89 protein-coding genes, 2 tRNA genes and 1 CRISPR repeat array are annotated in these 100,757 nt (G+C 47.7%); of the genes, 76 read left to right on the top strand and 15 right to left on the bottom strand.

Going from position 1 to position 100,757, the window contains the following annotated elements; genetic code table 11:
• Positions 1-1,007: direct repeats of the CRISPR family, unit length 29 nt; unit sequence GGAAATACCCCCGTGTGTACGGGGAAGAG.
• A 134-nt stretch (positions 1,008-1,141) separates the two neighbouring features.
• Positions 1,142-1,789 (bottom strand): GNAT family N-acetyltransferase, encoded by a 648-nt coding sequence (locus ACN08X_RS06545; RefSeq protein ID WP_419103299.1) that lies wholly within the window; start codon positions 1,787-1,789, stop codon positions 1,142-1,144.
• Positions 1,790-1,960: 171 nt separating this feature from the next.
• On the opposite strand from ACN08X_RS06545, the gene ACN08X_RS06540 reads away from it, so the two are divergent.
• The 9 genes from ACN08X_RS06540 (at position 1,961) to ACN08X_RS06500 (ending at position 12,154) form a co-directional block, all read left to right on the top strand.
• Positions 1,961-2,920: a GNAT family N-acetyltransferase gene (locus ACN08X_RS06540; RefSeq protein ID WP_419108268.1), complete on the top strand. Its 960-nt coding sequence runs from the start codon at positions 1,961-1,963 to the stop codon at positions 2,918-2,920.
• A gap of 87 nt (positions 2,921-3,007) precedes the next feature.
• The gene (dusB, locus tag ACN08X_RS06535) at positions 3,008-4,183 is read left to right on the top strand and encodes a tRNA dihydrouridine synthase DusB (RefSeq protein WP_419102228.1); all 1,176 of its coding nucleotides are present in this window, start codon (positions 3,008-3,010) and stop codon (positions 4,181-4,183) included.
• Positions 4,184-4,210: 27 nt separating this feature from the next.
• A complete protein-coding gene (locus tag ACN08X_RS06530; protein WP_419108267.1) occupies positions 4,211-5,563 on the top strand; it encodes a deoxyguanosinetriphosphate triphosphohydrolase in 1,353 nt (450 codons plus the stop codon).
• A gap of 71 nt (positions 5,564-5,634) precedes the next feature.
• Positions 5,635-7,545 (top strand): DNA primase, encoded by a 1,911-nt coding sequence (gene dnaG / locus ACN08X_RS06525; RefSeq protein ID WP_419108266.1) that lies wholly within the window; start codon positions 5,635-5,637, stop codon positions 7,543-7,545.
• 91 nt (positions 7,546-7,636) lie between these two features.
• Positions 7,637-7,709 (top strand) — tRNA-Asn (locus tag ACN08X_RS06520).
• A 264-nt stretch (positions 7,710-7,973) separates the two neighbouring features.
• Positions 7,974-8,870 carry a phage holin family protein gene (locus ACN08X_RS06515; protein WP_419108265.1) on the top strand — a complete coding sequence of 299 codons (897 nt, stop codon included), beginning with the start codon at positions 7,974-7,976 and terminating at the stop codon, positions 8,868-8,870.
• Between the two features lie 236 nt (positions 8,871-9,106).
• Positions 9,107-10,315: a glycosyltransferase gene (locus tag ACN08X_RS06510; RefSeq protein WP_419108264.1), complete on the top strand. Its 1,209-nt coding sequence runs from the start codon at positions 9,107-9,109 to the stop codon at positions 10,313-10,315.
• A gap of 71 nt (positions 10,316-10,386) precedes the next feature.
• Positions 10,387-10,460 (top strand) — tRNA-Ile (locus ACN08X_RS06505).
• Positions 10,461-11,320: 860 nt separating this feature from the next.
• The gene (locus ACN08X_RS06500) at positions 11,321-12,154 is read left to right on the top strand and encodes a DUF3800 domain-containing protein (RefSeq protein ID WP_419108263.1); all 834 of its coding nucleotides are present in this window, start codon (positions 11,321-11,323) and stop codon (positions 12,152-12,154) included.
• Between the two features lie 424 nt (positions 12,155-12,578).
• On the opposite strand, the gene ACN08X_RS06495 is transcribed toward ACN08X_RS06500, so the two are convergent.
• The gene (locus ACN08X_RS06495; protein WP_419108262.1) at positions 12,579-14,813 is read right to left on the bottom strand and encodes a S8 family serine peptidase; all 2,235 of its coding nucleotides are present in this window, start codon (positions 14,811-14,813) and stop codon (positions 12,579-12,581) included.
• 244 nt (positions 14,814-15,057) lie between these two features.
• Positions 15,058-15,633: a M23 family metallopeptidase gene (locus ACN08X_RS06490; RefSeq protein WP_419108261.1), complete on the bottom strand. Its 576-nt coding sequence runs from the start codon at positions 15,631-15,633 to the stop codon at positions 15,058-15,060.
• 696 nt (positions 15,634-16,329) lie between these two features.
• Here ACN08X_RS06490 and rpsB point away from each other — a divergent pair.
• The 8 genes from rpsB (at position 16,330) to dxr (ending at position 23,159) form a co-directional block, all read left to right on the top strand.
• Positions 16,330-17,139, top strand: a complete 810-nt coding sequence (rpsB, locus tag ACN08X_RS06485) for a 30S ribosomal protein S2 (RefSeq protein ID WP_419102146.1) — start codon at positions 16,330-16,332, stop codon at positions 17,137-17,139.
• A gap of 126 nt (positions 17,140-17,265) precedes the next feature.
• The gene (gene tsf / locus ACN08X_RS06480; protein WP_419106169.1) at positions 17,266-18,096 is read left to right on the top strand and encodes a translation elongation factor Ts; all 831 of its coding nucleotides are present in this window, start codon (positions 17,266-17,268) and stop codon (positions 18,094-18,096) included.
• 164 nt (positions 18,097-18,260) lie between these two features.
• Positions 18,261-19,004 carry a UMP kinase gene (gene pyrH / locus ACN08X_RS06475; RefSeq protein ID WP_419102148.1) on the top strand — a complete coding sequence of 248 codons (744 nt, stop codon included), beginning with the start codon at positions 18,261-18,263 and terminating at the stop codon, positions 19,002-19,004.
• 225 nt (positions 19,005-19,229) lie between these two features.
• Positions 19,230-19,787, top strand: a complete 558-nt coding sequence (frr, locus tag ACN08X_RS06470) for a ribosome recycling factor (RefSeq protein WP_419102149.1) — start codon at positions 19,230-19,232, stop codon at positions 19,785-19,787.
• 5 nt (positions 19,788-19,792) lie between these two features.
• Positions 19,793-20,641: a phosphatidate cytidylyltransferase gene (locus tag ACN08X_RS06465; RefSeq protein WP_419106170.1), complete on the top strand. Its 849-nt coding sequence runs from the start codon at positions 19,793-19,795 to the stop codon at positions 20,639-20,641.
• 56 nt (positions 20,642-20,697) lie between these two features.
• A complete protein-coding gene (locus tag ACN08X_RS06460; protein ID WP_419102151.1) occupies positions 20,698-21,285 on the top strand; it encodes a cell division protein DivIVA in 588 nt (195 codons plus the stop codon).
• A 151-nt stretch (positions 21,286-21,436) separates the two neighbouring features.
• Positions 21,437-21,697: a GlsB/YeaQ/YmgE family stress response membrane protein gene (locus tag ACN08X_RS06455; RefSeq protein ID WP_419102152.1), complete on the top strand. Its 261-nt coding sequence runs from the start codon at positions 21,437-21,439 to the stop codon at positions 21,695-21,697.
• Positions 21,698-21,833: 136 nt separating this feature from the next.
• The gene (gene dxr, locus ACN08X_RS06450; RefSeq protein ID WP_419108260.1) at positions 21,834-23,159 is read left to right on the top strand and encodes a 1-deoxy-D-xylulose-5-phosphate reductoisomerase; all 1,326 of its coding nucleotides are present in this window, start codon (positions 21,834-21,836) and stop codon (positions 23,157-23,159) included.
• A gap of 119 nt (positions 23,160-23,278) precedes the next feature.
• Here the strand turns inward: dxr and pflA are convergent, their stop codons facing one another.
• The 3 genes from pflA to pflB form a co-directional block, all read right to left on the bottom strand.
• Complete coding sequence (gene pflA / locus ACN08X_RS06445) at positions 23,279-24,154, bottom strand: pyruvate formate-lyase-activating protein (RefSeq protein WP_419102154.1); 876 nt, start codon at positions 24,152-24,154, stop codon at positions 23,279-23,281.
• 17 nt (positions 24,155-24,171) lie between these two features.
• Positions 24,172-24,426: an autonomous glycyl radical cofactor GrcA2 gene (grcA2, locus tag ACN08X_RS06440; RefSeq protein ID WP_419102155.1), complete on the bottom strand. Its 255-nt coding sequence runs from the start codon at positions 24,424-24,426 to the stop codon at positions 24,172-24,174.
• Between the two features lie 103 nt (positions 24,427-24,529).
• Positions 24,530-26,638 carry a formate C-acetyltransferase gene (gene pflB / locus ACN08X_RS06435; protein WP_419108259.1) on the bottom strand — a complete coding sequence of 703 codons (2,109 nt, stop codon included), beginning with the start codon at positions 26,636-26,638 and terminating at the stop codon, positions 24,530-24,532.
• Between the two features lie 560 nt (positions 26,639-27,198).
• Between pflB and ACN08X_RS06430 the strand changes: the two genes are divergently transcribed.
• The 5 genes from ACN08X_RS06430 to ACN08X_RS06410 all read left to right on the top strand — a co-directional run bounded on the left by ACN08X_RS06430 (position 27,199) and on the right by ACN08X_RS06410 (position 33,149).
• Entirely contained in the window at positions 27,199-28,530 is a 1,332-nt protein-coding gene (locus tag ACN08X_RS06430; protein ID WP_419108258.1) for a M50 family metallopeptidase, read from the top strand.
• Between the two features lie 49 nt (positions 28,531-28,579).
• Positions 28,580-28,771, top strand: coding sequence for a hypothetical protein (locus ACN08X_RS06425; protein WP_419106174.1), 192 nt, complete (start codon positions 28,580-28,582; stop codon positions 28,769-28,771).
• Positions 28,753-29,922 carry a flavodoxin-dependent (E)-4-hydroxy-3-methylbut-2-enyl-diphosphate synthase gene (gene ispG / locus ACN08X_RS06420; protein ID WP_419108257.1) on the top strand — a complete coding sequence of 390 codons (1,170 nt, stop codon included), beginning with the start codon at positions 28,753-28,755 and terminating at the stop codon, positions 29,920-29,922. The genes ACN08X_RS06425 and ispG overlap by 19 nt, the downstream gene beginning before the upstream one ends.
• 77 nt (positions 29,923-29,999) lie before the next feature.
• Positions 30,000-31,184, top strand: a complete 1,185-nt coding sequence (locus ACN08X_RS06415; protein ID WP_419108256.1) for a GNAT family N-acetyltransferase — start codon at positions 30,000-30,002, stop codon at positions 31,182-31,184.
• Positions 31,185-31,334: 150 nt separating this feature from the next.
• A complete protein-coding gene (locus ACN08X_RS06410; RefSeq protein WP_419108255.1) occupies positions 31,335-33,149 on the top strand; it encodes a proline--tRNA ligase in 1,815 nt (604 codons plus the stop codon).
• Between the two features lie 97 nt (positions 33,150-33,246).
• On the opposite strand, the gene ACN08X_RS06405 is transcribed toward ACN08X_RS06410, so the two are convergent.
• A complete protein-coding gene (locus ACN08X_RS06405) occupies positions 33,247-34,098 on the bottom strand; it encodes a hypothetical protein (protein ID WP_419108254.1) in 852 nt (283 codons plus the stop codon).
• Between the two features lie 182 nt (positions 34,099-34,280).
• Between ACN08X_RS06405 and rimP the strand changes: the two genes are divergently transcribed.
• From rimP to ACN08X_RS06360, 9 genes are all read left to right on the top strand, one after another.
• The gene (gene rimP / locus ACN08X_RS06400) at positions 34,281-34,871 is read left to right on the top strand and encodes a ribosome maturation factor RimP (protein WP_419102163.1); all 591 of its coding nucleotides are present in this window, start codon (positions 34,281-34,283) and stop codon (positions 34,869-34,871) included.
• 138 nt (positions 34,872-35,009) lie between these two features.
• Positions 35,010-36,005, top strand: coding sequence for a transcription termination factor NusA (gene nusA / locus ACN08X_RS06395; protein WP_419108253.1), 996 nt, complete (start codon positions 35,010-35,012; stop codon positions 36,003-36,005).
• A gap of 173 nt (positions 36,006-36,178) precedes the next feature.
• Positions 36,179-36,484, top strand: a complete 306-nt coding sequence (locus tag ACN08X_RS06390) for a YlxR family protein (protein WP_419106178.1) — start codon at positions 36,179-36,181, stop codon at positions 36,482-36,484.
• Between the two features lie 199 nt (positions 36,485-36,683).
• A complete protein-coding gene (infB, locus tag ACN08X_RS06385) occupies positions 36,684-39,602 on the top strand; it encodes a translation initiation factor IF-2 (protein ID WP_419108252.1) in 2,919 nt (972 codons plus the stop codon).
• 188 nt (positions 39,603-39,790) lie between these two features.
• Entirely contained in the window at positions 39,791-40,234 is a 444-nt protein-coding gene (gene rbfA, locus ACN08X_RS06380; protein ID WP_419102167.1) for a 30S ribosome-binding factor RbfA, read from the top strand.
• 3 nt (positions 40,235-40,237) lie between these two features.
• A complete protein-coding gene (gene truB, locus ACN08X_RS06375) occupies positions 40,238-41,314 on the top strand; it encodes a tRNA pseudouridine(55) synthase TruB (RefSeq protein WP_419108251.1) in 1,077 nt (358 codons plus the stop codon).
• Positions 41,311-41,685, top strand: a complete 375-nt coding sequence (locus ACN08X_RS06370; RefSeq protein WP_419102169.1) for a hypothetical protein — start codon at positions 41,311-41,313, stop codon at positions 41,683-41,685. Before truB ends, ACN08X_RS06370 begins: the two co-directional genes overlap by 4 nt.
• 109 nt (positions 41,686-41,794) lie before the next feature.
• Entirely contained in the window at positions 41,795-42,205 is a 411-nt protein-coding gene (locus tag ACN08X_RS06365) for a hypothetical protein (RefSeq protein WP_419102170.1), read from the top strand.
• 129 nt (positions 42,206-42,334) lie between these two features.
• Positions 42,335-43,303, top strand: a complete 969-nt coding sequence (locus ACN08X_RS06360; protein ID WP_419108250.1) for a bifunctional riboflavin kinase/FAD synthetase — start codon at positions 42,335-42,337, stop codon at positions 43,301-43,303.
• 76 nt (positions 43,304-43,379) lie between these two features.
• Here ACN08X_RS06360 and ACN08X_RS06355 read toward each other — a convergent pair whose 3' ends face one another.
• Positions 43,380-44,207 (bottom strand): aldo/keto reductase, encoded by an 828-nt coding sequence (locus tag ACN08X_RS06355; RefSeq protein ID WP_419108249.1) that lies wholly within the window; start codon positions 44,205-44,207, stop codon positions 43,380-43,382.
• A 19-nt stretch (positions 44,208-44,226) separates the two neighbouring features.
• Positions 44,227-44,976, bottom strand: coding sequence for a 5'-methylthioadenosine/adenosylhomocysteine nucleosidase (locus ACN08X_RS06350; RefSeq protein ID WP_419102173.1), 750 nt, complete (start codon positions 44,974-44,976; stop codon positions 44,227-44,229).
• Positions 44,977-45,190: 214 nt separating this feature from the next.
• Here ACN08X_RS06350 and ACN08X_RS06345 point away from each other — a divergent pair, with 214 nt between their 5' ends.
• The 5 genes from ACN08X_RS06345 (at position 45,191) to ACN08X_RS06325 (ending at position 51,528) form a co-directional block, all read left to right on the top strand.
• Positions 45,191-45,493 carry a hypothetical protein gene (locus tag ACN08X_RS06345; RefSeq protein WP_419102174.1) on the top strand — a complete coding sequence of 101 codons (303 nt, stop codon included), beginning with the start codon at positions 45,191-45,193 and terminating at the stop codon, positions 45,491-45,493.
• A 149-nt stretch (positions 45,494-45,642) separates the two neighbouring features.
• Positions 45,643-47,010, top strand: a complete 1,368-nt coding sequence (locus ACN08X_RS06340; protein WP_419106184.1) for an amino acid permease — start codon at positions 45,643-45,645, stop codon at positions 47,008-47,010.
• 185 nt (positions 47,011-47,195) lie between these two features.
• Positions 47,196-47,465, top strand: a complete 270-nt coding sequence (gene rpsO / locus ACN08X_RS06335; protein WP_419102176.1) for a 30S ribosomal protein S15 — start codon at positions 47,196-47,198, stop codon at positions 47,463-47,465.
• A gap of 284 nt (positions 47,466-47,749) precedes the next feature.
• On the top strand, positions 47,750-49,993 hold the full coding sequence (locus ACN08X_RS06330) for a polyribonucleotide nucleotidyltransferase (RefSeq protein ID WP_419108248.1): 2,244 nt from the start codon (positions 47,750-47,752) through the stop codon (positions 49,991-49,993).
• A 203-nt stretch (positions 49,994-50,196) separates the two neighbouring features.
• Entirely contained in the window at positions 50,197-51,528 is a 1,332-nt protein-coding gene (locus ACN08X_RS06325; RefSeq protein WP_419108247.1) for a M16 family metallopeptidase, read from the top strand.
• A 42-nt stretch (positions 51,529-51,570) separates the two neighbouring features.
• On the opposite strand, the gene ACN08X_RS06320 is transcribed toward ACN08X_RS06325, so the two are convergent.
• The gene (locus ACN08X_RS06320; RefSeq protein ID WP_419108246.1) at positions 51,571-53,568 is read right to left on the bottom strand and encodes an acyltransferase family protein; all 1,998 of its coding nucleotides are present in this window, start codon (positions 53,566-53,568) and stop codon (positions 51,571-51,573) included.
• 182 nt (positions 53,569-53,750) lie between these two features.
• Here ACN08X_RS06320 and dapB point away from each other — a divergent pair, with 182 nt between their 5' ends.
• The 15 genes from dapB (at position 53,751) to dapF (ending at position 69,968) form a co-directional block, all read left to right on the top strand.
• Positions 53,751-54,506 (top strand): 4-hydroxy-tetrahydrodipicolinate reductase, encoded by a 756-nt coding sequence (gene dapB / locus ACN08X_RS06315; protein ID WP_419102180.1) that lies wholly within the window; start codon positions 53,751-53,753, stop codon positions 54,504-54,506.
• Positions 54,507-54,511: 5 nt separating this feature from the next.
• Entirely contained in the window at positions 54,512-55,108 is a 597-nt protein-coding gene (locus ACN08X_RS06310) for a hypothetical protein (RefSeq protein ID WP_419108245.1), read from the top strand.
• Between the two features lie 67 nt (positions 55,109-55,175).
• Positions 55,176-56,111 (top strand): 4-hydroxy-tetrahydrodipicolinate synthase, encoded by a 936-nt coding sequence (gene dapA, locus ACN08X_RS06305; RefSeq protein ID WP_419102182.1) that lies wholly within the window; start codon positions 55,176-55,178, stop codon positions 56,109-56,111.
• Positions 56,112-56,191: 80 nt separating this feature from the next.
• Positions 56,192-57,913 (top strand): ribonuclease J, encoded by a 1,722-nt coding sequence (locus ACN08X_RS06300; RefSeq protein ID WP_419102183.1) that lies wholly within the window; start codon positions 56,192-56,194, stop codon positions 57,911-57,913.
• A 110-nt stretch (positions 57,914-58,023) separates the two neighbouring features.
• Complete coding sequence (locus tag ACN08X_RS06295; protein WP_419108244.1) at positions 58,024-61,146, top strand: DNA translocase FtsK 4TM domain-containing protein; 3,123 nt, start codon at positions 58,024-58,026, stop codon at positions 61,144-61,146.
• A gap of 29 nt (positions 61,147-61,175) precedes the next feature.
• A complete protein-coding gene (pgsA, locus tag ACN08X_RS06290) occupies positions 61,176-61,772 on the top strand; it encodes a CDP-diacylglycerol--glycerol-3-phosphate 3-phosphatidyltransferase (RefSeq protein ID WP_419102185.1) in 597 nt (198 codons plus the stop codon).
• Entirely contained in the window at positions 61,772-62,245 is a 474-nt protein-coding gene (locus tag ACN08X_RS06285) for a CinA family protein (RefSeq protein ID WP_419108243.1), read from the top strand. The genes pgsA and ACN08X_RS06285 overlap by 1 nt, the downstream gene beginning before the upstream one ends.
• A gap of 243 nt (positions 62,246-62,488) precedes the next feature.
• The gene (locus tag ACN08X_RS06280) at positions 62,489-62,932 is read left to right on the top strand and encodes a helix-turn-helix domain-containing protein (protein ID WP_419102187.1); all 444 of its coding nucleotides are present in this window, start codon (positions 62,489-62,491) and stop codon (positions 62,930-62,932) included.
• A gap of 75 nt (positions 62,933-63,007) precedes the next feature.
• Positions 63,008-63,232 (top strand): DUF3046 domain-containing protein, encoded by a 225-nt coding sequence (locus ACN08X_RS06275; protein WP_419106192.1) that lies wholly within the window; start codon positions 63,008-63,010, stop codon positions 63,230-63,232.
• 201 nt (positions 63,233-63,433) lie between these two features.
• Positions 63,434-64,537, top strand: coding sequence for a recombinase RecA (recA, locus tag ACN08X_RS06270; protein WP_419102189.1), 1,104 nt, complete (start codon positions 63,434-63,436; stop codon positions 64,535-64,537).
• A 115-nt stretch (positions 64,538-64,652) separates the two neighbouring features.
• A complete protein-coding gene (locus tag ACN08X_RS06265) occupies positions 64,653-65,333 on the top strand; it encodes a regulatory protein RecX (RefSeq protein WP_419108242.1) in 681 nt (226 codons plus the stop codon).
• Between the two features lie 143 nt (positions 65,334-65,476).
• Positions 65,477-67,000 (top strand): tRNA (N6-isopentenyl adenosine(37)-C2)-methylthiotransferase MiaB, encoded by a 1,524-nt coding sequence (gene miaB, locus ACN08X_RS06260; protein ID WP_419102229.1) that lies wholly within the window; start codon positions 65,477-65,479, stop codon positions 66,998-67,000.
• Positions 67,001-67,025: 25 nt separating this feature from the next.
• The gene (miaA, locus tag ACN08X_RS06255; RefSeq protein ID WP_419108241.1) at positions 67,026-67,991 is read left to right on the top strand and encodes a tRNA (adenosine(37)-N6)-dimethylallyltransferase MiaA; all 966 of its coding nucleotides are present in this window, start codon (positions 67,026-67,028) and stop codon (positions 67,989-67,991) included.
• A complete protein-coding gene (locus tag ACN08X_RS06250; RefSeq protein ID WP_419108240.1) occupies positions 67,991-69,025 on the top strand; it encodes an acyltransferase family protein in 1,035 nt (344 codons plus the stop codon). The genes miaA and ACN08X_RS06250 overlap by 1 nt, the downstream gene beginning before the upstream one ends.
• 19 nt (positions 69,026-69,044) lie before the next feature.
• Positions 69,045-69,968 (top strand): diaminopimelate epimerase, encoded by a 924-nt coding sequence (dapF, locus tag ACN08X_RS06245; protein WP_419108239.1) that lies wholly within the window; start codon positions 69,045-69,047, stop codon positions 69,966-69,968.
• Positions 69,969-70,015: 47 nt separating this feature from the next.
• Here dapF and ACN08X_RS06240 read toward each other — a convergent pair whose 3' ends face one another.
• A complete protein-coding gene (locus ACN08X_RS06240; RefSeq protein WP_419108238.1) occupies positions 70,016-70,636 on the bottom strand; it encodes a class I SAM-dependent methyltransferase in 621 nt (206 codons plus the stop codon).
• A 124-nt stretch (positions 70,637-70,760) separates the two neighbouring features.
• On the opposite strand from ACN08X_RS06240, the gene hflX reads away from it, so the two are divergent.
• Positions 70,761-72,377, top strand: a complete 1,617-nt coding sequence (gene hflX / locus ACN08X_RS06235; protein ID WP_419108237.1) for a GTPase HflX — start codon at positions 70,761-70,763, stop codon at positions 72,375-72,377.
• Positions 72,374-74,413 carry an ATP-dependent DNA helicase gene (locus ACN08X_RS06230; RefSeq protein WP_419108236.1) on the top strand — a complete coding sequence of 680 codons (2,040 nt, stop codon included), beginning with the start codon at positions 72,374-72,376 and terminating at the stop codon, positions 74,411-74,413. Before hflX ends, ACN08X_RS06230 begins: the two co-directional genes overlap by 4 nt.
• 73 nt (positions 74,414-74,486) lie before the next feature.
• On the opposite strand, the gene lexA is transcribed toward ACN08X_RS06230, so the two are convergent.
• Complete coding sequence (gene lexA / locus ACN08X_RS06225) at positions 74,487-75,197, bottom strand: transcriptional repressor LexA (protein WP_419102196.1); 711 nt, start codon at positions 75,195-75,197, stop codon at positions 74,487-74,489.
• A gap of 283 nt (positions 75,198-75,480) precedes the next feature.
• Between lexA and ACN08X_RS06220 the strand changes: the two genes are divergently transcribed.
• The 17 genes from ACN08X_RS06220 to ACN08X_RS06140 all read left to right on the top strand — a co-directional run bounded on the left by ACN08X_RS06220 (position 75,481) and on the right by ACN08X_RS06140 (position 89,483).
• Entirely contained in the window at positions 75,481-75,870 is a 390-nt protein-coding gene (locus ACN08X_RS06220) for a LysM peptidoglycan-binding domain-containing protein (RefSeq protein ID WP_419108235.1), read from the top strand.
• A gap of 52 nt (positions 75,871-75,922) precedes the next feature.
• Entirely contained in the window at positions 75,923-77,047 is a 1,125-nt protein-coding gene (locus tag ACN08X_RS06215) for a histidinol-phosphate transaminase (RefSeq protein WP_419108234.1), read from the top strand.
• 129 nt (positions 77,048-77,176) lie between these two features.
• Positions 77,177-77,800, top strand: a complete 624-nt coding sequence (gene hisB, locus ACN08X_RS06210) for an imidazoleglycerol-phosphate dehydratase HisB (protein WP_419108233.1) — start codon at positions 77,177-77,179, stop codon at positions 77,798-77,800.
• A gap of 2 nt (positions 77,801-77,802) precedes the next feature.
• Positions 77,803-78,501, top strand: coding sequence for an imidazole glycerol phosphate synthase subunit HisH (hisH, locus tag ACN08X_RS06205; RefSeq protein ID WP_419102230.1), 699 nt, complete (start codon positions 77,803-77,805; stop codon positions 78,499-78,501).
• On the top strand, positions 78,501-78,671 hold the full coding sequence (locus tag ACN08X_RS06200) for a hypothetical protein (protein ID WP_419102200.1): 171 nt from the start codon (positions 78,501-78,503) through the stop codon (positions 78,669-78,671). Before hisH ends, ACN08X_RS06200 begins: the two co-directional genes overlap by 1 nt.
• A gap of 24 nt (positions 78,672-78,695) precedes the next feature.
• Positions 78,696-79,445 (top strand): bifunctional 1-(5-phosphoribosyl)-5-((5-phosphoribosylamino)methylideneamino)imidazole-4-carboxamide isomerase/phosphoribosylanthranilate isomerase PriA, encoded by a 750-nt coding sequence (priA, locus tag ACN08X_RS06195; RefSeq protein WP_419102201.1) that lies wholly within the window; start codon positions 78,696-78,698, stop codon positions 79,443-79,445.
• The gene (locus ACN08X_RS06190) at positions 79,445-80,332 is read left to right on the top strand and encodes an SseB family protein (protein ID WP_419108232.1); all 888 of its coding nucleotides are present in this window, start codon (positions 79,445-79,447) and stop codon (positions 80,330-80,332) included. The genes priA and ACN08X_RS06190 overlap by 1 nt, the downstream gene beginning before the upstream one ends.
• Positions 80,333-80,364: 32 nt before the next feature.
• Positions 80,365-80,733 carry a DUF1844 domain-containing protein gene (locus ACN08X_RS06185; protein WP_419102203.1) on the top strand — a complete coding sequence of 123 codons (369 nt, stop codon included), beginning with the start codon at positions 80,365-80,367 and terminating at the stop codon, positions 80,731-80,733.
• Positions 80,734-80,999: 266 nt separating this feature from the next.
• The gene (infC, locus tag ACN08X_RS06180; protein WP_419108270.1) at positions 81,000-81,659 is read left to right on the top strand and encodes a translation initiation factor IF-3; all 660 of its coding nucleotides are present in this window, start codon (positions 81,000-81,002) and stop codon (positions 81,657-81,659) included.
• 188 nt (positions 81,660-81,847) lie between these two features.
• Positions 81,848-82,042: a 50S ribosomal protein L35 gene (gene rpmI, locus ACN08X_RS06175; RefSeq protein ID WP_135011425.1), complete on the top strand. Its 195-nt coding sequence runs from the start codon at positions 81,848-81,850 to the stop codon at positions 82,040-82,042.
• 105 nt (positions 82,043-82,147) lie between these two features.
• Complete coding sequence (gene rplT / locus ACN08X_RS06170) at positions 82,148-82,531, top strand: 50S ribosomal protein L20 (RefSeq protein WP_419102204.1); 384 nt, start codon at positions 82,148-82,150, stop codon at positions 82,529-82,531.
• Between the two features lie 154 nt (positions 82,532-82,685).
• Positions 82,686-83,582, top strand: coding sequence for a TrmH family RNA methyltransferase (locus ACN08X_RS06165; RefSeq protein WP_419108269.1), 897 nt, complete (start codon positions 82,686-82,688; stop codon positions 83,580-83,582).
• Positions 83,579-84,055 (top strand): (deoxy)nucleoside triphosphate pyrophosphohydrolase, encoded by a 477-nt coding sequence (locus ACN08X_RS06160; RefSeq protein ID WP_419108231.1) that lies wholly within the window; start codon positions 83,579-83,581, stop codon positions 84,053-84,055. Before ACN08X_RS06165 ends, ACN08X_RS06160 begins: the two co-directional genes overlap by 4 nt.
• A 62-nt stretch (positions 84,056-84,117) precedes the next feature.
• On the top strand, positions 84,118-85,245 hold the full coding sequence (gene pheS, locus ACN08X_RS06155; protein ID WP_419108230.1) for a phenylalanine--tRNA ligase subunit alpha: 1,128 nt from the start codon (positions 84,118-84,120) through the stop codon (positions 85,243-85,245).
• A 3-nt stretch (positions 85,246-85,248) separates the two neighbouring features.
• Positions 85,249-87,801, top strand: a complete 2,553-nt coding sequence (pheT, locus tag ACN08X_RS06150) for a phenylalanine--tRNA ligase subunit beta (protein ID WP_419108229.1) — start codon at positions 85,249-85,251, stop codon at positions 87,799-87,801.
• A gap of 243 nt (positions 87,802-88,044) precedes the next feature.
• The gene (locus ACN08X_RS06145) at positions 88,045-88,677 is read left to right on the top strand and encodes a hypothetical protein (protein ID WP_419108228.1); all 633 of its coding nucleotides are present in this window, start codon (positions 88,045-88,047) and stop codon (positions 88,675-88,677) included.
• A gap of 326 nt (positions 88,678-89,003) precedes the next feature.
• On the top strand, positions 89,004-89,483 hold the full coding sequence (locus ACN08X_RS06140) for an arginine repressor (protein WP_419102210.1): 480 nt from the start codon (positions 89,004-89,006) through the stop codon (positions 89,481-89,483).
• On the opposite strand, the gene ACN08X_RS06135 is transcribed toward ACN08X_RS06140, so the two are convergent.
• Complete coding sequence (locus ACN08X_RS06135) at positions 89,480-89,881, bottom strand: ankyrin repeat domain-containing protein (RefSeq protein WP_419102211.1); 402 nt, start codon at positions 89,879-89,881, stop codon at positions 89,480-89,482. The two genes, ACN08X_RS06140 and ACN08X_RS06135, sit on opposite strands and share 4 nt — an antisense overlap.
• Before the next feature lie 186 nt (positions 89,882-90,067).
• On the opposite strand from ACN08X_RS06135, the gene ACN08X_RS06130 reads away from it, so the two are divergent.
• From ACN08X_RS06130 to tyrS, 6 genes are all read left to right on the top strand, one after another.
• Entirely contained in the window at positions 90,068-91,597 is a 1,530-nt protein-coding gene (locus tag ACN08X_RS06130) for an AMP-binding protein (RefSeq protein WP_419108227.1), read from the top strand.
• 119 nt (positions 91,598-91,716) lie between these two features.
• Positions 91,717-92,919 carry an argininosuccinate synthase gene (locus tag ACN08X_RS06125; RefSeq protein ID WP_419108226.1) on the top strand — a complete coding sequence of 401 codons (1,203 nt, stop codon included), beginning with the start codon at positions 91,717-91,719 and terminating at the stop codon, positions 92,917-92,919.
• A 38-nt stretch (positions 92,920-92,957) separates the two neighbouring features.
• Positions 92,958-94,418, top strand: a complete 1,461-nt coding sequence (gene argH, locus ACN08X_RS06120) for an argininosuccinate lyase (RefSeq protein ID WP_419108225.1) — start codon at positions 92,958-92,960, stop codon at positions 94,416-94,418.
• Between the two features lie 140 nt (positions 94,419-94,558).
• The gene (locus ACN08X_RS06115) at positions 94,559-95,110 is read left to right on the top strand and encodes an adenine phosphoribosyltransferase (RefSeq protein WP_419102215.1); all 552 of its coding nucleotides are present in this window, start codon (positions 94,559-94,561) and stop codon (positions 95,108-95,110) included.
• Positions 95,111-95,299: 189 nt separating this feature from the next.
• The gene (locus tag ACN08X_RS06110; RefSeq protein ID WP_419102216.1) at positions 95,300-97,591 is read left to right on the top strand and encodes a HelD family protein; all 2,292 of its coding nucleotides are present in this window, start codon (positions 95,300-95,302) and stop codon (positions 97,589-97,591) included.
• 133 nt (positions 97,592-97,724) lie between these two features.
• On the top strand, positions 97,725-99,032 hold the full coding sequence (tyrS, locus tag ACN08X_RS06105) for a tyrosine--tRNA ligase (RefSeq protein ID WP_419108224.1): 1,308 nt from the start codon (positions 97,725-97,727) through the stop codon (positions 99,030-99,032).
• A 64-nt stretch (positions 99,033-99,096) separates the two neighbouring features.
• Here tyrS and ACN08X_RS06100 read toward each other — a convergent pair whose 3' ends face one another.
• Together ACN08X_RS06100 and ACN08X_RS06095 are read right to left on the bottom strand one after the other, a co-directional pair.
• Entirely contained in the window at positions 99,097-99,564 is a 468-nt protein-coding gene (locus ACN08X_RS06100; protein ID WP_419108223.1) for a hypothetical protein, read from the bottom strand.
• A 65-nt stretch (positions 99,565-99,629) separates the two neighbouring features.
• Complete coding sequence (locus tag ACN08X_RS06095; RefSeq protein WP_419108222.1) at positions 99,630-100,544, bottom strand: exonuclease domain-containing protein; 915 nt, start codon at positions 100,542-100,544, stop codon at positions 99,630-99,632.
• Positions 100,545-100,757 lie beyond the last annotated feature (213 nt).

The following is a 100,757-nucleotide window of genomic DNA, read 5'->3' as shown; positions in this document are numbered from 1 at the left end:
GGAAATACCCCCGTGTGTACGGGGAAGAGCCTCTAAAGATAATCCCGGTCGAAAAAGAATGAGAAATACCCCCGTGTGTACGGGGAAGAGTGAAAATAAAAACCCGTGATTAGACAAAAAATGGAAATACCCCCGTGTGTACGGGGAAGAGAAATGGTACACCACTAGCCCTGATGGCTCTGAGGAAATACCCCCGTGTGTACGGGGAAGAGCCCCCGGTGCGTCGCTGATGGATACTGCTGGTGGAAATACCCCCGTGTGTACGGGGAAGAGAGGGCTAATCTGGTTGCGCGCAGTTCGCTGCCGGAAATACCCCCGTGTGTACGGGGAAGAGGCATCTTTTACGCCGCCAGAAGTGAATTTCTCGGAAATACCCCCGTGTGTACGGGGAAGAGTTGCCCTTGGCGCTCAATCACGATAGGAATTTGGAAATACCCCCGTGTGTACGGGGAAGAGTTAGTCCATCCTGCGACGGTGGTTGTTTTGACGGAAATACCCCCGTGTGTACGGGGAAGAGCAATGACAAGGATTTGGGAGGATGCTACGCCGGGAAATACCCCCGTGTGTACGGGGAAGAGCACCTTGAAATTGGTGGGATTGTTCTAAACCTGGAAATACCCCCGTGTGTACGGGGAAGAGAGAAGATTATTAGAGCAGCCCATAAAAAAGCAGGAAATACCCCCGTGTGTACGGGGAAGAGTCAATAATCTCCTGCAACTCATCAGAGGGAACGTGAAATACCCCCGTGTGTACGGGGAAGAGATACTCTGCCGATAAATAACCTGCACAGCCGAGGAAATACCCCCGTGTGTACGGGGAAGAGCAGGACTTCTCAAACGGAAAACCGCAACCACAGGAAATACCCCCGTGTGTACGGGGAAGAGCCTTCTTATCTTCCAGTAGCAATGACAGCTCTCGGAAATACCCCCGTGTGTACGGGGAAGAGAGAGACGGGTAAAAGAACCCAAAACAGAAACTGGAAATACCCCCGTGTGTACGGGGAAGAGACTATCTGACTAGCAATTATTCCATAGAAAAAGCGAAAATATCAAAGTTTTTGATATTTAGCTGCATTTATGTATCTCCAAGGAATAGATATTTATGGAACGTTCTCAAACAATGCGTATATCAATGTATGTGTTTAGATTTTTACGACGGGTAGTGACGCAGTGCTGAGTGAGGCAGGGGAATGTGCTTGTTCCCAGTCTTTTCTGAGAATCGCTTTAATCATGGAGTCGTGATATTTGCCGTCGTAGTAGAGTGCTTCACGGCGGCGTCCTTCGCAGACGAAGCCGCATGAGGTGTACACGTATCGTGCTCGTGCGTTGAAGTCGAATACTTCGAGTTCGATGCGGTTCAGCTTGAGCACCGCGAAGGCGTAGTTGACCATCATTTGTGTGGTTTCGGTGCCGAGCCCGTGGCCTCGTCCTTTTTGTCCGATAATGATTCGGTAGTTGACGGACTTATTTTGAGGTGAGTAGTCGTTGAATACGGCTTCGCCTACGTATTCGTTGTGTTTGAGTGAATATATTGCTAAGTCGAGTCTGTTGTTTTGGTTGTTTCGTGTGTCGTACCAGCTTTTTGCGTGTTTGACGGTACGTTCATTGCGGTTTAGTGCTTCTTGTGTGGAGTGTACTGCCCCTGTTTTGATGAGAACTTCTGGTTCTGCGAGGATGTTCATCATTGCTTGGGTTGATTCCTCGTTGAAGGGGCGTAGTTCGACGAGTTTTCCTGTGAGGGTGGGTTTGGTGGCGAACATGTTGGTGGGTGTGTTAACTTGTGTGCGCATGTTCTCATTTTAAGTCAGATAAGTGCATTTTTACCTCAACTGTTGGTGTGGGTTTTCATTCTCTTGGATGAATTTTTTCTGAACGATTCTAGATGTTGTTCCGGTGAGCTTCTGCGTTATGGTGGTGTACAGAACATATTAATAATTCGATGATTTTGAGGTAGGTTTTTGGTGGATAATTATACTTTTCGTCCGTGGCGTGAGGGCGATGATTTAGAACTTCTTCAGCTTTGGGGGGACGCTGAATCTTCGGGGTACGATTCTTTTCGTGCGATGTTTCGCCCTGATCAGGATTCTGGCCCGTGGTCTCGCACTCTTGTAGCGGAACATCAGGGTGTTGCGGTTGCTGCCGCCACTGTCTATGAGACGTCTTTACATGTTCAACGGTTGTGGGCGTATATTGAGGTTGCCGTTGATCATCGTCGGCAGGGGCTTGGTGCTGAACTATTTCGCCGTTTGCAAGAGCTTGCTGTGTCTACTCCTTCTGGGGTGCAGTCTTTGCGGTCTAAAGTGCAAGAAGGCTCTGCTGGTGCTTCCTTCGCTCAGGCTATGGGGTTGGGTGTTATTCAGCGTAGTCAGATGGTGAAAGTTGCTTCGGGCTCTGTGCCTGAGGTTCCTTTGCGCGTTGATTCTTCGGGGCAGCCTATGCAGGTTATTGAAAATATTGCTACGGGCTCTGTTGAGCTAACACAAAAGATGTGGGAGTTCTATTCTCGTTCTCACCGTTGGGATCCTCCTGCTGAGATTTCTTTGGGGCAGGTTAACCGTTTGTTCTTATCAGATGAGGCTGAAGCGCTTGGTGCAATTGTGCTACGTGACTTTGATTCGTCTGATGATTTTTCGGGGAATCCTCCCATCAAGGCTTTTGTGGTGAGTTACCGCCCGTTAGAGCAAGAGTTACCGGGGCGTCAACTAGCTGATGATGAGGCGACTGAGATTCTCTTAGGCTATGACTTTGATGATGTCAGTGCACGTGAGGCTATTATGCAGTTGCTGTATGTTCTAGTTCATCAGTACCCAGTCATCTTAGAGGTAGATGAGTCGATGGAAGACTTGCAGGTGATGATTAATCAGCTGGTGAAGATGGGTTCTGCTCAGGTTCTTGATACAACGTTGGTGGTTGCACACTAGCAGTCTTCTGCTTTTCTGCTAGACCGCTGTGATGCGTGCTTGGCTGAGTGTTTGTCGTATTTGTGTCACAATTGCTAGGTGACTGAAATATCGCAGACTTTTTCAAAGACTCAACAGCTAAAACTTCCGCCCTTACAATTAGGTAAGTTCACGGTACAAACGCCGGTTGTTCTTGCCCCTATGGCTGGGGTAACTAATAAGGCTTTTCGTCGTTTGTGCCGTGAATATGGTGGCGGTTTGTATGTGACAGAGATGGTGACGGCTCGTTCTTTGGTGGAGCGTCGTCCTGAGTCTTTACGCATTATTGAACATGACGATGATGAGCAGATTCGTTCTATTCAGATTTATGGTGTTGATGCCGTGAATGTGGGTAAAGCGGTTCGTCTTGTGGTGGAAGAAGATCGTGCTGACCATATTGATCTAAACTTTGGTTGTCCTGTTCCTAAAGTGACGAAGCTTGGTGGTGGTTCTGCTTTACCGTGGAAGACTGATTTGTTCACTGCCATCGTAAAAACTGCGGTTGATGAAGCTTCTCGTGCGGATGTTCCTGTCACTATTAAGATGCGTAAAGGCATTGATGATGAGCATCTGACCTTTTTGGAGTCTGCGAAGATTGCTCGTGATAGTGGTGTTGCTGCTATTGCGTTGCATGGTCGTACCATGGAGCAACATTATTCTGGTCATGCTGATTGGGATGCTATCGCTCAGCTACGTGAGGCTATCCCCGATATCCCTATTCTTGGTAACGGCGATATTTTTAGTGCGGAAGATGCTATTGCTATGGTCGAGCAGACCGGTGTTGACGGTATCGTGGTGGGTCGTGGCTGTCAGGGTAGGCCGTGGCTTTTTGGTGATTTACAGAACGCTTTTGAAGGTTCTGCTGAGCGTATTAAACCCGGTGTTTCTGAGGTTGCGCAGATGATTTATCGTCATGCTGAGCTTCTTGTTGAGACTTTTGGTGATGAGCTCAAGGGGCTTCGTGAGATTCGTAAACATGTGGGCTGGTATTTTCATGGGTATCCTGTGGGCGGTCAGCTACGTCAAAAGATGGCTACTGTTCCTGATTTAGCGAGTTTTCGTGAATATCTGGCTGAGTTGGACCACAGTATTGGTTATCCTGGTGCTGCTGTGGAGGGTCCACGTGGTCGTGCCGGTAACCCGAAGAAACCTCATCTTCCCCATGGATGGTTAGATTCGCGTATCCTTGGTGATGCTGAGCGTCTTGGTTTGGTCGGGGCAGAGCTCGACATTTCGGGTGGATAATATTGCAATAGTGATGGGCTGGTAACGATGAAGAATGTACCTGTTGACGGTTTAGTTGAAGGCAACGAGTTGACGGAGACTCCCGGCTATGTGGCTGAGGATGTGGAGCGTTGGGTGCCTGAGCATCATCGTAATGTGTATCGTTCTGCTTTTGAACGGGACCGTGCCCGCGTCCTGCATTCTTCTGCGTTACGTCGTCTAGGCGCTAAAACACAGGTGATGGATCCTGATACGGATGATTTTATTCGTACGCGTTTGACACATTCTCTTGAAGTCGCTCAAATCGGACGTGAAGTGGGGCGTATGCTTGGCTGTGACCCTGATGTTGTTGATACTGCTTGTTTAGCTCATGATTTGGGGCACCCTCCTTTTGGGCATAATGGGGAGACCGCTTTGAACGAGTTAGCAGCAGATGCTGGCGGGTTTGAAGGGAACGCACAGACTTTGCGTTTGTTGAGCCGTCTTGAGCCGAAGGTTATTGGTCATGATGGTTCTTCTGCTGGGTTGAATCTTACTCGTGCTTCTTTGGACGCGTGTTGTAAGTACCCTTGGACTCTTGCCGAGGCTCCTGCACGTGCTGATGGGCGACCTAATCGTAAATTTGGTGTGTATCAGGACGATCAACCTGTCTTTGAGTGGATTCGTCGGGGTGCTATTGCGCAGGACGGTTCTTCTTTGCCTGCTAAGTGTATGGAAGCTCAAGTGATGGATTTAGCCGATGACATCTCGTATTCGGTACATGACGTTGAGGACGCTGTTTTTGGTGGGCATATTCAGTTAGAAGATTTATTAGACCCCGCAAAACGTGAAGAAGTTTTTTCAAAGACTCAACAGTGGTATCTTCCGCATGTTTCTGAGTTGGAGCTTGAGCAGGCGTTGTCTCGTCTTGAGGGCCTGCCTCAATGGGTGAAATATATGAGTGGTACTCGTTCGTCGATGGCTGCGTTTAAGGCGTTGACTTCTAAGCTGATTGGTCGTTTTGCGGCTTCTGCAATGGAATCTACGCGTGCACAGTATGGTAAGGATCGACCTCTTGTTCGTTATACTGCGGAGCTCATCATCCCTGATTCTACGGTGCATGAGATTGCTGTTCTTAAGGGTATTGCTACAGCTTTCGTGATGAGTGTTCGTGATGCTCAACCTCATTATGAGAACCAGCGTGAAATTTTGAGTGTGCTGGTAGAAGCTCTCTTAGACGAACCAAAGTATTTGGCGTCTTCTTTTGCCGCTGATATGCAGGAGCTTGGTACACGTGATGATGATGCTCGTTTACGTTTAGTAATTGATCAGGTTGCTTCGTTGACGGATCGTTCTGCAGTGGCGTTGTATAAGCGTATTACGGGTAATCAATGGCACCATGGCGACAAGCCTCTGTGGTGAGTTCGGAAAAGTTATAAGTTAGGGAATTCGAGGTCTTTGTCCTCGTGCTGATGATGGATATGATGTTTTAAGTGGCTGGTTTAATTCGACGTGAAGATATCGATGAGGTTCGTTCTCGTACTGATATTCGCGAAATTATTGAGGGCTATGTACGCCTCAAGAGCGCCGGTATTGGGTCGTTTAAAGGGCTGTGTCCTTTTCATGATGAGCGCACCCCTTCTTTTCATGTGCGTCCACAGATGGGCACCTATCACTGTTTTGGGTGTGGGGAGTCTGGCGATGTTATCGCTTTTTTGATGCAGGTTGAACATACTTCTTTTACGGAGACGGTTGAGAAGTTGGCGGCTCGTATCAATTATGAGTTGCATTATGAGCAGGGGAGCGGTTTATCTCGTGAAGAGGTGGGGCGTCGGCAACGCCTCTTAGACGCCCATAAAATTGCGGCAGAGTTTTTTCAGAAGAATCTTTATATGCCTTCTGCCGTTGAGGCTCAACGTTTTTTGGGTGGTCGTGGTTTTGATGCAAAATCAACTGCTCAATTCGGTGTGGGTTTCGCGCCTCAAGGCTGGAACAATCTACTGAACTTTTTGCGTAAGCAGGGTTTTTCTGATGAAGAGCTTGAAGCCACCGGAATGTTTTCACGTGGGCAGCGTGGTTTATATGATCGTTTCCGTGGGCGTATTATGTGGCCTATACGAGGTATTGCGGGGGAAACCATTGGTTTTGGCGCCCGCCGTTTATTTGATGATGATAAAGGCCCAAAGTATTTGAATACGCCTGAGACGGTGCTGTATAAGAAGTCTCAGGTTCTTTATGGTTTGGATCTTGCTAAACGTCATATTGCAAAGCGTCGTCAGGTTGTTGTGGTTGAAGGCTATACCGATGTGATGGCTGCTCATCTTGCTGGTGTTGATACGGCGGTAGCAACGTGTGGTACTGCTTTTGGTGTTGACCATATTCGTATTTTGCGTCGTATTTTGGGAGATGACGGTTCTGGCGGGGAAGTGATCTTTACCTTTGATGGTGATGCTGCTGGTCAGAAGGCTGCGTTGTCTGCTTTTGAAGAGGACCAGCGTTTTATGGCGAGAACTTTTGTTGCGGTAGCGCAGGAGGATATGGATCCATGTGAGCTTCGTATCCGTCGGGGTAATCATGCGGTTCGTTCTCTGATTGAACATAAGCAGCCTCTTTTTGAGTTTGCTCTTCGTAGTACTATCCGTAAATTTGATATGGATTCCTTGGAAGGGCGTGTGCAGGCTATGCGTGCTGTTGCTCCTATCCTTGCTGGTATTAAAGACTCTGCGTTGAAGCCAGCTTATATCCGTGAGGTTTCTGGGTGGCTAGGTTTAGGTGCGGATGAGGTTCAACGTGCTGTTGTTCTAGCTGCTCAACAGGTTTCAGCGGAGTCTTCTTCTCTGCAACAAATAGATCATACTGGCGGGCCTGATAGTTCTGGCGAGGTTGTTGTCCAGTCCGCTGCTGTGCCGTTTGAAGTTCCTGATAGTCATGACCCTTTGGCACGTTTGGAGCGTACTGCCTTAGAGGTCTTAGTTCAGGTGCCACAGGAGGTTCCTGTAGATTTTTGGCAACAGTTGGTTCAGGTGCAGTATCGATATCGTTTACATACGGTGCTGGCGCAGGGAGTGATGTCTGCTGCTGCTGAGGTTGTTCCTGCTGCTGGTCATGCTTGGCTGAATCAGGTACGTTCGCATATTCCTGAGGCTGCTCATACGTTTTTGGCGGAGTTGAGTGTGTCTCCTCTTCCTGCGTCCTCTGCTGAGCAGCTGACTCGTTATACGCACGATATTTTGAGGCGTTTGTTAGAGGAGGATGTGAATCGTCAGAAGTCTGAGCTGATGTTGCATCTTCAGCGTTTGGACGCACGTACTGAGTACGAGCAGTTTCAGCAGATTCAGCGTCGTTTGATGGAGTTAGAATCTCATCGGCGTAAGATTCGTCAGGGGATAGAAAACACCCTATAAACGTGTTGCAGATTACATGCTTTTGATTTGTGAAGAGAAAAAAATCTGTGTATAGTTATTACTCGTTGCGGTGATAAGTCGTAACGAATATTCCCCCGTAGCTCAATTGGCAGAGCATTCGACTGTTAATCGAAGGGTTACTGGTTCGAGTCCAGTCGGGGGAGCATAGATAGAACACCTGACAAGATAATTTGTCAGGTGTTTCTTTTTTTGCGTAAAAACTTCTCAAAAGCTTACTTCTCTCGCCTGGCAAGTATCAATACTCTTAAATCGTCTGGCAGGAGTGAACTAGCAGCTTATCTAGATGCTTCGTCGACGATGTGACACGACTCAAGCTCATAGATTGAAGAAAGTCTCTAACAGTAGAATAATGAGAGAAACTGGTACACTTGCACCGGAAAGCACACTTACTTTTGGAGAGGTTGAGTATGACCGATAACGGTACACCTATCAGCAACGGGGCTAAGAAGAAATCTTCTTCTGGCCTTAAAGCTACATTTTCTAACTTGAAGTCCAACGTCACCAGCACTATCGATGCAACTAAAGTAGTTACTCGCCTCACCCCGAAGCAGATTAAAGACGAAGTTCAAATTGCTAAACTTGAGCTCAAGAACAAAGGCGTTGCATTCGGTAAAGGTGCCGCATTTGTTGTCGTTGGTGTGGTCTTTGGACTATTCCTCATTATTTCACTGATTACTGCAGGCATTCTTGCTCTAGGTACCGTCATGAAGCCTGTCTACGCTGCGCTGACACTAGCATTAGTGTTCCTGCTTCTTCTACTTATTTTCGCCCTTATCGGTGTCAAGAAGATCAAGAAACAGCTTCCTCTAAAACCTGAATCCGCAATTTTCGGACTCATGTATGACCTCGGCGTTCTCAAACACGGCTCCCAGATGGACTCTGCTCGTCTGAAACGTGAACAAGAAGAGAAAGCTAAAGCCAAAGCAGACGCAAAGAAAGCCGCTGCTGAAGAGAAAGAAAAAGCTGCCGCAGACCCTTCAACTACAGCAGTTCTTGCTTCTGCACCCAACGAAGAGCAACTCAAACAACGCACCAAACAGCGTCGTGAACACCTCAAGAGCCTACGTGATGACATTCAAACCTACAGCGGCAACGTTAAGGGGCAATTCACGGGTTTTTTAGACGAAACAAAGAGTAGCGTAGTTTCTTTGCCTGCGACTATCTCTGAAACAGGCAATCGTCTAGCAAAGAACGCAAGCGACCCCGACGTCCTCAAAGCTCGTGGCGGTTCTTTCGCGTTGCTCATCGGAGCTGTAGGCGTCTTCTTCATTTTCTTGAAAAAACTTCTACGCCGTAACTCCTAACAAAGGTTCTCTAAGCTAAGTACGTGCTAAGAACCACCCACTAAAAGGCGTCTTATTCATCCTAGTCTTCATAGGAAATAAGACGCCTTTTGTGTTTTAAAGCTCCCCAACTCTGAGACAAAAATATGAGATTATAGAGGAATAACAATAAGCTTTCTTCATTGATACGCAAGATACGGTCACTTGTAGAACAACTCTGCAAGGAAAATACAACGCGAATAGGTGTTCCATACGATATGACACAACAGTCTCTAACCATCATGATTGGTGCTGATACGTACCCTCCAGATGTTAACGGTGCTGCTCAATTCGGTTATCGTTTGGCAACAGCAATGCACCACCGCGGACACCAAGTCCATGTGGTTGCGGCAAACCCTAACGAACGTAAAAACTATACTCGCACGGTTAACGGCGTCGTTGAACATCGTCTCATCTCGCATAAAGCACTAACCCACCCTACTATCCGTATTTGTACACCTTGGGGTATCTGGAAACGAGTAGGCGAGATTCTCGACGATGTTAAACCTGATGTCGTGCACGTCCAATGCCACTACATCGTAGGACGAGTACTACTTCTTCAAGCCCGCAAACGCGGTATTCGTGTTATCGCAACAAACCATTTCATGCCCGAGAACCTCGACCCATTCTTGCCCTTTCCCCGCTGGTTTAACGATGCGTTTGCAAAACTCAGCTGGAAGGACATGCGCTTCGTCCTTGAACGTGCTCAGGTTGTTACGACACCTACCCCGATTGCTGCGCGGGCGATGAAGGAAGCCGGCAATTTTAAAAAACCAGTTATTCCTATCTCTAACGGCATTAACTCTGACGATTACCAGCTTCGCGAGGGAGAGCATTTCGACCCTCACCCGCAGGATCTTCGTATTTTCTTCGCCGGCCGTCTTGCTGTTGAAAAGAATATTGACGTGCTGATTGAAGCTCTCTCGTTACTGCCTCAAGAACTGAACCACACTATTCTTGAACTTGCCGGTGAAGGTGAAAAGCATAAAGAACTCCAAGAGAAAGCACAAGAATGTGGCGTTGCAGATCGTGTACGTTTCCTTGGCTACGTTAGCGATGAACAGCTAAGAGAAGGATATCTCCGAGCTGATGTATTCTGCCAACCGGGAACAGCAGAATTACAATCCTTAGTGACCCTTGAAGCGATGAGCGCTTCTCGCCCCGTTGTTTTGGCTAATGCATTGGCTCTACCTCATCTGGTACAGGAGGGAGAGAACGGTTACCTATTTGAACCGAATAACGCTGCAGATTTAGCTCAAAAACTTGCGCAGGTACTTCTTGCGTCTGAAGAAGAGCGTCGTCACATGGGGCAGTGCAGTCGACGCATGGTCGAGATTCATTCTGCTCAAAAGACGTGGGAAACTTTCGAATCTCTCTATCTTTCTAACCAGATATACTACGATTTCGTGGTTTCTCAGAAAAAATAGTGCTGTAGATTTTTTCTCTACGGTATTATCGGGTACGCTATTAACCGTTGCTCTTTTGGTAGCGACGGTTTGGGGCCTTAGCTCAGCTGGTCAGAGCAGGGGACTCATAATCCCTTGGTCGCGGGTTCAAGTCCCGCAGGCCCTACAAGAGCTAGTTCCGTTTTCGGCGCTGGCAATCATTTGATAGGTCGTCCCTACCGGCATAAAACCGGTATGGACGACTTTTTTCTTACCTCTTGTCTTCTCTGGAACATTGGTCATAGAGATACGCTAAGTGGTGAGAGCCTTGCCTAATAACTCGGTGAGAGTGGAATCAACATTTAGGGCCACCTCAACTCTATTTCTTGCTGAGAGGAAGAGCCTATGCCGGTATCTGAGCCGAGTAACTTGCCCCAGCTTCGGGTCCGCCTGCCGTATCTCAGGTGCAGGTCGTAGCCTGGTTGAAACAACCCCTGAGATGAGGGGGGAATGGTTGCTCGCACGAGAAAGAGCGAGGTGAACGGGGAATTTTGTAAGATGAACGTTTGTGCTCATGGGATATAACTTCCTTTCTTGGTTTTGTAGCTATAAAGAAGTGCTAAACTAAATGCTATTGGCTTTCCCTGAAGTTCTCGGGGGTATTTCTTTGTTTTTTGTTACTATGCCATTTTCTCCGTATGCGCGGAGGTATTTTTCTACTCTTTGGCCTTTGGCATACCACTCGTCAAAATATAATTAACTTGTTATTTGTTATTATCTAAAATAGTGTTGACTCTATAAGAGTTGTTCTGTAACAATGTGAGTTATACGGCAGATTTTATAACCATCCTAAAGAAAGAGAGGTTTGTGATGGTGGACATACTCAAAGATATTTCTTTTGTGAAGGCTGACTGGGATGAGCCCTGAGATGGTCCTTGCTGCTAATAGTCGGGGCGGCCCATAGGATCTGTGAGATACCCCTCTCGTTTAACGCTGGTTGTTAGATCATAGAACGAGGATAGAGATAGTTTATAAACGAAGGTCTTTATGCAATTCCACCACCACCACCACCACTACTACTGCGAGAACGAGAAAAAATTTCAATATTGTGACGGCCCGCCCCATAAAAAATGCCAAAACCAGCTAGATTCAAAGAATTCAGAGATTTTTGCGTTTATCGATGAGTCTGAACGTGCTCAAACCCATTACTTTATGGGCGCGATCGTAGCGTCTGCCCCGCAAATAAAAGAAATAGCTACTGCTATGGACTCGATCATGGAGGAGTTCTCTCAAAGCATTCAAATGTTGACTCCACAGACTGAGTTTCACGGTAGCGAGATGATGAATGGCCACGGTGTATGGGCAGATGTTCCATTACGTATTAAAATTGCGATGTTTCATAAAGTCTTCAAAGCAATCCAAGTAGCAGGTGCAAGAGTCTTTGTGGAAGGCATCCATTACGCTGCCCTTAACCCTGTCGCAAACAAAAACCTTCACCCAAGAGAGCGAGCTTTTAGTCATCTTTTTGAGCAGATTAACTATTATGGCTCACCTCAAAAACCGCTTCGTGTTATTGCCGATGAACATCATACTGCTGAGACAAGCCGCAGTAACCTCTCTCGGTATATGGATCAAGGTACGTATGGTTACAAGCCCAATAGGCTAACGGGAATTAACCCTAATCTTATTTTTAGCTCTTCGACAGATGAGAGGATGCTTCAAGCTTCCGATATGGCAACTTATATCTATAACCGACTGACGACTGTTCAGGAGAGTAATAGTAAGGCAACTCAGGCCAAGAGAGACTTGTGGGATATTTTTGACCATAATCCATATACTCCGGATGTGGGGCGTGGTCGGATTTGGCCACCTAAGCCATAGATGCACAAAACCCCCGCTATTGGCGGGGGCTAAGGCAATGCGGGAGTCCCGTTACTTGGGAATCCTACATCCATATTGTCTCATTTCCTATTTTAGTTTGCAACCCATATACGCAGTGTTACATAGATAGATTTGAATTAAAAACTTGTAATATGGTGGCAATATACTAAATGCTTGTAGGGGGGGGGAGCAAAAAGATTTTTGCTCCCCCCCTACAAGCATCTAACTATCATGTTGTTCGTCATCCTGAACATACCGTCCAGCAGCTGACTTAGATACTCATATCTGTTCAGTAATTTTGTTGGGTTGATAAACCTTAGGTACAGATTCTGCTACCCGTTTTCGTCTGTCGTTGGCACGAGCCAGATACTCGTCTCGAGGCTCCGCTAAAATTCATGAGCATGTGACCTCAAACGGAAAATACTTATCGAGTGATACTGAGCCCACCTGATTCTGACCACGTAAACACATATCCGCGAGAGAATTCAATACGTGCTTGCCCATGACGTACAATCTCGTCAGTTACCGGATAACCGTACCGCCGAATATCTTTAATCCACGTATTATAAAAAGCGCCTCGGGCGTTAAGCACTTTCGCCCCAGTACTGGAATGCCACACGATAGCAGTTCGATGCTGGCTTCCGGTTGCTTGATACATTACTTGAGCACCACCGAAACTTAGGTCGCTCTCATCAGTGACAGGGAAACCTAAGGTTAAGGCGCCTCCTCGTTTCGCCCATGTATTGAAAATGCCACCGCGGGCGTTCATAGAATGTGCGCCGGTTTGTTCAGACCAGTACACAACGGTTTCTCGACCAGTACCAATATTTTTGAATGTTTGTTTGGCTCCGTGGTTAAACGTGGATTCGTTCATTGTTGGGTAGCCCCAGCCGCGTATGCCACCATTGTGAGTATGTTTAACTCCAATTGCGCCCGGCTCCCATACGGTATAGGTTCCGGTGTGTGCTGACCAGTAGATTGCGGTGCTTTTTCCCTGTTTATTGCGGAAACGTTGATAGTATCCGCCATCTTGCAGTCTTTGTTCACTCATCGCGGGATAGCCAAGTTTTTGATAATGCTCAGTATAGTATGAGCCGATAGCGCCCGAACGTTTGACGGGGTGAGCGCCCAGCTGAGACGTCCAATAAATTGAGTATTGGTTTTCAAAATGTTGGACTACTGCACCATCTGCTAGGGGAATCTCATGGGACGTTGGTTCCCCGTAGGTTTGTATCCCGCCGGTTGCTCGGTATGTGTTTTCAATACCTGAGTTTTCTTTGAGACGGTAGACGGGTGGTGCAAGTGATTTTGCGGTGAGCACTGCTTTATGTGCGTGTACTAGCGGGTAGCCTTGTGTCCATGTTCCAGTCTCTCTAAGGACTCGGCGTATTTGTTCTACGCTCATCTCGGGATTGACTTCTTTCATCATGGCAATGACGCCTGCAACATGAGGTGCTGCCATAGAGGTTCCGTTCAATGCCGCATAGGCTGGTTTCTCTTGCCGATAAAGCCCTGTATTTGAGGTGGAGATAACAGGTGCTCCTACTGTTCCTCCGGGGGCAACGACATCTATTTCACTGCCTTTATTGGTGTATGCGGTCAGTGCACCCCATGAGGTGGTTGCGCCAACAACCATTGCTCGATAGCAGTTAGCGGGAGCATAATTTTTTGTGTTCTCGCTAAAATTTCCTGCTGCAACGACGACAGGAATGCCTCGTGCATGAGCGTAATTAACCGCTCTTTGCAGATACGGATCGCATTTGCCTTTCCATGCTAATGACATATTAATAACGTCTACGGGTGGTTGTTCAGGGAAACCTGATACTTTTCCGCCGGCTGCAGCAAAAACAGCGTCCGCAAAATCGGCAAGGTATCCGCTGCCGGAGTTTCCTATAGCTCTAAAATGCTTGGTGGATGCTTCTGGTGCTGTAATTTTGGTGTCACCTTCGACGTGTGTGCCGTGCCAGTCAGAATACCTAAATTTGGAGTATGTTCCGGTGTCTGTTTCGTCCCAGTCTCTGCCAGGTTCCCCGTCACGTCCATAGAATTCGTCGCTGATGAGGTCTAACCCTCTGATTCTATTAGCTAGGAGTGATGGGTGTTGTGTTGCTCCTGAATCAACGATGCCAATAACGATGTTTTTCCCTGTAGCGAGGTGTTCTACGTTATGTGCATTAATTTGTTGAGCTGTCCACGTCGAAAGTGACGCATCTCGAACAATATGTTTTTTCTGTGAGGCAAGAGCATTATGGATAACAGGGTCAGGGCGAGCTTCTACAATTCTGGGATCTTCTTCAAGCGTTTGAATTGCGATGTTCTGTTCTTCTTGACTGAGCGGGGAATCTACTTGAATAACTGTGGTGTTTTCGTCGTCAAGCACAGATTCTTTGACAATTTGTGTGTGTTCAAGGGTGTCTGTTCTATCCTCGGCATTATCGAGCGTTTGAGCTTTTTCTTCTACATCGGTATTTTCTGTGAAACTGACGATGAGCCTATCGGTTTCTTCTGCAATGTAGGGGCGTTGTTCGGCTAGCTCTTGGAGGGTAGTTTGTTGGTCTGCTTGCTGTTCGGGTGTTTCTTGCGGGGGCGTGGCCTGTGCTGATGTCATGTTGCTCAGCATGAGAACCACGGTGACGAAGATGGGGGATATCCTTTTCACTTTTTCTCTCTGTGTAGGGGAAGGGATTTTGTGAGAGGTGTAGAGGAGACAACAAAAGGGGCGGAGCTCGTTGCTCCGTCCCTCTTATATCTGCGAGTGAAGTATGTTTGTATTAGTATGAGTCTTTCGACACCCCTCAGAACTATCATTATGCCTTGTCAAAGCTATTTTGGCGAGTGAAGATAGAGTGTTTTATGCAGTAATAGATACTTTTATGTATGAATAATAGCTATGAGAAGACAGATTAGGCCAAAAAATCATCTTCAACGGGTAGAAGAACACTTGGCTTCTCTGCATGTAATAGTGCTAATGGGTTGATATATTCCCATTCCTCTGCAATCTTTTGACGAACACCCCAGTGAATACACTGTTTCGTGCAATGGTGAATGGTGTTATCCACCTGCGCAATGATTTCTCCTAGGGAGATTTCTTGACCTGCTTCTTTTGCATTGGTAACAGGCTCAAAACTAGATTTATACCCATCATCATGTTCAATAGTGATGACGTATCGATCAACAACTTTTCCTGAAAAAATGATTTTTCCACTTCTGGGTGCCCGTATTGCGCCATCAGCAGCCATATCTACCCCTCTATGTCCTTTAGACCAATGATGCTGAGGTTTTTGAAAAGCTCGTAAAACCTCTACCGGTTCAGGAACAGGGGAGACCCAGCGAGGTTCTTGACGGTGTTTCATCACAGAATCAACAGGCGTATACCCCTCTTTCGACGGGGGAGCTGCGCTCGCAGTATTGCAAAAGAGTGCGATAACGATGATAAACAGTGTGGTAACTCTTTGGGTGGTATTGCGTATGGTTTTCATCTTGTTATGTTCTTTCTTCTGCGAGAACCGAAAAAATACTATCTTTTTGAGTTTTGTTGATGCTGTTCGCGTCTTTACCGGATTGGGTAAAACTGTGGATAACAGGGCGCTTGATCGTGATAGATGTTGAGACGGGCTTCATTCTGTTATCGAGGGGGCTACCCTTTGATGACTTGAATAGGAATATGTGGGAGGGGCGTATCTAAAAAACATCGGTGTGGTGTATTGGTTGTTTGTGTGATGTTGTGGTGTTTCCTGTTGTCTGCATAAAACCTTGGTTTTTTGCTCACATTCGCCGTATTCCGTATGTTTTTGACGCTGTAGATGCGGTATAGTTGGCTACTGCAGTTCGATATTTCCTGCCTAAAAACTTTTGTTGTATGACTAAGGTTTTTTGTTGGGGTTTCGAAAAGTTGCCGTACATAGTGACTTGCCACTATAGAAGTGGTCTGACAACGCGTAAAACAATATCTTCATGATGACTCAACATCTTTGAACTTTCGTGAAGACTGAGAACTTTCGGTCCACCGAAGAGGTGGTGAAGGTCTGAGTATTGTTCAGGGTATCCTCCCTCGAACAATATGAGTTTTACCAGGGGAGTGTTTTACTCCAATGTAAACCGATAACTACTATGCGCGTGGACGGTTAGCCTGGAATCAGGGGTCGCCACGGCACATCTATATAAAAGGAGACGACATGCCAGTCGTAACTATGCGCCAGCTTCTTGATTCTGGTGTTCACTTTGGTCACCAGACCCGTCGCTGGAACCCCAAGATGAAGCGTTTCATCTTCACCGAGCGTAACGGCATTTACATCATCGACTTGCAGCAGTCCTTGGCTTTCATCGACAAGGCTTATGAAGCTGTTAAAGCAACTGTTGCTCACGGCGGCACCATTCTCTTTGTCGGCACCAAGAAGCAGGCTCAGGAAGCTATTGCTGAGCAGGCTACCCGCGTTAACATGCCTTATGTTAACCACCGCTGGCTTGGTGGTATGCTCACCAACTTCGAGACTGTTTCTAAGCGTATCGACCGCATGAAAGAACTAGAGCAGATCGACTTTGACGATGTTGCAGGCTCACAGTTCACCAAGAAAGAACTCCTCTTGCTTCGTCGTGAGCACGAAAAGCTTGAGCGCACTCTTGGCGGTATCCGTAACCTCACCAAGACTCCTAGCCTTTTGTGGGTTGTAGACACCAAGAAAGAGCACCTCGCAATTGACGAAGCTCAGAAGCTCAACATTCCTGTTGTGGCAATTCTTGACACCAACTGTGACCCTGACGAAGTTGCTTTCCCCATCCCCGGTAACGACGATGCAATCCGCTCCGTCAACCTCCTCACCCGCGTCATTGCTGATGCAGTTGCAGAAGGTCTCCTAGAGCGCAACAACAAGAAAGCCGGCAAGGGAAACACTGCTGAAGAGCCTATGGCTGAATGGGAGCGCGAGCTTCTTGAACAGCACAAAGCTGAAAAGACCGCAGAAACTACTGAAGCATCTGCAGAGTAATTTCACATAAAACTAATGGCGCCCACCTAAAGTTCTTGGGTGGGCGCCATTAGCAGAAACCATACTGTAACACCCCTACAGTGTGTATCTATAAATCTTTGAACTAAAACAATCAAGGAGTTCACAATGGCGAACTACACCGCAGCAGACATTAAAGCACTGCGCGAAAAGACCGGAGCAGGCATGCTCGACGTCAAAAAAGCTCTCGATGAGGCTAATGGCGACCAGCAGAAAGCAATGGAAATCATCCGCGTTAAAGGCCTCAAAGGCGTTACCAAGCGCGAAGGCCGTGCAACCGCTGAAGGCCTTATCGCTGCACGCGTTGAAAACGGCGTTGGCTACATGGTAGAAGTCAACTCTGAAACTGACTTCGTTGCAAAATCTGATCCTTTCGTAGAGTTCGGTAACAACGTCCTCGAAGCAGCTATTGCAGCTAACGCTTCCACCTTGGAAGAACTTCAGGCAGCTACCGTAGACGGCAAGACCGTTGAAGAACTCACCACCGAAGCTGGCGCACTCTTGGGCGAAAAAATTGTTGTTCGCCGCGTAGCACGCGTTGAGGGCGAGAACATTGCTGTGTACTTGCACAAGACCTCCAAAGACCTCCCTGCACAGGTTGGCGTTCTTTTGGCTGTCACCGGTGAAGACACCGACACCGTAGCACACGATGTTGCTGTACACATTGCAGCGTTGTCTCCTAAATACTTGAACTCTGAGGCAATCCCCGCTGCTGACGTTGAAGCAGAAAAGCGTGTTGCTGAAGAAACCGCTGCTGCTGAAGGTAAGCCTGAGCAGATTATTCCAAAAATTGTTGAAGGTAAACTCAAAGCTTTCTACAAGGAAAACACTCTTCTTGATCAGGACTTCGCAAAAGATTCTTCAAAGTCTGTTGCTAAGGTTCTTGAAGAAGCTGGCGCTACCGCTACCGCTTTCGAGCGTTTCCGCGTTGGTGCATAAGTAAAAACTTCACTGTTTTGCTCTCAAAAAATAGAAATATTTTAGATTGAGCCGAACATAACAAGGGGAAGTGCCTAGAACGGCACTTCCCCTTGTCGTATGCTATTAGACGAGAACGCGTTTTATGACGCATCATAAATACAGAACTTTTTGGAGGCGCCATCATGACTCAGCCCGCTACTACCCCCACCTATCGCGATGACACAGGACGCCGTCGAGTTCTTCTCAAACTATCGGGGGAAGTCTTTGGCGGTGGAGAAGTCGGTATTGCAACCGACGTTGTTCGTGGAGTTGCTGAACAAATTGCTGCAACCATCGGCAAAGTAGAGACCGCTATTGTGATTGGTGGAGGCAACTTCTTCCGTGGCGCAGAGCTTTCAAATGCGGGAATGGATCGTTCCCGCGCAGACTACATGGGCATGCTAGGTACTGTCATGAATTCCTTGGCTCTTCAAGATTTCCTTGAGCAGGCTGGTATCGATACTCGTGTTCAGTCTGCTATCACCATGCCGCAGGTTGCTGAGACCTATATTCCACGCCGAGCTATTCGCCATATGCAAAAAGATCGTGTTGTAATTTTTGGTGCTGGTGCTGGCTTACCATATTTCTCGACAGATACAGTTGCTGCGCAGCGTGCTCTAGAAATCTCTGCAGATGAAGTTTTGGTGGCAAAGAACGGTGTCGATGGTATTTATACTGCAGACCCAAAGACTAACCCTGATGCTGAGCGTCTTTATAGCCTCACCTATGATGAGGCAATGCGTAAGAACATCCGTGTGATGGATCAGACAGCGTTCTCTCTCTGCCGTGATAACAACGTCACGATGCGCGTATTTGGTATGCAAGGTGACGGTAATGTAACTCGAGCTATTCTTGGCGAAAAGATGGGAACTCTGGTGACAGCCTAAGAATAACTAGGCGCGATGTTTTTTGAGGGTTCTTTTGTTCATCTGGTGTAAATACCTAATGAACAAAAGAACCCTTTGCGTTGGTAGCTCTTCACTCTTCATGGAATTAACACTTGCTTCTTCGAGATGTCTTAAGCAAGAAGAGAGTAAATCAACTAGACTAATAGGGAGCATACCTGTCGGTTATTTTGACTGATAAAAATACTGTATTAAAAGGAGATACCGTTGATCGAGGAATCATTAGCAGAAGCAACAACAAAGATGGATAAGGCAGTGGAAGCTGCAAAGAATGAATTCGCTAACGTGCGTACTGGCCGTGCAAATCCTTCATTGTTCTCTTCACTGACCGTAGAATACTACGGAACTCCTACTCCCTTGCAGCAGCTGGCGTCTTTCCAGACTCCTGAAGCTCGAACTATTCTTATTACCCCTTACGATAAGTCTGCTCTTAGCGATATCGAGAAAGCTCTACGTAACTCTGATCTTGGTGCTAACCCTGCAAACGACGGTAATGTGATTCGCGTTGTGATGCCAGAAATGACAGAAGAACGCCGTAAAGAATACATCAAAATTGTTGGTCATAAAGCTGAAGAAGCGCGCGTTTCTGTGCGTAACATCCGTCGCACTGCAAAGAGCGCTATCGACAAGCTCGTCAAAGACGGCGAAGTTGGCGAAGATGAAGGTGCTCGCGGAGAAAAAGAACTAGACGCTTTGACTAAAAAGCATATTGACCACATTGATGAGCTTTTCAAGCGTAAAGAAGCGGAGCTTCTCGAGGTCTAAATTTGATGAGTGCTCGGGTTAAACAGCAAACTGGGTCAAAGAATTCTAAAGCGGGACGTAATCTTCCTGCTGCTATCTTCGTAGGTACCTTTTTAGGTGCTCTTCTTATTGTCGGTTTGTTTTGCTACCCTTGGCTTCTTGTCATTCTTGGTGCGCTTGCTGCTGCTGTTGGTACGTGGGAAGTAACTTCTGGTATCAATAAGAAACGTGGTATGGGAATACCCATGTTTCCTACAGTGGCAAGCGCATTATTCCTACCCCTAATCGCTTATATTGGGGGTGGGCAATGGATGATTACTGCGATGGTCTGCGCTATTCTAGCGCAAATTATTTGGCGTCTTTTGGGGCCTAAAGATGGCATGATTATGTCAGTGATGGGGTCTATCTTTGTGACCTCATGGGTTCCTTTTATGGTGGCATTAGCTTTGTTGTTGTTTAGAACTGACGGTGGTTCTGGCAAAATATTTTTAATTTTGTTGATGGCTGTTGCGAATGACACTTGGGGGTATCTGGCGGGTGTTCGCTGGGGTAAGCACCCTATGGCTCCAACGATTTCTCCGAAAAAAACGTGGGAAGGGTTTGCTGGCTCCTTGATAGGGTCTGCATTGACTGCTGTTATTTCGTGTTTCTTTTTAGGGTATCCGTGGTGGTTTGGCGTTATTCTGGCGTGCGCATTGGTTGTGACGGCGACTGCTGGTGACCTTTCTGAATCTATGATTAAACGTGAAATTGGCATTAAAGATATGTCAAACATTCTTCCTGGTCATGGTGGAGTAATGGACCGGTTAGATTCTATTGTTTTTTGTTTAGCTGTTGGATACGTACTATTCACTGGTTTTGAATTCCTTGTTTAGGGTCTTTGACGATGAAGGAATAGTATGATCTTCATGGGTATTTTGAGGTGGTTTATATGGGAGAAAGACGTCAGCGTGTTCGTGAGTTCCGTGCTGTTGAGCCGAAGAAACAAGGATATTCTGCGCGTGAAGTAGACGCTTTTTTTGTTCAGCTGGTTGAGGATTTTGAAAATTTGCGCGCAGGACAAACTTACCCGGGGATGATGACCTCAACGACTATTCGCACCATGAGTTTTACACCGGTGCAGGGTGGTTACTATCCGGCTGACGTTGACGCGACGTTAGATCGTGTTGAAGACCGTTTCGCGTCTTTGGAACGTCGTCGTTATATTGAAAAATATGGACGTCAGACGTGGCGTCAAGCGGTAGAGGAAAGTGCTGAATTAGTGATGGGGCGTATCAACCGTGCCTCAGGAGAGCGTTTCCGTCGTCCTAGCTCTGCACGGGTTCAAGGATATTTTGTGGATGATGTGGATGCATTATGCGAGAAACTGCGTCAGCATTTTCGAGGTGAGGGAGAACTTTCTGCGGGTCTGGTTCGTCGGGCAGTTTTTCGTAGCGCTGTAGGTTCTTTATGTTATGAAGAGACGCAAGTTGACGCATTTATGGATCGCTGTATTGAACTAATACTTGATTTGAAATAGTTTTATGTCAACTTCATTACTTGCTGAGAGCATAATGTCTTAAGAAAATATCACCCTGCTGACTATCTAGGTATAATGACTAATGGTTGAAGCATTTTCTGTCATCATACTTTCAGAGAGCGGAAACTCTCATAAAAATAGGGAGATAAAAATGGGTCTTATTACCTGGATTATTTTAGGCCTCATCGCTGGTGCACTCGCTAAGTTCATCATGCCCGGTGAACAAGGTGGAGGATTTATTGTCACCACCGCATTGGGTATTGTTGGTGCGTTCATCGGCGGATGGTTGGGAACCTTTATTCCTGGCCTTTCTAACGGCATTACCGAGCTCAGCTTCGGTACTATCGTCACTGCTGTTATTGGTTCTCTTATTGCTCTGTTTATCTGGGGCAAACTAGGCGCAAAAAACTAAAACTTATCACTACCGTGCGATGCGAGGCTGATAGCTCTCAACCGAGATGCTAGCACCCTCGCATCGTCATTTTAAAACACGGCTACTAATCATGGTGTCCTCAAAGTGTTTCAGCAAAGACGGTAAACTACATACTATGAAATTTGGTGGCACAGCTAAACCTCGTACAAATACTCATCCTCTAGAGTCCCTAAGTGATGAATATCTTCAACATTGTGGGGTAGGCCGAACCCTTAGCATTCTTGGGTCAACTGGCTCTATTGGAACTCAAGCACTCCAAGTGCTACGGCACTTATGCTCCCTATCGCATACTAGCCTCTACGATGCTGATGCCCCCATCCGTGTTAGGGCGCTCTCTGCTGGACGAAACTCCTTAGAACTATTAGCGCAACAAGCTGTAGAAACTCGAGCAGAACTGATCGCAACGAGCGGAACAGAACAAGACCGTATCACCTTACAAGAACTCATCCAACAGCACAGCACAGCACATGGATTATCTGGGTACACCCCACAGATTATCTGCGGCGAAAACGCATCTTCTGAAGCTGCGAGCTGCGGTGCAGATATAGTACTGAACGGAATCACCGGTTCCATCGGTTTACGCCCAACCCTGGCAGCTTTATCCTCTGGCGCACACATTGCGTTAGCAAATAAAGAGTCCCTCATTGCTGGTGGGGCTTTAGTCCGCCAAGCAGTAGATCAATCACCACACGAACAACCCCTAATTCCTGTTGATTCTGAACATTCTGCTCTAGCTCAGGCCCTAAACGCCGGACACGACAGCGAAATTGAACGATTAATCCTCACCGCATCGGGCGGGCCATTTCGTGGAATGACCAAAGAACAACTACAACATGTTACCCCTGAGCAAGCCCTAGCACACCCTACATGGGATATGGGTAAAGTCGTAACAACAAACTCTGCTTCGATGGTCAATAAAGCTCTTGAGGTATTAGAAGCACACTACCTCTTTGGTGTAGACCTTGACCATATTGACGTCACAGTGCACCCGCAATCAGTGGTACATTCTATGGTTCAATTTATTGACGGTACAACAATTGCCCAAGCTAGCCCACCGACCATGCTCCTACCCATTGCGTTAGGTCTGACATGGCCGTATCGTATCCCTCGCGTTGCACCCGCCTGTAACTGGAACATCGCACAGAAATGGACTTTTGAGCCTCTTGATGAAGAAGCGTTCCCAGCAGTCCGTATCATCAAAGACGCTGGACGTCGTGGAGGAACCCTACCCACGGTATTTAACGCTGCGAATGAAGAAGCAGTAGAAGCCTTCCATGAGAAGAAAATTTCTTTTACCGCGATGATTGATACCGTTCAAAAAGTACTGGACGAACATGAATCGTCGAGTGCATATTGTTCCGAAAAAAACTTGACCTTGGACTCAGTTTTAGAAGCAGAGCGCTGGGCACGTATACGTGCCGGCGAAATACTGGCACAATAGTAGATGTACCAAAACGTGTTGACCACGGCGGCAAGCTCCTTGAGAACTTGCTGCCGTGGTCTTTAACAGCGCATATTTATGTGAACTACTAAAAAGTTCAGAATTCCAGTAATGGCACTTTAATAGACGGTGAGCCCGCGGTCCCGAAATTGTTGGCGTACCCGCTCTGTTTCTTCTTTACTGGGAGGACGAACGTCTTCAAGTTTGTATTCAAGACCCAAAGAATGCCATTTATCTGTTCCCATCTGGTGAAAAGGTAAGACCTCTACTCTTCGAACAGATTGGGGCCAGCGGCATACAATATCTGCAACATTCTCTACATTCTCATAAGAGTCGGTGTAACCAGGCACTGAAACAAAACGAATCCATACATCTTTGCCAAGAGCGTTGAGTCTGTCACCAAAATCAATAGTTGGTTGTAAACGTCGTCCTGTCACACGATGGTAGGTTTCCTCATCACCGGCTTTAACATCGAGAAGAACTAAATCTACTGACTCAAGAAAATCATCGGTAGCTGCTGCACCTAAATAACCAGAGGTATCAATGCACGTATGAATACCTAAAGATTTAGCGCCCATGAGAACATTCCACGCAAAAGCACGCTGCATGAGGACTTCTCCACCAGAAATTGTTAAACCACCACCGGTAGATTTAAAAATTTTGCGATACCGTTTGATGCGTTTGATTAATTCTTGAGCTTCAACTGGCTGACCATCACGCATGTTAAACGTATCTGGATTATGACAGTACACGCACCGCAGCGGACAACCATTCATAAAGACCGTCATCCGAGTGCCGGGGCCATCTACCGCGGTAACGAGCTCCCAAGAATGGACAGAACCTAATTTTCCCTCTCTCATTCTTTTGAGTTGTTCGCTTCGTTCTAAATCGGTGAGTTCACCAAGACCCCACGTTCCAGCTCCTGCATGACGAGACGCTGGGGGAGCAAAGCCTTGTTCCCCCAACGGCATCGTTTCTACTGTTGATGTAGACATTATTGACCAGAAGAGAGTTAAGCACTCTGGTGGAAAGTCCGTGAGAGAACGTCAAGTTGCTGCTCACGCGTCAAACGCACAAAGTTTACGGCATACCCAGAGACTCGAACGGTGAGGTTTGGGTATTTATCGGGGTTTTCCATTGCGTCTTCGAGGGTCTCACGGTTGAGGACGTTGATATTTGCATGGTATAGGCCATGCTGATCTGCAGGGACGTTAGCTCGGTTAGCTTTCATCTCTGCAAGACGTTCTTCAAAGGTTTTGACTGCCATGATAATTTTCTCCTTAGATTTTTCAAGTGATGTGTTGGTATATGCCTCAGCATGAGGGCATATACCAACACGAGGTAACCCATGGGGTAACCGTTATATGCGGTTAGTCTTCTTCTGGTAAGAATCCTGCATCAAGGATTCCTACAAGGTTCTGAACTTGTTCTTCTTTGGTGCGCCCCAATGCGGTGGGGGTGATGGTGTTGGTCAAGGAAATACCGTCGAGAGCATCTTGGTAGTCAAGTTTGCCAACAGAAAGCATGGAAGCCACCATGCCGTGTGTATCCATACCGTTTTCGGGGTTTGCGCCGGGGGAGAAAGGTGTTCCTGCACGGTGTCCGGAAGGGAAGTTTCCGGTAGCTTTACCGTAGACAACGTTTGAGGTAATCGTGAGCACTGACTGGGTGGGGATAGCATCACGATAAAGCGGGATAGCTTTAATCTTGCTCATGACCGTATGGACGATTGTTGCGGCGATATCGTCTGCTCTGTCGTCGTCGTTTCCGTAGGCAGGGAAGTCTCCTTCGGTGATGTAATCAACGATGAGTCCTGTTTCGTCGCGGACAGGGGTGACTTTCGCATACTTAATAGCAGAAAGTGAGTCTGCAACAATGGATAGCCCAGCGATACCGCATCCCATAGCTCGAATGACGTCGGAATCGTGGAGCGCCATCTCAATAGCTTCATAAGCATATTTATCGTGGCAGTAGTGAATAATGTTGAGAGCTTCAACGTAGGTTGCAATCACCCAATCGAGCATCTCTTCATATTTTTGCCAGACTTCGTCAAAATCAAGAGGCCCGTCACCGGTGATGGGTTCGTACCCTTCAACGATGAGCTTTCCGCTCATCTCGTCTCGCCCACCGTTGATTGCGTAAAGCAGCGCTTTAGCAGCATTGACGCGAGCGCCAAAGAACTGCATTTGTTTTCCGACTTTCATGGGGGATACGCAGCATGCGATGGCGGCGTCGTCTCCCCAAGTGTTTCGGATTTGTGGATCAGATTCGTACTGGATGGAGGAGGTTTCGATGGAGATAGCGGAGCAGAACTCTTTGTATCCTGCGGGAAGTTTTTCGTCCCAGAAGATGGTGATATTTGGTTCTGGGGCTGGTCCGAGGTTGCGTAGAGTCTGTAGGAGTCGGAAGGACGTTTTGACGACGAGGGTTCGTCCGTCGTCTCCGAATCCTGCGTCGGACCATGTTGCCCAGTATGGGTCTCCTGAGAAGATTTGATCGTAGTCGATGGTGCGTAAGAAGCGGACGATGCGTAGTTTGATAACGAGCGCGTCGATCATTTCTTGTGCATCAGATTCGGTGATGGTTCCGTTGGCGAGGTCTCGTTCGAAGTAGATGTCGAGGAAGCCAGAGAGTCGTCCGATGGACATGGCTGCACCGTCTTGTGATTTGACGGATGCGAGGTATGCGAAGTAGGTCCATTGGACGGCTTCTTGTGCGTTTTTTGCGGGCCCTGAGATGTCGAATCCGTAGGATTGTGCCATGTTTTTGAGTCGTTTGAGGGCTTTGATTTGTTCTGAGTGTTCTTCGCGGTATCGTGCCCAGTGTTCGGAGAATCCTTGGTCAGCGACTTTGTGTTTATCGGCTTCTTTTTCTCGGATGAGGAAGTCTACGCCGTAGAGCGCTACACGGCGGTAGTCGCCGATAATGCGTCCACGTCCGTAGGCGTCGGGTAAGCCGGTGATGATGTGTGATGAACGGGCTGCGCGGATACGTGGGGTGTAGATGTCGAATACTGCGTCGTTGTGGGTTTTGCGGTATTCGGTAAATATTTTTTTGATGTCTGGGTTGGGTTCTTTGCCGGCTTCTTTGATGGCGGTTTCGACCATACGCCAGCCGCCGTTGGGCATCATGGCACGTTTGAGGGGAACGTCTGTTTGTAATCCGACGCAGACGTCATCGTCTTCGCTGATGTAGCCGGCAGGGAATGCGTCGATTTCTGCAGGGGTGTTAGTGTCGACGTCATAGACGCGTTGTTTGCGTTCTACCGAGAGGTATTTCTTTTCGAGGGTGTCCCAGACTCTGAGTGTTTTGTCGGTGGGGCCGGCGAGGAAGGAGGCGTCGCCTTCATAGGGGGTGTAGTTGCGTTGGATGAAGTCTCTGAGGTCTACATGTTCTTGCCATGGTCCCGAGGTGAAATCTTTCCATGCGACGGCGAAGATGTCGTGCTCTGCTGTGTGCGATTCCGTGTGAACGGTCATGTCTGCACTCCTGTTTGCGGTAACCGCTTTTTGTTTATGTGAGCGGTGTTTTTATGTGACGTTTTTATCGTATCCATTGAGCTGTTGAATGTTAAAAGGTGTGCTGGTTTTGTTATGGAAAGAATTTTTATGATTAGCTTAAAAATGTCTTTTGACTAGTAGTTTTATTGATATTAGAAAATGTTATTTTGTATTTATGTGGCACGTAACGCCTATTATGTTCTTTTGTGAAGTTTTTGTGTTGGTGACATATAGTTAAAGTTCTGCAAGGTGTTGTGTAGAGGGTTTTTGTGACCATAAGGAGATTGTGTTCTTATGGTTTCATCTTTTCTTGTGTTGTTTTATGGAGGGAGGGGAGCAACCTGCACAAATAACGCTCACGCCTCGACCCTGCACACAATAACCACCAAAAATACTGTAAAAACTACGCTTAACATCCCAGAAAAAACTGTGTACTAGCTCAATACACGGTGCGTAGCACTGCCACAACACTCGAAAACATGGTTTGATAGGTGAAGTTTAAAGAATTTCACCACGAACAGCGCAGAGAGGAAACAAACATGGGTACCGCCTTATTTATTGGGGGAGTCGTCATCATGACACTCGCCATCATTCTCTCTATCGCTTTACACGAAATAGGGCACCTCGTCCCCGCAAAACTCTTCAACGTCAGAGTGCCTCAATACATGATTGGGTTCGGCTCAACCATCTTCTCCCGAAAAGTTGGCGAAACCGAATACGGAATCAAAGCCATCCCTCTTGGCGGATACATCTCAATGATTGGGATGTACCCACCCGCCTCAAAAACCACTCGTCACAACCGCCTATCGCAGATTTACCAAGACGCACGCGACATCGACTCCGAACGTATCACACCAAAGGACGAAGGGCGATTGTTCTACCAACTGCCAGTCCACAAACGCATTATCATCATGCTCGGCGGGCCCACCATGAACCTCCTCATTGGGGTTCTCTGTATGGCAGTGCTCATCCTCGGTTTTGGAAAATACCAGCCCACAACCACCATCGAAACCATTTCACAATGCGTACATACCGTCACTGCCACTAACGCAGACCAAGCCAACCGTGCCAGCTGCACCAACACAGATCCCGACTCTCCAGCACACGCGGCAGGTCTTACAGCTGGAGATACTATTACTGTTTTTGCCGGTGAACAGGTCACCTCGTGGGAACAACTCACCTCTCTCATCCAACGGAACGCAAACCACGCTGTTCCAGTAACCGTTGAAAAAGATGGAAAAACACGAGAACTGACCATCACCCCGTTGGAAACGGTGAGACCGGTCTATAACCAACTCACAGGACAATACGAAAAGAACCCCGACGGAACCTACAAAACCATCACCGTTGGTTTCATCGGTGTTAGCCCCACTAGCGAACTAACACCAGGACATATTGGACAAGTTCTCCCCGAAGTGGGGAATACCCTCGAACGTATTGGCGCAACAGTCCTCAAACTTCCAGCGAGAGTATTCTCAGTGGGAGAATCACTCATTACTGGAAGCGAACGCCCCGCAGACTCACCCGTTTCCGTTGTTGGAGTCGGGCGTGCCGCAGGTGAAATCGCAGCAACAGACCGTATCGATTTACGTTCTAAAAGCGCTACGCTCATCTCCCTAATCGGTTCCATGAACCTCATGCTATTCGTCTTCAACCTCATTCCATTGTTACCGCTTGATGGAGGACACGTTGCCGGCGCACTATGGGAGGGCCTCCGAAAAGGTTGGGCACGCCTACGAGGTAAAGCTCATCCTGGGCCCTTTGACCCCGTAAAGCTTCTTCCACTGACATGGGTCGTAGCTGGAGCATTCATCCTTATGTCGGTGGTCCTTATCCTTGCCGACATCATCAAACCTATTAACCTCTTCTAAAAACTATCTGTGACAAAACAGACAACCACTCTTATGAAGGTGGTATATCGTGGAAGAACAAACAAACACCGACGCTCTTAACATTGCGCTGAGAGCTATATCTACAGCAGAAACTCGTCGCGAAGCCCACTGCATTCGAAAAAACACTAGTATCTGGTGCACAATAGATAACGGTATCGGTGCGCATCGCGCGCACCACCGACAAGTCTTTGGAGGAACATCTTGGCTTCGGTCAGTTTAGGCATGCCCGCACCCGCCCCGCTTACACTTGCGCCACGTCGCAAAACCCGACAATTCAAAGTTGGGTCCGTAGGTGTGGGCTCAGACTCTCCAGTGTCGGTGCAGTCAATGACAACCACCAAGACACACGATATTGGTGCAACCCTCCAACAAATTGCTGAACTTACCGCTGCCGGTTGCGACATCGTACGTGTGGCTTGCCCCACCGACAAAGACGCAGAAGCACTACCTATCATTGCAAAGCAATCACAAATACCCGTTATCGCAGATATCCACTTCAAACCCAAATACGTATATGCCGCCATTGAAGCAGGCTGTGGAGCCGTTCGCGTTAACCCCGGAAACATCCGACAATTCGATGACCAAGTCAAAGAAATCGCGCAAATGGCGAATGACCACGGAACCTCCATCCGTATCGGAGTCAACGCCGGCTCCCTCGACAAGCGCCTCCTCCAAAAATACGGCAAAGCAACACCCGACGCGCTCGTAGAATCCGCAGTCTGGGAAGCCTCGCTTTTTGAAGAACACGACTTCTACGACTTCAAAATCTCCGTTAAACACAATGACCCCGTAGTCATGGTCGAAGCATATAAACGCCTAGCAGAACGCGGAGACTGGCCTTTGCACCTAGGCGTTACAGAAGCTGGACCAGCCTTTCAAGGCACCATCAAATCCGCAACGGCTTTCGGGGCGCTCCTATCTCAAGGCATCGGTGACACTATCCGAGTGTCGCTTTCTGCTCCTCCTGTTGAAGAAGTCAAAGTAGGTTCACAGATTCTTGAATCGCTGAACCTTCGTCCTCGAAAACTTGACATCGTATCTTGTCCCTCCTGCGGACGAGCACAAGTCAACGTCTGGGAACTAGCAGAAAACGTCACTAAAGGGCTCGAAGGCATGAAAGTTCCGCTTCGCGTTGCCGTTATGGGATGTGTCGTCAACGGGCCTGGTGAAGCTCGCGAAGCAGACCTCGGCGTCGCATCAGGTAACGGCAAAGGACAAATTTTCGTCAAAGGCGAAGTCATCAAAACCGTGTCCGAAGACCAAATTGTTGAAACTCTCATCGAAGAAGCTACCCGTATTGCCGAAGAAATGGAAGCCAACGGCGAATACATCCCAGAAGATGGGCCTGGTGCGCAAGTCATTGTCAAATAACCCGTAAGTACTGGCCAGGGAAACACCATACCCCTGGCCAGTGTCATACATTCAACCTGAAGAAAGCTGTGGCCACCGTGCTCTCATTTTTTCAACGCAACACAGAGGATGTTCTTATTCGTCCCCTAACCATTGACGATTGGGACGAACTTGAAACGATGATAGCCACCGACCCCATCAAGAACCTCTACGCTTCAGAACATCTAGAGCGCTTTGGACTACCAACACCCTCCACCTTGAGCGGGCAACGCCAAAACTATGGGTTCATGGGCATCTTCATACCTGTTTATGAGAACGCACCGATAGTCCATCATGGAGTAGAACTCGCCTACGGTAACTTTGAGACAGAACGCAAAAACACCAACACACGAAAACCGTATCTGCCCAATAGCGAACGAATGAGCCAAACCGTCAAAAAAGTTACGGAAAAACTTTTTGACAAAATTACATTAAAACCACGGAGACCTATCCCGCTACAAAATGAGATTCTTGAGCCTCATGAAAAATACTCTCAAGAACACTCCGCAACATTCTTCACGATGGTAGGCGCCTTCTGGTTAGGATCAAATTGTGTCCCTATCGTAATTCCCAAAGAATACCGTAAACATGCCAGTACCATGATTACCCGCTCTATCAAATACATATCATCCATCATTGGCGACGCTGAAGACGTTCTTGGGTTATGGGAACTTCTACAACCTAAAGCAGCAACGCCTCTCTCCGTGAGCGAAAATCAGCCGCTACTATACCTTGACCCACAGAAATCTTTAGAAACATTTACCACACAAAAAATTCAACCTCAGCAAAAAAACCTTGACGTTCCAGCCATTAAAGAGAACGCCGTCCGCTGGGCACGTACCTCCGACCGCCATTCACTACTTAAAGCTTCTGTGGCAATGTTTATTGAAGAAGTGGGTTATGACCCGATGACTAGAGACTCCGCCGGATACATCCAACGAGTTGAAGAATACATTAGAACAGGAAGAACCCTCGTTGCCACCAACGATGATGGTGTTGTCATCTTCAAAGCAGACCTTGGGCTAGCGTACTCAGATCTTTGCCAAATACAGGGGGTATGGTTGCATCCTGCCTACCGTGGGGTAGGGCTATCTGCACCTCTACTAGCTCAAGCTATCGAACTTATTCGCCCAAGATTCCCTCATATTAGTTTGTACGTCAATAGTCATAACCAACGCGCCTACCGGCTATATCAAAGTCTCGGTATGGAACAACACGGTACTTTTGCAACGGTGACGTTCTAAAAACTATCTTTTCTTCCCCATAACATCGTCGATGCCTTGCCCGTTAAGGAACATCATCAACAGAGCATCTACGCTAAAATAAGTACAAATATTCCTCAACAAGTGTCACAAACACTCATGAGCACCCCACAATAAGAATGGATGATTTTGGTGGCTATTCGCCTTTCACAACTCTTTTTGCGCACCCTGCGCGATGACCCTTCCGATGCAGAAGTTATCAGCCATAAACTCTTAGTTCGTGCCGGATACATTCGCCGTGCCGCACCAGGTATCTACACTTGGTTACCATTAGGACTCTCGGTGCTCAACAAAGTGCAGAACATCGTCCGCGAAGAGATGAACGCTATTGGCGCCCAAGAAGTACACTTTCCCGCGCTGCTCCCACGTGAACCCTACGAAGCCACGAACCGTTGGGATGAATACGGAGATAACCTCTTCCGCCTCAAAGACCGCAAAGGCGCAGATATGCTCCTTGCCCCCACCCACGAGGAAATGTTCACGCTTCTCGTTAAAGACCTTTACACCTCGTATAAAGACCTCCCCGTCTACCTTTACCAAATCCAAACAAAATACCGTGATGAAGCACGCCCACGTGCTGGGCTCTTGCGCGGACGAGAATTCATCATGAAAGACTCCTACTCTTTCAACCTTGACGACAGCGGACTCGAAGAAGCCTATAACGCACACCGTGGCGCCTATCAGCGTATCTTTGAACGACTCGGACTAGAAATCGTCATTGTCCAAGCACAATCTGGTGCTATGGGTGGTTCTCGTTCTGAAGAATTCCTGCACCCGACGCCTATCGGCGAAGATACCTTTGTGCGTTCTGCTGGTGGATATGCTGCGAACGTTGAAGCTGTCACTACCTACCCGCTAGAAACTGTAGATGCGAGTAACACACCAGCAGCAAGTGTTCGTAAAACGCCTCAGGCAACTACTATCGAATCTTTGGTGCAGGTATCAAACGAGCTTTATCCTCGTGAGAACTGCTCATGGGAGGCGAAAGATACCCTCAAAACACTGATTGTTGCGGTTATTTTGCCTGATGGAGAGCGTCGTCTGGCTGCTATTGGCATCCCTGGAGACCGTAACGTAGATCTTTCTCGTGTGGAGGTTAACATTGGTGCGCTACTAGGTGTTGGCGGCGAAGTTGAGGTAGAACCAGCAAACGAGAACGACCTCAAAGACTTCCCGCAACTGGTCAAGGGATATATCGGCCCAGGCGTATCACGAGAGCAACAACTCTTAGGTGAAGAATCTGCTACAGGTATTCCTTTCTATGTTGACCCACGTATCGTAGAAGGAAGCGCTTGGATTGCTGGCGCTAACCAAGCTGAACACCACGTGTATGACGCTGTTGTAGGCCGTGACTTCGTGGCAGACGCTACTATTGAAGCCTGCGAAGTCCGTGAAGGTGATATGGCCCCCGATGGCTCTGGTGAACTGTACACTGCTCGTGGTATTGAAATGGGACATATCTTCCAGCTAGGACGTAAATACGCTGAAGCACTTGAGCTCAAAGTCCTTGATCAGGACGGAAAGCTACAAACAGTTACGATGGGCTCCTACGGCGTAGGTGTTACTCGCGCGCTAGCTGCTATTGCTGAAAAAAATAATGATGAGAAGGGCCTTATCTGGCCCCGAAACATCGCACCAGCAGACGTGCATGTTGTGGCAACAGGCAAAGGTGAAGAAATCCTTGCTGGTGCTCAAAAACTTGTTGATGAGCTCGAAGCTGCAGGGATTGACGTGATTTTTGACGACCGTCCGAAGGTATCACCCGGCGTGAAATTTAAAGATTCTGAGCTGCTCGGTGTGCCAACAATTATTGTTGTTGGACGTGGCTACGCAGACGGAAAGATCGAAATTCGTGACCGCCGAACCGGATCATCTCGCGAAGTGAACCTTGATGAGGCCGTTGCACAAGTACAACAAGAGATAACGGCTGAAGAAGTATCTGCCTAAGAACAAACCATACGAAGCTGAGGGTGTTCGTACGATGTTTTCATCGTACGAACACCCTCAGCTATATACCTTGTCACGAAGTATCAGAAGAACTGAACTAGCCTTCTAAAAAGATACGGGTAGAAAGAATAAAAATTTGCGCATCACTTGGTACGTTGCGGTCGGCAACAACTGCTAAAGCATTCTTCTGTAAAACATCAGATTGTTCTTCTAAAAATGTGTACCCTTGTGCAACGTCAACCGGATAAGTAACCTGCTGTTTTGGTAACTGATACTGACACGATACTGCTTGAACAAGCTGGCGTTCAAAGAGTTGTGCTTGCTGCTGCGAACGCTCAATATCTGACACCTCTTGGGCAGAAAAGCTATCGACATCGGTTCTTGCCCCAATGACCTCACTGGCATAATGGTACGCATAGCTTGCTTGAAGAAGACGTGCAACGCTCTCAGGTGCTGGGGTACGCTCTGAAAGAGGACGGCAAGCAACTGTCTTTGGAGCTTTCACCTCAGAGAGCTTTATCTGATGTTCTTGAGCAAAATCTTGTAACTGCTGAACAAACTCTAACGGTTCAGAACGAACAAAATTTTGAGCTTCGGATTGTTGATCTGCATTGATAAAAACCTCGTGATATAGCTTTTGTACAGAAGAATCAAAGGTCTTCTCCCACGAGGGAGAATCATCCTTGGGGTGGTCCTTGCCCGCTAGAATATTTGCCGAATGAGGTAACGAATCTAGTTGTTGTTGAACCAAAGATTTTAGCTCATCAGATACGGGAGTTTGCTGTGAAGCTAAAGAATCTTGTACCTCAATGAGAGCGCTAGATATGCGAGTGTACGGTGCTAAAGATTCTGCCTGATGACGCTCCTGAACTTGAGAGTATGCGCCAAGGGCTAGCACTATGACAAGAGAGCTACCTGTGAGCGCGCTTGCTAGAGTCGAAGATTTCATCGTGGTATAACCCTTTTCTTGTCATCAGTGGTGTTGAGAGTGTACGACCTGCCGAATCTACCTTCTCTTTTTACGTTAGCTCTCACACACCACCGTGTTAGGGGTGTTCTCATAGGAAAAGTGGTGCCATAGACGGTAGGCTTAACCGCTAGTTCGATTTAATCTGAAAAAGAAAGTAGCTGATGGTACAACCTTCTCAAAAGAATACTATGAATGCTAGAGAGCGTCGTGCAGCTGAACGTGCTTTAGCTCGAGTATCTGCACCCGAACAATACAGCGCCTTCCTCAACGTCGAGGACGTCAGAGAGAGCATTGAATCAGTAATTGCACAATTTGGTTGTGTGCTTGAGAGTCTTAAAGCTCAAGGTTCTGGCATGCACCGTACTCTAGAAGTTGTTGTTGACTACACCGAAGACCGCACTGATCTGCTCTCCCTCGACACCTTAGCTGAAATTTCTGGAGCTCTTTCTAACGCACTTGATGAAGCAGAAGACGGAAACGTCCCGTATGCTTTAGAAGTTTCTTCTCCTGGAGCTACACGTGCACTCACCGAAGTCCGACACTGGAAACGGGCACAGGGACGTCTACTAGACATCACTCTTGAATCAGGGGAACAATTTTTAGCTCGCTTAGACAACGTCGAAGAAGACGGCGCCATGATTCGTCGTAAAAAACAGACGAAAAAAGGTCAGAAAGAATCCTACAAAGAGAGCGAAAAACTTCTGTGGGAGGCAATTTCTGCCGCAAAAGTAGAAATTGAATTCAATCACTAGTGGGAAAATTCGCTAGAATCACTAAGTAGAGAAAACGTTAAACACGAAGGTTCATGCGGTATCTTCCGCCTGAATGTTAGAGAAGGCGGAGCCGGGGTACACGCGTGCCCCGGTCTGTTGTAGAAGGAAAGGCCTGCCATGGATATTGATTTGAGCATCCTGCGAAAGCTTGAAAAAGAAGGGGATATCGTCCTCGATGAGGTTATACCGATGATCGAGAACGCACTACTTCTGGCGTACCACAAACAGCCTGGAGCTATTCGCGAATCACGAGCAGAAATTGACCTCACCACAGGAACCGTCACTATCTGGGCACCAGAACTAGACGAAAACGACGAAAAAATTGGTGAATTCGACGACACTCCCAATAACTTTGGACGTATCGCTTCTTCAACAGCTCGACAAATTATTCAGCAACGTCTTCGTGACGCTCAAGACTCTCAAGTTCTCGGCGTTTTCCGTGACCGCGAAGGAGAGATTGTTTCTGGTATCGTGCAACAGGGCCCTAACCCTCGCATGGTTCATGTTGATTTGGGAGCTGTCGAAGCTGTCCTTCCCACTTCCGAGCAGGTTCCCGGCGAGCGCTACCCGCACGGTTTGCGTTTCCGCTCATATATCCTTGAAGCCCGCCGTGGGCCTAAAGGTCCTTCCATCGTACTTTCTCGAACACACCCCAAGTTTGTGCGTGGACTTTTTGAACATGAAGTACCAGAAATTCAAGAAGGCCTCGTCGAAATCATGGAAGTAGCACGTGAAGCCGGCCATCGCACCAAGATTGCTGTGCGTGCTACCAAACCTGGCATTAACCCTAAAGGTTCTTGTATCGGTGAGATGGGCGCTCGTGTGCGCGCGGTGATGTCTGAACTTAACGACGAAAAAATTGATATCGTTGATTATTCTGAAGACCCCACAGAATTTATTTCTGCGGCTCTTTCACCGGCAAGAGTTAAACATGTAACGGTGATTGACCCTAAAACTTTCTCTGCTCGTGCGGTAGTGCCAGATGATCAGCTTTCTTTGGCTATTGGTAAAGAAGGTCAGAACGCTCGTCTTGCGGCGAAACTTACTGGTTGGCGTATCGATATTCTTTCTGAATCTCGTTACAATCAGGCCGTCGGAGAAGACGAAGAATAACACGCAGAATGCGAGTTAACTAACAAAGTTTCAGTTCTGTCGATGAAGAACGATAGACTGATAGTGGTGTTACGAAACGACGCACCATAGGTGTAGCCGTTTCTTGCGGGGCATTGACCCCAAAAGACAGCGTGAAATATCCGAATATAGTAAGAAGGGATGAGCTCATACTCATGAAACCCCAACGAACTTGTATCGGATGTCGTGAAGTAACAGCACAAGAAGAATTAGTCCGAGTCGCTTTAGAAAACGTCACGGCGGGGCAACCGCCTCGCGTGGTATGGGATATGCGACGACGACTACCCGGACGCGGAGCATGGCTACATCATAGCCATGAATGTTTGAATAAAGCTCAGAAAAAAGGAGCTTTCAATCGAGCGTTTCGCACACGGGTCAATGCCGTAGAACTCGTTGTCGAAACATCAACGTCAACGACGTTCTCCTCGGCTCGTCACCAGGCGAGTCGGGTGGCGAACTAATGTAAGTCAACTAGTTTGACGACTTCTTATTCGAAAGCGAGTCAGAAAACTGATGGAAACCCTATGAGTGCCGCACAATGAGTACTATTACGTGCTCTGTTACCGGCAAAATGATGGGTGGTTACAACCGTAATACACCCGTTTATCTCAAGTACTGAAGGTTCGCGCCGTCCTCGGCGTGAGCCAGGACAGGAGAAAAGTGGCTAAACCCCGCGTACACGAGATCGCGAAAGATCTCGGTATCACCTCTAAAGAAGCTGTTGCAAAGCTTCAAGAACTCGGCGAATTCGTCAAAAGTGCGTCTTCGACCGTTGAACCTCCCGTAGAGAAAAAACTACGTGCAGCGTTCCCCAAGAAAGAAAACTCTGCAGAAAAAGCTGAGAAAGCTCCGCAGAAGAGTTCTTCACCTAAAACAACAGGTGCAGCGAAGCCTGCACCTAAACCTTCTACCAGCTCAGCTGTTAAACCTGGACCTAAACCTCCAGCTAAAGCACCAGTTGCGGAAGCTAAAACTTCTCAGCCTTCACCTGCTGCTAAGCCTGCAGCGCAGCCAGAGAAACCCGTTCAGCCTAAGAACGCGGCGAAGCCCTCTGGCCCTCGCCCCGGCAACAACCCCTTCTCTACACAACAGGGAATGTCTCAGCCAGCACCGACACCGGCAAATACGCCTAAACCCGGTGCGGTCTCCGCTAAGCCTGGGCCTAAACCTGGCCCTCGCCCCGGCAACAACCCCTTCTCTACACAACAGGGAATGGGCAAGAACTCTGAACGTGGTGGGCGTTCTGAACGTGGCGGTAATGCTTCTGCTCGTGGTGGACGTAACCAGCGTGGAGGACATAATGCTCCTCGCTCCGGTGGCGCAAACGCTGGAGCACGCCCCGGTGGCGGACGTAACCCACGTCCTGCCGCAAATGGTGCTCCTCGCACCGCAGGCAACAATGCTCCTCGCTCCGGTGGCGCAAATACTCCTCGCCCAGCGGGTAATAACGCTCCTCGCCCCGCAGCAAATGCAGGTAGCGGCGCAAACCGCCCATCACCTAATATGATGCCAACAAAGATGACACCTGGTGCTAGCCCTCGTGGCGGCGGTGCCGGTGGTAACTCTCGCCGTGGCGGCAACTCCGGTGGCGGATTCAACCGCGGACCAGGACGTGGCGGACCCGGTGGTGGACGCGGAAATGCACAGGGTGCTTTCGGCCGCGGAGGTGCCGGTTCTAAGCGCAAGAGCAAGAAGCGTGCACGCATCAATCGTGACCTTGAAGAGGTTCTACTACCGCACTTGGCAGGTGTTCAGATTCCTCGCGGTGACGGAAACACTCTCGTTCGTCTTCGCCGTGGTGCATCTATTACCGATTTTGCTGAGAAAATTAACGCAAACCCTGCATCGTTGATTACCGTGCTATTCCGTCTTGGCGAAATGGCAACGCAAACTCAGTCATTGGATGAAGAAACCTTTGAACTGCTCGGCGCAGAACTCGGTTACGTTGTTAAAATCGTTTCCCCTGAAGACGAAGAACGCGAACTTTTCGAATCCTTCGACATTAACCTTGAAGCAGAAACCGCTGCAGAAGATGATGATGTTCTAGAGATTCGTCCTCCAGTGGTGACTGTTATGGGTCACGTCGATCATGGTAAAACCCGTTTGCTTGACGCTATCCGTAATACGAACGTGATTGAGGGAGAAGCCGGTGGCATTACCCAGCACATCGGCGCGTACCAGATTCACACGACTGTTGAAGGCGAAAAGCGAGCTATCACCTTTATTGATACTCCCGGTCACGAAGCGTTCACCGCAATGCGTGCCCGTGGTGCTAAAGTCACTGACATCGCAATTTTGGTGGTTGCAGCAGACGATGGCGTAATGCCTCAGACTGTTGAAGCTATCCGTCACGCACAGGCCGCTAAAGTACCTATGATTGTGGCTGTCAACAAGATCGATAAAGAGGGCGCTTCACCTGATAAGGTTCGTGGACAGCTTACTGAATACGACCTCATCCCTGAAGAATACGGTGGAGACACCATGTTCGTGGATGTCTCAGCACGCGATAACCTCAACATTGATGCGCTCTTGGAAGCTGTCTGTCTCACTGCAGACAACACCATGGTCCTTAAAGCGAACCCCCATAAAGAAGCTCGTGGCGTTGCTATTGAAGCAAACCTCGACAAGGGACGTGGCGCCGTGTCCACGGTACTGGTACAGTCCGGTACTTTGCATATTGGTGACGCGATTGTTGCCGGTGTGGCTTATGGTCGTGTTCGTGCAATGTTCGATGAGAACGGTCAAGCCCTTACAGAAGCTGGGCCTTCACGTCCAGTTCAGGTACTTGGTCTTTCTACCGTTCCTCGTGCAGGCGATACGTTTATCTCTACCGAAGAAGAACGTACTGCACGCCAAATTGCTGAAAAGCGTGAAGCTGCAGACCGTAACGCACAGCTTGCTAGCCGTCGTAAACGCGTCACCTTGGAATCCTTCGATGACGCAGTTGCTGAAGGCAAGATGGACACCTTGAACCTCATCATCAAGGGTGACGTCTCAGGTGCTGTTGAAGCTCTTGAAGAGTCCTTGATGAAGATTGAAGCTGGTGGAGACGAAGTTCAGCTCCGTATCATTCACCGTGGCGTTGGTGCTATCACTCAAAATGACGTGAACCTTGCAACCGTTGATAACGCTGTGATTATTGGTTTCAACGTTCGTCCGGCAGAGCGTGTGGCAGAACTGGCAGAACGCGAAGGCGTAGAAATGAAGTTCTACTCCGTGATTTACCGTGCCATTGAAGAAATTGAGCTTGCTGTCAAGGGTATGCTCAAGCCTGAATACGAAGAAGTGGAGCTTGGTTCTGCTGAGATTCGCGAAGTATTCCGTTCTTCCAAGTGGGGTAACATTGCTGGTTCTATCGTCAAAGACGGAATCATCAAGCGTAACGCTAAGGCTCGTCTGGTTCGTGACGGCTCCGTTGTTGCAGATAACCTCAACATTGAGTCCTTGCGACGATTCAAGGATGACGCTACTGAAGTTCGTGAAGGCTACGAGTGCGGTATCGGACTTGGCTCCTTCAACGACATTCATGAAGGCGACATCATTGAGACGTGGGAGCTACGAGAAAAGCCACGCGTCTAAAGAATATATGACGCTAGGGTGAACACTACGCTAGATAGATGTGGTGATTCACTCCGCTAATCTATCAAGGGTGAGAGTGCAGGGGAGTCTGCGCTCTCACCCTTGATAAGTTTTTGAGTGCATTGACCTTTAACCGGTAGACTGACATAAGAACCGGTATATTAAAACTATTTTTCAAGGAGAGACTGATGGCTGATGCAGCTCGCGCCGCACGCTTGGCAGACCGTATCAAAGTGATTGTGGCTCAGGCGCTAGAACGTCGTATTAAAGACCCTCGTCTAGGATTTGTGACGGTAACAGACGCTCGCGTTACCAACGATTTGCAACACGCAACCGTGTACTACACCGTATATGGCACACCTGAAGAACAAGAATCAACAAAAGCGGCTTTAGAATCAGCCCGCGGAATTTTACGTTCTGAGGTGGGTAAGAACATTACTGCTCGTCTGACCCCAACATTAACTTTTGTTCCTGACGAGGTACCGGTGAACGCTTCTCATATTGAAGAGCTTCTACGTCAAGCACGCAGTCGTGATGAGGCTTTAGCGCAAGAATCTGCTCAGGCTCAGTACGCAGGTGAAGCTGACCCTTATAAGAAACCTGCTGAAGATACCGAAGACGAAGAAGCATAACCGGTGGCACGCCGAGCACCTAACGGGCCTTCAGGAATCGTTGTTATTGATAAACCTGCAGGTTTAACAAGTCATGATGTCGTGGGGAAAGTGCGCCGTTTAGCGCATACTCGACGGGTTGGACACGCCGGAACTTTAGATCCTATGGCAACAGGCGTTCTCATCGTAGGCGTTAATAAGGCTACTAAGCTATTGACGTGGATTACGGGGGAGTCAAAGAGCTATACGGCTACCATCCGTTTGGGCGGTACTACTCATAGCGACGATTTTGATGGACAGCTGCGTTGGTTATGTTCTTCCGAGCATCTGAAAACAATACGTGACGAAGATATTATTCAACAGGTACAGAAACTAACCGGAGATATTGTTCAAGTACCGTCATCGGTCTCTGCCATTAAGGTCGATGGTGTGCGTTCCTATGCTCGCGTTCATCAAGGAGAAGACGTCAAGCTTGCTGGACGTGCCGTACACGTGGCAGAGTTTAAGGTGCTTGATGTGTCTCGCCGGATGGTAAAAGTTGCAGATTTTGCTCGTGAGCTATCGGAAGAGCTCGTATCAGAATATACTCCTGAGACGATGGCTGCAGTCATCGATGTGCAGGTTGAAGTTTCTGTCTCTTCTGGTACGTATGTGCGTGCTTTAGCCCGTGATTTAGGGCAGAGCCTTGGCACCGGAGGATATTTAACTCAGCTGCGTCGTACACGTATTGGTACTGTGAACTTAGAACACTCGGTTTCTTTAGAAGAATTAGCTGAGCAAGAAGAGGCGAACGGTCAGATTCGTCTGATTTCTTTAGAAGACTCTGTTCGAGCTATTTTTCCTTCTCGTACTCTTCTGGCAGAGGAAGCGACGGATATTTCTTTTGGACGTGCTATTAAGGCTGCCTCTGAAGACGTCGCTTTATACGTTGCTCCTGAAGAACCGAATAATCATCCGCCGGTTGAGGGTGTCGAAGCTGTTTTTGCTCCTGACGGTACCTTGGTGGCGTTGGTAAAAAACCAGAAGAAGCGTGGAAAGGTCTTGAGCTTTCCATTATTGGTGTGGGAATCAGGAAAAATATTTGAGGAACAAAACGCATGATGTTCGCTGGTTTAGATGTATGGTTTTGGGGAACCGCACTATTAGGTGGAGTATCTTCTCTTATCTGTTGTTGGCAGTTTCTTCGAGGACGGGTTCCTGATGATTGGTCTCAAGGTTCTGTTCTGATTCTTGAACTATGGCTGGTGATATATCTCATCGGTTCGGTAATCATGCAGATAACTACCGATGGTCCTAGCGGAGACTGGTTAGAATACTATGGTTATCTCATCACTGCGATGCTTATTCCTGCCGGAACTTTTTTCTGGTCGCTTTCAGAACGTACTCGTTGGTCTACCTTAGTGTTGGCTTTAGCGGGCGTTGTTTTGATTGTGATGGTGCATCGGATGAATATGCTCTGGTATTACTATTAGAGCTTAACTTTTCCGGTCTATGATGTAGGACGGATAAGAGGCCGCATTATCATGCGCTTGGACATGGTGCGCGGGTTATTTTCCAAACGTTAGAAGAGAAAAAGAGAACATGTCTAATCTCACCGCAACAAAGTCTCGTGGTTTTGGCAGACTGCTCATTGTTATTTATTGGGTGTTTTCGTTGTCTGCGACTGCTCGAGCTGGGTATCAACTGATTCGTAAGTTTGACCAAGCTCCAGTGTCTATTACGCTTTCTGCAATCTCTGCGGTGGTTTATATTGTGGCAACAATTTGTCTTGCTCGAAAAGACGCGACTTCTTGGAAGCTTGCTGTTGGTGCGGTAAGTTTTGAACTAGTAGGGGTAATATCGGTCAGTGCGCTGTCGTATTTGCGTCCTGATTTGTTTCCTTTAGCGAGTGTATGGTCTCACTTTGGTCAAGGGTATGGGTACATTCCTTTGGTGTTGCCTATTGTTGGGCTGTGGTGGCTGATGCGTACTCGGAAGCTTTCTACACCTTAATGGTGCATGCTATACCAGCTCGTAAGCTCTGAAACTTTTCTGTGAGTGTGTCCCGAACCTTGATGTGTTCTTGTGGTACGGGGTTCATTGCGTAGGATAGAAGTAAGAGAACCAAACTCAAGGAGAACTGTGGACGTCTACCGTCATCTCAACGATATGCCTGCACAAGGGGCACCCTCTGTGGTGACTTTAGGGAACTTTGACGGTGTACATACCGGTCATATTGCTGTACTGAAAACTGTTGTTGATTATGCTCAGCAACATGGTTTACGGTCGGTTGCGATTTCTTTTGATCCGCATCCTGCGCGGGTTCATCGTCCAGAGGTTTCTTTGGAAGAGATTATGGGGCAAGACGATCGCCAGATTTTCTTGGAAGAAGTAGGTATTGAGCATTATCTTCTGATGGAATACACTCATGATTTTTCTCTTCAAAGTCCTGAAGAGTTTGTTGAGTCTACTTTTGTTCATTCCCTCAACGCTAAATATGTGGTGATCGGTGAAGACGTGCGTTTTGGCCGGAATAATAGTGGCGATTTAGCTACGATGCGCCAGCTTGGGCAACGTTATGGTTTTGAGGTCGTAACTGTCGCAGATCTTAAGACAGATGATGGGGAACGAGTCTCCTCTACTCGTATTCGTGAGCTGTTAGCTCACGGTAAGGTCCATCAGGCTGCCAAACTTTTGGGCCGTCCACATCGTATGCGCGGAGAGATTGTTCATGGTGTTGCTCGTGGCCGTTTATTAGGTTTTCCAACCGCAAATATGTCTGCTGATGCTGAGGGCTTCATCCCCGCTGATGGTGTCTATGCAGGATGGTTAATCGATGAGGCGGGGACACGTCACCCTGTGGCAACGTCGGTTGGAACGAACCCTACTTTTGAAGGTATTACTCGTCGTCAAGTTGAGGCGCATGTTTTGGGCCGCCCCGAAGAACCTATTGAAGATTTTAACCTTTACGGACAGCACGTTGTTCTAGAATTTACAGAGCATCTTCGGGATATGGTTGCCTATACTGGAGTCGACGCTCTGATTGAGCAGATTTCTCAAGATGTTATTGACGCTCAACGCGTGTTATTTGAAGAAGAGGCATCATCTTAGAATTGGCGTAGAAATAACAAGGTGGGGTGTGAACCGTTAACGGTTCACACCCCACCTTGTTGTGGGATAGAGTCTTTTACATTTCTTCGTGTTCTAGGGGGTTGTACCCTTTGCATGGAGCGACTTTATCGTATTCGGTAATACGTTTCATCTGTTCAGGGTTGAGTTCCCACGTGAAGACGTCGATATTTTCTTCCATACGTTGTAAGTTAGCGCTCTTTGGAATGGGAACCATTTGCTGTTGTACTGCCCAACGGAGCGCAACCTGTGCTGGGGTGACTCCAAGTTGCTGTGCAATATCGGCAAATACTGCATCATTTTTGAGGGTTTTCATACGGCCTAATGGTGACCAGCATTGGGTAATAATTGCATGTTGTGCGTTGTATTGTGTGAGTTCTTCTTGACGGTAGAAGGGGCTCAACTCAATTTGGTTGACGGCGGGGGTGACACCGCTGTCTGCAACGATACGGTCAATATGTTCTGGGAGAAAGTTTGAGACTCCGATAGAACGGATTTTTCCTTCTTCTTGCATACGGACCAGTGCTTTCCACGTGGGTACGTAGAGATTTTGAGAAGGGTTAGGCCAGTGGATGAGACACAAATCAAGATAATCGACGTTGAGACGTTCTAAAGACTTGTGAACTGAATTGATAGTGGTGTCAAAGCCGTGGTCACGACCTGGTATTTTGGTAGTGACGAAAAGCTCTTCTCGCTCAACTCCGCATCGTTGAATGGCTTGTCCTACACCGTGTTCGTTGCGGTAATTTTGTGCGGTGTCGATGAGCCTGTATCCTCGTCGGATTGCTTCTGCTACGGCGACTTCTGCTTGGACGTCATCCATACCGTAGGTGCCTAAGCCGATGGGTGGAATGGTGTTTCCATCACGCATAATGTGGTCTTGCATTTTAACCTTCCCCTGACAGTTATTTCTTTATTTTTTCTATCATATGGAGGATGTATTGCGCTGAACGCGGTGCAACGATATCCATTGAAAGATGAAAATCTTGGTCTGCTGCTGGCCCGCAAAGGTCTGAGACACATCGTATTGCGATAAATGGTACGCGATGGCTGTAGCATACTTGGGCGATTGCGGTGGTTTCCATATCCGTAGAAAGAGCAGAGGGGAAGACTTCTCGTGTGTCTTTGACGTTATGTGTGGTGACGAAAGAACCGCCAGCTAACATTAATCCAATTTTGACCGGGTGGGTGCTTTCTGTTTCTATAGTGCGTGTATTCTCTAGGAGTTCGGTGTTGCTGTCGTAGTATGTTGGCATGCTGGGTACTTGTCCGCGTTCATATCCGAATGCGGTAGCGTCTGCATCGGTGTAGGTGTATTGTGTGCCGATGATGATGTCCCCAACGTTAACGTTTTGGTGGAGTCCTCCGGCTGTTCCACCGCATAGGATGGCGCTGGGATGTTTAATCTGTGAGAGGGCGAAACTGGTCGCGCTGGCGGCATTGACTAACCCGATTTTTGAGCGCACAAGCAAGATCGGATGTGCTGTTTCTTGGTGCATATGGTATCGAGGGAAGAATTTTGCTTCTCCGATGGTGTAGCTGGGTGCTGCTTCTATTGTCTTCTCGAGAAGTGGTGCGGCTTCTTCATCCATGGCTACTTGGACGATGACAGCGTGCGAGAATGCTTCTGGTAGGTCAGGTGTTGTATGTTCCATATTCCTTATTCTCTCTTACCTCTATGTTTTTAGCTACTGGGGCAGAATAAAACGGAGTGTTGGCAGGGGAGTATCTGTGTGGTGGATGAGGTACGGGAGATTCTTCGGGTTTTACTCTGGTGTTTCTCAGGTGTGAACCATAGACTACAGGAGATTACTTTTGCAGGTTAGTGCAAGAAAATTGTGCTGATTGTAATTTTCTAAGGAGAATAATATGAGTGTGATGGTTCCTACTATTGCTAGCGCTACTGGTTTGATGGGCGGTTATAAGATCGCTCGTGTTACTGGTGTTCGTGCTCTTGGCGGTGTTTTGCTTGCTGCCGGTGGCGCTGTTGCGTATTCGGGGTGGAAGAAGAATGCGGGGACTCCTACGGCTCTTGCTTTGACCGGTGTGTATCTTGGGAGCTTTGGTTATTCTCATGTTCTTGCTCATAAGATTGGGGCGTGGCCTTCGGTGTGTGCGGTGACTGGTGCTACGGCTATTGCTTCTATAGTGTTTGGTCGAGAATCTCGTTAACCGTTGATGGGTTTATGACGGTAGTTGTCAAAGTTTTGTGAGTTTTAGTGTTTCTTATATCTCATCTATAGGAATAAGCACGCGTTATTTTGTGTACTGATGTAACAATGAGGGGTCAGATTGATTCCCCAATGATTCAGGAATAGCTCATGAACACTACCGTCTCTCCCTCCACCTCGGATACTCCCTCCACCCTGAGACGAGGTTTATCTCTTCGTCATATCCTTTTTATTGCTCTTGGTTCAGCCATCGGAACCGGACTTTTCTATGGTTCCGCATCCGCCATTTCTCTAGCTGGACCTTCAGTGCTCTTGGCATACATCATCGGTGGAGCGGCTGTTTTCATGGTCATGCGCGCCATGGGGCAAATGGCTCTAGCCCACCCCGTCTCAGGTGCCTTTTCTGAATATGCCACCCGATACCTCGGACCATGGGCAGGATTCACCACCGGATGGACATACGCCTTCGAAATGGCACTCGTTGCCATTGCTGACGTTACAGCCTTCGCCGTGTATATGCAGTTCTGGTTTCCTTCCTCTCCGGCATGGGTCTGGATCGGCGTAGTTTTACTGTTGATTATGGCTATTAATCTTGTTCAGATTAAAGCTTTTGGCGAAAGCGAATTTTGGTTCACCACAATTAAAGTCGCTGCAATCATTGCCATGATTATCGGCGGCATTATTCTTATGCTGATTGGAACTCAATCTGTTGCTGGAAACACCGCCTCCATCACAAATCTTTGGAGCAACGGCGGATTCTTCCCTCACGGTATATCTGGTTTTATCGCCTGCTTTACCGTCGTTATGTTTGCTTTTGGCGGCATCGAAACTATCGGTATTGCTGCTGGAGAAGCTGAAAATCCTAAAGTATCTATTCCTAAAGCCGTCAACACCACACCCGTACGTATCCTACTGTTCTACGTTTTAGCGTTGACAGTCATTATGTCTCTTATCCCTTGGAACCAGATTCAAGGACAGAGCTCTCCCTTCGTGCAAATCTTTAGCGCTTTAGGTATCCCAGCAGCTGCTCACATCCTGAACTTTGTGGTTCTTACCGCCGCGGTTTCGGCTATTAACGCTGACGTATATGGTGCTGGGCGTATGCTGTATGGTCTTGCACAACAGAAAATGGCACCTGATGCATTTACTCGTACCGCAAAAAATGGAGTTCCCTACATGACTGTTGTCTGTACCGGTTTAGTCCTGATTGTGGGGGTTTTCGTTAACGTCTTCTTTGAAAATGCGTTCTTAGTGGTTGCTTCTCTTGCAACTTTTGCAACGGTCATGGTCTGGGTCATGATTCTTCTATCCCATATTGCCTTCGTCCGAAAAAACAACCACAGTGCATCTCCTCTCGGTTCCTATGTGGCATTGGCTTTCATGGCCTTTATCGTGTTGCAATTTGCGTTCTTTGCGGATACTCGTTTAGCGCTGATAGTCGGTGCTATCTGGTGTGTGTTCCTCGGCGCTTTTTATGTAACTTTTGTCAAAAAGAATCAAGGAAGTTCGCTCCTGTAGTTCTCCTAGCGTTTTCTTTCAGGTAGAGTAAGAGAGATATGAGACTGCAGTCCGTGGTTGTCTCATAGTGTTCTTATTGCTTCTCAGCTTTTAGCGTTGCTAAATCTGAGGCGTAATATAACGAATCCCCGACAACAAAAATGTTGTTCGGGCCGTACACGGCACTAACTCTAGGAGTTATAACAGTGGCGCTAGATCCCGCAGTTAAACAGGAAATTATCAAGGAATACGCAACTCACGAAGGTGACACCGGTTCACCTGAGGTACAGATTGCAGTTTTGACTCGTCGTATCACCGACTTGACTGAACACTTGAAGTTCCACAAACACGATCACCACTCTCGTCGTGGCTTGATGATTCTCGTTGGTCGTCGCCGCAACATGCTTGGCTACCTCAAGAGTGTTGACATCGAACGTTACCGTGCTCTTATCGAGCGCCTCGGTATCCGCCGATAAACATTAAACTTTGGGAGGGCGAAACCGGTGCAACATCTTTCATAGCCTCAGCGATGAGAGATGAAACATTGGTGACGCCCTCTTTCGGCTTTCAGAGACTCATCATCTCTCTCAAAGCCACCACCTAATACACCACCATAAGACCCGATACCTCGCTCAGAGGATTGACCGGTCCTCGGTTGCGGTTTGCGGAGCACCACATCAACTCGTGCATGTGCCGAAAACTTCCATCGAAGATCGATCTTGTCTGAGAGAGATATCGGCAGAGAAGAAATGGAGGAACCTTGGAAGGTCCCGAAATTAAATTTGCAGAAGCTATTATCGACAACGGAAAATTCGGTACTCGTACCGTCCGTTTTGAAACTGGACGTCTCGCAAAACAAGCAGCAGGTTCAGCTCTCGTCACCATCGACGAAGACACCACCTTGCTTTCCGCTACAGCTATTAGCAAGTCTCCACGCGAAGGCTTTGACTTCTTTCCGCTCACCGTGGACGTCGAAGAACGTATGTACGCAGCAGGAAAGATTCCTGGCTCATTCTTCCGCCGTGAAGGACGCCCCACCACTGAAGCAATCCTTGCAGCACGCCTCATTGACCGCCCACTTCGTCCAGCCTTCACCAAAGGTATCCGCAACGAAGTTCAAGTAGTCGTTACCGTTCTGACCATTGATCCTGACGAAATCTACAACACCGTAGCAATCAACGCAGCATCATGTTCCACCACTCTATCGGGCGCTCCATTTAGCGGTCCTATCGGTGGCGTGCGTATTGCCCTCATCGACGGCCAATGGGTATGCTTCCCGAAACATTCACAGCTTGAAAACGCCGTTTTCGATATGGCTGTTGCTGGTCGTATCGTCACCAAATCCGATGGAACAGAAGACGTTGCCATCATGATGGTTGAAGCAGAAGCAACCGACAACTCTTGGACACTCATTAAAGATAACGGTCAGCAAGCACCCACCGAAGAAGTTGTTGCACAAGGCCTCGAAGCCGCAAAACCCTTCATCAAAGCGCTATGCGAAGCTCAGCTAGCCCTTAAGAATGAAGCAGGTAAAGAGCCTCTTGATCTACCAACTTTTGGTTCACACGACGAAGACGTAGATAACGCTGTCAAAAACTTTGCAGCGGACAAACTCGTTGAAGTGTACTCTATTGCCGGTAAACAAGAACGCGAACAAGCTGCTACCGAACTACAGAGCGCACTACTTGAACAGCTCACCGCTGAAGGACAAGAGTTCGAAGGCCGTGAAGACGAAGTAGAAGCAGCCTTTGCAGCTTTGACAAAACACACGGTGCGTCAGCGTATCCTCACCGAACAGGTACGTATTGATGGACGTGGTCTCACCGATATCCGCCAGCTAACTGCTGAAGTTGAAGTTCTTCCTCGCGTACACGGGTCAGCAATCTTCGAACGTGGCGAAACCCAGATTATGGGTGTCACCACGTTGAACATGCTCAAAATGGAACAGCAGCTTGACTCCCTACACCCCGTCAAAGCAAAACGTTACATCCACCACTACAACTTCCCTCCATACTCCACCGGCGAAACCGGTCGTGTTGGCTCACCTAAACGACGCGAAATCGGACACGGTGCTCTAGCAGAACGTGCGCTTACACCAGTGCTGCCTTCTCGTGAAGAGTTCCCCTACGCAATTCGTCAGGTCTCTGAAGCCCTCGGATCCAACGGCTCCACCTCCATGGGCTCAGTCTGTGCTTCAACCCTGTCGCTACTCAACGCTGGCGTACCTCTACGTGCACCTGTTGCAGGTATTGCTATGGGACTTGTCTCCGATGAGGTTGACGGCGAGACCCGCTACGCAGCATTGACCGACATCCTTGGCGCAGAAGATGCTCTAGGCGATATGGACTTCAAAGTTGCCGGAACCAGCGAGTTTGTCACCGCAATTCAGCTCGACACCAAACTCGACGGCATCCCCGCATCTGTTCTTGCCGCAGCGCTAACTCAAGCTCGTGAAGCACGCCTTCACATCCTCGAAGTTCTCAACGCAGCTATCGACGCCCCCGACGAGATGAGCGACTACGCTCCTCGCGTGATTTCAGTACAAGTTCCTGTCTCAAAGATTGGTGAAGTCATTGGTCCTAAGGGCAAGATGATTAACCAGATTCAAGAAGATACCGGAACCGATATCTCCATCGAAGATGACGGAACCGTCTACATCGGTGCAGTGGACGGGCCTTCAGCAGAAGCTGCTCGTGCGGCAGTGAACGCTATCGCGAACCCACAGGTTCCCGAAGTCGGCGAACGCTACCTCGGAACAGTCGTCAAAACTACAACTTTCGGGGCGTTTATCTCTTTGACTCCCGGCAAAGACGGTCTGTTGCACATTTCTGAACTTCGTAAGCTCAACGACGGCAAACGAGTCAATGATGTTGAAGACGTTGTCTCAGTGGGACAGAAGATTCAGGTTGAAATCGCCAAAATCGATGATCGTGGCAAGCTATCTCTTGCTCCTGTCGTCGCCGGAGAAGAAAACACCGACGAAGAAGAAAACGACAACGAATAATCTCGTAGGTCGTCTCTGAAAAGACGCTACATCTGTAGCGTATTGTTTCAGTAGCCTGCATAAGTGTCTTGTGTACTTGTGCAGGCTACTCTTTTATGAGTTTCTAACCTTTCTAGAACAACGCCCAAAAACATGCCCCCATCTAACGGTAAAAGCTGAGCGGGCTGAATAACACACTTAAAACACACACATTTAGGGGAATAATGGCTATACTGCTTCCAACCTCATGGAACGAACTTCGTGATGAACTAGACTACGAAAACGGAAAAATCATCGAACAAGGAGAAGGCGGCCACGAAGTCCGCCGTTCTGTTCTACCTGGTGGTATTCGAGTCATCACCGAAAAAATGCCAGCATTACAAAGTGTCTCTTTAGGTTTTTGGGTGGGTGTCGGCTCACGAGATGAACAAGCTGGAATGTACGGTTCTACCCACTTCCTCGAACACCTCCTCTTCAAAGGAACCGCTCAACGAACAGCTCTAGATATCGCCGAAGCCTTTGACAGCGTCGGCGGAGATTCCAACGCCTTCACCGCAAAAGAACAGACCTGCTACTATGCTCGAGTTCTGACAAAAGATATGCCCCTCGCCATAGACGTCATGGCAGATATGCTGGCGCACTCTTTACTGGATGAAGAACTTTTAGAAAAAGAACGCCAAGTGATTCTTGAAGAACTCGCTATGGGCCAAGACGACCCTGTAGACGTAGCATTCGAAAGTTTCACAGAACAACTCCTTGGCACACACCCATTAGGGCGACCCGTGGGCGGTACAGTAACAGAAATTGAAGATGTACCGCGCCAATCTGTATGGGAACACTACCGCCACTACTACACCCCTGAACAGCTAGTTATTACCGCCGCTGGTGGGTTAGAACACCGAGAGGTCGTCCAACAGGTTCTCGAAGCATTCTCTCGGTACGGGTGGGAACTACCCGAGAATACTGCTCCTATTGAACGACGTGCTAAAGGAATCAGCCACATCGCTGATGGAATAAACCACAAAATTATTGATAAAGGTTGCGAACAAACACACATCTTATTAGGCGTTCACGGCATTATCTCTCAAGACGATAGACGCTATGCACTGAACGTTTTAAACTCAGCTTTTGGAGGAGGGATGTCCTCACGTCTTTTCCAAGAAGTTCGTGAAAAACGTGGACTAGCATATTCGACCTCTGCTTTTTCGAATTCATACTCTGACGCCGGAATTTTTGGTATGTACGCAGGATGTTTACCCGATAAAGCTGAACAGGTACAAGAAATCCTCCGAACAGAATTCGATAAGCTAGCTCAAGACGGTCTACACCCAGAAGAGCTGAAAAAAGTAATTGGGCAGATGCAAGGCTCTATGTTGCTTGGTTATGAAAGTCCTGAATCACGTATGACTCGTCTAGGAGCTATTGAGCTAGGTTCGGGCATCTATCGAACTCTAGAAGAAAGCAGCCAGAAACTAGGTGAGGTCACTTTAGAGCAAGTACAAGAGCTAGCACAATTCCTCGCCCAACAAGAGATGACAACAACAATCGTCCGATAGAACACCCCACATTAGAATATTGATACGAAACTAAACGGTTCTTTACCAAGCGGGGGAAGTTGCTGGCTGAACAGGTTCTGCCGGCTCTTCCTCCGCCGTATCTTGTCGGTCTAAATCTTTTTCCGCCTGAGCTACTGCTGTAGCAATAGTTTGGGCATAAACCTTTTGACCGATAGCTTGAGGATGCACCCCATCCGAGACAAAATACTCGGGGTGGTTCTGCGCTGCCTTAGCCCAATCTGCGATGACAATACTCTTCGGGTATTTTGCGGCAGCTTCTTTAATGACCTTATTAGAATCTTGAACCCACGTCAGATGTGCTGGAGCAGCGCCCGTGACAAGAACAATTTTTCGTTGACCATGATCTGAAATATCTTTAATCAGCTGGTCAATCTCTTCTATCGAATAAGTGGAATTGGTTGTTACCGAAAGTACGACAACAGAACCTAATTGTCCATGCTCGTTAAGACGAGAAATCACGGGGAAAGCCTTGACGATAGTACGAGAGACTTCTCCATCAACTGTCGCGTCAGGTAACGCCTCATGAAGGGCCTCTGCCGAGGCTAAAGATACCGAATCCCCAATAACCGTTACCGAAGGATTCTCTTCCTGTCTCGTCGCTTGTTTAGAGGAGCTTTCTCTTTCTGTAGCAGTCGCAGAATCAGCGTCGGGTGTAGGCGTGGGCTTTTGGTCGGCGATATGTTCTTCATGCGCCTTTTGCGCTTGTTCGCCAGCTGCCACAATATCTTCTGCAGAAGTTGTCTTGGGGGCAGTAATGACTGCCGCTGTGGTAGCAGCAGTACATAGAAGAACCGCGCCTAAGGCCACAAAAGAGGGTAGTTTTTGTGCGCCAGAGAAGGTATTCCAAACAGACGATGCACATGCCACAAAACCACGTTGGCGGATAGGCTCCTCAACATACATATATGACAGGCCCGAAATGATTAAAGTCAAAAAGAGAACAAAGAACTCAACCCAAAATTTCTGATGGACACCAAAAGTGTAGTGTGCAAGAACATAGAGCGGCCAATGCCAGAGGTAAATACCGTAAGAACGTCGCCCAATCCACACTAAAGGAGCCCACGAAAGAACCTGACGTAGAACATCTGAAGCAGGATTATGCACGTCAGGTAAGAGAGCCTGAATCACCGCCAACGCTAGGAAACCAGCAAAGAACAACCCACCAGGCATAAAAAATATTTGGGTCTGTTCTAAAAGTGTTGCATAAAGTACTAAACCAAAAAGGGCTAACCAACCGGCACCTGAACGTAGAGCCCCTTGCCAATGCTCCCCATAACCGACCAGCTGATATAAGCGAGAATCGGCTGGCGGGTACATGCTCCACGGAATCATTAGCGCTAGAAGAACACCCAACATCAAAGGAAAAAGATGCGTATCAGTACCATAGTAGATGCGGTTTGGAGAAACCTCGAAAACGTTGAGAACAACACATAATAGAACCGATAGCAACCCCAAAATAACGGGGATAAGCGCACGACGACTCCACCGCGAAACAAACATGAAAACAATGACGAGTACTACCGGCCATAGAATATAGAACTGCTCTTCAACTGCTAAAGACCAGAAATTAGTGAGCAACTCAGGGGAAGTCTGTGTGAAATAATCATTGCCAGAAAAAATATAGAGCCAGTTAGAAGAAAAAGTGAACGCACCAAAAATTTGACGCCCCAGATTCACCTGCGCGTCATGGCCAATAATGAGTGTAAGCGTACCAATAACAATGATGAGCAGAACAATCGATGGAATGAGTCGACGAGCACGACGAACCCAAAAATCAATGATGTTCATCTTGCCGGTGTAGGCACCTTCACGCAAAAGCAAAGCAGTAATGAGGTAACCGGAGATGACGAAAAAAATATCGACACCAATCATGCCCCCTGGAAGCACTCCCGGCCATAAGTGATAGACCACCACACACAATACGGCTAACGCTCGTAAACCGTCTAAACCAGGTAGACGATACTTCCGTTGGCCTTCTGCAGGGTCAACACTGGAATAAAAGACATGCTCTTGATTCAACTGTTACCTCTAATTACCTAATCAGTTACTTCACGAGAAACGAAGTAACTGTATAAGTTTATGGCACAGCTGAGGATATCTCCGCAATTTTTCTGCGCTACATTTAGAGTGTTATACAGACATTGAAGAGAATAACGACTCTCTACCTGCATCGAAACACACCTCAAGGAGAAAACGTGAGTATGAGCACCCCCTGGAAAGTCGCTATCGCCGGAGCCTACGGAAAAATGGGACAAGAAGCCGTCCGAGCCGTAGAAAATGCACCTGACATGGAACTCGTCGCTCAACTCGGCTCTCACGATCCTCTAGAAAAGATGATTGAAGCGCAAGCACAGATTCTGGTAGATCTCACCGTACCCAATAGCACCGAACAAAACGTCCATTTTGCTATTGAACACGGAATCCACGCCGTCGTTGGAACCACCGGATGGGATGAAGAAAAACTCAACCGGCTTACAGAAAAACTGACACAGAATCCAATAACCGGAGTGCTCATTGCCCCGAACTTCGCCATCGGAGCCATTCTCGCCACAGAATTTGCAGCACGGGCAGCCCAATACTTTGAATCAGTAGAAATTATTGAACTTCACCACCCACAAAAAGTTGATGCACCATCTGGTACGGCCGTACACACCGCACATAAAATAGCTCAAGCACGCAAAACAGCAAATCTGCCAGTATCTCCTGACGCTACCGTCACAGACACCGGAAACTCTCGTGGAGCACTCATCGACGACGTCAGAGTACACGCCGTACGCTTGCGAGGGCTCACTGCAAGCCAAGAGATACTTCTCGGGGACGAAGGGCAACAATTAACGATTCGCCACGACTCCTTTGATCGTTCCTCGTTCATGCCTGGGATATTACTGGGCATCCGAAAAGTCAGCTCTCACCCTGGCTTAACACACGGACTTGACCATTACCTCGAACTGAGCTAAAAACCATGAACTCGCTACGAAACTTCACAGCGAGCGCATGCGTGCTCTTAGTCCTCACCATCTTCATACTGCCCTTAGAAAATCACACGAAACTTTCTCTAATCGCGGTTTTAGCCTGTAGTGCTCTATTCCTCTTCTGGGAGGTAACCGGACGAACCAAAGCCTTCGCATGGGCTATCATTATCGCGCTCACTCTTTACCTACTGATGAGCATGAGATATGCTCTGGCTTTATTCCAAGCAGGAACACCCACCGGCTATCTGATGGGCGCTGGCATGATAGGCCTACCAATACTAGGGGGGTGGGCCATGATACGAGAAATACTCTTTGGTATACGTGTCGAAAAACTTGAACAACAACTCCACCTCGACGACACCTCCAACTCGTATCGTGAACTGCTCCAACAGCTAGATGGCGGACAAGCCCAAGAGCTCTTTAGCAGGGTAGAAAATCGTATTAAACACGAACCCCACAGCTGGAAGAACTGGTTTGTTCTTGGACGGATCTACGAGGTGCTCAAAGACCGTAAACGGGCCCGAAAATCTATACGTATAGCGCTCGCCTTATCTGAAGGTAAAACACCCGCATCGTTAGAGGTGTAGAGGTGTCAGCGGAGATGATGAGTCGGCAAAATACAAAAACTGAGCAAAAGAGGGTAGTCTAAGGAATATGTCTGAGTCCTTAAACCACACTAAAGGTACGTTTGTTGAGCCCATTTTTGGCAGAATGCTCACCGCTATGGTGACTCCTTTTTCTGCTGACGGCTCTGTTGATGAGGAAAAAACAGCCCAACTGGCACAATACCTTGTTGATAATGGTCACGATGGGCTAGTTGTTTGTGGCACAACAGGCGAGTACTCCACCATGACAGACGAAGAAAATGAGCGGGTTTTCCGTATCGTCAAAGATGCGGTGGGGCAGCGTACCACGATTATTGCTGGTGTTGGTTCTAACGATACTGCCCATACCTTGCATTTGGCTCAGCGTGCTGAAGCAGTTGGTGTTGACGGTCTTTTAGTGGTGACACCGTATTACAATAAACCGACTCAGTCTGGTTTGCTCGGGCATTTTACCGCTATTGCAGATGCTGTACATACTCCGGTGATGCTTTACGACATTCCTGGACGTGCGGGTATCCCTATCGCTCCTGCTACCTACCAGAAGCTTGCTCAACACGAAAATATTGTTGCTGTCAAAGATGCTAAGGCTGACTTTTCTGCGGCAACAGAAGTGATGGCAACAACCGATTTACAGTTTTATTCTGGTGATGACGGACTCACCTTGCCATGGTTGGCTATGGGAGCTGTCGGACTGATCGGCGTGACAACTCATATTGCACCGCAATTATTCCGAACATTGATTGATGCCGTTGTCGCTGAAGACTTATCTCAAGCGCAACAGTTGCATCGAGAGCTCACTCCTATTGTTACGGCAACGATGTCGTGTGTTCCAGGATGTGTAGCTGCCAAAAAGATTCTTACATGGCAAGGACTTTTGGATTCTCCAACGGTTCGCTTGCCGCACGTGGAGCCGACGCAAGCAGAGGAGACTCTCATGCGTTCTTATCTAGAGCAATCGTCGATAGCTTCCACTCTTATTCGCTAAAAACTCGGATGAAGCGGGTTCATGAACTCTTCTAGTTTGTGGACTCGCTTTTGCCATGACATATATTGAAGGACATAATATTGGCAGTATTTGATACAGAACTTCGCCAACCTAAAAAGTTGAAGAAAGACACTCTACGTGTTGTTCCTCTTGGAGGACTAGGCGAAGTCGGACGTAACATGACCGTATACGAGATTAACGGTCAGCTTCTCATCGTGGACTGTGGCGTGCTCTTCCCTGAAGAATCTCAGCCTGGTGTCGACCTCATTCTGCCCGATTTGAACTACATCAAAGACCGTCTTGACGACATCGCGGCAGTTGTCCTCACCCACGGACACGAAGACCATATCGGTGCGGTGCCGTATCTATTGCGCCGTCGCCCTGATATTCCGTTGATTGGTTCTCAGCTGACTTTAGCGTTGGTTGAAGCGAAGCTTGCTGAACACCGCATTAAACCTTACACATTGACTGTTGTTGAGGGGCAGACCGAAAAAATTGGTCCTTTTGAATGCGAATTTGTGGCTGTTAACCACTCTATTCCAGACGCTTTAGCTGTATTTATCCGTACAGCTGCCGGTAAGGTGCTTCATACCGGTGACTTCAAAATGGATCAGTTGCCGCTCGACGGTCGACTAACGGATCTCCGTCATTTTGCCCGTCTAGGAGAAGAAGGCATTGACCTCTTCTTACCTGATTCAACGAACGCAGAAGTTCCTGGTTTTACTCCTACCGAGAAAAACATTGGTAAGGTTCTTTCTCAGGTCTTTCGAGATGCCACCCAGCGTATTATTGTGGCGTCTTTCTCCTCTCACGTGCACCGCGTTCAACAGGTTCTCGAAGCCGCCCATGAGCGTGGCCGAAAAGTAGTGTTGGTGGGGCGTTCTATGGTACGTAATATGACCATCGCCGAGAAATTGGGGTACTTGAAAGTTCCTCCAAATACTTTGGTTGATTTGAAGAAAATTGACCAATACCGTCCTGATGAAATCGTCATGATGTGTACCGGTTCTCAGGGAGAGCCGATGGCAGCTTTATCTCGTATGGCTAATGGGGATCATAAGATTCAGGTTGAACAAGGTGACACTATCGTTCTTGCTTCTTCTCTGATTCCTGGCAACGAGACGAGCGTTTATCGCGTTATTAACTCATTGTTGAAGCTCGGTGCTGAAGTGATCCATAAGGGTAACGCAAAAGTCCACGTTTCTGGGCACGCTGCTGCTGGAGAGCTGTTGTACTGCTATAACATTCTCAAACCAAAGAATGTTATGCCTGTTCACGGTGAGGTTCGACATCTTATCGCAAATGGTAATTTGGCAATTGAGACGGGTGTCCCTGAAGAGAACGTCTTATTGTGTGAAGGCGGCACTGTTGTTGACTTGGCAGATGGCGTTGCTCAGATTGTCGGTCAAGTTCGTTGCGATTATGTGTATGTTGATGGTCGTTCTGTCGGTGAGATTACGGAGGAAGACCTCAAAGACCGTTTGGTCTTGAGTGAAGAAGGGTTCGTTTCTGTGGTTGCGGTGATTGACCGTGAAGCAAAGCGTGTGGTTTTTGGTCCTGATATTCACGCTCGAGGAGTGGCTGAAGACGATTCTGTCTTTGAAGATATTGCACCAAAGATTACTGCTGCTCTTGAAGACGCTTTGCATCTTGCTCCAGAGAAGGTTCATACTACACATCAACTACAGCAGATTGTCCGTCGTACTATTGGTTCGTGGGTTGCTCGTCGTCTGCGACGGAAGCCCATGATTTTGCCAACGGTTTTGGACACTCCTTCGGCAAAGACTGCAACTACTGAATAAGTTAAAGATAAGGTTTAACTTATTAGTTTTTATTCGTTATTATTCAAGCGGGTGAAACGACCTTTAGGAAGGTTTCGCCCGCTTGAGTCCACTGAAAACTTACGGGATGTATGGCACGCAGAACAACATCAGCTCATAAAACGAACACAAAGCGTCCTTCAACACGCACGCAAACTCGAAAGAAGAGTACCTCAACACGCTCATCAGCGCGTTCAACAGCGAGAGTTGAGCGTCCTTCTTGGTTCTCTCGTACCGTCCTTGGTACGTGGAATGGTTTTGCGCACCTTATTGGTGGAGCTATCCGACGTATGGGCGAACTTCGCACGGACATTGCACCAGAAGAGCGCCGCGACGGAGGCGCATTAGTTGTTTTGCTCATGGGCCTTATGACTGCCGGCGTTGAATGGTGGGCTTGGAGCACACTGTATTTGCCGTCATGGGTTGAAAGCCCTCTGCGTTGGTGGCATGTATTCGTTGGGGGAGTCTGGGGACAAGGCGCTCTATTGATTCCTTTCTTCGCTGTGTTCTTCGCTGTACGTATTTTCCGTCACCCTCTAGAGGTTCGTTCGAACAACCGTATTGCTGCTGGGCTAACCATTATGCTCGTTGCCGCTTCGATGGTTGCCGCGAAACTGAACGATTTTCCAACCTTTGCTCAAGGTTTTGAAGGTGTCTGGAATGGTGGTGGGGTTGTTGGACTGGTTGTTTCTGCTCCTGCAGTGCGTCTTGTCGGCGGCATCAATATTCTTGAATGGGTTCTTTGCGGGCTTGTTTTTGCTGTAGGTCTATTGATTGCGACGAAGACGCCACTTCGTCACATTGGTCCTCGTTTGGTGCATATTATGGGGATTCTCTTAGGAGAGCCGCCCGCAAAAATGCCAGAAAACCATGAACCTGAAGATAAGGTTGAATCAAAGCTCCCTGTATACCATGATCGTAGCTACCTCTACGAGAACGAAACCACACCTGAAAAACCATCCTCCTCACGAGGCTTTTTAGCATGGCTTGGATTCGGCAAAAACGCCCGTCGAGACACCTCTTTAGACCGCTACGACGGAGACGAAGCCTTTGAAACTGCACTCCTAACAGAAGAACTAGAACCACACGAACAATTCACCCCAGAGCCTGCCGAAAACACCAGAAAAGGTCGCACTAAACGACGCGCTACAAGAACAGAACCAGACACACACAACCTAGAGACACTCTCTACCACCCAAAAACTTAACGGGAAAACACGTGTTGTTTCTCAAACCACACCAAAGCTCTTCGACCAAGACCAATGGGCGACACCAGAAACAAACATCCTAGACGCTCCTGCTCAACGTCTGGCACAAGCTCAACAAGCAGCCATCATCCACGGACGGCGTGAAGAACCTCAACAACACGAAAATATCTTCTTAACACCTGAAGAGGCTCCAACCTCTACCGTCGAACCCTCTACCGAAACACCGACGGCTACTGTTGAACAACCGTCTCCTGCTAAAACAGCAGATGTAGCACCACCTGCTATCGGAAAACCCGCACCACCAAAACCCGCCGTAGCGGAAAAACCCGTGGTAGCCGAAAAATCTACGGTGCAGTCACCGCTAACAAATAACACGCTCAAACCTGCAGTACAAGAGGCCCGTCCTCAACAAGTGGTAGCACTCTCGAACGGCACATACGCTCTACCTGAAGAGTCCATGCTCGTTGCCGGACCTCCTGCAAAAGAAAGCTCTGAAGTTAACGCTCAAGTCGTAGAATCCTTAACCAACGTCCTCGAACAATTCAATGTTGATGCTGAAGTTACGGGATTCTCTCGGGGGCCAACAGTAACTCGCTACGAAATTGAGTTAGGTGCTGGCACCAAAGTTGAGCGTGTAACCGCACTATCAAAGAACATCGCCTATGCTGTGGCCTCTGCAGATGTGCGTATTCTGTCACCTATCCCCGGTAAATCTGCCATTGGTATTGAAATTCCCAATACCGACCGAGAAACGGTCGCTCTCGGTGACGTTCTACGTTCTAGCCAAGCACACCATAATGACCACCCCATGATTATGGGCGTTGGTAAAGATGTTGAGGGCGGATTCGTTCTAGCTAACCTTGCAAAAATGCCGCATATGCTTGTTGCTGGTGCTACTGGTGCCGGTAAATCATCGTTTGTGAACTCGATGATTACCTCTATTTTGATGAGAGCAACTCCTGATCAGGTACGTTTGGTCATGGTTGACCCTAAACGCGTAGAACTGACCGCATATGAGGGCATTCCCCATTTGATTACCCCCATTATTACGAACCCTAAGAAAGCTGCCGAAGCTTTGCAATGGGTCGTTCGTGAGATGGACGCACGCTATGATGATTTGGCCCATTACGGTTACAAACACATCGATGACTTTAACAAAGCGGTCGAAGCTGGAAAGATTCAACCGGATCCAGGTAGTAAGCGCACTATCAAAACATACCCATATCTTTTGGTGATTGTTGACGAGCTTGCGGATTTGATGATGGTTGCTCCACGCGACGTTGAAGAAGCTATCGTTCGTATCACTCAGCTTGCACGAGCCGCTGGTATCCATCTTGTTTTGGCTACGCAGCGTCCTTCTGTTGACGTTGTCACCGGCTTGATTAAAGCAAACGTTCCATCTCGTATGGCCTTTTCAACCTCCTCTGTTACTGACTCTCGAGTGGTATTGGATCAGCCGGGTGCTGAGAAACTTATTGGTCAAGGTGATGCTCTGTTCTTGCCGATGGGTGCCTCGAAACCGATGCGTGTACAAGGTGCTTGGGTCAGCGAATCAGAGATTCACCAGATTGTTGAGCATGTTAAAACGCAGATGCCGGTGAACTATCGTGAAGATGTTCTACAATCGGCTCCAAAGAAACATATTGATGACGATATTGGTGACGATCTTGACGTCCTTCTGCGTGCAGCTGAGCTAATCGTAACGACGCAATTTGGTTCTACCTCAATGCTGCAACGTAAATTGCGTGTAGGTTTTGCTAAAGCAGGACGTCTAATGGACTTACTGGAATCTCGCGAGATTGTTGGTCCTTCCGAAGGGTCTAAAGCACGTGATGTTCTTGTACCTCCTGAGGAATTGCCGACTGTGCTTGCGCGCTTACGCGGTGAAGACGTGCCAGAACCATCTGTAAGTTCGCACAGCGCCGATACTGATGAATATCTCAGCGCTGGTGAGTCCTCATCGGATGATGATTCAAGCGAAGACGCATGGAGTTTAACTGGTCGATAAAGTCGACACAGACAGAGGAAGGTACTGTTATGGTCAGAAAAAAACAGCAGGAACTATGGAATGTGCCTAATATTCTTACCATGCTGAGAATTGCAATGGTGCCTTTATTTATGGTGCTGTTACTGGCTTCAGGCCCTTATGGCCAGTCTTCTTCTGCTGCGCGTTGGTGGGCGGTCGCTGTTTTCGTCATCGCAATGCTGACCGATTGGCTTGATGGGTATATTGCTCGTTCGCGAAACCTCATCACAAATTTTGGAAAAATTGCAGACCCTATTGCCGATAAATTATTGACCGGTGCTGCTTTTATTGGGTTTTCGCTCTTAGGTGAGCTTTGGTGGTGGGTTACCTGCGTTATCCTTCTTCGCGAGTGGGGCATTACGCTGATGAGATTCTTCGTGATTCGTTATGGCGTGATGGCCGCTGGAAAGGGTGGAAAACTCAAGACCGTATTACAAACTGTTGCTGTGATTCTCATGCTTCTTCCTCTGGGACTGTTAGGTTTCTGGGCCTTACTACCGGGATATGCGGTGCTAGCGGCAGCAACAATATTGACGGTTACTACCGGGGTTGAATACGTGCGTCATGCTTTAGAGTTGCGTCGTAGTGCTCGTAGAAGAAGGTTGTGATGTCTTCCCAGACTCTTGCTGAACAGGTCGTGTTCTGCGCTCGCCAACGAAAAGTTTTTATTGCTACTGCCGAGTCTTTGACAGGTGGCATGATTTCGCAACATTTGTGTTCTGTTGCGGGAGCTTCTTCGGCGTATCGTGGCGGTATCGTCTCATACGCAACAGATTTGAAGGCAAAACTTTTAGGTGTAGATGAACAACTTCTAGAACGTGAAGGTGCTGTTCATCCTGAAGTGGCTCAGAGCATGGCTTTGGGTGCTATGCAGGTGTGCGGGGCAGATTATGCTGTTTCGACGACGGGAGTTGCTGGCCCTGAACCGTTGGACGGGCAACCCGTTGGTCGAGTATTTTTAGGTATTTCGACGCCTGATGGCGTTTTTTCTCAAGAGAAGATGTATCAGGGTACTCGTGAGGAGATTCGTGAATGTTCTTGTCAGGATGCTTTAGAACTTTTGTTGAACTATCTGAAATAACGTAAAAGATGTTTTTAACTGAACTTTCAGTGAAACTGCAGAAAACTTTGAGATAAATAGGGAATGAAACACGCTCGTTGTGCTGTTATATATAATGCCTCTTTTATAGAGCATTGATGATTCTAAAAAGTTCTTTGTGAATCAGGATAGTAGATAGCTGATTGAGTATTCATCATACGCTAGGCTATAAAAAATATAGCTTCGAAGATTCGAAGCCGAAAATATCAGGAGTTAGGTATAAAAATGACCAAGCAACCCGTATCCGTGAACGGTGTCGTCCGTTGGAAGGATGTGGGTCAGTCCACTCATACTGCACCCACTCAACATGAGCCAAAAGTACTTCTTTTGCGTCAGGCTATTGGTGAGGTGCTTCGCGACGTTCGTCAGCGTCAAGGGCGTACGCTCCGTGAGGTTTCGCATAGCGCCCGTGTTTCTTTGGGGTATCTTAGCGAGGTAGAACGTGGGCAGAAAGAAGCATCGTCTGAGCTTCTTGGTTCTATCTGTCAAGCACTAGATATTCCGTTGTCTCAGATGTTACGTGAAGTTTCGGATCGACTATCTGGGGAAGACCGCTTCAGCGTGCCTGATACTGTTCCTACAGAATTTTCGGAGCAGTTTAATCGTGAGTATGGGATTGCTGCAACATCTTCTAAGGATATTCCTGCTGAGTGCACAACAACACGCTAGAACAAAGCGGTTAATAGAACGTGAAGTACGGTTGCTTACGATGGTAGGCAACCGTACTTTATCTGTGAGGACATTATGCGTTTAAGCGAGTTTTGGAGACTGATGGATGATGAGTTTGGTGCTCATTATTCTCGGGTACTTGCCAAAGATGTAGTTTTGGGTGCGTGTGGAGATATAACTGCTGTTGAAGCATTAGAGCGGGGTGTTCCGGTTCGCCAAGTGTGGGAGGCTATTTGCGATATGCAAGAAGTTCCTGAATCTCGACGTTTGGGGCGAGATATTCCACCGCGAAAAAATTAGTAATTTTGTTCGAGGTTATCTTCCGAGTAAGTAGAAAATATATTCGATAAAGGGTATGCTCTGTATTCGGAGCTTGAAGATATAACGCACGGTATCTTATCCACAGTTTTGTACTTCTCTGTTTTTCAGCTCGAACGCTTGTAGAGTGGTAACGAACAATAACAATAGTCATTCGGACGTGCCGAAGTGAGGTAACACAATATGGCAGCTAAATCTCGAAATACTCAGCCTGTAAGCCGAGTATCTGATGAAGGTCGCGAAAAAGCTTTAGAGACCGTTCTCGCTCAGATTGATAAGAGCTACGGTAAAGGTGCTGTGATGCGCCTCGGCGATAAAGAAGCCGTTAAAGTAGAGACTGTCTCAACCGGTGCTTTGTCTCTGGACGCTGCTTTAGGTATTGGTGGGCTACCTCGCGGGCGTGTTATCGAGATTTATGGTCCCGAATCTTCTGGTAAAACAACGGTAGCTTTACACGCCGTTGCTGACGTTCAAAAACGTGGCGGTATTGCTGCGTTCATTGATGCTGAGCATGCACTTGACCCTATCTATGCTGCAAAACTTGGTGTTGATACGGATGCTTTGCTTGTTTCTCAGCCTGATACTGGTGAACAAGCTTTAGAAATCATGGATATGCTTGTTGGGTCCGGCTCTGTAGATATCATCGTCGTAGACTCTGTGGCTGCTTTGGTCCCTCGCGCTGAGATTGAAGGCGAAATGGGGGATTCCCACGTTGGGCTACAGGCTCGTTTGATGTCTCAAGCGCTACGTAAAATTACGGGTCGTTTGGCACAGACCGGAACTACCGCAATTTTCATTAACCAGCTACGCGAAAAAATTGGTGTGTTCTTTGGTTCTCCAGAAACAACAACCGGCGGTAAAGCTCTTAAATTCTATGCTTCAGTTCGTATCGACATTCGTCGTATCGAGACGCTAAAAGACGGTGCGCAGCCTATCGGTAACCGTACTCGAGCTAAAATCGTGAAAAACAAGATGGCTCCGCCCTTCAAACAAGCTGAATTCGACATCCTATACGGCGAGGGTATCTCCGTTGAAGGCGGCATTATCGATATGGGCGTTGACAACGGCATCGTTAAAAAATCTGGTGCTTGGTTTACTTACGAGGGTGAACAGCTTGGGCAAGGTAAAGAAAACGTTCGTAAGTTCTTGAAAGATAATCCGGAACTGACCGAAGAAATTAAATATAAGACCTTAGTTAAACTCGGCATCATCGAAGATGATACGCAGATTGGGGAGAGCGAAGTTCAGGAGAGTGACCCTCTCAATAGCTCTTCAGACGGGCTCTAATATTTCTTAGATAGTGGGGTAAGGAGCGTATGCTTCTTACCCCACTATTTATTCGTGAACCATTGACGTTTCATGTTGAGCTATATTGCCTAGCATCAAAGTTGAGGAGAAGAACATGGAATCTTTTGACGAAGAGAATTATCCTTCATGGCACCCTGCAGCATGGGGTGCAGCCGAAGAAGACTTACTTAAAAGTTCTCAGGACTTCTCTGGTTCATCTTCAGCGAGTCAAAGCTCTTGGGGCGATCAAGACGCCTCTGAGAGCAAAGAGCTCAGCGAAGAACAGAAAGCCCGCGAGTTTACGCACGCAAAAAATATTGTGTATCAGCAGCTAGCCGCTTCTGCTAAAACGCGTTTTCAACTCGAGAAAAAACTATCTGATAAAGGAATCTCTGCGGAGATTGCAGAAGACCTTTTGCAACGTTGCGAAGCTGTTGGTCTTGTCAATGATGAAGAGTATGCCCAAATGTATGTTCGCACAACAGCGAACATGAAAAAACTATCTCGTTCAGCGTTACATCGAGAGTTAAAAACTCGAGGCATCCGCGAAGAATATATTGAGCAGGCTTTAGCTCAACGTAGTGATTCTGACGAATATGAGGATGCTGTTAGCCTAGTTCAAAAAAAGTTGCGTCCATCAATGAACTTGAGTGACTATCGAGAAAAAGAGAAAATTATGCGCCGTCTCGTCTCTATGCTAGGACGTAAAGGATATTCTTCTTCTCTGGCATTTTCTGTAGTGCGTTCGGAAGTAGAGCGCATGGCTGAACATCAAGAACGTTCATCCTACGAATAAAGTTCACAACGAGATAGGGCAAGAGAACACATCGTATTGGTTGGCGCTATACGTACTTTGGTATGAGTGACCAAAAACCCGTAGAATCTACTCTTAGTGACAGCCTGACAGTATATTTCATCGAGTAGGGTTAAAGAGTGACTTTGAATCTTCCTGAACAACAGACTTCTTCAACTACGTGTGCAACGACCTCTAAGCCTTCACGAACCTATGAAGTTCGTACTTTCGGCTGTCAGATGAACGTTCACGATTCCGAACGTATGAGCGGGCTACTCGAAGCTAATGGCTATGTACCCGCCAGCTCAGAACAAACACCAGATCTCATTGTCTTTAACACTTGTGCTGTACGTGAAAATGCTGACAACAAGCTATACGGTAACCTCGGTCAGCTTGCTCCTGTAAAACGAGCCCACGAAGGCATGCAGATTGCTGTCGGCGGATGCTTAGCGCAAAAAGATCAAGATACCATCATCAAAAAAGCGCCGTGGGTAGATGTCGTCTTTGGAACACATAATATCGGCTCACTACCAACATTGTTAGAACGTGCACGTCATAACCACCAAGCACAAGCGGAGCTTCTTGAATCTCTTGAAGTCTTTCCCTCCACGCTGCCGACTAAACGAGATAACGTATATTCAGGCTGGGTCTCTATCTCTGTCGGTTGTAACAACACCTGCACTTTCTGTATTGTGCCAAGCCTACGCGGTAAAGAGAATGACCGCCGCCCTGGAGAAGTCCTTGCAGAAGTTCAAGCACTTGTCGACGACGGCGCTATTGAAGTCACTCTTCTTGGGCAAAATGTGAACTCTTATGGTGTAGATTTTGGTGACCGTCAGGCTTTCTCAAAACTTCTGCGTGCCTGCGGAAATATTGAGGGCCTTGAACGAGTCCGGTTCACCTCACCACACCCTGCAATGTTTACCGACGACGTCATCGACGCAATGGCTGAGACACCAAACGTTATGCCGGTACTACATATGCCTTTGCAATCTGGTTCAGATAAGGTGCTTAAAGATATGCGTCGTTCATATCGGTCTAAGAAGTTCCTCGGCATCTTAGATAAAGTTCGTGCCCGTATTCCTGAAGCTGTGATTACTACGGATATTATTGTCGGGTTCCCTGGAGAAACTGAAGAAGACTTCCAAGAGACACTAAAAGTTGTTGAACAAGCACGTTTTTCCTCCGCCTTTACTTTCCAATATTCGATTCGTCCTGGTACTCCAGCTGCAACAATGGAGAACCAAATACCTAAAGAAATTGTTCAAGAACGCTATGAGCGTCTTATTGCTTTACAAGACCGTATCGCTGGTGAAGAAAACCGTAAACAACTAGGAAAAACGGTAGAACTCATGGTGGTCGCAGAGTCAGGTCGTAAAGCAGAACAAACTCATCGTCTTGCCGGACGTGCCCAAGACCAGCGTTTGGTGCATTTTTCTGTCCCTGCTGGTTGCGAGCAACCTCGACCCGGAGACCTCGTCACTTTACCCATTACGGAAGCCGGTTCTTTCCACCTGATTTCAGACCCTAGCGCTGAAGAGTATTCTTTACGCCGTTCACGTGCAGGAGATGCTTGGGATAGAGCACAAGCTGATTCTTGCGGTACAACTGGCACTACTCAAGTTCCTGGGACACCGGTGAACTTAGGGTTTCCCACTTTTCGTTCCTAACCGCTAAAGGTGGTGTGTAATAGCCATGCCTGCTTCTAAAGTTCAAGAAGAACACGTTGTACCCGTCATTGCTGTTGTCGGCCCAACCGGTGCAGGGAAAACGGACTTTGCGATTGAGTTAGCTCAACACCTCGGCGGAGAGTGTATTAATGCTGATTCGATGCAGTTCTATCGGGGGATGGATATTGGCACGGCTAAAGTGACCGTAGAAGAGATGCGGGGGATTCCTCACCATCTTCTGGATATTCTCGACATTCGTGATGAAGCTTCTGTAGCCGTTTTCCAGCAGCAAGCAAGAGAACTCTTCGACCAGATTCGTTCACGTGGAAAATATCCCATTATGGTGGGCGGCTCTGGGCTTTATGTTCGTGCCGCTTTAGATATTTTAGATTTTCCTCCTACTGATGCTCAGGTGCGTCAACGACTAGAGCGAGAGCTTATTGAACAGGGGCGTGGTGTTCTTCTCCGACGGTTGAATGAGGTTGATCCAGTATCGGCATCTCGCGTGCACGATGACAGGCGTCTAGTGCGTGCTTTAGAAGTGTGGGAAGTGTCAGGACGAACGTTTTCTTCTTTTATGCCTGAACGTGAGTATTTTCAGCCTGCTGTGCAAGTAGGCATTAACTGTGAACGTTCTCAGCTGCATCAGCGTTTAGAAGCTCGGGTCGAAAAAATGGTTCAACGGGGGCTTGTAGATGAAGTCCGCTCTTTAGAATCTTTAGGCCTTCGAGAGGGGAAAACGTCATCTCGGGCGATTGGGTATAGGGAATTTTTGCGTCTTATCGATGCAGAACGTTCTGCGTCCAAGAGCTATTCTTTAGAACAGGCTATGATAGATACCACGACTGCGACTCGTCAGTTTGCACGCCGTCAAATCACATGGTTTAACGCTGATTCTCGAGTACAATGGCTAGACAATGAAGAGCGCCAAAAAATTCTTAAATTAAATGATTTAACAGGTCTGTTCATGTTAGATGAAAGTGAAAAATAGTGTTTCATTCTGATAATGTTACATTGCGTGACGGTATATTAAAACAAAGAAATTCTCTTAACTTTATTCGTTTATGTCTTGCTATATTTGTGATTTTGGGACATTCGTATCCTCTTGCCTATGGCTCCCATGGCCGATTAGAATTTTTGGGAGGTTTAGCTGTAAATTTATTTTTTTGTATATCGGGATTTTTGATTCTTGCTAGTGCTCAAAATGTTAATATTTTTTCTTATATATGGAGAAGATTCCTGAGAATATTCCCCGGTTTTTGGGTTTCTTTGATATTTGTATCTTTTGTAGCTTACCCTATTTCTTATTTTCTAGGTTTTTCTTCTGGGGCTCTTAATCTGAACTCGTCCTTTGAATTTATTATTAATAATTTTTTGTTGAAGATGAATCAATTCGATATCTCCGGAGGTCCTGTTGGAGTTCCTTTTGATAAAGCTTGGAATGGGTCGCTTTGGACGCTTTGGTATGAATTTATCGCCTATTTATGTATCATTCCTCTAGCCTACATACCTATTATTAAGGATTGGCAAAGGTGGACGTTTACTATTGCTTTTGTTGTCAGCTTAGGTATGTATCCGTTGCTTGAAATGGTCAATACAAGTACGAATATGTACTACAACTTTGCGCGTCTTGTACCTATGTTTCTTGCTGGTTCTGTACTTTATGTATGGGGCGATAAAATTCGTGTATCGCTAATACCGTCTCTAATTTCATTAACTATTATTTTATTAGTATCTGCTCTTGATATGTTCTCTGACGCATTGCATGTTTCTCAAATATTTTTTGCCTATGGAATTCTTTCCCTTGCATGTATCATAAAAATCTATATTGGTTATAGAAATGATTTATCTTATGGTGTCTACATTTATGCTTTTCCAGTGCAACAACTTGTAGTTATGGTGGGTATTCCAGTCTTAGGTATGGTTACAAATAATATTATTGTTTTATCTGCTACGTTGGTGCTTGCTTATCTTTCTTGGACGTTTGTTGAAAAACCGGCAATGAGCCTAAAAAATAAAATCTAAAGGGATAGAAGGTAAATAAATGCAAGATATATCTTGGGGAGATCTCAGCGGTGTTCCTTTAACTAAAGGACACGGGACTGGTAACGACTTTATTTTCGTCACTGACCCTGAAAAACAGCTAAAACTACCAGAAGAACTCATTGCCCGTGTCTGCGACCGTCACTTTGGTATTGGTGCTGACGGTTTTATTCGCGCAGTCAAAGCACAGATGATGGAATCTGATGCACCTGAAGACCGCTGGTTTATGGATTATCGTAATGCTGACGGAACCATCGCAGAGATGTGCGGTAATGGTGTTCGAGCTTTCGTAGAATATTTGGTTTCTGAAGACTTGTTGACGCTTGAAGAAGGCGAACGAGTACGCATTAGCACCCGTGCTGGAGTGAAGACCGTGGGGCGAACAGACAACGGATACGCCATTGATATGGGGCCGTGGAGCTTCATGGATGGAGACGTCGCTCGTGAAAGTGGTGTGGACTCACAGGTCAGCGTCCGTGGACTTAAAACACCGCGTTCGGCACTTTCTATCTCGATGGGAAACCCCCATACTGTTGTCGCTTTGGGCACTGACGGAAAACTTGATGGGCTGAGCCTTGATGCTGCCCCGAAAGTGAGCCCGACACCTGCCCACGGTACGAATGTAGAGTTTGTTGTTCCTGAAGAAATTGAGGATACAGAAGCTGAAACAGGGTTAGCGCATGTGGGCGCTATTCGGATGCGCGTTTATGAGCGTGGTGTGGGGGAGACTCTCTCTTGCGGTACTGGTGCTTGCGCAGCAGCTGCGGCAACCCGATTCTGGGCTGGAGACGATGCCCCTGACGAATGGCTCGTGTACGTTCCTGGGGGAACTTTAGCTGTCACCTTTGTAACGGGCCCTGACGACCTCGAACATGTGGTGCTAGCAGGTTCGGCTAGTATGGTTGGAAAAGTCGTTCTTGTATAGTCGTGATGATGTGAGGTTCTATGCTTTGAGAACCTCACATCATCTTTTTAAGCGTTGCGAACAACTTCAAGGATTCGGAACCCTTTAGAGGTACTGTAGCGTGATACTTGAAAGGTTCCCTGTGGCTGTTCTTCTAATTCGTGTGCTAACCATTTTTGTAAAGAATCTGCCCCGAGGTTCTTTTGAACCACGAGATATGCGCATCCGCCCACGTTTAACCGTGGAATCCATGTACGCAATATGTTGTGTAGGATATCTTTTCCTACACGGATAGGTGGATTAGACCAGATGGTGTCAAACCGTAAATCTTGAGGTACTTCTTCTGGAGTGTAGACCGTCACATTGGTAAGCCCTAGCTTTTGCGCATTGGTACGGGTGAGGTGCGCAGAACGTTCGTTAACCTCAACACCGGTGACCTGAGCTTGAGGGTTTTTTAACGCCAAGGTCAGGGTAATAGGGCCCCACCCCGTGCCGATATCGAGAAATGATGTGCCTTCCGGCTCGGGCACGTTCTCAAGGAGTATTGCGGTGCCTTTGTCGATACCGCTGGGACTAAAAATACCCGATGCGCTTTGTACTCGTACTCGTTGGTTTGTTAGAGTGACGTCAATTTCACGAGGGGAGAAATCGCTATTGGGTGTAGCGGAAAAATAATGTTCGGCAACCATAGCTCACTACTTTACGGGAAAACAGAAGCTGGCGCTTGAACCTTCTTCCTCTGAGCTCGAAGAAATATCGTGGCTTCATACTGAATAAGGGCTGTAGAATGAGAGCAGATTGACGAAAGGTACTATGAATACTTCTGAATTTAATGAGCAGAATCCTCAGAAACTCCCTAGCGACGAACTGTTGAGAGAGACCGTAGACCGTGTTCTTGGGCGTTCTGCATCTTCTCGTTCTGGGGCGCGTGTTTTGGACGAACAAGCACGCGAAATATCTGCCGTGGATGTTGAACATTCACACTATGATGGCGCTCAAGAAGATCTTGCTGAGCGTCGAGCCTTGCGACGTGTTGCGGGTCTATCAACAGAACTTGAAGACGTTACAGAGGTTGAGTACCGTCAGCTTCGTCTAGAGCGTGTGGTTCTTGCTGGATTATGGACAGAAGGTACCGTTGCCGACGCAGAAAATTCTTTGCGTGAGCTTGCTGCCTTGGCGCAGACAGCGGGTTCAGAAGTCTTGGACGGCATTATTCAACGTCGTTTAAAACCAGACCCTGGCACTTTTCTCGGTTCAGGTAAAGCACTTGAACTTAAAGATATTGTGCAGGCGACTGGTGCTGATACTGTTATCGTTGATTCAGAGTTGGCTCCTTCTCAGCGTCGTGCGTTAGAGGATATTGTGAAGGTCAAAGTCATTGACCGTACTGCTTTGATTCTTGATATTTTTGCTCAACACGCAAAATCCCGTGAGGGTAAAGCTCAAGTTGAGTTGGCTCAGCTTGAATATATGCTTCCTCGTTTGCGTGGCTGGGGTGAATCTCTGTCTCGTCAGGCAGGTGGGCGTGCCGCGTCTGGTGAGGGTATTGGTTCACGTGGTCCTGGTGAAACCAAAATTGAGATGGACCGTCGTCGTCTGCGTGCTCGTATGGCAAAGCTACGTCGTGAGATTGCGGCGATGGCGCCCTCTCGCCAGACCAAGCGTTTGAATCGTCAGCGTCATGACCTTCCTTCTGTGGCGATTGCTGGCTATACCAACGCTGGTAAGTCTTCTTTGCTGAATCGTTTGACTGATGCTGGTGTCCTCGTTGAGAATGCTTTATTCGCAACTCTTGACCCTACGGTCCGTAAGGCGCAGACACCTGATGGTGTTGGCTATACGCTTTCTGACACGGTAGGTTTTGTGCGTTCTTTACCTACACAGCTGGTAGAGGCTTTCCGCTCTACGCTTGAAGAAATTGCTGATGCTGACGTCATCGTGCATGTTGTTGATGGATCTCATCCTGATCCTGAGGGACAGATTAAGGCAGTTCGTGAAGTTCTACATGAAGTAGATGCGCACGAGATTCCTGAGATTATTGTTTTGAACAAGGCAGATGCTGCTGACCCGATGGTGCTCGAACGCGTACAGCAACGTGAACGAGATACTGTGGTGGTGTCTGCTCGTACGGGACAGGGCATTGTAGAGCTTCAAGAAATTATTGCTCAGCGTATTCCACGCCCTTCGGTTCAGCTGAATCTGCTTATCCCATATACGCATGGTGAGGTCGTTTCTCGTTTGCATCAGTGGGATGCGGAGATTCTATCAACAGCTTTTGTTTCTGACGGGACATATATTCAAGTGCTGGTTCGTGAACAACTTTCCTCTGAACTAGCAGAATATGCTTTAGACGACGAGTTGATGGAAGTCTTACGACCAGAGATTGAACAAGCTCGTCAGGATGGTGCTGTTGAGGTTTCTTCTCGATGAGTTCTTGTGAAGAACGGGTGAGCGCTCCTACTGGAGAAGAACTTGAGACGTTGCCTGGAGCGAAGCCTGCTCTTGAACTACTAGATCATGTGATTGCTTCTAGCGGGGGAGAACAGCGTTCTGGGCAACGGAAAATGCTCGCTCATGTGGCTCAGTCCTTTGAACTGAAACGGCATCTGCTGGTCCAAGCTGGTACGGGAACGGGAAAGTCTTTGGGCTATCTGATTCCTGCTGTTCATTATGCTCAATTTTCGGATAAGCCTATTGTGGTTGCGACGGCGACTTTGGCGTTGCAAACGCAGATTATCAATCGTGATTTACCGCGACTTTTAGAAACCCTTTCGAATGTTCCTGAGGGGCAAACTGATGTTGCTGTTCTCAAGGGCCGTAATAATTATGTGTGTGTTCATAAGCTTGAGGGCGGTTACCCCGACGATGAACAAGAGGACACTCTTTTTGCTGCAGATGTGGCCAGTGGTTCTGTTGGCCGTCTTGGTCAGGAAGTGTTGCGTCTTCGTCAGTGGGCTCAGACAACTGATACTGGTGACAGGGACGATATTAAACCCGGTGTTTCTGATCGTGCTTGGCGTCAAGTCTCTGTTTCTGCTGCTGAATGTTTGGGTAAACGCTGTCCTTTGGTGGAGTCTTGTTTTAGTGAGCTTGCGCGTGAGAAGGCTGCTCAATCAGATATTATTATTACGAATCATGCTCTTTTAGCGATTAATGCTTTTGAAGGTATTGGTGTTTTGCCGGAGCATGAGGTTGTTGTTATTGATGAGGCACATGAGTTGGCAGACCGTGTGACGGGTGCTGTGACGGGCTCTCTTTCTGCCGGAATGGTATATTCGGCTGCTCGTTTGGTACGTAAACACACGAAAGCTAGTTCTGATCCTTTAGAGCATGCTGGTAGCGCTTTAGAAACGTCTTTACGTGGCGTTGCTGCAGAGCTTTTACCTCGTGGCTTGACGGAGAGTATTGCTCATTCTGTGGAGCTGGTGCGTGAAGCTGCACGTGTAGCATTATCTGATACGAAAAGTGATTCTAAAGATAGTGATGCACCACGTCAGTTGGCGCGTAGCGCTCTTTCAGAGTTATTAGAGATAGCTGAACGGCTATTGGGCGCTGACGAGCATCATGAGGTGGTGTGGCTATCTCGTCCACAGTTGTGGGAAGCTGGGCGTGGTTATGCTCCTGCTTCTGATGATGACCCCGCAACGTTGTATATTGCTCCTTTATCGGTTGCGATGCAGCTACGTGAAGGACTTTTTGACGGGCGGACGGTGGTGCTGACCTCTGCAACGTTAAAGTTGGGGGAATCTTTTGATGTGGTTGCTCATTCTTTGGGGCTGAGCGGTGCAGGTGCTCCTCGATGGGAGGGGCTAGATGTTGGTTCTCCTTTTGATTACCCTAAACAAGGTCTGCTGTATGTTGCTGCTGATATTGCTAAACCATCTCAGGGGATTTCTACTGCTCAATTAGAGCGTATGTGTGAGCTGGTAGAGGCTTCTAACGGTGGTGCTTTGGGGCTTTTTTCTTCGAGGCGTGCGGCTGAGGATGCGGCAGAGTATCTTCGTGAACATACCGATGTTTCTGTTCTGGTGCAGGGAGAGTCTTCGCTTGGCTCTTTGGTGAAGGAATTTTCTGAGGATAGAGATTCGTGTCTTTTTGGGACGATGAGTTTGTGGCAGGGTGTTGATGTGCCGGGGGATTCTTGCCGTCTGGTACTGATTGATCGTATTCCGTTCCCTCGTCCTAACGATCCTTTGATTCAGGCTCGTACTCGGTCTGTTGCTTCTCGTGGTGGTAACGGTTTTATGAGTGTTTCTGCGTCATATGCGGCTGTTCGTATGGCTCAGGGTGTGGGGCGTTTGATTCGTTCTAGTGATGATCGTGGTGTGGTTGCTGTTCTTGATTCTCGGTTGGCTACTCAACGGTATTCTGGATATTTGATGAGTGCTTTGCCTCCTTTTTGGAAGACTACAAGAACTGATGTTGTATGTGGTGCTTTGCATCGCTTGCATGTACAAGTGAGTTAGCGCATAAAAATATTGGGTGTGTTCCTGTTAGAGGCAGGAATACACCCAATATTTTTTTTATGTGGTTTTGGTATTAGAGACTTCGTAATACTGATACGACTTTGCCCATGATGGTGGCGTTATCGCCGAGTATGGGTTCGTATCGGGTGTTTTGTGGTAGTAGCCAGGTGTGTCCGTCGCGTTGGCGGAAAGTTTTGACGGTTGCTTCGTCTTCGAGGAGTGCTGCAACGATATCTCCATTATTTGCGGTTTGTTGTGCGCGGACGACAACCCAGTCTCCGTCACAGATTGCTGCGTCAATCATGGAGTCTCCTTTGACATGGAGCATGAATAAGTCTCCGTTGCCAACAATTTGGCGTGGCAATGTCATGACGTCTTCGACGGATTGTTCTGCGGTGATGGGACCGCCTGCGGCGATTCTTCCGACTAGGGGTACTACAGCGAAATCTTCGCTGTTGTGTTGAGGTGTTGGTAACTGAACGATGACCGATTCGGTGCTTTTTTCTTCAGTCGTTTCTTGTTCTTCTGCGAGTATTTCGATGGCTCGTGGGCGTTTGGGGTCTCGTCGGATGTAGCCTAGTTTTTCTAGTTGTGAGAGCTGGTGTGTTACTGATGATAAGGATGCGAGACCTACGATATCTCCAATTTCTCGCATTGAAGGGGGGTAACCGTGGGTGTCTATAGCTTCAGAGATGGCAGTCAAGATGTGTTGTTGACGTGAACTGAGAGGTTTTCTGCCAGATTGTGGCGCAATAGTAGCGCTGGAGTATGTGTTATCGCTCACGGCGTTCCTTTGTCCATGTTGAGGGGCCTGTCTAATGATGTTCTGGCGTAGCACCCCTAGCCATTGCTGACATAGGGGATTTTAAAAGTCGTTAAACACTACCTGCCAATAAACAGTGTTAGGACAAGAGTATGGCACGTATCGAAAAAGTTCAAACATTTGTTCTAGTTTTTCTCGACTATATTCGAATTTTCTGATAGAACATATGTACTATATAGAACATAGTTTCGATTTATTCAGGGTGAATATTCGATATATAGCTCTATTGCTATCAGGAGGAAATATGTCAAACGTTCTGTCTTTCAAAGGTTCAGTACCTGTACGTGTCGTAGTCTCTTCACGTTCAATGCCACAGAACACCTCACGAGTTTATTGGGGCAACTATCGTATTTCCTTTCTAATAGGCGTGGTTCTTTGCTGCATCGCATTATTGACTCTATTAGCCTGTTTTTACGTGGTGAACACCGCCCATGCTTCAACGATGCAAGAGCTACATCAAGTGACCGAACAAGTCACGGTTGGATACGGTGATACTTTATGGAGTATTGCTGAAGAACATTCTGCAGGTATGGATGTTCGTGACGTTTTGCTTCACATCATACAAATTAACGATTTATCATCAACATCCCTAGATATTGGGCAAAAGCTCGAAGTGCCTATCTACTCGTCTTGAGAACTTGAGAGAAGAATGTGCGATGACTATCTGTTCTCGATAGACTGTAGGAGTGAATGAAGCATTAGACCCCCTTTCAGCATTACCTATTCGTGACGACTTACGAGGGCGCTCTCCCTATGGTGCTCCGATGATTGACGTTCCTATTACTCTCAACGTCAACGAAAATACGCACCCAATGCCTCAAGAAGTTATTGACGCAATTACCGCAGAAATAGCAACGGTAGCGCGTACCCTGAATCGTTACCCCGATAGGGAATTTACGGCTCTTCGTGAAGAACTCGCCGACTATCTAGGACACGGACTTAAACCCGAAAATATTTGGGCTGCTAACGGTTCTAATGAAGTATTGCAACAGTTATTCCAAGTCTTTGGTGGGCCAGGACGAAGCGTGATGAGCTTCGTCCCTACCTATTCGATGTACCCTCTCTTAGCTGATGGAACAAACACTCGCTTCATCGCGGGAAAACGCGCACCCGATTTTTCTCTCGATGCAACATCTGCTGTCACCCAAATTCAAAAACATCGACCAAATATCGTTGTTTTATGTTCTCCTAATAACCCAACAGGAACAGGGCTTGGGCTAGACGTTATTGAAGCTGTCTACGAAGCAATGCAAGAGCACGAGGGTGTCACCATCGTGGACGAAGCGTACGCTGAATTCGCTCAAGATACCTCTGCTCATGCGCTAACTCTTCTGCCAAACCGCCCTCGGCTGGTCGTAAGCCGTACCATGAGTAAAGCCTTTGCTTTTGCCGGAGCTCGGTTAGGATATTTTGCCGCAGACCCCGCGATTGCTGATGCGGTGCGTCTTGTTCGCTTGCCGTACCATCTATCCAGCGTCACACAGGCTGTCGCAATAGCAGCCTTACGCCATCGAGAAGGACTGCTCGCTAACGTACAAGATATTAGAACCCAACGTGACCGTATCGTAAAAACTCTCAAAGAATACGGTTTACATCCAGCTGTATCAGATTCTAATTTCATCTTTTTCTCAGGCTTACGCGACGAAAAAGAAGCATGGCAATGGCTTCTAAACGATGGCATTCTAGTACGAGATAACGGTATCGCCGGACATCTACGCGTCACTGCCGGAACAGCATCAGAAACAACAGCTTTCCTTGAAAGCCTTAAGAAGTATTTGGAACATTCCGGAGAACTACCAGCCTCTTGCTAACATCAACATGAGATGATTCTTATAACAGAACTTTTCTCATCAAGAGTCGCCAAGACGAAGTATCTGCTCCTTACTATCAACAGATACCTTACGTGTACATCATATAAACCCAGAATATATAGGTAACCAATGCCAGCAAGCACTACAGGAATTGGCCCCCGTACCGCCAGATTAGAACGTACTACGAGTGAGTCCTCTGTCTTTATTGAGATTAACTTAGACGGTGAGGGGTGTTCTGATATCGACACCAGCGTGCCTTTTTACGATCATATGCTCACAGCTCTTGCGAAGCATTCCCTGATTGACATGACCATCAAATGCAGCGGCGATACCCACATCGACGTACATCACACCGTCGAAGATACCGGCATTGTGCTCGGTGAGGTGATTCGTGAAGCTCTCGGTAATAAAGCTGGTATCCGTCGTTTTGGGCAAGCAACAGTTCCCCTCGACGAAGCTTTAGCTCAGTGCGTCGTTGATATCTCAGGGCGCCCATACCTTGTACATACGGGAGAACCAGAAGGCTACGAATTCCACCTCATTGGTGGGCACTTTACCGGCTCGATGGTTCGCCACGTTCTTGAAGCTATCGCTTATCATGCTGGAATCTGCCTACACATGACGTTATTAGGAGGGCGAGATCCTCACCATATTGCAGAAGCTCAATTCAAAGCCCTCGCACGTGCGTTGCGTCAAGCGGTTGAACCTGACCCCCGTCATTCTGGTATTCCCTCAACTAAAGGAGCACTTTGATGATGAATGCAGCTGTTCAATCATCGCAGAATAAACCAGTTGTTGTTGTTTTAGATTATGGTGCTGGCAACGTCCGTTCTGCTGTGCGCGCTTTAGAACAAGCTGGAGCTGACGTGATTCTTTCTCGCCAAGAATCTGATGTGCTTGGAGCAGACGGTCTAGTCGTTCCAGGAGTCGGCGCATTTGATGCGGTGATGACGAGCCTCAAAAAGATTGATGCGCTTCGTATGATTGGCCGGCGCATTGCCGGCGGTCGTCCTGTTCTTGGTATCTGCGTTGGATTACAGGTGTTCTTTGAACAGGGAAACGAACACGGCGTCGTCTCTGAGGGCATGGGAGAGTGGCCTGGGACAGTAGAAAAACTTCGCGCGGAGGTTATCCCTCATATGGGGTGGAACACTGTCTCTGCCCCCGAAGGGTCAGTGCTCTTTGACGGAATCGAAAACGAACGCTTCTACTTTGTGCACTCCTACGCGGTGCAAGAATGGTCCTTCGATCAAAATAATGAAGCAATGCTACCTCCACAAGTCACTTGGTCTACCCACGGAGTGCCTTTTATTGCTGCTGTAGAAAACGGCCCGTTGAGCGCAACACAATTTCATCCAGAAAAATCTGCTCAGGCTGGTATTCGTCTCTTGCAGAACTGGATTAATTCTTTACCTCGTACAGGGCGGATTATCCCAGCAGGAAAGGACAGATAATGAGCCCTTTTCTCTCAGGAAGCTTATTGATGCTAGTAGGGGCTTTTTGTCTCGGTGGCGCAATTTCTTTTCGCCAACAAAAACTTCCTCTTATCGTTCAGCTGGCCATGCTCTGTGTAGCTTTACTTTTTATGGGCTACGGGGGATACGTCCTCTTCGCCTACAACTAAACTTTTACTTTTAAGGAATGTGTGATGACAACTCTTTTAGAACTTCTTCCCGCCGTAGATGTTGCGAACGGGCAAGCTGTGCGATTGGTACAAGGTGAAGCCGGCTCGGAGACTGGGTACGGGGATCCCGTAGAGGCTGCTCTTGCTTGGCAGAATGCTGGTGCGCGTTGGCTTCACCTCGTTGACTTAGATGCAGCTTTTGGCAGAGGCCACAACATCGAGGTGCTGACCTCTGTTGCTGAACACCTCGATATTAATATTGAAATGTCTGGTGGTATTCGTGACGATGAGTCTCTAGAACGGGCATTATCGTTGAACCCTGCTCGCATTAATTTGGGTACTGCCGCTCTCGAAAATCCGCAATGGACTCGAAAAGTGATTGCAGAACATGGCGAGAAAATTGCTGTTGGTCTTGACGTGCGTGGAACAACTTTAGCTGCTCGTGGTTGGACTAAAGATGGCGGTAACCTGTGGGATGTTCTAGAACGCTTAGAAGCTGACGGTTGCGCTCGTTATGTGCTCACCGACGTAACCAAAGACGGAACTTTGACTGGACCAAATCTTGAGCTTCTTAAAGAGGTCGCGCAAAAAACCGATAAGCCGGTGGTTGCCTCTGGCGGAATTTCAACTCTCGAAGACATCCGTGCTTTGCGTGAGCTAGTTCCCTATGGTGTTGAGGGGGCCATTATGGGTAAGGCTCTTTACGCTGGAAAGTTTACTTTAGAGCAGGCTCTTGAGGTTGCTGGTTACTCGGAAGAAAACGCCGAAAAATAATGAGTAATAGTCACTCTGCGGGAGCTTCTGCGTCGCGTTCTTTGCCCGCTCATATTCAGGCTCAGCTCAACAGTGCTGGGGGCGAAACTGATACTGGTGGGCAGCCTTGGAAGGGGCGAAATTTAGGTGAAGGAACGAGCCACCGTCATCAATTTTCTCAGGATGATGGTGCTCGTGATGCTGTTATTGCCGAGGTTTTTGAGAAGTTCGTTTCTGGTTCTTGTCGGGAAGAAGATGTTGTTCGTGCTCTAAGCCAGTGTCGAGTTTTTGTTCCTGTTGTTGCTGAGGTATCTCATTCTGTTGTTACTGATGAAGGTCTCGTTGCCGATAAAGAAGCAGATATGGCGTTGGTGAGCATTCAGGCTCCTGATGGTCGGAAGGCTCTTCCTGTTTTTACTGACGTGAAAGCGTTGCAACGATGGCACCCTCATGCTCGTCCGGTTGCTGCTTCGATGAGAAAAACTGCTCTTTCTGCGGTAGAAGATGGGCAGCAGCTACTTGTGGTTGATCCGGGGGAGTCCTTAACGTTTGTTGTGCGTCGTCCCGCGTTGTGGGCGTTAGCTAAGGGCGAGTCTTGGGCTCCTTCTTATCGTGATGAGATGGTGGAGCGTGCGCTTAATGAGTTGATTCCTGTTGGCAGTGGTATTGTTCGTGTCCGTACTGTAGCTGGTGATGGTGTTGTGTCTCAGAGTGCTGAAGGGCAATTGCTCTCTGGTGGTGGTGCCGGACCAGAGCTTAAAATTGTGGTGGAGTTACTTCCTGGCTTGACTCAATCTGAGTTGAATGTTGTGGTCGAGGAATTTCAACGGCGTTTGGCATCAGATGAATTAGTGGGTCAGCGGGTAGACTCGGTGCAGTTAGTCTTGTCGATGGTCTCTTCGTCATGAGGTTAATGATTTTTAGGTAGAGATGAGGATTTATGTCTAATCAGTATTCGTTCGATGAGGAACAGAAAAAAGTTCAAGAGCAGGTGCGTGATATTGCTGAGGTTCCTGCTGTGGAAATTATGACGACCGCTGCGGTGCATTTGATGAGCGCTGCTGCTGTTAAATGTGGTTTAGCGGAAGGGGAGGATTCTCAAAACCTCAAAGACCTTGACGAGGCTCGTAAATTGATTACGGCTCTTGCTGGGTTGGTGACGGCGGCGGCTCCCGAAATTGGTTCTCAGCATGCAGCTCCGTTGCGTGATGGCTTGCGAACTTTGCAGTTGGCTTTTCGTGAAGCGTCGATGATTCCTGATGCGCCGGGGCAAGGTCCAGGGGAGAAGTTCACTGGTCCGGTAATGTGACCTATCTTGTGAGTATCTTTGTGTTTGACGTTGAAATGCGTTCGTAAAGCCGGTAGACTGTACACAGTTCGCAAGCGGAGGTTACTCCCACCTGCTTCAGCCACATTCATCCATATGATTAGGTTGACGGGTTATTCGTAGGTTTTCATGAGAATGAAAACTGAAGAAGTACACCTTCGTTTGCTGTGCATCGAAGGTGTTTTTTATATCTTTTATGTACTGATTATTATTCACGGGGAAACCCACTGAGCTAACAGGAGCTACTCATTAGCGATCCACGCATTAATGAACGTATTCGTGTCCCAGAGGTCCGCCTCGTTGGGCCAGGCGGCGAGCAGGTAGGCATTGTTCGTGTTGAAGATGCCTTGCGTCTTGCACAAGAATCTGATTTGGACCTTGTAGAGGTTGCACCATCAGCGAAACCGCCTGTATGTAAGCTCATGGACTTCGGTAAGTACAAGTACGAAGCCGCAGTTAAAGCACGTGAATCCCGAAAGAAGCAAGTTAACGCTTCTTTGAAGGAAATCCGTTTCCGTCTCAAAATTGATACTCATGACTATGAAACCAAGGTAGGGCACGCTCGTCGTTTCCTATCTGGTGGTGACAAAGTCAAGGCGATGATTCAATTCCGTGGTCGTGAACAGCAGCGCCCCGAGATGGGTGTGCGGTTGCTAGAGCGCATGGCAGACGATTTGGTTGAGGTTGGTTCCGTAGAGTCAACCCCCCGAATTGACGGCCGTAACATGGTAATGGTTCTTTCTCCGCTTCGTGGTAAAGCTGAAGCACGTAAAGAAGCACAACAACGCTCAGGCGGACGCAAGGGTCGTGAACGTATCGACACTACTCAAGCTACTCCTGTGAAGAACTCTTTGGCAGATGCAATGCCAGCAGAGCTCAAAGCACAGGCTCAAGCTGAAGCGGAATAGAACAACAAAGTAGAAACGGCGCGGATAGCCATCTAGCAATGTTCTTTGAACGTTGCAGGTGTCTTTCCGATTGTCATGTTTTCTCAGTTTCCGTAGAAAACATGAACCTACCTTGTACATGCGAAGAAATTCGCTCAAGAGTTCTTTTGGAGATCCTCCAAAAGCAGAACGTAAGGAGAACGGCAGCTATGCCGAAGCAGAAGACCCACTCTGGTGCTAAAAAGCGCTTCAAGCTCACCGGTACCGGCAAGGTTAAGCGCCAGCAGGCCAACCGTCGCCACTACCTAGAGCACAAGTCCTCTCGCCTTACCCGCCGTCTGGCTTCTGACCAGATTGTTACCGGCGGTCAGGCTAAGGTCATCAAAAAGATGTTGGGTAAATAAGCCCTCTCATCTTTGAGAAACTTGTGCCTCAACGGGCAATAACTTTTTAGACTCGCTCCTTGACTGGCATCAGCTAGCAAGGACAATAAGACGAAGGAGACACACGTGGCACGTGTGAAACGCGCGATTAACGCGCATAAGAAGCGCCGAGTAATTCTTGAACGCGCATCCGGTTACCGCGGACAGCGTTCACGCCTTTACCGTAAGGCAAAAGAACAAGTCATCCATTCATTGGTATACAGCTACGATCACCGTCGTAAAAAGAAGGGTGACTTCCGCCGCCTATGGATTCAGCGTATCAACGCTGCAGCTCGTGCTGAGGGCCTCACCTACAACCGTTTCATTCAGGGCTTGAAAGCTGCTGAGGTTGAAGTTGATCGTCGTATGTTGGCTGAACTAGCAGTCAACGAGCCGGCAGCTTTCTCTGCACTTGTAGAGATTGCTAAGAACAACTTGCCTGAGGACACTTCTGCACCTAAAGGTGAATAATTCTTAAAAGAATACGATTGTGCCGTTCTCTACTACAAGTAGAGAACGGCACAATCGTATTCTGGGCTTTTTCAGGGCAAAAGATACAGAAAAATATATATCCGGTAGAGTGGAGACCGTGGATTTTAAAAAACGTTTAAGTACCCCCGTTATCATGGAAAACCCTCAGGCTGACCGTGTTAAAGACATCGCATCATTAGCAACACGTCGTGGGCGTCATAAGAAAAAACAATTTCTTGTAGAAGGCCCGCAAGCCGTAAGAGAAGCCCTCAACGCGCATCTTCATACGCCACTTCTTGATGCCGTATACGTAACGGAACGTGCTTTCGACCGTCACCGTGATATTGCTGAACTACTCGAAAAAGTACACGGCACACCGACACCAGAACAAGGCCGTAAAGTTTTTATGCGCATGGTCACTGAAGAAGTGCTCGAAGCCATGTCGGATGCTGTCACCCCACAAGGAATGATTGCTATAGCGTTCATTCAAGAACCCGATATATCACGTATTTTCTCGGCTCAAGGAAAAATACCTCAACTGGTTGCTGTCCTTGCGCGCCTGCAAGACCCCGGTAATGCGGGAACTATTATTCGTGCCGCCGATGCTGCTGGCGCCGATTTAATTGTGAGCACGGCAGACACCGTAGATATCTATAACCCTAAGACCGTGCGCTCTACTGCCGGTTCACTTTTTCATCTTCCTGTGGTGAGTAATCTAGCCTTGGCAGATTTTATTGAGACTGCACGTCGTTACGGTATGGGTATTCTTGCTGCAGATGGGTACGGGGCACTAGACCTTGACGAGCTATCGGATATTGCAGCCGCTAAACGATGGGCAATCCCTCATGATGAGAGCTCATACGATCTTTCTCAACCAACGGTATGGCTATTGGGCAACGAAGCTCAAGGGCTAAGCGCCGATGAGAAAGCTTTAGCTGATGAGCGCGTTGCAGTTCCTGTTCATGGTTCTGCAGAATCTCTCAACGTGAGTGTTGCTGCCGCATTATGCCTGTACGCTTCAGCTCGAGCGCAACACGGAACGAAAAAATGACCCATATTTTTCCTCTCCAAGTTGTTGGCGGGGCCATCGTCGATTCTTTAGAACATCCGACTCGGCTTCTGATTGGGCAACGTCACGCCCCCAAAGAACTTGCTGGTCTATGGGAGTTTCCTGGCGGAAAAGTTGAAACCGGTGAGAGCTGTGAACAAGCCTTAACACGTGAACTTTATGAAGAACTTTCTATACGCGTCACGTTAGGGCACGAGATTACGGGACCTTATTCTCAGGGGTGGGCTTTATCAGAGCAAGCTGCCATGCGCGTATGGTTCTGCGCCATCTCTTCAGGAGAAGCTCATATGGTTGAAGGACACCAACAAATACAATGGGTTGATATTGACAGTAGCCTACTATCGCTTGACTGGATACCGGCAGATTACCCGATTGTACAAAAACTGATAAAGATGACAACAATGCCTCATCCTAGTGGACTGTGCACAGAGAACACCGAAGGTACACTAAACTAGGATGAAGACGAGATAAAAGGCGCATTCTGCGCTATACCACTATGCAACGAGACGAGTTATTAATGACTGATTCATTATCTGAAAGCACTAATCTGCCAGAGTCTTACCATACTCTGGCGAGCCTTCAAGAAGTTCTTGAAGCAGATTCTGTGCAGGGAATAGAGCGAGTTAAGGACGCTTTTTCCCAAGAACTTTCACGCGCCTTAGCTGCTGTTGAAGAATCATCAAACACCTTTGATGAACTCAAACAAACACGTTTAGCCTTCTTGGGAGATAAAGGAAGCTTCACTCTCGCCAATAAGCAGATGCGTCACCTCTCTAAAGAGCACAAAGCTGAGGTCGGCAAACTCATGGGGCAGGCTCGTGGACGTCTGAGTAAAGCTATCGAAGCGCGTAATAGTGAGCTTGAAGAAGAACACGCTGCTCGTATTCTCGTTGAGGAAGCGGTAGATGTTACTGCTGTTTCCGCACGTCGCGCACTAGGCGGACGGCATCCTATTAATATTTTGCAAGATCGTCTCACCGATATTTTTGTGGCTATGGGATGGGAAGTTGCTGACGGCCCTGAAGTCGAATCAGAATGGTACAACTTTGACTCATTGAATTTCCCTCCAGACCATCCTGCCCGTGAACTTCAAGATACATTCTTTGTTGAGCCTGTACAGGCACATTTGATGCTTCGTACTCATACTTCACCAGTACAGATGCGTTCTTTGCTCACTCGTGAGCTTCCGGTATATGTTGTCTGCCCTGGGCAGGTGTATCGTACTGACGAACTCGACGCAACTCACACTCCTGTATTCCACCAGATTGAAGGTCTTGCCGTCGATAAAGGGCTCACCATGGCAGATCTCAAAGGAACTCTTGAACATATGGCTCGAGAGATGTTCGGTGACGACGCAAAAATTCGTTTACGCCCCAATTACTTCCCCTTTACGGAGCCTTCTGCCGAACTAGACCTCTGGCACCCAGGGGCTAAGGGCGGGCCCCGCTGGATTGAATGGGGCGGTTGCGGCATGGTTAACCCGCAGGTGCTTCGTGCAGCAGGTATTGACCCCGAAGAATACTCTGGTTTTGCGTTCGGCATGGGTATTGAAAGAACCCTGATGTTCCGCAACGGTGTAGAAGACATGCGTGACATTATTGAAGGCGACGTTCGCTTTTCACAGCAGTTTGGAATGGAGATTTAAAAGATGCGGATACCTCTCTCATGGTTGCGTGAGTACGCACCCGTCCCTGAAGAAGCACGTTCCGAAGACGTCATGGAAACCTTGGTGAAGGTTGGACTCGAAGAAGAAGACGTTCACCGTCCTACCGACGAAATTTCAGGGCCGATTGTCATTGGACAGGTCCTTTCTCAAGAACCAGAAACCCACTCCAACGGTAAAACCGTGAACTGGTGTCAGGTGCGTGTTGTCCCTGAAGGGCAGACTCAAACCCTCACTGGTAAAGGCATCGAAGAATCTGGGATTCAAGGAATTATCTGTGGTGCCCATAACTTTAGAGTGGGCGATAAAGTTGTTGTCACACTCCCCGGTGCTGTACTACCTGGCGGTTTTGCGATTACTGCACGTAAAACATACGGTCACAAATCAGCTGGTATGCTTGCCTCTGCCCGCGAACTAGGATTAGGTGAAGACACCGGCGGAATCATTGTTTTATCTGATTTAGGGCTAGACCCCGAAATCGGTACTGACGCAATGGAACTACTGGGCTTATACGATGAAGCCGCAGAAGTTAATGTCACGCCTGACCGCGGATATGCATTCTCCATTCGAGGTATTGCACGCGAATACTGCCATGCAGTAGGGGAGCCTTTCCATGACTTCGTCACAGACTTAGCAGAACGCGCGCCTCAAACACACCCCTCAGATCATGAGGTCACTCTCAACGATGAAGCTCCTATCCACGGCAAACCTGGTTGCACACGCTTCGTCACTCGCAAAGTTACCAACGTCGCATCGGACACCCCGACTCCGTTGTGGCTGGCTTCACGTTTGCGTTTAGCTGGAATTCGTTCGGTATCCCTCCCTGTAGACATCTCAAACTACGTCATGTTAGAGACAGGGCAGCCACTCCACTTTTACGATGCACAGAAACTTTCTGGTTCATTGTCAGTACGTCGCGCTCGCGAAGGTGAAACTCTTCTAACCTTAGACGAGAAAGAACGTACTTTACATCCAGAAGATCTCGTCATCTGTGATGATTCTGGTGCTATTGCTCTTGCCGGTGTTATGGGCGGAGCAAGTACTGAAGTGACGGCTGAAACACGTGAGATTCTCATCGAGTCTGCACGTTTTGATGAGGTCTCTATTGCTCGTTCGTCGCGTCGTCATAAGCTCTCGTCAGATGCTTCTAAACGTTTTGAACGCGGCGTAGATTCTGCGTTGCAGGCAGCTGCTGCGCAGCGTGCTGTTGAACTATTGGTAGAACTTGCTGGGGCAACGATCGCCGCAGAATCTAGCGATGTGAACCATACTGTTCAACCTCAACCGATTTGCCTTCCTGCAGATTACACACAATCTCGTATTGGAGTTGCATACACTCAGGAAGAGATTGTTAGCACATTGGAATCTATTGGTGCTCAGGTGAAGACTGCTGATGATGTGTATGAGGTGCTTCCTCCTACATGGCGTCCTGACCTGACAGATAAAGAAGACCTGACAGAAGAGGTTGCTCGTCTTATCGGATATGACAAGATTCCTTCGACTGTTCCGGTTGCTCCTCCTGGACGCGGATACACTGTTGAGCAGATGACTCGCCGTCGTGTTCTTGACGCGCTTGCTTCAAGCGGGATGACTGAAGTGTACGCTTATCCTTTCGTCTCTGCTCAAGCAAATAACGTGTGGGCTCAGCCTGTTGCCGGTGACGTTGTAGCCTCTATTCAGCTTGCTAACCCGATTTCAGAGGCTCAAGGTTTTCTTCGCCGGTCTTTGCTTCCAGGGCTGATGGACGTTCTTAAACGTAATATTTCCCGTGGGTTCCGCAACCTTGCTCTTTATGAGACGGGGCATATTTTTGTTCCTTCAACTCAGCATGGTTCGGAGAGTATTCCTGGTTTGGGGAAGCGTCCTTCTGATGAGGTTATTGCTGATTTGAATGCGGGTATTCCTCACCAACCGCGGTATATTTCTGGTGTATTCTGTGGTGATGAACATGAACAGATGCCTGGTACGTCTGCTCGCGCTTATGATTGGCGTGACACATTAGATGCTGTGGGATTGATTGCTGATGTCGCCGGTGCAGAGTTCAAACTTGCTCAGGGGACTCATCAGGCTTTCCATCCCGGCCGTACCGCTGTACTTTCTGATTCTTCTGGTGCGGTAATTGGTTATGCAGGAGAGCTCCATCCACAGCTACTGAAAGAGCACGATCTTCCTGAACGTACTTGTGCTTTTGAGATTAATTTCTCGGCATTGCTTGAGGATAAAGCTGAAGTCGTTGAGGCTTATAGCATTTTTGGGTACCCAGCAGCTACGCAGGATGTTGCATTATTAGTTGATGTCGAGGTCCCCGCTGCTGATGTGGCTCTGGCTTTATCTGAAGGCGCTGGTGAACTTCTAGAAGATTTACGAATCTTTGATGATTACCGCGGTGAGGGTATTCCTGAGGGTAAGAAATCTGTGGCTTTTGCTTTACGTTTTAGAGCTTCAGACCGTACTCTGACAGCTGAAGAAGCGAGTGCTTCTCGTGAGGCTGCTGTGGCCGTAGCAGTAGAACGTTTTGGTGCTGTGCCTCGTGTCTAAGAGTAGTTTGTTCTAACGCGCATCCATGGTGGTGTTTGTGGTGCTGATGCTAGTTTGTGCTGGTGTCAGCACCATTTTTTCAGGAGTTTATGAGGTTTATCGTGAAGAATGAAAAAATCAGAAATCTCTGAGGAAATCAGGGGACTCTAGTTGTTATCTAACGGGGCTTTTTGAGAAGTACACGTACAATGGTGTCTTATCCTCAGTGAGAGAAAACTATCTAAAACATCGGGAGATAATATCGTGACTGAAGAACCCGACAACGATTCTTTTTTTGGCTTTGATAAGGCTGAAGATTATGATGATGAGGTTGTTGATCACCGTAGCCGTTGGCTAACCGTCGGAATTATTATCCTTGCGATTATTTCTTCGGTATTTTTGGGTATCCAAGGGGAACGTTCGTTGTCTGCTGCATCTTTCCACTCTGGTTATGAAGATCGTACGTGGGTATTGACTGGAACCTATAAGGATCTGACTCCTGATTTGAAGACAAAAGACAATGTTGCGATTTATAGCGGTAAATTGCCGGTGGATCAGCAACTTGATAACAAGTTATTTATTTCTGACTTGGGGGATCCTCTGACTGTTCACGCTGGTGAGATGGTTGAGTTCCGTGGTTCTGACGTTGGTCGTGTTCGAGCAGATTTCCCTCAAGAGGTAGATGCCTTGTTGGCGAAGACGAAGGATAATTCTATTGAGGTTATTCGTACTGGCGCTCAAGGTACGTTGAAGCCGATTACTGCTGATGTGGTATTTTCTGAACAGCTTACTGGTTGGGCGTATATCATTGGTGCTTTTGTGATTTTTGCTGGTGGTATTTTTGTGTCGGTGAAGATTAATCGTCGTCGTTCTGTGATGGATGATAACGAGTATTAGTCTTGTGTCACGGAACTTTTGAGTTTTGGTAAGAAGAAGCCTTTTGCGATGATGGTACATCTCGTAAGAGGCTTCTTTTTTGCCGGTTTATGCTATCCGTTAAAGAGTATGTTTATGCTTATATAGATGCTTACTATGGAGCATTTTTTGCATACTCTTTAGGAAGTATTCGTGTATTTTTCCTATAAGTGTATAAATATCGTAAAAATACTCATATAATCGGTGTGTGCTGTAGAAGATGTACAGCAGTCTAGTTTTCTTATTCTGTGATGTTGCGGGACTAGACTAACTAGCAGATTGCTTTGCTGAGAAAGAGAATGAAGAGAATGTCTATCCCCTCGACGAAAACAGCTCGTCAAGCTCGAATTGTTGATTTATTGCAAAAACATCATGTTCGTTCCCAGGCTGAGTTAGCGCAATTACTCGTCGACGATGGGGTCAAAGTAACGCAAGCTACCTTATCCCGTGATCTTGTTGAGATTGGCGCGGAGCGTGTGCGTGATGAGAAGTCCGGATTAATTTACGCGGTTCCTCATCATCCCGTTCGCCGTTCATCTGCAGACGGTGTTGATGCGCGCATGATTTCTTTGTTTAAGGAACTTCTCATCACTGCTGAAGCCTCTGCGAATTTAGTTATTCTTCGGACTCCTCCAGGTGCTGCACAATTTATGGCGTCTGCTATTGATCAAGCGAGTATTGAACCTATTCTTGGTACTATCGCTGGTGACGATACTGTTATGGTGATTACTCGTGACCCTCTTGGTGGGGAACAGATGGCTCAAAAATTTTTGGAGTGGGCAGCTTAGCCCTGTTTCTGGTGTTCTTCGATGAGCTGTTGCATTTCTGTGAGCTGGAAGAACTGAGCAACTTCGAGTGGGTGTTGTACGCCGATGCTTAAATCTGCTCCTGCGTTGAGAAGTCGTTGTGCGATCTCTTGGCTATTTTTAAATACTGCGCACAGTAACGCGGTTTGTCCTCTGTCGTTGAGGCGGTTAACGTCTGCTTGGTGTTTGAGTAATAGTTCAACGACGTTGAGCTGCTGGTGGTAGCTTGCAAGGATGAGCAGGGTGTCGCCTTGGGAGTTGGTGAGGTTTGCGGGAATACCTTGGTTAAGTAGTGGTTCTAGTTCTTCGGTATTTCCTTCTCGTGCGAGGTCAAAAACTCGGTTGAGTAGGTCAATTTCTGCGGGGGTTAGTTCAGTCATAAGAATCTCCTGTGTTATTGTGAGTAAATCATAATAACAGATTTGCGCTTCCGAATAAAGCAAACTTCTTCTGAACGAAACCTTACGCAATCTTCAAAAGCTGAGGTTGCTGTCGCTCTTCTCCTGAGAACTTGACGTGCACTAATATGAGAACGTACCCAAAGCCTACAATGAATAGAACACAACGTGACAACCTCCCTCGAAAACCCTTGTAATGTAGCAAATCTTCTTCTCTCTCATACTCACCTTGACCGTCATGCGTTGCTATATCAAGGTACTGTTCTGAGCTACCGTCAATTACAAGAACGAGTGGTTCGCGCTCAAATAGAACTACGAGAGCTTGGAGTGGGGTATCAGACTCCAGTGGCGCTTTGCTTGCCTAATATTGTGGCAATGCCGGTGTACTATTATGCGATTATCTCTCTGGGAGCAGTGTGTATTCCGCTAAATCCTTTACTTTCAGAGCGTGAAGTGCAATATCACCTAGAAGACTCTGGCGCGCAGTTGCTGATCGCATGGGAAGGGTCTCGGGTCGTAACGGAACAGGTCTCCTTTGCCGGGGTGCAACAGCACATTGTAGATGCTCAGGCTTTTGTGAGTCCTTCGGATATGGGCATAGCTACCTTAGAAGATGTCGCTGTTGAATTAGTGCAGGTTTCACCTCAACATCCTGCCGTCATTCTCTATACCTCCGGTACTACGGGAAAACCCAAGGGTGCTATTTTGACCCATCACAATCTTTTATCAAACGCTATGACGGTGGCAGAATTCTTTGATTACACTGCAGAAGATGTTTTCTTCGGGGGGCTACCGCTTTTCCATTCTTTTGGGCAAACAGTTTCGATGAACGCTGTTTTTGCAGCAGGTGCTTCGGTTGCTTTGCTGCCACGTTTTACTGCTGAGTCTGCTATCGAGTTATGTGTTCAAGCTAAGGTGAGTATTATTGCTGCGGTGCCGTCGATGTATGCTGCAATATCTGCAACTTTAGAGGGGCAAGAATCTTCGGCGTTAATGGGGAATATTCGTTATGGAATTTCTGGCGGTTCTCCTTTACTCGCGTCAACTCATACCGATTTTTATCAGCTGGTTGGCTGTCACATCCTTGAAGGATACGGCTTATCTGAAGCTTCTCCGGTTGTCTCTTTTAATCAGCCTTCTCGCCCGCCTGTTATTGGTTCTGTTGGGACGGCATTGACGGGTATTCAAGTGCAAGTGCGTGATAACTCTGGAGAGCTGCTCCCCGTGGGGGTTCCTGGGCAGCTGTGGGTCAGTGGGCCTAATGTGATGCTGGGGTACTGGAATAATGTTGAGGCAACTTCTCAGGTGCTCTCTGAGGGGTGGTTAGCAACGGGGGATGTGGCAACTATCGATGAGCAGGGGAACATTTTTATTGTTGATCGACTCAAAGACATGATTTTACGTCACGGATATTCTGTGTACCCTCGAGAGATTGAAGATGTTATTGCTGCGCACCCTCGGGTGCGCATGGTTGCTGTTGTAGGGCGAAAAGATGTACGTGTGGGGGAGGAGATTTATGCTTTTATCCTTCCTCGTCAGCGTTGCTCTCAGGATGAACAAGAGGTTCTTTGTGAGGAAGTTGAGCATTTGTGTAGCCAACAACTTGCTGTGTATAAACGTCCTCGTCATTATCGGGTTGTTGACTCATTGCCTTTAGGTGCTACTGGAAAAGTTCTCAAGCGTGAGCTGCGTCAATAGCTTATTAAAAGACCTTTGAAGAAATATTATCCATAGGTTTGCATATTTATAGATAATTATTCATACTTGTTGATAGTGAACAAACCCACTTCACCACCGACAAAACAAAGGAACACCCCATGAAAGAACGCGTCGTCCTAGCATACTCTGGCGGACTAGACACATCTGTAGCCATCGGCTGGATTGCAGAAGCAACCGGAGCAGAAGTCATCGCCGTAGCCGTAGATGTAGGACAAGGCGGAGAAGACCTCGAAACCATCCGCCAACGAGCACTAGACTGCGGAGCCGTCGAAGCCTACATCGCGGACGCCCGCGAAGAATTCGCCACTGAATACTGCATGCCCGCACTCGCAGCAAACGCCCTCTACATGGACGCTTACCCTCTAGTCTCAGCACTATCTCGTCCCGTCATCGTCAAACACCTTGTACAAGCCGCCCAAAAATTCAACGCAACCACCGTTGCCCACGGTTGCACAGGAAAAGGAAACGACCAAGTCCGTTTCGAAGTAGGTATTCAAACCCTCGGACCAGAACTCACCTGTATCGCACCAGTACGCGACCTTGCCCTCACACGAGAAAAAGCTATCAGCTACGCAGAACACAACAACCTACCTATCGTTACCACTAAGAAAAACCCATTCTCCATCGACCAAAACGTCTGGGGTCGAGCTGTAGAAACAGGGTTCCTCGAAGACATCTGGAACGCACCGACCAAAGATGTCTACGACTACACCGACGACCCCACATTCTCCCCAGCACCAGATACCTGCACCGTAACTTTCAAACATGGAATCCCCACCGCTATCGACGAAAAACCCGTAACACCGCTAGAAGCCATCACCGAAATGAACCGCCGAGCAGGAGCGCAAGGCATCGGACGAATCGACATCGTAGAAGACCGACTCGTTGGCATCAAATCTCGAGAAATCTACGAAGCACCCGGGGCCATGGCGCTTATTGCAGCTCATCAAGAACTTGAAAACGTCACCATCGAACGTGAACAAGCACGCTTCAAAAAAATTGTTGGCCAACGCTGGAGTGAACTCGTCTATGACGGACAATGGTTCTCCCCTCTAAAAAAATCTCTTGACGCCTTCATCCAAGACACCCAACAGATGGTCAACGGAGAGATCCGTATGGACCTACACGCCGGACGAGCAGTCGTCACCGGACGACGCTCCACAAGCTCTCTCTACGACTTCAACCTCGCAACCTACGATGAAGGCGACTCCTTCAACCAATCGCACGCACGCGGGTTTATCGAAATCTTTGGTCTGTCCTCAAAAGTCGCCTCCGCACGAAATCAACGCCTCAACCCCTAACACCGCACACCTACATCCCTCTACCAAGGTTCAAACTTATGTCTTCAGCACCTTCGAACGGCACAAATTCTGGTTCGCTCTGGGGAGGCCGATTCGCCTCAGGCCCAGCCGATTCCCTTGCCGCACTGTCTAAATCAACTCATTTTGATTGGCGTCTAGCACCCTACGATATCGCTGGATCTCGAGCACACGCCCGCGTACTACACCGTGCACATCTGCTCAACGACACAGAACTAGAACAGATGCTCACCGCCTTAAACACGCTCGAAAAAGATGTTCGGGAAGGAACTTACACCCCCGCAGAACACCACGAAGACGTTCATGGTTCCCTCGAACAAGGGCTACTAGACCGTGCCGGCAAACAACTCGGAGGAAAACTTCGTGCCGGACGTTCCCGCAACGACCAAATCGCAACACTTGGCAAAATGTACTTACGAGATAGTGCAGCTGCCCTTGCCCGCAAACTCCTCGAAGTTATCGACGCTCTGCTTTACCAAGGGGAACAACACCCCTACGCCCCTATGCCTGGACGTACCCACCTACAACACGCACAACCTATCCTCTTATCTCACCATCTCTACGCTCATGCTTGGGCTCTTAGCCGAAATCTTGAACGTTTCCAAGACTGGGATCGCAGAGCAGCCGTCTCACCCTATGGGGCTGGCGCATTAGCAGGTTCCTCTTTAGAGCTTGACCCAGAATCCATCGCACAAGAACTCGGGTTTAGCTCAGCAAGCTATAACTCTCTTGACGCAACGGCCTCACGTGACGTTTACGCTGAATTTTTATGGATTGCTTCCATGACAGCTATTGACCTATCCCGTCTATGTGAAGAAATCATCCTCTGGTCAACCCAAGAATTTTCTTTCGTCACCCTCGATGACGCCTTTTCAACAGGGTCCTCCATCATGCCTCAAAAGAAGAACCCCGATATCGCAGAACTTGCTCGTGGCAAAACAGGTCGTATCATTGGCGATCTCACCGGTCTCTTAGCGACACTTAAAGCGTTACCGCTTGCCTACAATAGAGACCTACAAGAAGATAAAGAACCCCTTTTCGACGCTATCGACCAGCTCCACCTTCTCTTACCTGCTATTGCCGGCATGGTCGGAACACTGATATTCAACACGGAACGCATGAGATCCCTCGCCCCGAAAGGTTTTGCGTTAGCCACCGACATCGCCGAGTGGCTTGTCCGTGAAGGCGTCCCCTTCCGAGAAGCCCACGAAATAACAGGCGAAGTCGTCCAACACTGTGAAAAGAATCAATGCGAGTTATGGGAGTTAAGCGAAGAAGACTATCTCAATATTTCTCCTCACCTGAGCTCCGGCGTACATGAGATACTCACACTAGAAGGCTCCCTCACCTCTCGAAAGACTCAAGGCGGAACTGCACCAGAAGCCGTTGCTAAACAACGTCAAAAACTTCTTGAAGTGTTGAACGAACAGCGAAATTTTGCTTCACGAAAACCTCTGGTCGAGCCTTGGACGAACTCCTAAGAAGGGTATACTGTGTTGTTTCTTGAACAAGGTATTTTAAAACTACTCAGTATCACTCAGATTTTTGGCGTATAATCTCCTACGGACTTTCTACTGTTATAAACGCCGCCATCATACGGCACGTAAGGTTTACATCACTCATGCATCAGAATGTATCTGCCGATATGCCCATCGACGAGTTAATTCCCGCCGCATGCGCACAAATACCGGACTACCCTAAAGAAGGTATTCTTTTCTACGACGTCACAACGCTTTTCGCTCACCCCGAAGTGTTCAAACGTTCCATCGACGAACTCGTTCATCGTTTCAAAGGAACCTTCGACATCGTTGCAGGCGTTGAAGCTCGTGGATTCCTTATGGCATCTGCTATCGCATACGCCGCAGGTACCGGAGTGATGACAGTACGTAAAGCAGGAAAACTGCCTCGAGATACCTTCACTAAAGAATACGAACTCGAATACGGCTCCGCGGCTATCGAAATTCACCGTGACGATATTCCTGCAGGAACGCGTGTACTCATCGTCGACGATCTGCTTGCAACCGGCGGAACTCTTGCTGCTGCCGCATTCTTAATGGAACAAGCCCAACTTAAAGTTGCTGGTATCGGCGTCCTTCTTGAACTCGACGGACTTGGCGGACGCGAAGCTATCGGAAACTACACCATCGAAGCGCTGAGCACCGTGACCGAATAAAAGGTGACCGACCAAAATCTTGAAGGAGGAGTAAGTTGTGTAAAACAGCGACACACAACTTATTCCTCTTTCCATTTCCACTAGAGTAGTAGCTCAACAAAAACGGTTTAATACTGCATAGGCATAGCGAATTAAAGAGTCCTCATCTTAAAGATGTTCTGCCACCTCTGAACGAAAGAAAGAATACGCATGACCGAGAACCTCAACGAACCTTCAACGTCTACGGCTCAGCAGAGGAACGACGAAACTTACACGCGGGCGCTTAACCTTGAACGTGCCTATGTCAAAAAACTGTATCAACGCTTAGATGAGATGCGCGCTGAAACTGAACAGAAAATCTCTGATGTTCACCTTAACCAAGAGGCTGGTAATCATCAGAACCGTTCAGAACGTGACGCCTACGCCAGACATTATGAAGAGCGGCTGGCTCAGCTTAACGCTGTAGACCACCGTTTAGCTTTTGGACGTTTAGACTTCGACGATGACAAAACCCACTACATTGGTCGTATCGGCATAGCTTCGGCAGATTATCAAAGACTTCTCACCGACTGGCGTGCCCCAGAAGCTGGCACCTTTTACCAAGCTACCGCTTTCGATAGGAACGGTGTGCGCCGTCGACGGCACCTTACCCTTGAACGTCGTGAAGTAACAGCTATTGAAGACGACATCCTCGACGCCTCCTTACTCGAAGATGAGAGCGCTTTACACGGAGAAGGTGCACTATTAGCAGCTTTGAACAGAAAACGTACCGGGCGCATGGGCGATATCGTAGCAACTATCCAATCGGAACAAGACCGTATTATTCGTGCAGATTTGCCAGGAGTTCGAGTCGTTCAAGGCGGACCCGGCACGGGTAAAACAGCAGTCGCTTTGCACCGTGCCGCATACCTGCTATACACCTTCCGCGAGCGCCTGAATAATGCTGGTGTTCTCGTCATTGGGCCAAGTGCTTCTTTTATGTGGTACATCGACCGTGTGCTACCTTCTCTTGGCGAAACTGGAGTGGTGATGTCCTCTCTAGCAACGTTATTCCCCGGAGTACGTGCTGTTGCGGAGAAAGACCTTAAAATTCATCAGCTTAAGGGCGATTTACGTATGGTTGAAGTGATTAAACGTGCTGTACGCGACCGCCAGAAAACCCTCGAAAAAACAGAATTTTTGAAGGTCGGTTCGAACCAGTTAAAGCTGACTCCTCGTATGGTTCGTTCTGCACGTGATCGTGCCCGTTCTACGGGAAAACCTCATAATGAGGCACGTGAAACCTTCGTCAAGATTTTGATTCGTGAGCTGACTCAACAGCTTCAAGAACAACTTGATTCTTCGTCTGGGCAGAGCCTCGAACGTCCTTATCTAGAAGAGGATATTCGTTCTTCTATGGATGTGCGTAAAGCACTGAATCTTGCGTGGATGCCGTTATCCGCTGAGACTTTGGTGCGCTCGCTTTTTGCAAAACCTCATTATCGTGATTCTGCGTTATCTGAGTTTACTGCTGATGAACGTCAACTATTGGCACGGAGCTGGGATGCCCCCCTGACTGAAGCTGATGTACCTCTTCTAGATGAGGCGGCTGAGCTTTTGGGTGATTTTGAGAAAGTTGTTGGTGCTTCGGCTGCTGCTCGTGCACGGTTGGAGCATCTTTCTAACCTTGAGAATGCGAAGAAGACTCTTGAAAATGTTCATGCTCAACTTTCTGATTATGGCGTTGAGGGCGTTATTACTGCTGAACAATTAGCTGATTCTTATGCGGTGGCTCCTGAACGTATGAGCGCTGCTCAGGCTGCATATGCTGATCGTACATGGGCGTATGGGCATATTGTGGTGGATGAGGCTCAGGAGCTGACTCCGATGCAGTGGCGAGTATTGTTCCGCCGTTGTCCCATGAAGTCTATGACGATTGTTGGGGATATTGCTCAGGCTTCTTCTGCGGAGAGCGCTTCGTCATGGGAGCAGGCGTTGGAACCTTTCGTGGGGGATCGTATGACGTTGGAGACGTTAACGGTGAACTATCGTACTCCGGCACAGATTGCTCAAGCTGCGGTTGCTGTTGCTCAGGCTGCGGGGCGTCAGGTGGATGCTCCTCGTGCTGTTCGTCAGGGACAGTGGGCGCCTATTTTGCATCGTGTATCTTCTGAGTCTTTGTGTCAGAAGGTGTTGGAATGTATTACGGCTGAAGTTGATAACGGTGGCGGTCTCATTGGTGTGATTGTTACCGATGAACATTATGCTCAGGTTGTTCAGGCTGTGGCAGAGCAACATCGTGAACGTTTGGGAACGTCTATGACGGCTTTAGAACGTCAGATTCTGGTATTGACACCGTGGGAGTCTAAAGGTTTGGAGTTTGATGTGGTGATTGTTGTTGAGCCTCAGGCTGTTATTCGAGCTTCTCACGGTGCTATTGGCGATTTGTATGTTGCGATGACTCGTCCAACTCAGCGTTTGTATATGGTTGGTGCTGAAGAATTCCCTGCGGGGTTAGAGTAACCGTCGTATAGCGTTGAACGTGCCTCGTGATAGTTTGGGCATGTTTTGTAATGTTTTTGCCGATACACTAGAGACAGTATCTTGAGTTTTTGGAACAATAGGTTTGTCGGGAGAACCGTAAGAAGGAGTAAGTATGTCTGTGAGTATTCTAGAGCAGCAACGTAATGATGATTCTTTTGAGAACATCTGGCAGGAGCTTAAATGGCGCGGTTTAGTACATGTGAGTACTGATGAGCAAGCGTTAGAGAAGGCTCTTTCAGAGCAGACTCTTACTTTTTATACGGGTTATGATCCGACTGCAGCATCCTTGCATTTGGGGCATTTGGTTCAACTGTTGTTGATGCGTCGTTTGCAGCTTGCTGGACATAAGCCTTTAGGCTTGGTGGGTGGTGCAACGGGGCTGATTGGTGATCCTCGCCAGACTTCTGAGCGTGTTTTAAACTCTCGTGATGTTGTAGCTAGTTGGGTGAGCAAGCTTCGTTCTCAGATTGAGCGTTTCTTAGATTTTGAGGGCGAGAATGCTGCTCAGATGGTAAATAATCTTGAGTGGACTTCAGAGCTTTCTGCTATTGATTTTTTGCGTGAGATTGGTAAGAATTTCCGCGTTGGCACGATGGTGAAGAAAGAGATTGTTGCGAAACGTCTGAACTCTGATGAGGGTATTTCTTATACGGAGTTCTCGTATCAGGTGCTTCAGGGTAATGATTTCCTTGAGCTAAATCGTCGGTATGGGTGCACTTTGCAAACTGGTGGTTCTGATCAGTGGGGTAATTTGACTTCTGGTACGGAGCTGATTCGTAAGACGGAGGGCAAGAGTGTACATGCTATCGGTACTCCGTTGATTACGAACTCTGATGGTACGAAGTTTGGTAAGTCTGAGGGTAACGCGATTTGGTTGGACGCTCAGATGTGCTCTCCATATGCGTTCTACCAGTTCTGGCTGAATACTGCTGACGCTGATGTTTTGGATCGTTTGAAAGTCTTTACGTTTAAAACTCGTGAGGAGATTGAACAACTGAGTGTTGCTGTTGAGCAGGAACCTCATAAGCGTTTGGCGCAGAAGACTCTGGCATTTGATGTGACGTCGTTAGTGCATGGTGTTGAAGCAACTCAGAAAGTTATTGCTGCGTCTGAGGCTCTTTTTGGGAAGGGTTCTTTCTCTGATTTAGATGAGGATACTCTTGTCGCTGCTACTGCTGAGCTTCCTCGTGCGTGTGTGAACGTTGACGGTCTAGATATGGTTAACGTTTTATGTGAGAGTGGCTTATCTGAGTCTAAATCTGCTGCGCGGCGTACCCTTAAAGAGGGTGGCGCTTCGATTAATAACGTGAAGGTTCAAGGCGAAGACGCTGCGATTTCTCTTGATGATTTGTTGTTTGGTCGGTATGCGCTGATTCGCCGTGGCAAGAAGAATATGGCGGTTATTGAGGTAACTCGTTAGGTTCTTGATATACAGTCAGGCCCTCCTCTAGTTTTCTAGGGGAGGGCCTGACTGATGTATGGGGCTATGATTTTTTCTTGGTGTTCTGGTAAACGACATCGAGGATATAGAAGAAAACAGTTGGAATCATCGCAATAAACGGTAGTGCAATGAAAACTGCTCCGGTAAAGGTATTCTGTGGGATTTTAGCAAAGGTCATGTCGACGTCTTGTGAGAAGAGCGTTATGCCGATGAGGAAACAGACGAATGGCCAGATGATTTTACTGGGGGAGAGTCCGCTGATACGACTGATGATGGTGTTTGTCGTTTTCTTTGTTCTTTTTCTTTGGAATGCTTGTACCGCTTGTAGTGCTGTGATGATTCCAAGGATAATCAGGAAGATGCCGAGGTAGTAGTTTTGGTAGATGACGTAGTATTTTGCGTTGAAGTTTCCGATGCATAGGGCAAGACCAAAGAGTAGAAATGCGATAGCTACAGATGTCTTTTGCCACGGGTTCGTTCTTTGCCACGGGTTGTGTTTGTTCTGGTTCATAGTGGGCTACCCCCTTCTTTGTGCTTGTCCCCTAATCTACTATGGTTTTTATAAATTTTTAAGGTCTATGGTGTAATCCTGTTGAAGAATTCTTCTTCGCTGAGAACTTGTATTGGTGAGCCTGCTTCTTTGAGGGCAGTGGCTTTAAGTAGCTTTCGTGATGCATTGGAGTTTGCTTTTTCGTGCTGGGGGCTGGGTATTCCGACGATGAGTAATGTTGTTTTCTTCGTGAGGCTTTTTTCTGCTGTTGCTCCGAGAACGGTGATAAGTTCTTGCACTGCACTACGTTGGCCGTGTTTGAGTGTTCCTGTTATAGCAATGCGTTCTCCTTCTAAACAGGGGGTTTGTCCATATCTTTCGATGAGTTCTTGAGCTGAGAGCTGTTCTGCATAGAGGCCTGGGCGTTGTAGACTTCCGCTTCTATTATTTTGTGTTGGAGGGCAGAGCTCTTGGATTTGTTCATATGGGTAGTCTTCCTGCATACGAACAAATATTTTGGCGCAGGCTATAGCATCTGAAATAGCTTGGTGGTGTGTGAATTCTTCGTTGGGGAAATAATAGTAGTAGACGTTATCGAGGCTTTTACGTTCTATCTCGGATGCAAGAATTTTGCGGGCTAGGCGTAGGGTGCAGAATCGTCGGTTCTCGATTGGTTTTTGTTGGTATAGACGATTGAGGTCAGAGAGTACATATCCGTCGAAGGCCATGTTGTGTGCAACGATAGGATGCTCTCCAATGAACTGAGCAACTTCTTTTGCGATATCTGACCATTCTGGTGCGTCTTCGATGTCTTTTTCGGTGATTCCGTGAACCCAGCTGTTAATAGGGTTGAAGTATCGTACCTCGGGGTGAGGTTTGATGAGGGTGTAGTAGGTGTTGAGGACTTCTCCGTTGGTCGTAAATTTGACCATACCGATGGAGCATGCTGATTTACGTTGTTCGTTGGCAGTTTCAAAGTCGATGGCAATGAAGGTGTTCATAATATTTCTGGGCTTTCTGTGATGCTTTAGTGCTGTTGTATGAGTGGTTTCCTAGAATCGATTTTATCTTTTTAGAGTGACGGTGATTGCTGTTTTGTATCACAATTTTATTTTCTTACTTCTAAATATCACTCTTGACTAGCAGTTTTGTTCTTTTTAGGGGAATCTTTTTCTGAAAATGTGACCGGTGTCTACGTTTTTCAAGTTGCAGAG

Source organism: Rothia sp. P6271, from assembly GCF_048512995.1.
Classification (GTDB): Bacteria; Actinomycetota; Actinomycetes; order Actinomycetales; family Micrococcaceae; genus Rothia.
This window is presented reverse-complemented; position numbering and strand designations above follow the sequence as displayed.

What these genes read in the sequence shown, in the direction of transcription:
- ACN08X_RS06545 (WP_419103299.1), bottom strand. Translation starts at nt 1,789, where the DNA reads ATGCGCACACAAGTTAACACACCCACCAACATGTTCGCCACCAAACCC.
- ACN08X_RS06530 (WP_419108267.1), top strand. Translation starts at nt 4,211, where the DNA reads ATGAAGAATGTACCTGTTGACGGTTTAGTTGAAGGCAACGAGTTGACG.
- ACN08X_RS06515 (WP_419108265.1), top strand. Translation starts at nt 7,974, where the DNA reads ATGACCGATAACGGTACACCTATCAGCAACGGGGCTAAGAAGAAATCT.
- ACN08X_RS06510 (WP_419108264.1), top strand. Translation starts at nt 9,107, where the DNA reads ATGACACAACAGTCTCTAACCATCATGATTGGTGCTGATACGTACCCT.
- ACN08X_RS06500 (WP_419108263.1), top strand. Translation starts at nt 11,321, where the DNA reads ATGCAATTCCACCACCACCACCACCACTACTACTGCGAGAACGAGAAA.
- ACN08X_RS06490 (WP_419108261.1), bottom strand. Translation starts at nt 15,633, where the DNA reads ATGAAAACCATACGCAATACCACCCAAAGAGTTACCACACTGTTTATC.
- rpsB (WP_419102146.1), top strand. Translation starts at nt 16,330, where the DNA reads ATGCCAGTCGTAACTATGCGCCAGCTTCTTGATTCTGGTGTTCACTTT.
- tsf (WP_419106169.1), top strand. Translation starts at nt 17,266, where the DNA reads ATGGCGAACTACACCGCAGCAGACATTAAAGCACTGCGCGAAAAGACC.
- pyrH (WP_419102148.1), top strand. Translation starts at nt 18,261, where the DNA reads ATGACTCAGCCCGCTACTACCCCCACCTATCGCGATGACACAGGACGC.
- ACN08X_RS06465 (WP_419106170.1), top strand. Translation starts at nt 19,793, where the DNA reads ATGAGTGCTCGGGTTAAACAGCAAACTGGGTCAAAGAATTCTAAAGCG.
- ACN08X_RS06460 (WP_419102151.1), top strand. Translation starts at nt 20,698, where the DNA reads ATGGGAGAAAGACGTCAGCGTGTTCGTGAGTTCCGTGCTGTTGAGCCG.
- ACN08X_RS06455 (WP_419102152.1), top strand. Translation starts at nt 21,437, where the DNA reads ATGGGTCTTATTACCTGGATTATTTTAGGCCTCATCGCTGGTGCACTC.
- dxr (WP_419108260.1), top strand. Translation starts at nt 21,834, where the DNA reads ATGAAATTTGGTGGCACAGCTAAACCTCGTACAAATACTCATCCTCTA.
- pflA (WP_419102154.1), bottom strand. Translation starts at nt 24,154, where the DNA reads ATGTCTACATCAACAGTAGAAACGATGCCGTTGGGGGAACAAGGCTTT.
- grcA2 (WP_419102155.1), bottom strand. Translation starts at nt 24,426, where the DNA reads ATGGCAGTCAAAACCTTTGAAGAACGTCTTGCAGAGATGAAAGCTAAC.
- pflB (WP_419108259.1), bottom strand. Translation starts at nt 26,638, where the DNA reads ATGACCGTTCACACGGAATCGCACACAGCAGAGCACGACATCTTCGCC.
- ACN08X_RS06430 (WP_419108258.1), top strand. Translation starts at nt 27,199, where the DNA reads ATGGGTACCGCCTTATTTATTGGGGGAGTCGTCATCATGACACTCGCC.
- ACN08X_RS06405 (WP_419108254.1), bottom strand. Translation starts at nt 34,098, where the DNA reads ATGAAATCTTCGACTCTAGCAAGCGCGCTCACAGGTAGCTCTCTTGTC.
- rimP (WP_419102163.1), top strand. Translation starts at nt 34,281, where the DNA reads ATGGTACAACCTTCTCAAAAGAATACTATGAATGCTAGAGAGCGTCGT.
- nusA (WP_419108253.1), top strand. Translation starts at nt 35,010, where the DNA reads ATGGATATTGATTTGAGCATCCTGCGAAAGCTTGAAAAAGAAGGGGAT.
- ACN08X_RS06390 (WP_419106178.1), top strand. Translation starts at nt 36,179, where the DNA reads ATGAAACCCCAACGAACTTGTATCGGATGTCGTGAAGTAACAGCACAA.
- rbfA (WP_419102167.1), top strand. Translation starts at nt 39,791, where the DNA reads ATGGCTGATGCAGCTCGCGCCGCACGCTTGGCAGACCGTATCAAAGTG.
- ACN08X_RS06370 (WP_419102169.1), top strand. Translation starts at nt 41,311, where the DNA reads ATGATGTTCGCTGGTTTAGATGTATGGTTTTGGGGAACCGCACTATTA.
- ACN08X_RS06365 (WP_419102170.1), top strand. Translation starts at nt 41,795, where the DNA reads ATGTCTAATCTCACCGCAACAAAGTCTCGTGGTTTTGGCAGACTGCTC.
- ACN08X_RS06355 (WP_419108249.1), bottom strand. Translation starts at nt 44,207, where the DNA reads ATGCAAGACCACATTATGCGTGATGGAAACACCATTCCACCCATCGGC.
- ACN08X_RS06350 (WP_419102173.1), bottom strand. Translation starts at nt 44,976, where the DNA reads ATGGAACATACAACACCTGACCTACCAGAAGCATTCTCGCACGCTGTC.
- ACN08X_RS06345 (WP_419102174.1), top strand. Translation starts at nt 45,191, where the DNA reads ATGAGTGTGATGGTTCCTACTATTGCTAGCGCTACTGGTTTGATGGGC.
- ACN08X_RS06340 (WP_419106184.1), top strand. Translation starts at nt 45,643, where the DNA reads ATGAACACTACCGTCTCTCCCTCCACCTCGGATACTCCCTCCACCCTG.
- ACN08X_RS06325 (WP_419108247.1), top strand. Translation starts at nt 50,197, where the DNA reads ATGGCTATACTGCTTCCAACCTCATGGAACGAACTTCGTGATGAACTA.
- dapB (WP_419102180.1), top strand. Translation starts at nt 53,751, where the DNA reads ATGAGCACCCCCTGGAAAGTCGCTATCGCCGGAGCCTACGGAAAAATG.
- ACN08X_RS06310 (WP_419108245.1), top strand. Translation starts at nt 54,512, where the DNA reads ATGAACTCGCTACGAAACTTCACAGCGAGCGCATGCGTGCTCTTAGTC.
- dapA (WP_419102182.1), top strand. Translation starts at nt 55,176, where the DNA reads ATGTCTGAGTCCTTAAACCACACTAAAGGTACGTTTGTTGAGCCCATT.
- ACN08X_RS06295 (WP_419108244.1), top strand. Translation starts at nt 58,024, where the DNA reads ATGGCACGCAGAACAACATCAGCTCATAAAACGAACACAAAGCGTCCT.
- pgsA (WP_419102185.1), top strand. Translation starts at nt 61,176, where the DNA reads ATGGTCAGAAAAAAACAGCAGGAACTATGGAATGTGCCTAATATTCTT.
- ACN08X_RS06285 (WP_419108243.1), top strand. Translation starts at nt 61,772, where the DNA reads ATGTCTTCCCAGACTCTTGCTGAACAGGTCGTGTTCTGCGCTCGCCAA.
- ACN08X_RS06280 (WP_419102187.1), top strand. Translation starts at nt 62,489, where the DNA reads ATGACCAAGCAACCCGTATCCGTGAACGGTGTCGTCCGTTGGAAGGAT.
- ACN08X_RS06275 (WP_419106192.1), top strand. Translation starts at nt 63,008, where the DNA reads ATGCGTTTAAGCGAGTTTTGGAGACTGATGGATGATGAGTTTGGTGCT.
- recA (WP_419102189.1), top strand. Translation starts at nt 63,434, where the DNA reads ATGGCAGCTAAATCTCGAAATACTCAGCCTGTAAGCCGAGTATCTGAT.
- ACN08X_RS06265 (WP_419108242.1), top strand. Translation starts at nt 64,653, where the DNA reads ATGGAATCTTTTGACGAAGAGAATTATCCTTCATGGCACCCTGCAGCA.
- miaA (WP_419108241.1), top strand. Translation starts at nt 67,026, where the DNA reads ATGCCTGCTTCTAAAGTTCAAGAAGAACACGTTGTACCCGTCATTGCT.
- dapF (WP_419108239.1), top strand. Translation starts at nt 69,045, where the DNA reads ATGCAAGATATATCTTGGGGAGATCTCAGCGGTGTTCCTTTAACTAAA.
- ACN08X_RS06240 (WP_419108238.1), bottom strand. Translation starts at nt 70,636, where the DNA reads ATGGTTGCCGAACATTATTTTTCCGCTACACCCAATAGCGATTTCTCC.
- hflX (WP_419108237.1), top strand. Translation starts at nt 70,761, where the DNA reads ATGAATACTTCTGAATTTAATGAGCAGAATCCTCAGAAACTCCCTAGC.
- ACN08X_RS06230 (WP_419108236.1), top strand. Translation starts at nt 72,374, where the DNA reads ATGAGTTCTTGTGAAGAACGGGTGAGCGCTCCTACTGGAGAAGAACTT.
- ACN08X_RS06220 (WP_419108235.1), top strand. Translation starts at nt 75,481, where the DNA reads ATGTCAAACGTTCTGTCTTTCAAAGGTTCAGTACCTGTACGTGTCGTA.
- hisB (WP_419108233.1), top strand. Translation starts at nt 77,177, where the DNA reads ATGCCAGCAAGCACTACAGGAATTGGCCCCCGTACCGCCAGATTAGAA.
- hisH (WP_419102230.1), top strand. Translation starts at nt 77,803, where the DNA reads ATGAATGCAGCTGTTCAATCATCGCAGAATAAACCAGTTGTTGTTGTT.
- ACN08X_RS06200 (WP_419102200.1), top strand. Translation starts at nt 78,501, where the DNA reads ATGAGCCCTTTTCTCTCAGGAAGCTTATTGATGCTAGTAGGGGCTTTT.
- priA (WP_419102201.1), top strand. Translation starts at nt 78,696, where the DNA reads ATGACAACTCTTTTAGAACTTCTTCCCGCCGTAGATGTTGCGAACGGG.
- ACN08X_RS06190 (WP_419108232.1), top strand. Translation starts at nt 79,445, where the DNA reads ATGAGTAATAGTCACTCTGCGGGAGCTTCTGCGTCGCGTTCTTTGCCC.
- ACN08X_RS06185 (WP_419102203.1), top strand. Translation starts at nt 80,365, where the DNA reads ATGTCTAATCAGTATTCGTTCGATGAGGAACAGAAAAAAGTTCAAGAG.
- rpmI (WP_135011425.1), top strand. Translation starts at nt 81,848, where the DNA reads ATGCCGAAGCAGAAGACCCACTCTGGTGCTAAAAAGCGCTTCAAGCTC.
- ACN08X_RS06165 (WP_419108269.1), top strand. Translation starts at nt 82,686, where the DNA reads ATGGAAAACCCTCAGGCTGACCGTGTTAAAGACATCGCATCATTAGCA.
- ACN08X_RS06160 (WP_419108231.1), top strand. Translation starts at nt 83,579, where the DNA reads ATGACCCATATTTTTCCTCTCCAAGTTGTTGGCGGGGCCATCGTCGAT.
- pheS (WP_419108230.1), top strand. Translation starts at nt 84,118, where the DNA reads ATGACTGATTCATTATCTGAAAGCACTAATCTGCCAGAGTCTTACCAT.
- pheT (WP_419108229.1), top strand. Translation starts at nt 85,249, where the DNA reads ATGCGGATACCTCTCTCATGGTTGCGTGAGTACGCACCCGTCCCTGAA.
- ACN08X_RS06140 (WP_419102210.1), top strand. Translation starts at nt 89,004, where the DNA reads ATGTCTATCCCCTCGACGAAAACAGCTCGTCAAGCTCGAATTGTTGAT.
- ACN08X_RS06135 (WP_419102211.1), bottom strand. Translation starts at nt 89,881, where the DNA reads ATGACTGAACTAACCCCCGCAGAAATTGACCTACTCAACCGAGTTTTT.
- ACN08X_RS06125 (WP_419108226.1), top strand. Translation starts at nt 91,717, where the DNA reads ATGAAAGAACGCGTCGTCCTAGCATACTCTGGCGGACTAGACACATCT.
- argH (WP_419108225.1), top strand. Translation starts at nt 92,958, where the DNA reads ATGTCTTCAGCACCTTCGAACGGCACAAATTCTGGTTCGCTCTGGGGA.
- ACN08X_RS06115 (WP_419102215.1), top strand. Translation starts at nt 94,559, where the DNA reads ATGCATCAGAATGTATCTGCCGATATGCCCATCGACGAGTTAATTCCC.
- ACN08X_RS06110 (WP_419102216.1), top strand. Translation starts at nt 95,300, where the DNA reads ATGACCGAGAACCTCAACGAACCTTCAACGTCTACGGCTCAGCAGAGG.
- tyrS (WP_419108224.1), top strand. Translation starts at nt 97,725, where the DNA reads ATGTCTGTGAGTATTCTAGAGCAGCAACGTAATGATGATTCTTTTGAG.
- ACN08X_RS06100 (WP_419108223.1), bottom strand. Translation starts at nt 99,564, where the DNA reads ATGAACCAGAACAAACACAACCCGTGGCAAAGAACGAACCCGTGGCAA.
- ACN08X_RS06095 (WP_419108222.1), bottom strand. Translation starts at nt 100,544, where the DNA reads ATGAACACCTTCATTGCCATCGACTTTGAAACTGCCAACGAACAACGT.